The sequence below is a fragment of the Xanthomonas sp. NCPPB 1754 genome (genome assembly GCF_041475725.2).
Taxonomy (GTDB): domain Bacteria; phylum Pseudomonadota; class Gammaproteobacteria; order Xanthomonadales; family Xanthomonadaceae; genus Xanthomonas; species Xanthomonas euvesicatoria.
Genome location: NZ_CM192982.1, coordinates 2,010,517 through 2,125,859, shown reverse-complemented (window position 1 = coordinate 2,125,859; position 115,343 = coordinate 2,010,517). Strand labels below are relative to the sequence as shown.

Annotated in this window: 85 protein-coding genes, 5 tRNA genes and 4 pseudogenes (2 of these 94 only partly in view); 38 read left to right on the top strand and 56 right to left on the bottom strand. The window is 64.4% G+C overall.

The features are described from left to right. From hisD to hisS, 4 genes are all read right to left on the bottom strand, one after another. A protein-coding gene (gene hisD, locus ACCQ15_RS09420; RefSeq protein WP_218499478.1) for a histidinol dehydrogenase crosses the window boundary here: on the bottom strand, positions 1-1,159 show its 5' portion. Its footprint begins 137 nt before the window's first position; the window shows 1,159 of its 1,296 coding nt (coding positions 1-1,159); its start codon is at positions 1,157-1,159; the stop codon falls past the left edge of the window. Further along, positions 1,156-2,070, bottom strand: a complete 915-nt coding sequence (gene hisG / locus ACCQ15_RS09415; protein WP_057680765.1) for an ATP phosphoribosyltransferase — start codon at positions 2,068-2,070, stop codon at positions 1,156-1,158. The genes hisD and hisG overlap by 4 nt, the downstream gene beginning before the upstream one ends. Positions 2,071-2,079: 9 nt before the next feature. Next, on the bottom strand, positions 2,080-2,406 hold the full coding sequence (locus tag ACCQ15_RS09410; RefSeq protein ID WP_218490206.1) for a YerC/YecD family TrpR-related protein: 327 nt from the start codon (positions 2,404-2,406) through the stop codon (positions 2,080-2,082). Positions 2,407-2,619: 213 nt separating this feature from the next. Then, entirely contained in the window at positions 2,620-4,056 is a 1,437-nt protein-coding gene (gene hisS / locus ACCQ15_RS09405) for a histidine--tRNA ligase (RefSeq protein WP_122272712.1), read from the bottom strand. Positions 4,057-4,259: 203 nt separating this feature from the next. Here hisS and ACCQ15_RS09400 point away from each other — a divergent pair, with 203 nt between their 5' ends. Beyond that, positions 4,260-4,925, top strand: a complete 666-nt coding sequence (locus ACCQ15_RS09400) for a Crp/Fnr family transcriptional regulator (protein ID WP_170808594.1) — start codon at positions 4,260-4,262, stop codon at positions 4,923-4,925. A gap of 85 nt (positions 4,926-5,010) precedes the next feature. On the opposite strand, the gene ACCQ15_RS09395 is transcribed toward ACCQ15_RS09400, so the two are convergent. Together ACCQ15_RS09395 and thrC are read right to left on the bottom strand one after the other, a co-directional pair. Beyond that, positions 5,011-5,754 carry a murein L,D-transpeptidase catalytic domain family protein gene (locus tag ACCQ15_RS09395; protein WP_218534308.1) on the bottom strand — a complete coding sequence of 248 codons (744 nt, stop codon included), beginning with the start codon at positions 5,752-5,754 and terminating at the stop codon, positions 5,011-5,013. 101 nt (positions 5,755-5,855) lie between these two features. After that, positions 5,856-7,166 (bottom strand): threonine synthase, encoded by a 1,311-nt coding sequence (gene thrC, locus ACCQ15_RS09390; protein WP_218532366.1) that lies wholly within the window; start codon positions 7,164-7,166, stop codon positions 5,856-5,858. A gap of 155 nt (positions 7,167-7,321) precedes the next feature. Here thrC and ACCQ15_RS09385 point away from each other — a divergent pair, with 155 nt between their 5' ends. Continuing rightward, positions 7,322-7,636, top strand: coding sequence for an EthD family reductase (locus ACCQ15_RS09385; protein WP_008571555.1), 315 nt, complete (start codon positions 7,322-7,324; stop codon positions 7,634-7,636). Positions 7,637-7,710: 74 nt separating this feature from the next. Here ACCQ15_RS09385 and ACCQ15_RS09380 read toward each other — a convergent pair whose 3' ends face one another. The 9 genes and pseudogenes from ACCQ15_RS09380 to ACCQ15_RS09340 all read right to left on the bottom strand — a co-directional run bounded on the left by ACCQ15_RS09380 (position 7,711) and on the right by ACCQ15_RS09340 (position 28,123). Then, entirely contained in the window at positions 7,711-8,724 is a 1,014-nt protein-coding gene (locus ACCQ15_RS09380; protein WP_372381443.1) for a homoserine kinase, read from the bottom strand. Beyond that, entirely contained in the window at positions 8,721-11,228 is a 2,508-nt protein-coding gene (gene thrA, locus ACCQ15_RS09375; protein WP_372381442.1) for a bifunctional aspartate kinase/homoserine dehydrogenase I, read from the bottom strand. Before thrA ends, ACCQ15_RS09380 begins: the two co-directional genes overlap by 4 nt. Positions 11,229-11,817: 589 nt before the next feature. Next, positions 11,818-12,318, bottom strand: coding sequence for a TspO/MBR family protein (locus ACCQ15_RS09370; RefSeq protein ID WP_218507316.1), 501 nt, complete (start codon positions 12,316-12,318; stop codon positions 11,818-11,820). Between the two features lie 28 nt (positions 12,319-12,346). Beyond that, entirely contained in the window at positions 12,347-12,631 is a 285-nt protein-coding gene (locus tag ACCQ15_RS09365; protein ID WP_109298355.1) for a hypothetical protein, read from the bottom strand. A 135-nt stretch (positions 12,632-12,766) separates the two neighbouring features. Beyond that, a pseudogene (locus tag ACCQ15_RS09360) lies at positions 12,767-14,020 on the bottom strand (hemagglutinin repeat-containing protein); the annotation flags it as partial. 23 nt (positions 14,021-14,043) lie between these two features. Next, positions 14,044-15,146, bottom strand: a protein-coding gene (locus tag ACCQ15_RS09355) for an IS3 family transposase (protein WP_372166127.1) whose coding sequence is annotated in 2 segments (ribosomal slippage) — positions 14,044-14,888 and positions 14,888-15,146 — 1,104 coding nt in all. Because the reading frame shifts where the segments join, the coding sequence is not laid out codon by codon here. A gap of 48 nt (positions 15,147-15,194) precedes the next feature. Beyond that, entirely contained in the window at positions 15,195-24,686 is a 9,492-nt protein-coding gene (locus ACCQ15_RS09350) for a two-partner secretion domain-containing protein (protein ID WP_372381441.1), read from the bottom strand. Between the two features lie 70 nt (positions 24,687-24,756). Next, complete coding sequence (locus tag ACCQ15_RS09345; protein ID WP_008573340.1) at positions 24,757-26,457, bottom strand: ShlB/FhaC/HecB family hemolysin secretion/activation protein; 1,701 nt, start codon at positions 26,455-26,457, stop codon at positions 24,757-24,759. A gap of 784 nt (positions 26,458-27,241) precedes the next feature. Beyond that, complete coding sequence (locus ACCQ15_RS09340; RefSeq protein ID WP_231503127.1) at positions 27,242-28,123, bottom strand: AraC family transcriptional regulator; 882 nt, start codon at positions 28,121-28,123, stop codon at positions 27,242-27,244. Between ACCQ15_RS09340 and ACCQ15_RS09335 the strand changes: the two are divergent. Both ACCQ15_RS09335 and ACCQ15_RS09330 read left to right on the top strand, forming a co-directional pair. Continuing rightward, positions 28,031-28,671: pseudogene (locus tag ACCQ15_RS09335) on the top strand (VOC family protein). The gene ACCQ15_RS09340 and the pseudogene ACCQ15_RS09335 overlap by 93 nt on opposite strands. Before the next feature lie 297 nt (positions 28,672-28,968). Beyond that, the gene (locus ACCQ15_RS09330; protein ID WP_029819254.1) at positions 28,969-29,520 is read left to right on the top strand and encodes a CPBP family intramembrane glutamic endopeptidase; all 552 of its coding nucleotides are present in this window, start codon (positions 28,969-28,971) and stop codon (positions 29,518-29,520) included. Between the two features lie 441 nt (positions 29,521-29,961). Here ACCQ15_RS09330 and ACCQ15_RS09325 read toward each other — a convergent pair. Next, positions 29,962-30,038, bottom strand: a tRNA-Arg gene (locus ACCQ15_RS09325). Positions 30,039-30,067: 29 nt separating this feature from the next. On the opposite strand from ACCQ15_RS09325, the pseudogene ACCQ15_RS09320 reads away from it, so the two are divergent. Together ACCQ15_RS09320 and ACCQ15_RS09315 are read left to right on the top strand one after the other, a co-directional pair. After that, a pseudogene (locus ACCQ15_RS09320) lies at positions 30,068-30,385 on the top strand (site-specific integrase); the annotation flags it as partial. Between the two features lie 69 nt (positions 30,386-30,454). Beyond that, positions 30,455-31,542 (top strand): IS3-like element ISXac2 family transposase gene (locus tag ACCQ15_RS09315; RefSeq protein WP_506187856.1). Its coding sequence is split into 2 segments (ribosomal slippage): positions 30,455-30,707 and positions 30,707-31,542, totalling 1,089 coding nucleotides; the frame shifts between segments, so codons are not numbered across the junction. 306 nt (positions 31,543-31,848) lie between these two features. Here ACCQ15_RS09315 and ACCQ15_RS09310 read toward each other — a convergent pair. Beyond that, a protein-coding gene (locus ACCQ15_RS09310) for an IS3-like element ISXac2 family transposase (protein WP_506187856.1) occupies positions 31,849-32,936 on the bottom strand; the annotation gives its coding sequence in 2 pieces (ribosomal slippage) (positions 31,849-32,684 and positions 32,684-32,936; 1,089 coding nt in all). A gap of 516 nt (positions 32,937-33,452) precedes the next feature. On the opposite strand from ACCQ15_RS09310, the gene ACCQ15_RS09305 reads away from it, so the two are divergent. Beyond that, complete coding sequence (locus tag ACCQ15_RS09305; protein WP_126720826.1) at positions 33,453-33,980, top strand: hypothetical protein; 528 nt, start codon at positions 33,453-33,455, stop codon at positions 33,978-33,980. On the opposite strand, the gene ACCQ15_RS09300 is transcribed toward ACCQ15_RS09305, so the two are convergent. Together ACCQ15_RS09300 and ACCQ15_RS09295 are read right to left on the bottom strand one after the other, a co-directional pair. Continuing rightward, complete coding sequence (locus ACCQ15_RS09300; protein ID WP_372156605.1) at positions 33,977-34,990, bottom strand: hypothetical protein; 1,014 nt, start codon at positions 34,988-34,990, stop codon at positions 33,977-33,979. The genes ACCQ15_RS09305 and ACCQ15_RS09300 overlap by 4 nt on opposite strands. A gap of 74 nt (positions 34,991-35,064) precedes the next feature. Next, on the bottom strand, positions 35,065-35,415 hold the full coding sequence (locus ACCQ15_RS09295; protein WP_005924468.1) for a hypothetical protein: 351 nt from the start codon (positions 35,413-35,415) through the stop codon (positions 35,065-35,067). A gap of 490 nt (positions 35,416-35,905) precedes the next feature. Between ACCQ15_RS09295 and amaB the strand changes: the two genes are divergently transcribed. The 8 genes from amaB (at position 35,906) to ACCQ15_RS09255 (ending at position 44,323) form a co-directional block, all read left to right on the top strand. Further along, positions 35,906-37,438: an L-piperidine-6-carboxylate dehydrogenase gene (gene amaB / locus ACCQ15_RS09290; RefSeq protein WP_104540491.1), complete on the top strand. Its 1,533-nt coding sequence runs from the start codon at positions 35,906-35,908 to the stop codon at positions 37,436-37,438. A 494-nt stretch (positions 37,439-37,932) separates the two neighbouring features. After that, a complete protein-coding gene (locus ACCQ15_RS09285; protein WP_011347158.1) occupies positions 37,933-38,217 on the top strand; it encodes a DUF4190 domain-containing protein in 285 nt (94 codons plus the stop codon). Between the two features lie 2 nt (positions 38,218-38,219). Next, positions 38,220-38,987, top strand: a complete 768-nt coding sequence (locus tag ACCQ15_RS09280) for a class I SAM-dependent methyltransferase (protein ID WP_008571242.1) — start codon at positions 38,220-38,222, stop codon at positions 38,985-38,987. 5 nt (positions 38,988-38,992) lie between these two features. After that, the gene (locus tag ACCQ15_RS09275) at positions 38,993-40,048 is read left to right on the top strand and encodes a quinone-dependent dihydroorotate dehydrogenase (protein ID WP_014090028.1); all 1,056 of its coding nucleotides are present in this window, start codon (positions 38,993-38,995) and stop codon (positions 40,046-40,048) included. Continuing rightward, positions 40,045-41,097: a UDP-N-acetylmuramate dehydrogenase gene (gene murB, locus ACCQ15_RS09270; protein ID WP_218561283.1), complete on the top strand. Its 1,053-nt coding sequence runs from the start codon at positions 40,045-40,047 to the stop codon at positions 41,095-41,097. Before ACCQ15_RS09275 ends, murB begins: the two co-directional genes overlap by 4 nt. Continuing rightward, on the top strand, positions 41,091-42,002 hold the full coding sequence (locus ACCQ15_RS09265) for a DMT family transporter (RefSeq protein WP_029819248.1): 912 nt from the start codon (positions 41,091-41,093) through the stop codon (positions 42,000-42,002). Before murB ends, ACCQ15_RS09265 begins: the two co-directional genes overlap by 7 nt. A 139-nt stretch (positions 42,003-42,141) precedes the next feature. Continuing rightward, positions 42,142-42,846, top strand: a complete 705-nt coding sequence (locus tag ACCQ15_RS09260) for an aspartate/glutamate racemase family protein (RefSeq protein ID WP_218561282.1) — start codon at positions 42,142-42,144, stop codon at positions 42,844-42,846. Positions 42,847-43,039: 193 nt separating this feature from the next. Then, entirely contained in the window at positions 43,040-44,323 is a 1,284-nt protein-coding gene (locus ACCQ15_RS09255) for an MFS transporter (protein ID WP_014090024.1), read from the top strand. On the opposite strand, the gene ACCQ15_RS09250 is transcribed toward ACCQ15_RS09255, so the two are convergent. Then, complete coding sequence (locus ACCQ15_RS09250; RefSeq protein ID WP_122272700.1) at positions 44,320-45,051, bottom strand: phosphatase PAP2 family protein; 732 nt, start codon at positions 45,049-45,051, stop codon at positions 44,320-44,322. The two genes, ACCQ15_RS09255 and ACCQ15_RS09250, sit on opposite strands and share 4 nt — an antisense overlap. After that, the gene (gene ispG, locus ACCQ15_RS09245) at positions 45,032-46,297 is read right to left on the bottom strand and encodes a flavodoxin-dependent (E)-4-hydroxy-3-methylbut-2-enyl-diphosphate synthase (protein ID WP_003481991.1); all 1,266 of its coding nucleotides are present in this window, start codon (positions 46,295-46,297) and stop codon (positions 45,032-45,034) included. The genes ACCQ15_RS09250 and ispG overlap by 20 nt, the downstream gene beginning before the upstream one ends. Before the next feature lie 322 nt (positions 46,298-46,619). Between ispG and ACCQ15_RS09240 the strand changes: the two genes are divergently transcribed. Further along, complete coding sequence (locus ACCQ15_RS09240) at positions 46,620-47,846, top strand: ATP-binding protein (RefSeq protein ID WP_008571249.1); 1,227 nt, start codon at positions 46,620-46,622, stop codon at positions 47,844-47,846. Beyond that, the gene (locus tag ACCQ15_RS09235) at positions 47,843-48,409 is read left to right on the top strand and encodes a response regulator transcription factor (RefSeq protein ID WP_011347151.1); all 567 of its coding nucleotides are present in this window, start codon (positions 47,843-47,845) and stop codon (positions 48,407-48,409) included. Before ACCQ15_RS09240 ends, ACCQ15_RS09235 begins: the two co-directional genes overlap by 4 nt. A 176-nt stretch (positions 48,410-48,585) precedes the next feature. Here the strand turns inward: ACCQ15_RS09235 and ACCQ15_RS09230 are convergent, their stop codons facing one another. Beyond that, the gene (locus ACCQ15_RS09230) at positions 48,586-49,572 is read right to left on the bottom strand and encodes a cellulase family glycosylhydrolase (protein ID WP_029819244.1); all 987 of its coding nucleotides are present in this window, start codon (positions 49,570-49,572) and stop codon (positions 48,586-48,588) included. A 453-nt stretch (positions 49,573-50,025) separates the two neighbouring features. On the opposite strand from ACCQ15_RS09230, the gene ACCQ15_RS09225 reads away from it, so the two are divergent. Next, positions 50,026-51,882 carry a putative bifunctional diguanylate cyclase/phosphodiesterase gene (locus ACCQ15_RS09225; protein WP_008571252.1) on the top strand — a complete coding sequence of 619 codons (1,857 nt, stop codon included), beginning with the start codon at positions 50,026-50,028 and terminating at the stop codon, positions 51,880-51,882. A gap of 196 nt (positions 51,883-52,078) precedes the next feature. On the opposite strand, the gene ACCQ15_RS09220 is transcribed toward ACCQ15_RS09225, so the two are convergent. The 3 genes from ACCQ15_RS09220 to ACCQ15_RS09210 form a co-directional block, all read right to left on the bottom strand. Then, on the bottom strand, positions 52,079-53,641 hold the full coding sequence (locus ACCQ15_RS09220; protein WP_209262038.1) for a sodium/sugar symporter: 1,563 nt from the start codon (positions 53,639-53,641) through the stop codon (positions 52,079-52,081). An 80-nt stretch (positions 53,642-53,721) separates the two neighbouring features. Continuing rightward, a complete protein-coding gene (locus ACCQ15_RS09215) occupies positions 53,722-53,856 on the bottom strand; it encodes a hypothetical protein (RefSeq protein ID WP_008571254.1) in 135 nt (44 codons plus the stop codon). A gap of 41 nt (positions 53,857-53,897) precedes the next feature. After that, entirely contained in the window at positions 53,898-56,510 is a 2,613-nt protein-coding gene (locus ACCQ15_RS09210) for a glycoside hydrolase family 3 protein (protein ID WP_031422353.1), read from the bottom strand. Positions 56,511-56,944: 434 nt separating this feature from the next. On the opposite strand from ACCQ15_RS09210, the gene ACCQ15_RS09205 reads away from it, so the two are divergent. Further along, a complete protein-coding gene (locus ACCQ15_RS09205) occupies positions 56,945-58,900 on the top strand; it encodes a PhoX family protein (protein WP_372381440.1) in 1,956 nt (651 codons plus the stop codon). A 216-nt stretch (positions 58,901-59,116) separates the two neighbouring features. Here the strand turns inward: ACCQ15_RS09205 and ACCQ15_RS09200 are convergent, their stop codons facing one another. The 8 genes from ACCQ15_RS09200 to pcnB form a co-directional block, all read right to left on the bottom strand. Next, positions 59,117-59,740 (bottom strand): ATPase, encoded by a 624-nt coding sequence (locus ACCQ15_RS09200; RefSeq protein ID WP_029819240.1) that lies wholly within the window; start codon positions 59,738-59,740, stop codon positions 59,117-59,119. Between the two features lie 3 nt (positions 59,741-59,743). Next, positions 59,744-60,088 carry a type II toxin-antitoxin system prevent-host-death family antitoxin gene (locus ACCQ15_RS09195; protein WP_008571258.1) on the bottom strand — a complete coding sequence of 115 codons (345 nt, stop codon included), beginning with the start codon at positions 60,086-60,088 and terminating at the stop codon, positions 59,744-59,746. Positions 60,089-60,242: 154 nt separating this feature from the next. Then, complete coding sequence (gene pgi / locus ACCQ15_RS09190; RefSeq protein ID WP_372381439.1) at positions 60,243-61,757, bottom strand: glucose-6-phosphate isomerase; 1,515 nt, start codon at positions 61,755-61,757, stop codon at positions 60,243-60,245. Beyond that, entirely contained in the window at positions 61,754-62,134 is a 381-nt protein-coding gene (gene panD, locus ACCQ15_RS09185; RefSeq protein ID WP_008571260.1) for an aspartate 1-decarboxylase, read from the bottom strand. Before panD ends, pgi begins: the two co-directional genes overlap by 4 nt. Before the next feature lie 175 nt (positions 62,135-62,309). Continuing rightward, positions 62,310-63,152, bottom strand: a complete 843-nt coding sequence (gene panC / locus ACCQ15_RS09180; protein WP_372381438.1) for a pantoate--beta-alanine ligase — start codon at positions 63,150-63,152, stop codon at positions 62,310-62,312. After that, the gene (gene panB, locus ACCQ15_RS09175; RefSeq protein ID WP_008571262.1) at positions 63,149-63,964 is read right to left on the bottom strand and encodes a 3-methyl-2-oxobutanoate hydroxymethyltransferase; all 816 of its coding nucleotides are present in this window, start codon (positions 63,962-63,964) and stop codon (positions 63,149-63,151) included. Before panB ends, panC begins: the two co-directional genes overlap by 4 nt. Before the next feature lie 35 nt (positions 63,965-63,999). After that, the gene (folK, locus tag ACCQ15_RS09170) at positions 64,000-64,485 is read right to left on the bottom strand and encodes a 2-amino-4-hydroxy-6-hydroxymethyldihydropteridine diphosphokinase (protein WP_127167751.1); all 486 of its coding nucleotides are present in this window, start codon (positions 64,483-64,485) and stop codon (positions 64,000-64,002) included. Positions 64,486-64,488: 3 nt separating this feature from the next. Next, entirely contained in the window at positions 64,489-65,856 is a 1,368-nt protein-coding gene (gene pcnB / locus ACCQ15_RS09165) for a polynucleotide adenylyltransferase PcnB (protein ID WP_372381437.1), read from the bottom strand. A gap of 49 nt (positions 65,857-65,905) precedes the next feature. Here pcnB and ACCQ15_RS09160 point away from each other — a divergent pair. Then, positions 65,906-65,980 (top strand) — tRNA-Glu (locus ACCQ15_RS09160). Between the two features lie 485 nt (positions 65,981-66,465). Here the strand turns inward: ACCQ15_RS09160 and folE2 are convergent. Then, the gene (gene folE2 / locus ACCQ15_RS09155) at positions 66,466-67,383 is read right to left on the bottom strand and encodes a GTP cyclohydrolase FolE2 (protein WP_014090012.1); all 918 of its coding nucleotides are present in this window, start codon (positions 67,381-67,383) and stop codon (positions 66,466-66,468) included. A gap of 36 nt (positions 67,384-67,419) precedes the next feature. Next, entirely contained in the window at positions 67,420-68,595 is a 1,176-nt protein-coding gene (locus ACCQ15_RS09150; RefSeq protein ID WP_372381436.1) for an N-acetylmuramoyl-L-alanine amidase, read from the bottom strand. 703 nt (positions 68,596-69,298) lie between these two features. Here ACCQ15_RS09150 and ACCQ15_RS09145 point away from each other — a divergent pair. Then, positions 69,299-69,733 (top strand): hypothetical protein, encoded by a 435-nt coding sequence (locus ACCQ15_RS09145; protein ID WP_029819235.1) that lies wholly within the window; start codon positions 69,299-69,301, stop codon positions 69,731-69,733. Here ACCQ15_RS09145 and ACCQ15_RS09140 read toward each other — a convergent pair. Further along, a pseudogene (locus ACCQ15_RS09140) lies at positions 69,717-70,817 on the bottom strand (MASE1 domain-containing protein); the annotation flags it as partial. The gene ACCQ15_RS09145 and the pseudogene ACCQ15_RS09140 overlap by 17 nt on opposite strands. A 60-nt stretch (positions 70,818-70,877) precedes the next feature. Between ACCQ15_RS09140 and ACCQ15_RS09135 the strand changes: the two are divergent. Then, positions 70,878-71,965, top strand: a protein-coding gene (locus tag ACCQ15_RS09135; protein ID WP_089504397.1) for an IS3-like element ISXac2 family transposase whose coding sequence is annotated in 2 segments (ribosomal slippage) — positions 70,878-71,130 and positions 71,130-71,965 — 1,089 coding nt in all. Because the reading frame shifts where the segments join, the coding sequence is not laid out codon by codon here. A 33-nt stretch (positions 71,966-71,998) separates the two neighbouring features. Here ACCQ15_RS09135 and ACCQ15_RS09130 read toward each other — a convergent pair. From ACCQ15_RS09130 to ACCQ15_RS09075, 12 genes are all read right to left on the bottom strand, one after another. After that, positions 71,999-72,415 carry an MASE1 domain-containing protein gene (locus ACCQ15_RS09130; RefSeq protein WP_496561806.1) on the bottom strand — a complete coding sequence of 139 codons (417 nt, stop codon included), beginning with the start codon at positions 72,413-72,415 and terminating at the stop codon, positions 71,999-72,001. Positions 72,416-72,671: 256 nt separating this feature from the next. Continuing rightward, positions 72,672-74,099: a sugar porter family MFS transporter gene (locus tag ACCQ15_RS09125; protein WP_008571269.1), complete on the bottom strand. Its 1,428-nt coding sequence runs from the start codon at positions 74,097-74,099 to the stop codon at positions 72,672-72,674. An 85-nt stretch (positions 74,100-74,184) separates the two neighbouring features. Continuing rightward, positions 74,185-75,522: a xylose isomerase gene (gene xylA / locus ACCQ15_RS09120; protein WP_011347136.1), complete on the bottom strand. Its 1,338-nt coding sequence runs from the start codon at positions 75,520-75,522 to the stop codon at positions 74,185-74,187. Positions 75,523-75,568: 46 nt separating this feature from the next. Continuing rightward, on the bottom strand, positions 75,569-77,062 hold the full coding sequence (xylB, locus tag ACCQ15_RS09115) for a xylulokinase (RefSeq protein WP_372166249.1): 1,494 nt from the start codon (positions 77,060-77,062) through the stop codon (positions 75,569-75,571). Continuing rightward, positions 77,059-79,431 (bottom strand): glycoside hydrolase family 95 protein, encoded by a 2,373-nt coding sequence (locus ACCQ15_RS09110; RefSeq protein ID WP_218561333.1) that lies wholly within the window; start codon positions 79,429-79,431, stop codon positions 77,059-77,061. Before ACCQ15_RS09110 ends, xylB begins: the two co-directional genes overlap by 4 nt. Before the next feature lie 91 nt (positions 79,432-79,522). Continuing rightward, positions 79,523-82,426 (bottom strand): TIM-barrel domain-containing protein, encoded by a 2,904-nt coding sequence (locus tag ACCQ15_RS09105; RefSeq protein ID WP_372381435.1) that lies wholly within the window; start codon positions 82,424-82,426, stop codon positions 79,523-79,525. 101 nt (positions 82,427-82,527) lie between these two features. Continuing rightward, the gene (locus ACCQ15_RS09100; RefSeq protein ID WP_372381434.1) at positions 82,528-84,273 is read right to left on the bottom strand and encodes a DUF5597 domain-containing protein; all 1,746 of its coding nucleotides are present in this window, start codon (positions 84,271-84,273) and stop codon (positions 82,528-82,530) included. An 11-nt stretch (positions 84,274-84,284) separates the two neighbouring features. Next, positions 84,285-86,201 (bottom strand): sialate O-acetylesterase, encoded by a 1,917-nt coding sequence (locus ACCQ15_RS09095; RefSeq protein WP_136733766.1) that lies wholly within the window; start codon positions 86,199-86,201, stop codon positions 84,285-84,287. Between the two features lie 88 nt (positions 86,202-86,289). Next, positions 86,290-88,545 carry a WD40/YVTN/BNR-like repeat-containing protein gene (locus ACCQ15_RS09090; RefSeq protein WP_029819228.1) on the bottom strand — a complete coding sequence of 752 codons (2,256 nt, stop codon included), beginning with the start codon at positions 88,543-88,545 and terminating at the stop codon, positions 86,290-86,292. Between the two features lie 111 nt (positions 88,546-88,656). Beyond that, positions 88,657-91,377 (bottom strand): TonB-dependent receptor, encoded by a 2,721-nt coding sequence (locus ACCQ15_RS09085; RefSeq protein ID WP_372381433.1) that lies wholly within the window; start codon positions 91,375-91,377, stop codon positions 88,657-88,659. 338 nt (positions 91,378-91,715) lie between these two features. Next, positions 91,716-94,652 (bottom strand): TonB-dependent receptor, encoded by a 2,937-nt coding sequence (locus ACCQ15_RS09080; protein ID WP_372381432.1) that lies wholly within the window; start codon positions 94,650-94,652, stop codon positions 91,716-91,718. A gap of 254 nt (positions 94,653-94,906) precedes the next feature. Then, positions 94,907-95,878: a LysR family transcriptional regulator gene (locus tag ACCQ15_RS09075; RefSeq protein ID WP_007966740.1), complete on the bottom strand. Its 972-nt coding sequence runs from the start codon at positions 95,876-95,878 to the stop codon at positions 94,907-94,909. A gap of 414 nt (positions 95,879-96,292) precedes the next feature. On the opposite strand from ACCQ15_RS09075, the gene ACCQ15_RS09070 reads away from it, so the two are divergent. The 5 genes from ACCQ15_RS09070 (at position 96,293) to fdxA (ending at position 100,257) form a co-directional block, all read left to right on the top strand. Next, on the top strand, positions 96,293-96,925 hold the full coding sequence (locus ACCQ15_RS09070; protein ID WP_008574445.1) for a 2-dehydro-3-deoxy-6-phosphogalactonate aldolase: 633 nt from the start codon (positions 96,293-96,295) through the stop codon (positions 96,923-96,925). After that, entirely contained in the window at positions 96,922-98,070 is a 1,149-nt protein-coding gene (gene dgoD / locus ACCQ15_RS09065; RefSeq protein WP_008574447.1) for a galactonate dehydratase, read from the top strand. The genes ACCQ15_RS09070 and dgoD overlap by 4 nt, the downstream gene beginning before the upstream one ends. Then, positions 98,064-98,975, top strand: a complete 912-nt coding sequence (locus ACCQ15_RS09060; RefSeq protein WP_372381431.1) for an SMP-30/gluconolactonase/LRE family protein — start codon at positions 98,064-98,066, stop codon at positions 98,973-98,975. Before dgoD ends, ACCQ15_RS09060 begins: the two co-directional genes overlap by 7 nt. Continuing rightward, positions 98,972-99,850, top strand: a complete 879-nt coding sequence (locus ACCQ15_RS09055) for a 2-dehydro-3-deoxygalactonokinase (protein WP_031422320.1) — start codon at positions 98,972-98,974, stop codon at positions 99,848-99,850. Before ACCQ15_RS09060 ends, ACCQ15_RS09055 begins: the two co-directional genes overlap by 4 nt. An 83-nt stretch (positions 99,851-99,933) precedes the next feature. After that, a complete protein-coding gene (gene fdxA, locus ACCQ15_RS09050) occupies positions 99,934-100,257 on the top strand; it encodes a ferredoxin FdxA (RefSeq protein ID WP_003481917.1) in 324 nt (107 codons plus the stop codon). A gap of 120 nt (positions 100,258-100,377) precedes the next feature. Here fdxA and ACCQ15_RS09045 read toward each other — a convergent pair whose 3' ends face one another. Together ACCQ15_RS09045 and dapA are read right to left on the bottom strand one after the other, a co-directional pair. After that, positions 100,378-100,896: a hypothetical protein gene (locus ACCQ15_RS09045; protein WP_008574742.1), complete on the bottom strand. Its 519-nt coding sequence runs from the start codon at positions 100,894-100,896 to the stop codon at positions 100,378-100,380. 16 nt (positions 100,897-100,912) lie between these two features. Continuing rightward, positions 100,913-101,821, bottom strand: a complete 909-nt coding sequence (gene dapA / locus ACCQ15_RS09040; RefSeq protein ID WP_372381430.1) for a 4-hydroxy-tetrahydrodipicolinate synthase — start codon at positions 101,819-101,821, stop codon at positions 100,913-100,915. Between the two features lie 93 nt (positions 101,822-101,914). Between dapA and ACCQ15_RS09035 the strand changes: the two genes are divergently transcribed. From ACCQ15_RS09035 to ACCQ15_RS08990, 10 genes are all read left to right on the top strand, one after another. After that, positions 101,915-102,541 (top strand): glycine cleavage system transcriptional repressor, encoded by a 627-nt coding sequence (locus ACCQ15_RS09035; RefSeq protein WP_002813792.1) that lies wholly within the window; start codon positions 101,915-101,917, stop codon positions 102,539-102,541. Positions 102,542-102,552: 11 nt separating this feature from the next. Beyond that, entirely contained in the window at positions 102,553-102,903 is a 351-nt protein-coding gene (locus tag ACCQ15_RS09030) for a ribonuclease E inhibitor RraB (RefSeq protein ID WP_136733773.1), read from the top strand. Between the two features lie 36 nt (positions 102,904-102,939). Then, positions 102,940-103,422, top strand: coding sequence for a peroxiredoxin (locus ACCQ15_RS09025; RefSeq protein WP_008574748.1), 483 nt, complete (start codon positions 102,940-102,942; stop codon positions 103,420-103,422). 82 nt (positions 103,423-103,504) lie between these two features. Beyond that, complete coding sequence (locus ACCQ15_RS09020; protein ID WP_029819225.1) at positions 103,505-104,902, top strand: PhoH family protein; 1,398 nt, start codon at positions 103,505-103,507, stop codon at positions 104,900-104,902. Further along, positions 104,902-105,384, top strand: a complete 483-nt coding sequence (locus ACCQ15_RS09015; protein ID WP_014089992.1) for a hypothetical protein — start codon at positions 104,902-104,904, stop codon at positions 105,382-105,384. Before ACCQ15_RS09020 ends, ACCQ15_RS09015 begins: the two co-directional genes overlap by 1 nt. Before the next feature lie 6 nt (positions 105,385-105,390). Then, complete coding sequence (locus ACCQ15_RS09010; RefSeq protein ID WP_014089991.1) at positions 105,391-106,062, top strand: YoaK family protein; 672 nt, start codon at positions 105,391-105,393, stop codon at positions 106,060-106,062. A 37-nt stretch (positions 106,063-106,099) separates the two neighbouring features. Beyond that, positions 106,100-106,909, top strand: coding sequence for a bifunctional hydroxymethylpyrimidine kinase/phosphomethylpyrimidine kinase (gene thiD, locus ACCQ15_RS09005; RefSeq protein ID WP_372381429.1), 810 nt, complete (start codon positions 106,100-106,102; stop codon positions 106,907-106,909). Further along, positions 106,906-107,787, top strand: coding sequence for an alpha/beta hydrolase family protein (locus ACCQ15_RS09000; RefSeq protein ID WP_014089989.1), 882 nt, complete (start codon positions 106,906-106,908; stop codon positions 107,785-107,787). Before thiD ends, ACCQ15_RS09000 begins: the two co-directional genes overlap by 4 nt. Before the next feature lie 40 nt (positions 107,788-107,827). Beyond that, positions 107,828-107,904, top strand: a tRNA-Arg gene (locus ACCQ15_RS08995). A gap of 101 nt (positions 107,905-108,005) precedes the next feature. Further along, positions 108,006-108,082: transfer RNA gene (locus tag ACCQ15_RS08990), tRNA-Arg, on the top strand. A gap of 167 nt (positions 108,083-108,249) precedes the next feature. Here the strand turns inward: ACCQ15_RS08990 and ACCQ15_RS08985 are convergent. Together ACCQ15_RS08985 and ACCQ15_RS08980 are read right to left on the bottom strand one after the other, a co-directional pair. Next, complete coding sequence (locus ACCQ15_RS08985; protein ID WP_014089988.1) at positions 108,250-109,242, bottom strand: DedA family protein/thiosulfate sulfurtransferase GlpE; 993 nt, start codon at positions 109,240-109,242, stop codon at positions 108,250-108,252. 44 nt (positions 109,243-109,286) lie between these two features. Then, positions 109,287-110,231 (bottom strand): LysR family transcriptional regulator, encoded by a 945-nt coding sequence (locus ACCQ15_RS08980; RefSeq protein ID WP_122273025.1) that lies wholly within the window; start codon positions 110,229-110,231, stop codon positions 109,287-109,289. Between the two features lie 131 nt (positions 110,232-110,362). On the opposite strand from ACCQ15_RS08980, the gene ACCQ15_RS08975 reads away from it, so the two are divergent. Then, positions 110,363-111,064 carry a pirin family protein gene (locus tag ACCQ15_RS08975; protein WP_011347116.1) on the top strand — a complete coding sequence of 234 codons (702 nt, stop codon included), beginning with the start codon at positions 110,363-110,365 and terminating at the stop codon, positions 111,062-111,064. A gap of 410 nt (positions 111,065-111,474) precedes the next feature. On the opposite strand, the gene ACCQ15_RS08970 is transcribed toward ACCQ15_RS08975, so the two are convergent. From ACCQ15_RS08970 to alaS, 4 genes are all read right to left on the bottom strand, one after another. Then, complete coding sequence (locus tag ACCQ15_RS08970; RefSeq protein ID WP_029819220.1) at positions 111,475-113,433, bottom strand: methyl-accepting chemotaxis protein; 1,959 nt, start codon at positions 113,431-113,433, stop codon at positions 111,475-111,477. Positions 113,434-114,572: 1,139 nt separating this feature from the next. Then, positions 114,573-114,665: transfer RNA gene (locus ACCQ15_RS08965), tRNA-Ser, on the bottom strand. 84 nt (positions 114,666-114,749) lie between these two features. After that, a complete protein-coding gene (csrA, locus tag ACCQ15_RS08960; protein WP_003481884.1) occupies positions 114,750-114,962 on the bottom strand; it encodes a carbon storage regulator CsrA in 213 nt (70 codons plus the stop codon). Positions 114,963-115,101: 139 nt separating this feature from the next. Then, positions 115,102-115,343 carry the final stretch of an alanine--tRNA ligase gene (alaS, locus tag ACCQ15_RS08955; protein ID WP_031422302.1) on the bottom strand. Its footprint extends 2,407 nt past the window's final position, so the window shows 242 of its 2,649 coding nt (coding positions 2,408-2,649); its start codon lies off the right edge, out of view — the gene reads right to left on this strand; the stop codon is at positions 115,102-115,104.

The following is a 115,343-nucleotide window of genomic DNA, read 5'->3' as shown; positions in this document are numbered from 1 at the left end:
GGAAGCTGGCCACACTCACGCCGCTGTAGGCGCGCGCCGCACCGCTGGTCGGCAGCACATGATTGGTGCCGCTGCAGTAGTCGCCAAGCGCTTCGGGCGTGTAATCGCCAAGAAACACCGAACCGGCCGCTTCGACTTGCGCCAGCCACGCGCGCGGTTCGCGCAGCGCAAGAATCAGGTGCTCCGGCGCATAGCGATTGCTGATCGCAAACGCCTCATCCAGCGCCTGCACCTTGATCAGCCGCGATTGCGCCAGCGCCTGGCGCGCGATGTCGGCACGCGACAGCTGCGCCAGCTGAACTTCCAGCTGCGCTTGCACCGCATCGATCAATGCGTCGCTGTCGGAGAGCAAGAGCACCTGCGAATCGGGCCCGTGTTCGGCCTGCGACAACAGATCAGCAGCCACGAAGGCCGGCTGCGCGCCCGCATCGGCGATCACCAAGACCTCCGAGGGGCCGGCCGGCATGTCGATCGCCGCCGCTCCGGACTGGGCCACCTGCTGCTTGGCTTCGGTGACATAGCTATTGCCCGGGCCGAACAACTTGTCGCAACTGGGTACCGACTCGGTGCCATACGCCATCGCCGCGATCGCCTGCGCGCCACCGAGCTTGAACACGCGGCGCACGCCGGTGAGTTGCGCGGCCACCAGCACCGCCGGGTCCACGCTGCCGTCCTTGCGCGGCGGCGTGCACAACACCACCTCGCGGCATCCGGCCAGACGCGCCGGCACACCCAGCATCAAGGCGGTCGATGGCAACGGCGCACTGCCAGCCGGCACGTACAGACCCACACGTCCGATCGGCCGCACGATCTTTTCGCACACCACGCCGGGCGCGGTTTCCACCGCATAGCCCTCGCTCATGCCGGCGCGGTGGAAGGTGTCGATGCGTGCGACCGCATCCTGCATGGCCTGGCGCAGCTCCGGCGCCACGGCCGCTTCGGCGGCAGCGAAGTCGGCTTCGCTCACGGCGAAGCTCTCCAGCGATACGCCATCGAAACGCGCGGTGATCTCGCGCAAGGCGGCATCGCCGCGTGCACGCACATCGGCAATCAATGCAGCCACCGCGTCGCGCGTCTGCGTGGCCACGGTCTGCACCGGGCGGGTCAGTGCATCGGTTCGCGCGGCACCGTCGAGTTGGGACCAATCGAGAATCTTCATGCCAGCGAGCGCTCCACCGTCAACACCATCAAGCCTTGCGCACCTGCGCGTTCGAGTTCTTCCAGGCGCTGCCAGGTCACCGCGCCATGGCACATGGTCTGCAGGCGCAGCGCGCCATCGCCATCGTCGGGTAGTTGCACCAATGGGTCAGCATCCGGCAGCAGGCGCCGCAGCGCATCCACGTTGCCGTGTTCGGCGCGGAACATCAGCAGCTTGCTGTCGCGCAATTTGAGTACGCCGTCCATGCGCCGCAGCAGCATTGCCAGCAGGCCGGCACGCGCATCGGCAGGTTCGCGCACCGCGCCGGCCAGCACCGCTTCGCTTTCCATCACCAGCTCGACCGGCTTGAGCTGGTTGGCGGCCAGGGTGGCGCCGCTGGAGACCAGATCGCAGATCAGATCGGCAGTGCCCAGGCGCGGTGCGATTTCCACCGAACCGGACAACTCCACCACCGTCGCGTCGATGCCCTGCCGCTCCAGCCAATCGGCCAGGATCGCCGGGTAGCTGGTGGCGATACGCTTGCCCGCCAGTTGCCCCACGCCGTGCCAGTCCCATTCTTCCGGCACGGCGAGCATCAGGCGGCACTGGCCGAAGCCGACCCCACGCACGGCGTGATAGGCAGCCGGCAAGCCGTTGCGGCGACGCTCGGCGGCCTGCTCTTCCAGTTCGTTCTGGCCAACGATGCCCAGGTCGCAGACGCCATCGGCGATCAGGCCGGGGATGTCGTCGTCGCGCACCAGCAGCAGGTCCACCGGCAACGATTCGCCGTAGCAGAACAGCTTGTCGCGGCTCTGCCGCCAGCTCAGCCCGCAGGCGGCCAGCAGGCTGCGCGCCGGCTCGGCCAGGCGGCCGCTCTTCTGGATGGCGATACGCAGCCGGTCACGTGCCGGCGCTGCCGTGGAAGCACTCATCTCGTTCTCTCAGTGGGAGGCGTCAGGGCGCGAAGACTGCTCGCGCAAGGCCGCGGCATAGCCGCCGGCACCGTGGTCCAGGGTGCGCGCAACGCGCCCGATGGTGGTGACGCTGACCTGGGTCAGCTCATGGATTTCGCGGTACGGCACGCCCTTGACCAGCAGCGGCACCACCCGCCAGCGGTCGGCCATGGCTTCCAGCTCGGCAGGCGTGCAGAGGTCACGCAGAAACGCTTCGACCGCCTCGGGCGCGCGCAGGCATGCCAGCGCATCGGCCAGCATCGTCAGAGATGCGGCAACGTCGGTGTTCTCGCGGGGGGCAGGTCGTTGTTTCATTGCGTTAATGTAATAGCGTGTTAGTACATTAACGCAAGCCCTGCCTCGGGACAAGTCGACCGCATTGAAGCATTCATGGAGAAACTGCTCGCCCACCCGCCTGTTACGAAAACGCCCACTGACATCTGATGTCAGTGGGCGCGTTCTGCGCTACGGCACGTGGGTCGCCGGCGAAATGGTCACCAAGCCTGTGACGTCTTCAAACTGACGATATCAGTCGCCCTGGACGCCGCCAGCCACCAGCATTGCCCTGGCCTGTTCCAGTTCCACCTGCAAGGTGCTGGCCAGCTCGTCGCGGGCGACGTCGAACTGCTGCTCTCGCACCAGGTCTTTCACCGCCACCACGCCGCGTGCCAGTTCGTCGTCGCCGGCCAGCACCACGAAGCGGATGCCGGCGCGAGCCGCATACTGGAACTGCTTGCCGACCTTCTTTGGCTCCATCTGCACCTCGGTGTTGATGCCACCGATGCGCAGCCGGCGCGCGATATCCAGCGCGTCGTCCAGGCGGGTCTCGTCCATCAGCGCCACCATCGCCTGCACGCTGCTTTCGGCGATGCCCTGGATCAGGCCGGCCTCGCGCAGCTGCCAGAACAGGCGGGTCAGGCCGATCGAAATGCCCACGCCCGGCAGCTTGGACTTGGTGTAGTGGCTGGCCAGGCTCTCGTAACGGCCGCCCGAACAGATCGAGCCGATCTGCGGGTGGTCGGTCAGCGTGGTTTCGTAGACGGTGCCGGTGTAATAGTCCAGCCCGCGCGCGATGGAGAAATTCAGGCAGTACGCGCTCTCGGGCACGCCCAGCGCCTTGACCAGCTCCAGCACTTCGCGCAACTCGGCGATGCCCTCGCCCAGCGTCGCACTGGCGCCGACCGAGGCTTCCAGCGCCTGCAACTGCGCCAGCGCATCGGCATGCCCGTCAGAGCGTACCGCCACGAAGGCGAGAATCTTGGCCACCTGCTCGGCGGCGATGCCGAAACCCTCGCCCACCAGCGTGTCGCGCACGTAGTCGGCGCCGCGCTTGTCGATCTTGTCGACCTCACGCAATACAGCAAGCTGCAACTCGCCTTCGGCCACGCCCAGGCTTTCGAAGAAGCCGCGCAGCAGCTTGCGGTTGTTCAACTGCACCTTGAAGTCGCCGATGCCCAGCTCGGCGAACACGGCATGGATCACCGCCAGCACTTCGGCGTCGTAACGGATGCTCAGCGCATCCTTGCCGATGACGTCGATATCGCACTGGTAGAACTCACGGAAGCGCCCGCGTTGCGCACGTTCGCCGCGATACACGCGCTGCATCTGGTAACGCCGGAACGGGAAGCTCAGCTCGTGCTCATGCTCGGCGACGTAGCGCGCCAGCGGCACGGTCAGGTCGAAGCGCAGCGCGAGCTCGGGCAGGCCACCGTTCTCGGCACCCGCATCGGCTGCCGCAGCAGCATTGGCCAGCGCGCCGGTGGACTGCACGAAATACACCTGGCGCTCGGTTTCGCCGCCGGATTTGGTCAGCAGCACATCCGACAGCTCGAACACCGGGGTCTCGACCGGCAGGAACCCGAACCGCTCGTAGTTGCGGCGGATGACGTCCAGCATGCGCTGGAACGCGATCTGCTCGCGCGGCAGCAATTCCATGATGCCGGGCGGCGTACGGGGCTTGATCACGAGCGAAACTCCTGCAGGACAATGTGGCGAACGCACAATTCTACCGGCTGGGCGGCCGCGCTGACCGCATGGCGTATCATTCAATGCGTCCCAGCAGTGCATGGCCCATGTACCGGCAGCTTTCCGACCCCAGCGCGACCTGCCCGGCGCCCAGCACGGCATCCGCCAGTGGCACGCCCAACTCAGATTGCGCCCTTTGCGCCGTGCGCGGCCGGGCCATTTGTGCGGCGCTGTCGGCGCAGGAGATGGACGCGCTGGACCAGGTTACCCACGCGGCGGCCTACGCGCCCGGCAGCACCCTGGTGCGTGCGGGCGAGCCCCGGCACAACGTCTATACCGTGACCTCCGGTGCGTTGCGCATGGTGCGCACGCTGGCCGACGGGCGCCGCCAGATCACCGGCTTCGTGCTGCCCGGCGACTACGTCGGGCTCACCGAAACCGCGCAGCACCGCCACGATATCGAAGCCATCGTCGACAGCCGGGTGTGCCGCACGCCGATGGCGCAAATGCGCCAGCTACGCGAGCGCTACCCGCAGCTGGAACGCAAGCTGCTGCAACGTGCCAGCATGGAGCTGGCTGCAGCGCAGGACACCGGCCTGCTGCTGGCACGCCTGCAACCGAGCGAACGGCTGGCGCATTTCCTGCTGCGGCTGGCCGCTCGCTCCACCCAGCCCGGCGCCAGCGGCGACACCGTGGCGCTGCCGATGAGCCGCGGCGATATTGCCGACCATCTGGGGCTGACCGTGGAAACGGTGAGCCGCACCTTCACCAAACTGCGGCAGCAGCAGTTGATCGTGCTACCGCAACTGCAGCTGGTGCAGATCCTGGATTACGCCGCACTACGCCGCCTGGCCGGCGATACGGTGTAAGGGTTGGCGGCTGATTGATGGATTTCATTGATGCGTCGGTGCGTGCCTGTCGACGCAGTCGGCCGGGTCGGTGACGCGCGATCACTCAGCGCCCGGCCACTGCACGCGCTGCCGCACCGCCACAGCCACTACTCAGCAGCCGCGACTGGCGCAGCCAGGCCCGGTCCGGGTAGTAGGCGAACACGAACGCACCGTCGCGCAAGGTATCGATCAACTGCTTGGCCACCGCTGGCCGCACCGCCGGGCAGCCCAGACTGCGGCCGAGCCGGCCCTGGCTGCGGATGATGGCTTCGCTGACATAGGGCGCGCCGTGGATCACGATGGCGCGATCGCGTGCGTGGTCGTTGAACCCCGGCTCCAGACCCTTGAGCCGCAACGAGTAACCGTTGTGCCCGGTGTACGACTCTTGCGCGGTGAACGCGCCCAGGCTGGACTGGAAGCTGCCATCGTCATTGGAGAACTTCGCCGCCAGGTTCTCGCCGGTATTGCGCCCGTGCGCGACCCATTCGCGAAACAACAGGCGCTGCTTATCCAGATCGAACACCCAGAGCCGGCGCTCGGTCGAGGGGCGGCTGTAGTCGATGACGCTGAGCACCCGTTCGGCACCCACCTGCTGGCGCTGGCGGGCGCATTGCAGCGCCTCGGTGGCCAGGGCCAGCACCTGACGGTCCAGCGACGGCGCCTGGCGCGCCAGCGCCTCGACCAGACCCACACGCGGGGCGCCCAGTGGCGCGACCGGTGATCCAGCCAATGCATCGGCCGCACTGACCGCACCAGCCGCTGCCCATCCGCACAAGAAGCCGGCAACGGCGATCATTCGATAAGACATGCAACAACCCACAGCGGACGCGGCGCCACGACGGGGCCGCACCCGGCTAGAAATAGCCGCATGCGGGCCACTTTCCAACCCCGGTGTCTGAACGCGTTGAGTCAGGCGGCATCGGCAAGCAAGCGCTGCCGAAGGGCTGCGTAGTCCGGCGCCAGTGCTTCGGCATGCGCCGGGCGCTGCAGCAGCGCGGCCAGCGCCGGCGGAACCTCCACCGCGCGGCCGATCAATGGCTCCACCACCCCCTCGAACTTGGCCGGATGCGCGGTGGCCGCTACCGCCCAGTCGCCAGTGCCGCCCTCCGCGCCTTCGGCACGCAGTTGTTCGAGCACATGCACCGCGGTGGCGGTATGCGGGCAATGCACCTCGCCGTAGCGGGCGAAGCGCTGCTGCACGGTGTTGCGAATCGCCGCATCGTCCACCGACAAGGCCCGGAATTCCTCGCGCAAGGCGGCATCGTCGCCGTTGTAGAGCCAACGCAGCCGCTCGAAATTGCTCGGCGCGCCCACGTCCATCGCATTGGCCAGCGTGGCCACGCTGGGCTGCGGTGCGTAGGCATCTCCCGCGAAATAGTCCGGCAACACGTGATTGGCGTTGGACGCCAGCGCGATGCGGCCCAATGGCACCCCGAGCGCGCGCGCGATGATCGCCGCCAGCGCGTTGCCCAGGTTACCGGTAGGCACGACCAGGTTGAGCGCGCTGCCCGAGGCTGCATGGTGTTCCAGCGCGGCATGTGCGTAGTAACTCATCTGCGGCAGCAACCGGCCCAGACTGATGCTGTTGGCCGAACTCAGCGGCACCTGCGCCTGCAATGCGGCATCGTTCAAGGCCTGCTTGACCATTGCCTGGCAGTCGTCGAACGAGCCGGCCACGCGCAGGGCCTGGATGTTGTCGCCGAAACACCCCAATTGATGCGCCTGCCGCGGCGACACGCGGCCGTCCGGATACAGCACTACCACGCGCAGGCCTGGCTGGCGATGGAACGCGGCGGCCACGGCGGCGCCAGTGTCGCCGGAGGTGGCGACCAGGATGGTGAGCGGGCGATCTTCGGCACGGCGCAGGCGGGTCAGGCAGGCGGCCAGGAAGCGCGCACCGAAATCCTTGAACGCAGCGGTGGGCCCATGGAACAGCTCCAGCGCGTAATCGCCCGGCGTACCCAGCGCCACCAACGGCGCCGGGAAATCGAAGGCTTCAGCGCAGATGGCGGGCAGCTCGGCGGCCAGCGCATCACCTTCGAAAAACGGCTGCAGCAGCACGGTGGCGGTGTCGGCCAGGCCGGCGCCCGCAACCAGCGTACGCGCAGGCGGCAGGGTCTGCGGCACGTAGAGGCCGCCATCGGGCGCCAGCCCGGCGGCGATGGCCTGGCTCAGGCTTGCGGCGGGGGCACCGCCACGGGTGGAGATAAACATCAGCATGACTCCAGATAAAGCGAAGGCTGGGCGGTACCCATGACAAGCGGTGCCGCGTGTGACTGAGCCGGACGTCGGGTTGCGCCGGCATTTGGCCGAAGGGGTGCGCACGGTCGATGGCGCGGGGCTATGCTGCGCGCACCCTTCCGTGGAGTCGGCAGATGATCAAGGTCAGTGTGATGTACCCGTACCGCGAAGGCGCCCGCTTCGATCACGCCTACTACCGCGACCAGCACATGCCGCTGGTGAGCGCGCGCATGGGGCCGGCCTGTTTGAAATATACGGTGGACAAAGGCATCAGCGGCGGCGAGGCCGGCAGCCCGCCGGCGTTCATCGGGATGTGCCACATCTTTTGCGCGTCGCAGGAAGCCTTCAATGCCAGCTTCGGGCCGCATGCGGCGGAGATCCTGGGCGACATCGCCAACTACACCGACCTGACCCCGGTGATGCAGATCAGCGAAGTCGTCGTCGACTAAACAGCGCCTGGCGAGCTGCAGGCCAGACCTGCTGCCTGCTGCCTGCGGCGCGTTTTCATTGCATGCGTCCCGATTCATCCGAGCAACCGCGCCGCAGGACTTGCGATCGGCGAGACCCAGGCCTGGCTATCGAACCCTGCAGCCGCAAACCCGGCCTGCACTGCGGTTGCCGCAGCCGCTGCACCGGCACGCGATTCAAACCAGGCAAACACACTTGGCCCGGCGCCGGAAATGCTGGCGCCGAGGGCGTTGTGGTCCAGCGCTGCCTGTTTGGCGTCTGCGAAGCCGGCGATCAATGGGGCGCGACGCGGTTCGATCAGGACATCACGCAGGCCTGCGCGTACCAGGTCTGCATCGCCGGCACGGCAACCGGCCAACACTAATGCCAGATTGGTGCTCTGCGCGACGAACTCGCGCAATTGATAATTGCCGGCCAGGGCTTCGCGTGCGCGCCGCGTTTCCAGCACTGCATCCGGATGCACCAGCAGGCTATGCCAAGCGGGTGGCACCGCGATTGGCACCAGGCGTTCCAGCGTGCACAACACCAAACCACCTACAAACAGCGGCCCCAGATTGTCGCCGTGGCGGCTGCCGCTGGCTACCGCTTCGCCATCGAGCGCGTATTGGTAGAGCTGGTGGTGATCCAATGGCGAGGCCAGTAGCGCGTTTGCCGCAACCAGGGCCGCGACGCATGACGCGGCAGACCCGCCCATGCCCGAGCTCAGCGCGATGCCTTTGTCGATCTCGACTTCGAACCCATAAGGCAGCTGCAAGGCGGCACGTAGCGAAATGAGTGCAGCGCCTGCAGTGTTGCGCTCGGCATCCAGGGGCAGCGCCACCGTCGTGCCGCGAATCGCAGCGATGCGCACCACCGGCGCTTCGATACGGCGCACGGTCACGGTGTCGCCGATGCCATCGATCGGATAGCCGAGCAGATCGAATCCCACCGCGACATTGGCAACCGATGCTGGTGCGAAGGCGCGCGCTTCGTGCAGGCCGTGTTTGTCCAAAGATGCGCGATCGCAGCGATGCGCCTGCGCCACCGCTGCCTGGCTCACGCCGGCATGGCTGACAACAGTCTGCGTCATAGTCGCGCGCCCTCGCCTGCCGCCACGCGCAGCAGGTCGGCGAACACGCCTGCCGCGGTCACTTCCGGCCCCGCGCCCGGGCCTTGCACCACCAGCGGGTTCTCGCAGTAGCGACGCGTGGTGAACTGCACCACATTGTCGGTGAGGCGCAGATTGGCGAAGGCGTGATCGGCGGGCAATTCCACCAGGCCCACGCTGGGCGCGCGGTCCGGCGGCAGCTGCGCCACATAGCGCAGCACGTTGCCGCGCGCACGCGCATCGCGCAGGCGCTGCGCGAACACCGCATCCACTTCGGAGAGCCGCGCCATGAAATCGTCCACGCTGGCCTGACGCAGCCCTTCCGGCACCAGGCTTTCAACCTGCACATCTTCCAGGCTGATGGAGCGCCCTGCTTCGCGCGCCAGGATCACCAACTTGCGCGCCACGTCCACGCCGGACAGATCGTCGCGCGGATCCGGCTCGGTGTAGCCCATGCCACGCGCCTGCGTCACCAGTTCGGCGAACGGCACGCTGCCGTCGTATTTATTGAACAACCACGCCAACGTGCCGGAGAAGATGCCTTCGATGGAGGTGACTGCATCGCCGGTATCGACCAGGTCGCGCAGCGTGGTGATCACCGGCAACCCGGCGCCCACGGTGGCTTCATAACGGAAGCGCGCCCCACTGGCATCGGCCGCGGTGCGGATCGCCTCATAACGCGCCAGCGGGCCGGAACCGGCCTGCTTGTTCGGCGTGACCACATGGATGCCGGCGGCCAGCCAGCCCGCATAACGGTCGGCCACTTCGGCGCTGCCGCTGCAATCGATGATCACCGCATGCGGCAGATGCGCAGACAGCAGATGCGTGGTGAAGCGTTCCAGATCGGTGGGCGTGGCGGCAGATGCAAACGCATCGCGCCAGTCGCCGACCAGCCCGCGTTCGTCCAGCAGCATGCGACCGCGTGAGACCACCGCACGCAGGCGCAGATCCAGATTGGCCTTGCCCAGCAACTGTGGCTGCGCAGTGCGCAGTTGATCCAACAGCGCCGCGCCCACATTGCCCGGCCCGATCACGCCCACAGAGAACGTCTGCGGCGACAACCAGAAACCTGCATGCGCCGCGCGCAAGGCCTTGGTGGCGTGCGCCGCATCAATGGCCACCGAGATGTTGCGTTCGGACGAGCCCTGCGCAATCGCCAGGATATTGACTTGCGCGCGGCCCAACGACTCGAACAGCCGTGCCGCCACACCCGGCTGGCCGGCCATACCATCGCCCACCGCTGCCAGCACGCTGATGCCGGTGGTCAGCTGCACGCGCTGCACCTGGCCGACCGTGAGTTCATGCGCGAACGCCTGCAGCAATGCGTTGCGTGCACGCTCGGACTCGTGCTGCTTGACCACGCAGCAGATCGAATGTTCAGAGGAACCTTGCGAGATCATCACCACCGACACCTGCGCGGTGCGCAGCGCTGCAAACACGCGTTCGGCCGTGCCCGGCACCCCGATCAGACCGGTGCCTTCCAGATTCAGCACCGCCAGATCCGGGCTCAACGTCAGCCCCTTGATCGGCCCGCTCACCGCACTGCTGGCAGTGATGCGCGTGCCGGGATGCTCGGGCTGGAAGGTGTTGCGGATGATGATCGGCAGGCCGCGTTCGATCGCCGGCGACATCGTTTGCGGATGCACTACCTTCGCGCCGAAGTACGCCAGCTCGCAGGCCTCGTCGTAGCTCAGCGTTTCCAGTTGCACCGCTTCAGGCACCACGCGCGGGTCGGCCGACAGCACGCCGTCCACGTCGGTCCAGATATGCAGTTCGTCGGCATCGAACAACGCGGCAAAGATGGCACCCGAATAATCGCTGCCGTTGCGGCCCAGCGTGGTGATGCGATCGGCGCGGTCGCGCGCCACGAATCCGGTGACCACCACGCGCGTTTGCGGATGCGCCTGCCGCCAGGTTGCCAGACGTTGCGCACTCGCCTCCCAGTCCACATCCACACCCAGTTCGCCGCGATTGACCACCAGCACGTCGCGCGCGTCCAGCACCGCACAGTCCTCGCCGATCGCGCGGAAGTGATCGCCCAGCAGCTGCGCCGAATACACCTCGCCCAGGCCCTGCACGCGGTCGAGCACTTCGCGCGGCAGTTCGCCGATGACCGCAAGCGCGCCGAGGATCTGCGACAGATGTTCGAAGCGCTCGTCCAGCCACTCCACCGTTGGCCCGGAATGCTCGCCGAGCAACGCCACTGCCCCACCGCGATGGCGTGCACGTGTTTCGTGCCACCGCTCGCGCCATTCGGGGCGATTCTTCGCCGCAAGTTCGGCCAGTTCGATCAAGGCATCGGTGACGCCCTTCATTGCCGAGACCACGGTGACCTGCACCGTCTCGTCGCGTGCAAGCAGCAGCTGCGCCACATGCCGATAGCGCTCGGCATCAGCCACCGAGGTGCCGCCGAATTTGTGCACGACAGTGCGCGCAGAGGACGCAAGAACAGCAGCGGGTTCGAACGAAACAGCGGGCGATGACATCGACAGACCTCGTTGGGGGAGGCCCCGTCCGCATCGGATGAGAGAGGGAAGCCCCCGCATCCTGATCCGGGTGCGGGGCCGTTGTTTTCGGAAGTTACGCGAAGACGACGGACCGCACCGGGCGAATGGTGGCGGTAGTAATGATGGTGGTAATGCCGGCCACGCCCGCACCTGCCCGCAGTAGCGGCTGGCAGAGAAGCGAAGCGGTGGCGGAGGCGTTACCCATGCATGCAAAAGACATCACCGGGCCGAGGCCTGTCAAGCATTGCGTGAATGGGCAGGCGCATGCGTTGGGCGTACGGAACAGAAATCCTTTTTGCTCAGGGATTTAAGCACTGTGCGTGCAAGCAATTGATTGCTATGGAAACTTTTGGACCGGCCTTGCAGAGCCATGCTGCGCAGCTTTCTAACCTTCATTGGTCGAGTCGTGTGCTCGGCCGACGCGATAGGCTGACTGGATCGCCAGCGTTCGATGCATCACATCGCTGCAGGCAGCAGGTCGCTTCAAGCAATAGACAACTTCGCATCAAGCAACAGATCGTCGCTATCGCGACCCCGAGTCGGTGCGGGCCAAGGTCAGCAGCGCAGATCAGCCAAGCACCTGAGGGTTGAGTTGCCAGACCGAAAAATTGAGCGCCGCCGCAAAGCTCACCCACGCCAGATACGGCACCAACAACCACCCCGCCAAAGCGTGCCTCTTCGCAAACGCCCCAATGGTGCCCACCAGCACGAGCCACAGCGCCACGATGTCCGCGAATGCCCACGCCCCCAGATGCCACGCAAAGAACAACCAACTCCAAAGCCCGTTGAGCGCCAGCTGCACGACGAACAGTGTCAGCGCCATGCGCGCACCAGCCCATCTCCCACGGCGCCACACCAACCACACCGACACCGCCATCATTCCGTACAGCACCATCCACACCGGCCCGAACAGCCAGCCCGGCGGTGCCCACGCCGGCCGCTGCAGCTGCGCATAAAAGCTGGCGGCCTGGATCGATGCAGTTGCGCCCAGCGCGGCTGCGGCATAGCAAAGCACCAACCAGCCTAGAAGGCCGAACCATTGCAATTTTTTGAAACGATCTTGGGTCATGACTGCTGTAGCCTCGCATCAGCGTTGGTCAGCGTCGCGCCATCAGGTCGGCAAATCTTCTTAACTCACCATCAACGAGATCTCGCTGTTCCGGAGAAAGCAGCACACTGATTTCTTGGGTTCCAGAAACGCAATCGACAAGATCAATTCCTACCCAGCCTGAGGACCAAAATTCAACCGCCCCCATTTTGTTAAAACTTTCAACCTCCACTCTCTGAAGATCTCCGAAATCACCATTCTTGAATTCACTGTAGATAAATTCGCAACCGTTCATAAAAGATAAGAAGTTCTCTTTAAACCGATCTGTGTTCATTGCCAATTTCCATCGACGCCAACAACCTTAACACTGCCAGGGCAGTGGAATTTCCTTACCACCCTGTAAGACGAACGCTGCGATTAGCCTGCATCTGGCCCAGGCATCTTGCCCCATACTTTGCGCCTTGTTGAAGACTGCTAAGTCATTGCCTGCCTGCATAGCGAGGTTGCCGCCGGCACTGAACTCGGTGCCGTGGACGGTTTCGTCGCTCGTGCTGGTGGTTTGCTTGAAGCGCTTGCGCGTTTCCAGGACATCGCTGGTGTCCACCGTGGTCAGCGTGCTGGCGTTGATGTCGTTGCCGGCGCTGATGCCCAAGCCCTTGCCTGCATCAAGCTTGGCAGCGACCAGATTGACGTCATTGCCGGCGCTGAGGATCAGGTTGCCGCCAGCGGTGAGCGCCTGCTGGTCGATGGTCTGCGTGGCTGTGGTGGTGGTGACGCGGGTTTTGCCGTTGCGCGCGTTGTAGCTGTTGGTCTCGGTCTCGTTGAGCACGGACTCGACGTTGAGGTTGTTGCCCGCTGCGGCGATCAGATCGCCGCCTGCCTTCACCTCGGCCTGCCGGATGGTCAGGTCGTTGCCCGCGGTGAGTTGCAGGCTGTCGCCGGTGCTGATGTTGGTGCGGGTGGCGACCTTGCCGTCCAGACCGGTGGTCGGCGTCAGCGACAGGTTGTTGCCTGCCTGCAGCGCTGCGCTGCCGCCGGCTGCAATGGTCACGCCGTGCAGTTGCAGGTCCTTGCCTGCGGAGACGATCAGGTCCTTGCCCGTGGTCACCGACACGGCGTCACCACCACGCAGCAGGCCGTTGTCGTCGCGCAAGGCGCTGGGTGTGAGGCTGAGGTTGTTGCCCGCGATCAAGGCCGCGCTGCCGCCTGCCTGCACGCGGGTGCCGGTCAGCGTCATGTCGTTGCCGGCGAACAGCTGCAGGGCGTTGCCCGCACTGATGCCCGACAGGATGCCGGCGCCATTGATGGCCCTGGACGCTTCGCTGACCAGGTTGTTGCCAGCGGCCAGCGCGACATCGCGGCCCTGGATCTGGCCCTGGTTGAGCAGGTCGTTGCGCGCTTCCAACGCCACGCTGCCAGTGCCGCTGATACGGCCCTGGTTGAGCAGGTTGCCGGCGGTGACGCTGACATCGGCACCAGCGATCACGCCCTGGTTGCTCAGGGTGTTGGTGGCATTGAGCTCGACGTTGCCGCCGGCAATCAATGCGCCGTTGCCACGTAGCTGCAGCGAGTTCGAAGCCAGGTACACCACCGGCACCAGCACGGTCTGGCCCTGATACTCCTGCTCCACCATCCACACGATGTCCTGCGTGAGTGCAGCGGCCTGCGCGGCCGTCAAGCCCACACCCATGCTCAATTGCAGCTGGCCTGCAGCCGACGTCCCCCCGCCCTGAGTAGCGGTCGGGTTTAGAGTCCGGGGTTGATGATATCGGTGTTTGCCAGATGTTGGGCATAAGCGGACGGCGTCATGCCGCCAATTGCTTTCTTCGGTCGGTCCTCGTTGTATTCGCGTCGCCAGCGTTCGATCTCGGTGCGCGCGTGCAGCAACGTCGGGAACCAGTGCTCGTTGAGGCATTCGTCGCGTAGTCGGCCGTTGAACGATTCAACATAGGCGTTTTGATTTGGCTTGCCGGGTTGGATTAGCCGTAGTTGCACACCACGGGCATGTGCCCAGACGACCATCGCTTTGCCGCAAAACTCCTTGCCGTTGTCGGTGCGGATCACCTTCGGTAAACCGCGACTGTGTGCCAACCGATCCAGCACGCGCGCAACGCCGTGCCCGGAGATCGCGCGTTCCACCTCGATGGCGACCGCTTCGTGCGTTGCGTCGTCCACGATCACCAGACACTTGATCACTCGGCCGTCGGCGGAGCGGTCGAACACGAAGTCCATCGACCACACCTGGTTGGCCTGCGCTGGCCGCAGCAGCGGCTGACGCTCGCCAACCGGCACCTTCTTGCGCTTGCGGCGCCGCACTTGTAGCTGCTGCTCGCGATACAACCGCTCCACGCGCTTGTAGTTCACCAGGCGTCCTTCCTGTCGCAGCTTGAGATAGATCATCCCCACGCCGTAGCGGCGATGGCGATGCGCCAACGCAAGAATGCGCTCGCGCAGTTCGCCATTGCGGTCTTGGCGTGGGCAATAGCGCAGCGCGCTGGCGCTCATGCCGATCGCCGCCAAGGCGCGACGCTCGCTGGCACCACGCCCGATCCACTCGCGCACCAGCGCACGACGCGCCGGTGCGCTCACCACTTTTTTCGCAACGCATCCTTGATCAGGTCGTTCTCGAACAACTGCTCGGCCAGCAACTTCTTTAGCCGCGCGTTCTCGGCCTCAAGATCCTTGAGCCGCTTGGCGTCGGGCACGCTCATTCCGCCGAACTTGCTGCGCCACAGGTAATACGAGGCCTCGCTGAAGCCATGCCGCCGGCACAGATCCTTGATCGCCACACCGGCATCAGCTTCGCGCAGGAAGCCGATGATCTGTTCTTCAGAAAAACGCTTCTTCACGTCCAATCTCCTTGGGGTAGGGAATTGGACTCCAAACTGAGGTGCTACTCAAAATTGGGGGGACGTCGCAGCGGCCACACCGGATTCCAGCAAGGCGCGGTATTGCGCCACGCCATCGGCGTAATTGCCCAGATAGCGACGACCGGTGAGCTGGGTGATCTGGTCCAGCACCAGACGCTGCTCATAGAAGCCATCGCCCAGGCGGGTCTGGGTCCACTCCGGGTCTACGCCCAGCTTGTCCAGCAGGAAATCGCTGCTGATGAAGTTGTCGTAATTGACGAAGCGCGGGTCGGTCTCGATCAGGTAGCGACGGCCCGGGCCGTTGCTGCGCCACGCGTTGATGCCGCCCAGGCCGATTGCTGCGCGGCCCATCGCGGTGCGATCGGTGGCCGCGCCGTTGGACAGGCGATACAGGCCGCCGATGGGCAGATCGATCTGCGTCAGCGAGGTCTGGCCGCCGCCAACGATGTTGGTGACGGGAATGGTGGCGGGGTCGACACGCGTGCGGGTTTCGTTTGCACCTGCCGTGACACTGCTACCAGCTGTGGTGGCTTGCACAGTTGTCTGATCGACGCTGCTGCGCACCAGGCCGCGGTCGTTGGACATGACCGGTGCGACCGACATCTTGACGATGCCGCCCGATGTGGCCAGCGTGGCGTCCTGCGTGTTGGCGCCGACGTGCGTGCCTGCGCTGCCGCTGGTGCCAGTGGCAACTTGGATACTGCTCGCGCCGCCGTTGGCACGGCCGCCCACTGCCTGGCCGCCCACTCCACCGGCGCTTTGCGCGGTGCGACCATTCAAGCCACCTTGTGCGCCTACACCACGCAGTGCAGCGCCACTGATAACGCGACCATCGCTTCCGACAGCGCCGTTGCTGATATTGGCGCCATTGATGCTGACGCCTTGGTTGCCGGTCATGCTGGCGCCTAGGGCGATATAGCTGCTATTGGTCGTTGAGGAGCTCAGCCTCTGGTCTTCTTCTTCGTAATAACAAACGACCTTCTGCCCAACAGGCTGCATACAGTCATTGGTGATCGCGGTGACGATATGTTCCACATCGCTTTGTCGAACCGTTTGATTCAAGGCCAGCGCTTGGTTGAGCAGCTGCTCGCTTCCCAAGATCATCCCATCCGAGAGTCCGCCAAGACCTCGCTGGTTGGCAGCGAACAGGCCTGCCGCAGCGATTGTCGAGGCATCATTCGTGACGCTTCCCGACAACAGGATGTTCCCGCCCGCCGCGATGCGTCCCTCAGCGCTTGCCGAAGACAATTGCTCCTGTTGAATGACCTGATAGTTGCGATAAATTCCCGGCGCGAGCCCCTTGTAAGGATAAGGTGCCCGGGCTCCCTGGAGGTTCCTAATCGCTTTGCCTTGGATGAGTTCACCACCCGAATACACGCCGTCGTTGCCGGGATCGGTAGAGACGCTGGTGGTGTTAATCACGCGACGCCGATTATTGAGCTGCTGGGCCGCAATCAAAATACTGCCATCAGCCTCAATACTACCCGAGAGGTTATTCACCATCCCGGTCCGCGCTACCAATGTGCCACCACCATCCTGCGCACCACCGATGGCGATATTGCCCAAGCTGAAGATGCGCGCATCGCGATTGAGCAGCTGATCGCGCACGATCAGGTTCATATTGCCGGTGGAGCCGAGCAATGCCGAACCGTAGGCAGCGTTGCCCGTCGCACCGCCAAAATCTGCGCCATTGACCAACGTACCGGTATTCACCGAGACATTGCCGCCGACGATGCTGCCGGTGTTGTAGACGCTGTTGGCAGCAAGCGACAACGCCCCGTTGCCGGAAATGCTGCCGGCGTTGTCGATGACGTTGCCGCCGTTGAGGCGGGTATCGTTGGAGACGATGTTGGCGCCGCCGCGGTTGGTGATGCTGCTGGCGATGATATCGAGTGTGCGCGCCGCCTTGAGCGTGGACTCGTTGACCAGGTTGCCACCCACACGCAGGTTGAAATTGCCGTTGCTGACCAGGTCGGCGCCGGCGCGGTGCGTGTAATCGCTGCGCAGGGTCAGATCCAGTAGGTTTTGCGCGAGAATACTGCCGCCACCGTCGAAACCGACCGTGTCGATGACCACATCGCCGGCACCGCCGGTGACGCTGCCTGCGCCAATCTGGCCACCGGCATTGCTCAGGTTTTGCAGATTCAGGCGAACCGATTGCTCGGCCTTGATCTTGCCGTTCTGGTTATCGAGCGTGGCACCTGCGCGCTGCAACAGTAAGTTGGCGCCGGCATAAACGCTGCCGCCCTGGTTGTTCAAGGCATTGGTATTGGCGATCAGGTCGCCGCCTGCCACCAACTGGCCGCTCGTGTTGGCGATGCTGGCCGCATCGATCACCACACTGCCGCGCCCACCCAGATTGCCGTTGGTGTTGGTTAATGCGCCGCCGGTGGTGATGCGGGTCAGGCCACCGCCATTGTTGACGATGCTGCCTTGGGTGTTGTCGATCCGTCCAGCGGATGCGGTCAAGGTGTTGCCCGCATCGAGCTGACCGCCGCTGTTGAGCAAGGCACCGGTGACTGCGACGTTCAGATCACGGCCGGCGCTGAGCTTGCCGGCTTGATGATTGTCCAACTGGCCCCGTGCAGTGATGCCGAGGTCGCGGCCGGCCTGCAGATTGCCGCCGGCGCTGCTGATGTTTTCTGCAGTGATCACTGCATCGGTGCTGGCACCGATCGTGCCATTGCCATTGTCCAGACCGCGGTTCAATTCCACCCGCAAACCGCCGCCTGCGCTCGCATTGGCAACCGCCTGCACAGTACCGCCAGCATTGCTGAGGCTGTCGGCACGCAAGGTCAACGCACCGCCGCTGGCCTGAAGCAGACCGTTACGGTTATCGACTGCGTCGCCGCTCTGCACGTTCAATGTCCGGGCCGACACCGAGCCTGCCAAGTTATTGAGGCTGGCTGCGCTCACGCCTGCGTCGCCTGCCGCAGCGATGGCGCCATTCTGGTTGTTCAGGGCGCCGCTGGCGCCGAGTGTCAACTGGCCCTGCGTCAGGATGCGTCCACTGCCGTTGCCGAGTGCACCGCGGCTGGTCACCGACAGCGTGCCTGCGCCGGCATGCTCGATACGGCCCTGCGCATTTTCAATGCTGGCAGCGGTGATGGTCAGATCCTGACCGTTACTGGCAAGCGTGCCTGCGGTGTTATCGATGGCACCCCCGATCACCACGCGCGTCGCACCCGCGCCGCTCTGCACCAGACCACCGCCGACATTGCTGAGGCTGCCGCCGTCCACATTCAGCTGGTTAGCCTGAAGTTGCCCGCCGACAGTGTTGAGGCCGCCATTGTCGATAGCGCCGGCGGCCTGCACGGTGAGCGTTCCGCCCGCAAGCAGGTTGCCGCCACGATGATCGAGGCTACCGCCAGTAGAGAGTGCGACATTACCGGTGGCACGCGTGGTGGTGCCAGCCAACTGCAGCTGACTGCCCTGCGCGGTGAGATTACCGCCTGCCAGCAGTGCGCCGGAGGCAGTGAGCTGACGATCGGCAAGCAGGCTGAGCGTGCTTCCGCTACCCAGGCTGCCGTCTGCGTTAATGCCGGCACCCACCGTACCGGTGATGCCGATCTCGCCTGCGCGAAGGCTTAGATTGCCTGCTGCGGTGGTTTGCCCGGCGTTGTCGATGCGCGCACCTTGCACAGCGACGGTCGTCCCGCTGACAGTGCCCTGCTGGCGTACGAGCGCATCACTGACCAGCGTGAGTTGTTGGCCCGCGACCTGCCCGGCAACCGTCAGGTCGCCTTTGGAGCGCAGGTCGAGTGTGCTGGCCGCGCTCAGATTGCCGCTTTGCGTCAGCGCACCATCGGCCTGTGCCGTGAGCGCCCCTGCTGAGGCCAAGCGGCCATCGAGCTGCAGGTTGCCACGACTGATCAATGCCACATCGCCACGCTCGCTACCTAACTGGCCACTGCTGCTCAGCTGCCCTGCTTCCACACGCAAACCATTGCCGCCGATCAGATCGCCGCGGTTATCCACTGCACCGTTGGCGGTAACGCCAAGCCGCTGCAGGCCATAGGCCTGACCGGTCTGGCGTAGCGATCCGACACCAAGCGAAAGTTGGTCGCCGGCGCGCACGGCACCGGCGTTGTCGAGCAGGCCAGCAATGGACAGCGTGGCATCGCCTTGCGCAAGCAGCACGCCCGTCGCGGTGTTACTGGCACTGGCAGCAGTCGCAGTCAGGCCACCACCGGCCGCGACCTGCGCGGCGTTGGTCAACGCACCGGTTGCGCTCAGCACCACGTTGCGGTCTGACTGCACCACACCGGCAACCGCCAGATCGCCGGTGCTGCGTAGATTGATGTCGGTAGCGGCAGCGAGTGCACCACGGCTGTCGATCGCTGCGCCGTCAAGGCTGATCGCGGCGCCGCTTTGCAGCACTGCCGCTTGCCCGGTCGCGATCCGCGCGCCACGCAGGGTTGCGTTCGCTGCGGATACCGCCTGGCCGTTCAACGTGAGTCCGCGTTGCGCCTGCAGATCCAGCTGCGATGCCGATTGCAGCGTGCCTGCAGCAGCGAGATCGCGCCCGGCCTGCAGCGCGACGGACCGCGCATTGAGCGAACCGGCCTGTTGCAGATCGCCGCCAGCGGTGGCTCGCAGCGTGCTGGCTGCAGCGACCACGCCCTGCAAGGTCATATCGCCCTGGCTGGTCAACGTCACGTCCGCCGCTTCACTGCCGAGCTGGCCGCTGCTACGCAACGTGTCCGCTTCCACCAGCACTGCATCCTTGGCGATGAGACTGCCGCGGTTATCCAATGTGCCGGTGACCGTGGCGGTCAAGGCCTTGCCGGCGACGGCAGTGCCGCTCTGGTCCATGCTGGCTGCGGTGATACGCAAATCGTCGCCGCTCTGCAGGCTGCCTGCATTCTGCAGTGCACCTGTCGCCAGCGTGATGGCCCCCGCTGCGGCAAGTGCACCAGCTGCTGCATTGTTGATCGAACCTGCCTGTAGCGAAAGGTCGCGGCCTGCGAAGACCTGGCTGGCGTTGCCGAAGGCACCGCTGGCGCTTAGCACGACATCGCGATTGGCTTGCGCAACACCCGCCAGGGAAAGATCACCGGCGCTGCGTACCGCAAGGTCAGTGCCAGCATCCAGCGTGCCTCGGCTATCGATTGCCGCACCGTCCAGGGCGATGGCGCCAGCACTTTTTAGCACCGCATCGCGAGCGGTCGCGATGCTGTTGCCACGCAAGCTGGCGTCGGCGCCAGCCTGCGCCTGGCCGCTCAAGCTTAGCGTGCGCTGTGCCTGCAAGGCCAGCGTGGAAGCCGATTGCAGGGTGCCACCGGCAACGAGATCACGGCCGGCCTGCAGCGCGACGATCTGTGCGCTGAGCGTCCCTGCCTGTGAAAGGTCGCCCCCTGCAGCGGCTTGCAACGTGGTCGCGGCAGATGCCACGCCCTGCAACGCGATGTCGTTCTGGCTGGCCAGTGTCAGCGCGCCGGTCACCGAGCCCAGCTGGCCATTACTGACAATGCTGCCCGCGGTGATGCTCAGATCCTTGCCGGAGACCAACTGGCCTGCATTCTCGAATGCGCCGGTAGTGGCGATCGACAGCGCGTCGCCGCTATAGACACGACCGCGCTGCAGCAGCGACCCGCTATTGAGCGAAAGGCCTTGCTCTCCATGCAGGCTGCCATGATTATCCAATACCCCGGCAACATCGACACGAAGATCGCGCTTGGCGCCCAGGGTTGCGTCTGACGCATTCATGGCACTGGCAGCCTGCACGCTCAGATCGCGCGCGGCGATCACTTGGGCACCGTTGTTCAAGTTACCTGCTGCGGTCAGCGCAATGTCGCGGCCGGCCTGCGCTACGCCGCCCAGCATCAAGTCGCCGCCACTGCGTAGAGTCAGATCATTCGCTGCATCGAGCGCGCCACGGCTATCGATGCTGTCGCCTGCTAAGCTGATCGACGCACCGCCCTGCAGCATCGCCGCAGCGCTGGTCGTGATGCTTGCACCATTGAGCGTGGCATTGGCAGCACTGGATGCCTGGCCGTTCAATGCAAGCGTGCGTCGTGCCTGCAGATCCAGCGTGGATGCAGACTGCAGGCTGCCATTGGCAGTGAGGTCTTGCCCGGCCTGCAAGGCAATCGACTGCGCCTTGAGCGAGCCAGCTTGCTGCAGGTCGCCGCCAGCCGATGCCTGCAAGGCAGTCGCGGCGGCGACCACACCGTCCAGCTGCATCGCGCCCTGGCTGCTTAACGCAACACTGGCCAGCTCGCTGCCCAATTGGCCGCTGCTGCGCAACGTGCCTGCATCGATCTGCAGCGCGTCCCTGGCGATCAGGTTGCCGCGGTTATCCAGCGTGCCGGCGACTGTGCCGTGCAAGATCCTGCCGGCAGATGCACTGCCACTCTGATCGAGACTTGCCGCCGTCATCTGCAGGTCGCCGGCTGCCTGCACGCGGCCGGCGTTGTTCAACTGTGCTGCCGCGGTGAGTGCCACATCCCCATCGCCCGCCAATACGCCGGCAGCGGTGTTCTCCAGGCTATGTGCCTGCGCGGTCAAGGTGCGCCCGGCGAAGACCTGCGCTGCATTGGTCAGCGCCCCGGTAGCCGTCAGCTCAACATCGCCGCTGCCCTGCGCAACGCCCGCCAGCGTCAGGTCGCCCAGGCTACGCACACGCAGACCGCTGCCTGCATCGAGCTTGCCGCGGCTATAAATCGTGCCGCTATCCAATGCAATCGCACCGGCGCCCTGCAACACCGCATCCTGGCTTGTCGTCAGCGTGGCAGCGCGCATGCCGATGTCGCCACCAGCCTGGCCTTGCGCAGCGAAGGTCAATGCTCGTTGCGCCTGTAGGTCAAAAGTCGAGGCAGATTGCAGCGTGCCGCTCGCGGTGAGGTCGTGACCGGCACGCAACGCCAGCGATTGCGCCTTCAGCGAGCCGGCTTGCTGAAGATCGCCCGCGGCGGTGGCCTGCAAGTTGGTTGCGGCAGCCACCACACCTTGCAATGCGATATCGCCCTGGCTGCCCAATACGACGCCTGCAGCTTCGCTGCCCAGCTGGCCACTGCTGCGCAAGTGGCCAGCATCGATCTGCAGCCCATTGCGTGCCACCACATTGCCGGTATTGTCGAACGTGTCGACAACCGTTGCGGAAAGCGTGTTGCCGGAGCTGACGCTTCCACCCTGGGTGAAGGAATCGGCATTGATTTGCAATGCGTTGGCAGCGTACAGGCTGCCGGCATTCTCAAGCACGCCGCCAGTACGCAGCTGCGCATCGGCGCCAGACGAGAATGCCGCGCCTTGCGCGTTGCGCAGGCTGGCCGCATCCACCTCCAGTGGACCAGCAGCGATCACCTTTGCGCTGTTATCCAGCGCGCCGACCGCTTGCAAGGTAGTACTGCCTGCGCTCTGCACGGTGCCGTCCAATGCCAACGCCCCAGCGCTGGCGATGCGCAGGTCGCCGCCAGCATCGATGACGCCGTCGTGGGCGACACTGCCGCCACGCAGTTGCAACGCGCCATCGCTGTGCAGTTGGCCGCGCTGATGCAGCGCGCCATCGGCCTGCAGATCGAGCGCGCCTGCCGAACGTACGACGGCATCGCTTGCAAGCTCACCTTCCACGACAACCGTCAGCGCGCCACGCGTGCTCTGCAGCGTGCCGGAGAAGCTGGCATCACCGCCGCTACGTAAGTCGACGCTGGCCGCGTTCACGGTACCAGACACCTGGGCGCCGCTTGCGGCATCCATTGCTAATGCGCCGCCTGCGACGGTATTGCCGCTCAGGCGCAGATTGCCGCGACTGCGCAGCGTGGCATCGCCACGCTGGCTGCCGATATCGCCGCTGCTTGCCAGTTGCGCAGCGTCCACAGTCAATGCGTCGCCTGCGACAACGGTGCCGCTGTTGAGCAGCTGGCCGGTAGCCACCACTTGCGCATCGCGTGTCGCAGACAGGCTACCCGCAGTGGTGAGGTTGGCAGCCTGTAGCCGCAGATCGCGGCCGGCATACGCACTGCCTGCGTTGTTGACTGCACCGGCGCTACGCAGGTCCAGATCGTTGCCTGCAGACACCGCAGCGCGCTGTGCGATGTCGATCGACGCTGCGTTCAATGCAAGCGCATCGGCTGCGATCAGCTTTCCCTGCAGTTCCAGGCGCCCACCCGCGCGCACATCAGCCCCCTGCCCGGCTTGCGCCAATCCAGCCACACGCACGTTGCCATTGCCGTTGATCTGCAGCGCAGTTGCCGCATCCAGCGTGCCCAGTGCGTCGACGGTATTGGCGTTCAGTGCAATCGTCGCGCCGCTCTGCAAGGTACCGGACAACGCAATCTGCGCTGCGCGCAGATTCGCGCTCGCGCCGCCATAGGCCACGCCACCACTGCGCAAGAGCCCATCGGCGCCTAGATCCAGGGCGCCGGCGGCGTGCAGGCTGCCATCGGCATTCAATTCCGAGCCGAACAGACGGATCGACCCCGCGCTACTGCGGCCAACATGGGTCACCCCACCACCGGCTTGCGCATCCAGTGCACCGGCGGCCACCAGGTCGCCTGCAAGCGTCATGCTTGCAGCACGCAGGGACACGTCGCCTTGTTGCGAGCCAAGCACTCCACGCTGATCGAGCGCGCCGGTGGCACGCACATTCACAGCATCCCGCGCGACGGTGGTGCCTCCCAGGCTCACTTGCCCTGCGCTGTCGATCTGCAGATCGCCACTTTGCGCAGCCAATGTGCCGCGGCTCACCACGCCGACGCCGGCTTCGGTGGCGATCAGGCGAATGCGTTCGGCATACATGCCGCCCAATTGCGCCACATCGATACCGATCGCAGGAAGGCCGCCGTCGGCACCTGGCAGGACGTCCAGCAGCATGCCGTCGTAGCTCACCCGTCCGGCACCAGCGGCGGCAACCAGCTCCTTGGTCCAGATCGAGCCGTCTACACTGAGCTGACGCGACAACAGATCCAGGCGATCCACATTGAATGCGTCCAGACCGTTGCGACCGATGCTCAGCGCACCGCCGGTGATGCTGAAACCGTTCAACGCACCATCGCTACCCAGGTTCGGTGTGCCGGTGGTCAGGGTGACGCGCGAGGTATTGAGAAAGCCGCAGCCATCGCAGGAAATGCCGTTGGGGTTGGCGATCACCAACTGCGCTTTCGCACCGGCGATTTCGGTATAGCCCTGCAGGCGGCTGCTGGCCGAGGTGACTTCGTTGAGGATCAGCGACGCGGCACCGCTACGCTGCAGGTTGTTGTTGCCGGCAACGTAACCGCCCAGCTCGGTCTTGGAGATCTGCGCACTGTTGTTGAGGATCAACCCATTCGGGCCGACATTGAAGTTGCTGTAGCGGTTGTGCGAAATGCCGCGTGCATTGGGCGCGACGATGTCCACCACCGGCACGCCATTGGCAGCAACCTGCTGGCCTGGCGTTTGCCCTCCAGGGTTGGCGGTTGGCGCAACCTGCGCCCATGCCGGAAACGATGTCCAGGTGATCGTGCAGCACAGCAACAGTGCAAGCGCCCGCTTGCCCTGCTCGGCCAGGTAACCACGCACGCGCATCGCTTCGTTATCCATCGTTTCTCTCTCGCCGCCTGTTGGCGTCATCAATCAACAAACGCGTAGCCGGCTGGCGACGCGATCCGTGTCAGAACTGGTAGATCACACGCACGCCATAGGCCGGCTGCGCACTTGCAAATCCATCGGGGCGGTGGATCGCCCAACCGGCAAACGCATCGACGCTGGCACCGAACCAACCGCCACGCAGGCCCACCGCGCCGCCCACCAAACTGCGACCGCGCAGCCCGCTGGCGCTGGTGCCATCGATGCGGCCGGCGTCCAGGCCCAGATACGGGGTCAACCCAATCTGCTGCACTGGGAAACTCAAGGTATTGCGCCAATACGCGCCTTTTTCGGCGCCAAGCGTCGCTTCACCGTCGAAACCACGCACGCTGTAACGGCCACCAATGGTGACGAACTCGGAACCCAGTAGCAGTTCGCCGGCGGTCTGTGCACGCAGGCTGCTTTCCCACGCCATCGGCACGGGGCCCAGCTTGAACGGCAGCGCCGTGCTCACGTCCAGCGTGCTCACGGCATAGCGAAACGTCGGGAAGCCGATCTGCGGGTCGTAGCCGGTCCACTGGCTGTTGAACCACGGGGTGCCGCGCCGATGCGCCAGACGCATGTCCAGCTGCATCGCGCCCAGATAGCGCCGATGCGTGAAGTAGAACTCCGCGCTGCTGGTATCACGGCGCTGGATGCCGATCTCCACGCCATCCAGATAGCTGCGCGCACGCCGCCGGCCAATCACCACACCGGCCGAAGTCTTGCTGGTGCCGTCGCGATGCAGCACGCGCTGAATATCCAGCTGCGCATTGCTGGACTCGCCACTGGACTGGAAGGTCTGTAAAAAACCGTCTACGCGCTGGTGATAGCGGTACGACGATGCCGACAGCGCGAACGTCCACCATCCCCAAGGCAGGTTGTAACTCAGGCTGTTGCCGCGTGTGCCGCGTTCTTCGTCGCGCGTGGCCAGGTCATGGCTGTAGCCAATGCTGAGCAGATCGTTGAGCCCCAGTGGGTTATCCAGCGAAACGTCCAACCCACCTTGCACACGGCCGGTAGCCTCCACACCGGAATCGTCGGCGTTAGCCACACCGCGCCAGCGTCGCCCATGCTGCAGGGTGATCACCAGATCCGATTCGCCTGGTGCTTCGCCCGGGGCGATATCGATCTTTGCGTCCTGCGACGGCAGACGCTTGAACTGCTCCACCGCCTGCTCGATGGCACGCAGATCCAGCAAGTCCCCCCTGCGGAGCGGCAATGCCGTTTTCCAGTGCGCGCCTTCGGTGTCGGACACCACGCGCACCTCGCGCAAGCGGCCGGGCAGCAGTTCCAAACGGAGTTCGCCACGCGACAGATCCTGTTCCGGAACGCCGATGCGCGTGGTGACCAATCCGCGTGCGACCAACTGATCCAAGGCGCGGCGCCGGATGATGTCGATGCCGGCACGCCCGATGCAGCGACCTTGGTAACGGCGCAGAGACTTCCATAACCACGCAAAGCGCGTTGCATCATCGCCTGCGCCCGACAGGCGCAAGCGGGTGATCGAAAAACACAGGTCTTCCTTGGGCAGCACGGTGCTGCGCGCGTCCACGCGGTCGGCGTCCTCGCGCGGGCCGGCAAAGGGCGCTTGGCGCTCCTGTTCCTGGCGATGCTGAATCTCCTCGGCCTGGCGCAATTGCTCCTGCCGATCCAGCGTTGTCGGTGCCGACTGTTGTGCAGCCGCCAGCCCGGCCACCGCCCACAGGCAAACCGCCAGTGCCAAGGGCGCCGATCGCATCCACATCTGTCATGCCCCCTGTGCGGCGGTCGCGATACTGCACGCCGTCACCCGCATCAGCGTGCCTGGCCACCAAAACGGCGGCGCCACCCTTGAGCACGCTGAGTGCGGTGCGACTGTGACGGAATGTTAAAAAACGGTCAATGCGTAGTGTCGGGGAAACCCTGTAAGAAAAACCCGAGCGTCAGTGTTTTGTGATGAAAATCACTAAAAAAACGGATCCATTGATTGTGAAGGCTCCGAGTTATGTCGTAAAAAGCCAGCACCTTTGGCCTCAACGTCTTCTATCGTGCCGCCAATTGGATGCGCTCTCGGATGTCCTGTGAGGCATATGAAGGACTACGCGCGTCGCCACTTGGTTGAATTTTGATGAAGTGGGCAATGCCGCATTGGATCTGAGGGATCAGCCGGCCTACTTTAGTTCGCTTCGTTCGCCGCATGCGTGGCCCAGGCGCATCGCGCTGAAGTTGGGCCTGCACTGAATCGTGCCTTCACACCGCTTACCCCATTCGCCTAGACCGAGCAACGACGCGGCCAGCAGATCTACACGGACGCCCCAGCCATCTACGAACAAGTCTTGCTTGCCAACCCGCGCGACCAAGGGGCCAGCACAATGCACAGCCTCATGCCCAGCGAGCTGGGCGTCGCGCCGCTTGCTGCAGATCAAGCGGCGGCAAAAACCGCTGGCCAGGCTTGAAAAGTGGTGAGGATGCGGCCGCTGGGACCGCTGTGAACTTCAAGAATTCACTTCTGAATCTGACTCACTAGAGCTGGGTGTCCCAGTCCGTTGTCATTGATCCCATCCGCCCGGCGCAGTTGGGACACGGATGGGAATTTGACATGCCAATTCGAAATGCTCGGCACCGTGCGCGTAAGGAAGACCCAACCATGCCTCGAACGCTGGCAGGTCTTTCGGCAGATATCCGCTGGCAGGCAGCCATGTATCGCGTAACCAACCAAACGCGCGCATTTCCAGCGCCAGTCCTCCCCGTATCACGACCTCGGCCACCTTCATGGGTGGAAATCGGAAAACGCCGATCTCACCGCAATGACGCCCATGCGTGACCTCCACCGCGACGTCGTACCGGCAATCCCCTGCAGATGCCAGACGAGGTTGATCCCAGAGGTAGCCCAACCACTGATGATGCTCGACGCCGGCGTCTCGTGCCCATGCCACCAAGCGCATGGCTGCTGCTTGGACGGAGCCTTCCTCAAAGGGGCGGTGCACGCGAAGGTACTGGACCGTGCGCTCCGGGAGATCGCGCAGCGTGACCGAAAATTCCTGTGCATCGTCTGCAGCACTACCACCGAGGCCCGATACACCTGCCAAGGTGTCGTCCAGCGCACGCCGACGGCCGGCCAGGCACGTCTCCAGATCCAGTTTTCTTGGAGAGCATCCAAAGTGTCTTCGGAAGTTCCTGGAAAAATCCGATAACGACGAAAATCCCCGACCCAACGCGATGTCTGTCAAAGGTTGACGATTGCCTTGGGAAATATCGCCCAGCGCATTTTCCAGCCGTCGGCGCAGCACGAATGCATGCGGGGTTTCGCCCATCACGGCGCGAAACATGCGCTGAAAATGGAACGGCGAAACACAAGCCGCACCTGCGATCAGAGACAGCGACAGCTGCCCGGCAAGGTTGACCTCGATGTAGTCCAGCGCACGGTTCACGCTCTGGACCACGGTAAGGGGCACCGTTTCGCTGATCGGCATGTGCGCAAGATCCGACAAGTGGCGGCAGTGACGATGCTATATCTTGATCCCGTGGGCAATGCATTTTCCATCAGGGTTGGCAGCGTTGCCTGCCATTCAATCCACTGACGAAGGCTGGCAAGGGATCAGACATGCACGGAGTGACAGGGATCGGCGGAATCATCATCAAATCCAAGGACGCGCCTGGATTGCAACGGTGGTACGCGGCGCAGCTGGGGATCGAGGTGCAAACGTGGGGAGGCACAGTGTTCGACACCAGCGCGGGTGTGGAAGGCGCTGAAAACGCATTGGCCTGGGCTGTTCAGGACGAAACAAGCGCCCAATTCGAGAACACCACCGCCCCGTTCATCGTGAATTACCGGGTCGACGACCTGGAGTCGCTGATTGCCAAGCTCAAAGCTGCGGGCTGCCGCGTGTCAGAGAAGATTGTGAAGTCCGAATTCGGCCTGTTTGCCTGGGTCATCGACCCGGACGGCAATAAAGCGGAATTGTGGCAAGCGATTTGAGAGCTGGCGAGATCACTGAAAAAAAAAGATCGGAGTGCGCATCGATCTTGCATATACCAAGTCCGCGCTGAGACAAGTGCTGAAAAGTCATCGTGTCGTTTGGCACGGTCTTGCCGACCGACAGCTCGCTACTATCAAACGCCCGTGACGTATCCGGTCGACATGTCTCAATCAAAGTGGTCTGCTCTTGCTAGTCGCAATGCCCCGTCCGTTCTAAGCCATCCACTCGCCAGGCTGGCGATGATCTTCGTGGTGATGGCGCTCGCCTACTTCCCTTGGCTGCCCTTTCCTTGGCGCATGCCAGCGGTTGGCCTGATCGGGGCCGCACTTGTGTGGCAAGAGACCCGCAGCCGTTGGGCCTGCGGCCTGAGCTGGCAACGGTTTGGTCCAACAGTTGGGTGGACAGCTATCCTGGTGCTGCTGGTCACCGCTCTCATCACGCCAATCTTTCAGCCGCTCATCGACTACCTGACAGGCACGAAGACCGACTACAGCGCCTATGGCGCGCTTCGTCATAACGCACCGGCTGCACTGCAGCTAATCGGCTCTGCATGGATCAGCGCAGCCATCGGTGAGGAGTTGGTGTTTCGGGCATTTTTGATGCATCAACTGGAAGCCTTGTTCAAGCGCAGCAGTCTAGGTCGCCTCACCGCAGCCATTGTCGGAGGTGTCGTGTTTGGCGCCATGCATGCGAGCCAAGGCATCTCGGGAATCGCGCTGACGGGTATCGTCGGCGCAGCATTCGGCTATGCGTATCTGCGCTCTAACCGCAATCTGTTGGCGCTCATCCTGGCACACGGACTCGTCGATACCTGGGGCGTCACGACGCTCTATCTTGGGTGGTATTGACCGCCCCATGCGTTAATGCCCGCGCGGTAAATCAGGCTGCGGCACTGGAGCGTTCGATCATGTCCAACGGCTGCGACGTCGGGCTCGGTATTGCCATTCGTGCATGGCGGCATGGCCTATCAACTTCGAGCGAGCAAGCGCGGCAGCGGCGGCGCCCTCGACCAGAGCAGCACCTTGCCAGATACCGTGGCCCATCTGGGCGAGGCGAGAGTTGACTTGCTCGATGCCAGCCGACCACTCCTACGAATGTTCTCCCATCTTGCACATCAGCCATCGATTGCTGGTGACCCCGGCCCGATTCGAACGGGCGACCTTCCCCTTAGGAGGGACAACGTCGCTACACTAAGACCCAAGCAGGACAAGGCTTTGCATGGAAGTGTGGCTTGACTGTGGCAAGTCTGTGGTAACGACAAGGCCTAGTCATGCCGATCGTCAAAAAAGTGGTGACCCCGGCTGGGTTCGAACCAGCAACCTCGTCCTTAGGAGGGACGCGCGCTATCCAATTGTGCCACGGGGCCATCTGTCTAAGGATACAGGGAGACGCTAAGTGAGCAAAGCCAAAACAGCCTCCAAGCCTGGGCGCACCAAGACCTTCAGCGGCACGCTCCCACGCGGCATCAAGGCCTCTCAGGCCATCAGCTCCGTGGCGGGCGTGACGCTTCGGACAGACGGGCAACTCAGGTGGGAGGCGCGCATCCGAAGGTCCCTCAACGGGCAAGTCTTGAAGTTCCCACTGGTGCGCTACCCCATCGACCCGAAGGCGTCCCCGAATACCGAGCATCACATTGATGCTGCCCGGCTCATGGCCGAGGCCTATGTCCGCCGAGAACACGCCTCCTTGGAGCTTCGGCAAACCCCGTATGCCGGTAATCCCCCCGCCCATTAGCAGACGCCAGAAGTGGAATTTTCTCGTACCCTTTCCCGAGGAGGTTCCATGAAGAAGTCCCGCTTTACCGACAGCCAGATCATCGCCGTGCTCAAGCAGGCCCAGGCCGGTGCGCCCGTGCCGGAGCTGTGCCGCGAGCACGGCATCAGCTCGGCCACGTTCTACAAGTGGCGTAGCAAGTTCGGCGGCATGGACGTGTCCATGGTCGCACGCATGAAGGAGTTGGAGGAGGAGAACCGCCGGCTCAAGAAGATGTACGCCGAGGCGCAGCTCAGTACCGACCTGCTGAAGGAAGCGCTCGCAAAAAAATGGTGAGGCCATCTCAGCGACGCGAGATGGCCCAATCGGCAGTCACGAGCGGGCGCACGAACATCCGCCACGCCTGCCAGACCTTCGCGGTGAGCCAGACCTACTTCCGCTACCAGGCCAAGGCCAGCGAGCAGAACGCCCGGATCGCCGACTGGCTGGTCCGCCTGACGACCGCCCATCGCGACTGGGGCTTTGGCCTGTGCTACCTGTACCTGCGCAACGTGAAGGGCTTTGGCTGGAATCACAAGCGGGTCTACCGGATCTACCGCGAGCTGGAGTTGAACCTGCGGATCAAGCCGAAGAAGCGGCTGGTGCGTGAGCGGCCCGAGCCTCTGGCGGTGCCGGAGGCCATCAACCAGGTCTGGTCGATGGACTTCATGCACGACCAGTTGGCCGACGGCCGCAGCTTCCGGCTGTTCAATGTGCTCGACGACTTCAATCGCGAGGGGCTGGGGATCGAGGTGGATCTGTCGCTGCCGTCAGCCCGGGTGATCCGATCGCTGGAGCAGATCATCGAGTGGCGCGGCAAGCCCGCCGTGATCCGCTGCGACAACGGCCCTGAATACATCAGTGGCGCGTTGCTGTCCTGGGCACAGCGGCTTGGCATCCGGGTCGAGCACATCCAGCCGGGCAAGCCACAGCAGAACGCCTACGTTGAACGCTACAACCGCACCATCCGCTACGCCTGGCTCGCCCGCACCCTGTTCGACACCATCGACCAGGTGCAGGACAAAGCCACCCGCTGGCTATGGACGTACAACCACGAGCGCCCGAATATGGCGCTCGGCGGCATCACGCCTGCCATGAAGTTGGCGATGGCCGCTTAGCTCCACTTCTGGCGACCGCTAGAAGTGGGGGGGTTACCGCCTGAGCGACTTCACCGTCGGTGTGCTCCAAGTTGGCGTTTGGGTGAACGGTTTCCTGCTGGTCACGCGCACGACAAGCCCTCTTTAATACGCGCGTGTAACCTGATTTTCCCGATCCGTTATCGCCATAAATGACCGTCAGCCCCGAGGGGGCAATGGTCAGCGTTTGATTGCGCGCAATGGCGTTGACATGCGTCAAGTCCTTTAACTCATGCACCAGAACTTGTCTGGTAACCCCCCCACTTCTAGCGGTCGCCAGAAGTGGAGCTAAGCGGCCATCGCCAACTTCATGGCAGGCGTGATGCCGCCGAGCGCCATATTCGGGCGCTCGTGGTTGTACGTCCATAGCCAGCGGGTGGCTTTGTCCTGCACCTGGTCGATGGTGTCGAACAGGGTGCGGGCGAGCCAGGCGTAGCGGATGGTGCGGTTGTAGCGTTCAACGTAGGCGTTCTGCTGTGGCTTGCCCGGCTGGATGTGCTCGACCCGGATGCCAAGCCGCTGTGCCCAGGACAGCAACGCGCCACTGATGTATTCAGGGCCGTTGTCGCAGCGGATCACGGCGGGCTTGCCGCGCCACTCGATGATCTGCTCCAGCGATCGGATCACCCGGGCTGACGGCAGCGACAGATCCACCTCGATCCCCAGCCCCTCGCGATTGAAGTCGTCGAGCACATTGAACAGCCGGAAGCTGCGGCCGTCGGCCAACTGGTCGTGCATGAAGTCCATCGACCAGACCTGGTTGATGGCCTCCGGCACCGCCAGAGGCTCGGGCCGCTCACGCACCAGCCGCTTCTTCGGCTTGATCCGCAGGTTCAACTCCAGCTCGCGGTAGATCCGGTAGACCCGCTTGTGATTCCAGCCAAAGCCCTTCACGTTGCGCAGGTACAGGTAGCACAGGCCAAAGCCCCAGTCGCGATGGGCGGTCGTCAGGCGGACCAGCCAGTCGGCGATCCGGGCGTTCTGCTCGCTGGCCTTGGCCTGGTAGCGGAAGTAGGTCTGGCTCACCGCGAAGGTCTGGCAGGCGTGGCGGATGTTCGTGCGCCCGCTCGTGACTGCCGATTGGGCCATCTCGCGTCGCTGAGATGGCCTCACCATTTTTTTGCGAGCGCTTCCTTCAGCAGGTCGGTACTGAGCTGCGCCTCGGCGTACATCTTCTTGAGCCGGCGGTTCTCCTCCTCCAACTCCTTCATGCGTGCGACCATGGACACGTCCATGCCGCCGAACTTGCTACGCCACTTGTAGAACGTGGCCGAGCTGATGCCGTGCTCGCGGCACAGCTCCGGCACGGGCGCACCGGCCTGGGCCTGCTTGAGCACGGCGATGATCTGGCTGTCGGTAAAGCGGGACTTCTTCATGGAACCTCCTCGGGAAAGGGTACGAGAAAATTCCACTTCTGGCGTCTGCTAATGGGCGGGGGGATTACCGTCTGCCGACACCAGGCTGAACCGGGATCTGTGCCTCAGTCAGGGGCACTGCGACACGACCTTGGGGGTCCTCAATGCCGACACTCGCTTTGAGCAAAGCAAGCAGATCATCCTCATCTTGCTCACTCAGTTGGTTCTGAGCCAACAACCTAGCAATAGCATCGCTCTGCCAAGTAGGCAACGTTTGCGACCAAGCGAAAATTTCGCGAAGAACAGTCATTTACACTCCCCTCGATATGTGATCTAGCGCCCCCTTGACATTCAAACAGAGGGGGATATTAGTTATTCCACCCCAGATAGATAAATTGCCACTATGAAAGTAGAAAAATTCTGGAATAGCGTTTTGCTTGCAGCACTTTCCCGCCTCCCCACGGAAGAAGGTAAGCGAGAAGCAAGTTCAGAAGCCATGACCTCCGCCTGGGCCACCCCCACACACGGAGGCGACAGATGTCCCGTTCAACGTTAGAAGCTGACCAAAATAGTGCCGAAGTCGAACAGGCCATAGTCCACGCACTTCGAATTGACTCAGATCACCGAGCCACCAACGCAGCGGCGCGACCGACCGATATTCATACCAATCCAGCACACGATCCAGATCGATCGATTGCAACTGAGCACCAAAACGCTCCCCCTCCTCTGATTGAAAATGAGCTAACGATTCGAGCTGTGATTTGGCGGCTCGCATACGAAAGATCTGCCCAGCACGATACGAACGACGACCCAAAACGTGTTTTTCCAGAAATCTGCGGCGACATGGCTGTTCGCTTTTATGCGCGATCTTGGCCCGATGATCAGGCGCATACACGCAGCACAGGTTACAGGACGTGGCTACACACCTATCTTCGTCAACTGACCCAAGCGATACCCGCATCGGCTGAAATCTCCGCCGATGAAGCGCTTCGTGACGCTTGGTTTGATGATGTCAACATCAATGACTTTCCACGCGATTATTTCTGGATACCGCCACAAGCCTAACCGTGAGGCTCGTTACTTGGACGGCCAACACCCCCATAATCAGCAGGAAAATCAAAGTTCGGCCCAGCCCAAGACACTTCAAAGGGTTTAACAGGGATCACCTCGCCATCAACACGCATCAGTGGACGCAGAGGCGAATTTTCATCCATTTCCGCGAACCCATCACCCTCATCGGCTGCTGGAGCGACCTTGACGGCAGAAAGCTCTTGGAGAAGAGCGGCAAGATCTTTCGTCTTACGCAAAATTCGGCAATAGCCTCCTGTTGAAATTGCCATGGTGTGGATGGGCTCCTCGCCATCCTTGGCCTGACTCATCAAGTGATTGACATAGCCTTGGAACTCTTTGACTGGTAAACCGAGCGGGAGCCAGTCGCGAACAACACTTTCATTCTCGCTCGATTCACCGCCCTGTGGCCTAACGACAATGCCAAGACGCTTGCGAAATGCCCCGGTCACTGTTGCTTTTCGAACTGCATACGCTTTGATGGTCTGATTGGGACTAACGCTAGCGAGTGTCATCGCCAGCGGAAAGTCAGCAAATACCTGTTTCGAAAGCGCTTCAAGACCATGAGAAGACAGGCTTCCTTGCAGCACTGCGCGCAGATACGGCTCCAAGCAAAGGCGATTGAGCGTTTCGCCGGCTGCATCAGTAGACCAGTAGCTAAAATGATGGCAGCGCAGCGACCTCAACATTAGCTGCCGCTTCTCCTCACTTGTTGGATCTTCTGCCTGATCCGTCGCGATTTTCATTGCTGCCGTGTAGGCATATTTCGCGCGACTCACCCCATCAGCGCGCTTTTTCACTTTCCACTCAGAGCTGAATTTGCTTACTTCTGGCTTGATCTCAAAAAGAAAAAAGCGACCACGAATAAGCTGGGCCAAGTCGCCGAGGCGACTCTCAGCATTCCCGGCCAAGTTGAGGCCGGCTTCCGGAAACACCCTCCCCCTCGCAAAAAGCCATTGCAGATCCCTCATTGCAACAACGGCAGACACTTCCCAAAGATTCGACACAGGTCACTCCTGAAAAATTGACAAACTAGTGAGCGATGGATGCGGCTTACGGACCATAAGCATAGAGCCGAGCTTTAGCGCGAAAGCTCGGCCTTTTGACGCAGCGCTCTATCGCGCGCCTCCCCATAGCGAAGTTCCCTCAGCACCCGCGCCGTAGCCTCCCCCAGCTCATCGGCCAATGCCTGCTCGCCAATGGCCCCCATCACTTGCTCCCAGAAGCCTGCCGCCCGCACGAAACCCAGACGCGGCCCTATTGCAGATCGGCGTCGCGAGATCGAAGGTGTGATGGTCGGGTTGACTGGCTGTGGTGCGGGCGCTGGATCCAAGATTTCAGCCAAAGCTTCGAGCGGCATCTGGATCAATCCGTCGATCTTGCGGGCACCCGGATAGCGCCCCGACTGCATGCCTTCGCGCACGCGCTGCACGACCCCTCTCGTGTTTTGGCCACGAAGCACATGTGCGACCTCGTCCGGCCGAAGTGCATAGCGCTGCGGATACAACTCTCGAAGCGTTTGAAGCGCGCTTGCAGACATGTGCGATGGGCCGTCCTTAGACCAACTATAAGCGTCTTATAGCGCAGTCAAAGCGGCCTTGGAAGCTGTGGCAATCCCGTGGCGAACAAGCGCTGCTTGAATGTGCTTAAAGGAGTCTGGTCCTGCATCGCATTCTAATACATTCAAATGCAGAGCGTTACGAAACAATAGGTTAGATCAGATGGACGCAAGTGTTCCATTTCCCCTCTTCCTTAGGAGGGGGACGCTCTATCCAGCTGAGCTACGGGGCCAAGGGCGGCATTGTCGCACGATCGTTGCGATTGCCAAGCCGGTAGGTGGCCGGCGGAGCCTGCTAAAATCGCCGGCTACCGTGTTGCGGATGGCTCGGCCACCGTGACCGCCACTGTTTCCAGGAGATCCCATGTCCGCTGACCTGCTCAAGGCGCTCGACCTCGCTGCGTCCAATTCCGGCACCTATCTTGGCGAGGCGACCTGGTCGCAGGCCACCGGCGCCGGGGTGCTGCAGCCGCTCAATCCGACCACCAATGCGGTGATCGCCGAGGTGCAGGCCACCACGCCGGAAGATTACGAGTTGATCGTCCGGCGCGCCCAGGCAGCCTTCAAGGTGTGGCGTACCACGCCGGCGCCGCGTCGCGGTGAGGCCGTGCGCCTGTGCGGCGAGGCGCTGCGTGCGCACAAGGATGCGCTCGGTTCGCTGGTGGCGCTGGAAATGGGCAAGAGCAAGCCAGAAGGCGACGGCGAAGTGCAGGAGATGATCGACATCGCTGACTTTGCCGTGGGCCAGAGCCGCATGCTCTACGGCTACACCATGCATTCGGAGCGCCCCGGCCACCGCATGTACGAGCAGTACCAGCCGCTGGGGCTGGTGGGCATCATCAGCGCGTTCAACTTCCCGGTGGCGGTGTGGGCCTGGAATGCGTTTTTGGCGGCGATTTGCGGCGATATCTGCATCTGGAAGCCGTCCAACAAGACGCCGCTGACCGCGATCGCGACGATGAAGATCTGCAACGCGGCACTGAAGGACGCCGGCTTCCCGGACATCTTCTTCCTGATCAACGATGCCGGCACGGCGCTGTCGGAAAAGCTGGTCGAAGACACCCGCGTGCCGCTGATCAGCTTCACCGGTTCGACCCAGATTGGCCGCGTGGTGGCAGAGAAAGTCGCCCGTCGCCTGGGCCGCTGCCTGCTGGAATTGGGCGGCAACAACGCCATCATCCTGGACGAAACCGCCGATCTGAAGCTGGCCATCCCGGGCATCGTATTCGGTGCCGTCGGCACTGCCGGGCAGCGCTGCACCACCACGCGCCGCCTGATCGTGCACACTTCCATCTATGACACCGTGCTGGCGACGCTGGTCAAGGCGTACAAGCAGCTCGACAGCAAGATCGGCGACCCCACCGACCCGGCAAACCTGATGGGCCCGCTCAACAGCCAGGGCGCCGTTGCGCAGTTCCTGGACTCGATCGCCAAGGCCAAGGCGGCCGGCGGCACCGTCGAAGTGGGCGGCACGGCGATCGATCGCCCGGGCAACTTCGTGCTGCCGGCCATTGTCACGGGGCTGCAGAACAGCGACGCAGTGGTGCAGCACGAGACCTTCGCGCCGATCCTGTACGTGATGAAGTACAGCACGCTGGATGAGGCGATCGAGCTGCAGAACGGCGTGCCGCAGGGCCTGTCGTCGTCGATCTTCACCCAGAACCTCAAGGCCGCCGAGAAGTTCCTGTCGGCGGCAGGCAGCGACTGCGGTATCGCCAACGTCAACATCGGCACCTCGGGTGCGGAGATCGGTGGCGCGTTCGGCGGCGAGAAGGAAACCGGCGGCGGGCGCGAGTCTGGCTCGGATGCGTGGAAGGTGTATATGCGTCGTCAGACCAACACCATCAACTACTCCGATTCGCTGCCCCTGGCGCAGGGCATCAAGTTCGATCTTTGATCGAGATTGCATGGCGCGCCGGGCATATGCTCGGCGCGCCGCATGGTCGCAACGAGCCTGTTGCAGCGGCCCGCGCTGCGTAGCCGACGCACACAATCCGGTGGTTCTCGCCATCGCAGCGGCAGTGGCAGCCAGGAAGCGCCGGCGGCGGCAGGCGACGTTCGCCGATCCGGCTCTGTGCAACGTACGCCACCTCTGCACGGGGCGCAGCGTCCGCCGGCGATACAACGCAGGCGCCCCGTGGCACCGGCCCGGCTTGAACCCGCCGGGCCACATGGCGCCCGTTCGGCACCACCGACAGCCAGCGTCCGGCAGGACGCGTCTCGACGGGCATGACCACGCCCTACCCGCACGAGCAGCCATTTCAGCCGCTCCCGCCCGCAAAACCAGCCCCGCAACGACGTTTGGCCGCAAACGGCACGCCTTTTGCCCGGCGGCTCTGGGATAATCATGCGACGCCAGCCTTCGGCTGCCCGCCTTTCAAGGAGTTCATGATGAACGTTGTCGTTCGACAGACCAGCGCCATGGCGATCGTCAGCCTGGTTGCGGGCATTCTCGGCTGGACGCTGATCCCGTTCCTGGGCAGCATCTGCGCCATCATTACCGGGCATCTGGCCCGCGCGGAAATCCGCCGCAATCCCCAGGGTCTGGACGGCGACGGCCTGGCCATCGGCGGCCTCATCATGGGCTGGCTGGCGGTGGCGCTCTGGGTGGTGGGAATCGCGTTTTTCCTGCTGTTCTTTGGCGGCATGGCCTGGCTTGCGGCCGCCAACAGTTGAGCATGGCCACGCCCTCCTCCGCCCAGCGCTTCAACGACCGCGTAGCGGCCTATGTGCGCTACCGGCCCAGTTACCCGCCGCAGCTGCTGCGTTGGCTGCATGACGAACTGGGCGTGACGCCCGCAACGGCAGTGGCCGACATCGGCGCCGGCACCGGCATTTCCAGCCGCCTGTTTCTGGAAGCCGGGCATGCGGTGACGGCGGTGGAGCCCAACCAGGCCATGCGTGACGCGGCGCTGCAGTGGTTGGCGGAATTTCCCAAGTTTCAGGCGATCGACGGCACCGCCGAAGCCACCGGGCTGGCCGATGCCAGCGTGGGCCTGGTGTCTGCGGCGCAGGCCTTCCACTGGTTCGACATGCAGGCCGTGCACGCCGAATGGGCGCGCATCCTGCAGCCCGGCGGGCTGGCGGTGGTGTACTGGAATTCGCGCGAACTGGACAGCACCGCGTTCCTGCGCGGCTACGAGCAGTTGCTGCTGGATTACGGCACCGACTATTCCGCAGTGGCCGAGCGGTATCAAGACGATGCCACCATGCAGGCGTGGTTCGGCGATGGCTTCTGCGCGATGGCGCGCTTTCCGAACGTGCAGCGGCTGGACTTCGAGAGCTTGCGCGGCCGCCTGCTATCGTCCTCGTACGCCCCGCTTGCGCACGACCCACGTCATGCCCCGATGCTCGCCGCACTCCGCACGTTGTTCGATGCATATGCGCACGATGGGCTGATCGACTTCCAATACCAAACCCGCGTGTTCGCCGGGAGATTGAACTGACCCGCATGTATTCGCTTGCCCGCCCCTTTCTGTTTTCCCTGGATGCCGAGCGCGCCCACGCGCTGGCGTTGCGCTCCATCGACACCGCCTACCGCACCGGCACCACGGCATTGCTGGCCAGGCGCCCGGTGCCGCTGCCTACTCCGGCCTTCGGCCTGATGTTCCCCAACCCGGTCGGGCTGGGTGCCGGGCTGGACAAGAACGGCGAGCACATCGATGCGTTGTTTGCGCTGGGCTTCGGCTTTGTCGAGATCGGCACGGTGACGCCGCGCGCGCAGGAGGGCAACCCGAAGCCACGCATGTTCCGATTGCCGGAATACCAGGCGGTGATCAACCGCATGGGCTTCAACAATCTGGGCGTGGATGCGCTGGTGGCCAACGTGCAGCGCGCACGCCGCACGGGAGGCCTGCTCGGCATCAACATCGGCAAGAACAAGGACACGCCCAACGAGGAGGCCACCAGTGACTACCGTTACTGCATGGAGCGCGTGTATCCGCTGGCCGACTACATCACGGTCAACATCTCCTCGCCCAATACTGCAGGCTTGCGCGAGTTGCAGGAAGAACAATCGTTGCGCCGTCTGATTTCCGACTTGCGCGAAACCCAGGAAGTGCTAAGCGCGCAACACGGCAAACGGGTGCCGATGCTGGTCAAGGTGGCGCCGGACCTCAACGACCGCGACATAGATGCCGCCGCACGCGTGCTGGCCGACCTGGCAGTGGATGGCGTGATCGCAACCAACACCACGGTGACACGCACACTGGTGGCCAATCACCCGCTGGCTGCCGAAGCCGGCGGTCTGTCCGGCGCGCCGCTGCTGGGGCAATCCACGTTGGTGCTGCGGCGCCTGCGCGCGCGCCTGCCCGAATCGATTCCGTTGATTGGCGTGGGCGGCATCAACTCCGGCGCCGATGCGGTGGCCAAGATGGCAGCCGGTGCGAGCCTGGTGCAGTGCTACAGCGGGTTGGTGTACCGCGGCCCGCAGCTCATCGGCGAATGCGTCAACGCCATCCGACGCCGTCGCGAAGCACCCAGCGGCGGTGCGGTGTCGCCGTTATGAGCGATGCAGTGCACACAGGCTGGCAGCTGAGCGAACAGGCGCCGCTGCGCGCGCTCAACACCTTCCATGTGGAGGCCACCGCGCGCTGGTTGCTCAACGTCCACGCGCCCGAGGCATTGCCGCAGGCATTGGCCGCGCCCGAGATCGCCGGACAACCGTTGCTGGTGCTGGGCAGCGGCAGCAATGTCTTGCTGGCCGGCGATCCGCCCGGCTGCGTGCTGTGCTTCGACAACCGCCAGACGTCCATCATCGCGCACCGTGCCGACCACGCCATCGTGCGGGCCGGCGCCGGCGTGAACTGGCATGCGCTGGTGCTGTACTCGCTGCAGCAGGGCTTGTCGGGGCTGGAAAATCTGGCACTGATTCCGGGCACCGTGGGCGCCTGCCCGATCCAGAACATCGGCGCGTACGGCGCGCAGGTGGGCGACTTCATCCACGTGGTGGAAGCCTTCGACCGGCATAGCCAGCAGTTCGTGCGGCTGGATGCGGCCGATTGCGCGTTCGGCTACCGCGACAGCGTGTTCAAGCAGCAGCCCGAGCGTTATCTGATCGTGGCGGTGGAATTCAATCTACCGCTGCTGCACGAACTGCGACTGGACTACGCAGGCATTCGCGAGGAACTGGCGCGCATGGGCGCCGAACTGGCGGGCGCGGCCGATGTGGCGCAGGCGGTGATCAACATCCGGCGCCGCAAGTTGCCGGACCCGGATGTGCTGGGCAATGCGGGCAGCTTCTTCAAGAACCCATTGCTGCCGAGCGAACAGATTGCCGCCTTGCAGGCCAGCTTTGCCGACATGCCGGTGTATCCGGGCGAGCAGGCCGGCCAGGGCAAATTGTCCGCCGCCTGGCTGATCGAGCAATGCGGCTGGAAAGGCAAGCGGGAAGGCGATGCCGGCGTGTCGCCCGAGCATGCGCTGGTGCTGGTCAATTACGGCACCGCCACGGGCGCGCAGTTGCTGGATTTCGCGCGGCGCATTGCCGAGTCGGTGCGCGAGCGCTATTCGGTGATCCTGGAACCGGAACCGCGCATCATCGGGGCGCATTGGTGACCCCAGCACAGGTATCGCGGCGAGCCGCGCTGTGGATGCTCACCAGTACCTTCGCCTTCGGGTTGATGGCAATCACCATCCGCCTGGCCTCGAGCACGATTGCGACGACCGAGATCGCATTTTTTCGCAATGCGTTCGGGTTGCTGGCGTTGTTGCCGTTGATCGTGCGGCCGGGCAAGCCGCTGCCGCGCACGCGACAATTGCCGCAGTATTTCGCCCGCACCTTGATCGGCCTGGCCTCGATGCTGTGCGGGTTTTGGGCGATCGGCCATCTGCCCCTGTCGCAGGCCATCTCGCTCTCCTACTCCACGCCCTTATTCGTCACCGTGCTGGCCGTGGTGTGGCTGCATGAGCAGGTCCGGCTGCGGCGCTGGCTGGCGGTGGCGGCGGGTTTTATCGGCGTCCTGGTGATCCTGCGACCCGGCTCGTCCACGTTCACGCCCGGCTTGCTGATTGCGCTGTTGGCTGCGGTCATCAGCGCCATCGTCGCGATCCAGATCAAACAGCTCTCGCGCAGCGACGACTCCGACACGGTGGTCTTCTACACCTACGTGTTCTGGGTGCCGATGTCGCTGATTCCGGCGCTGTTCCAATGGAACTGGCCGCAGGGCATCGGCTGGGTATGGCTGGTGGCCACCGGCATCTTCGGCACCGCCGGGCAGTTGTTCTGGACGCGCGCACTCAAGCTGGGCGAAGTCTCTGCGTTGCAGCCGATCAGTTTCATGCAGCTGCCGTTGGTGGCGTTGCTGGGTTGGTGGCTGTTCGGCGAGGCGATCGAACGCCACACCGTGATCGGTGCGGCCATCATCATCGGCGCCAATGTCTATATCGCCCATCGCGAAACGGTGCTGGCGCGTCGCGCCGCTACGCATGCACCAGTGGAAGGCGCCAAGCCGGGCGAGTGAACCCGGCATCCCGACCTGCCTGGGCATGATCGCGAATACATCTGGTCCGGACGCCGACATACACTCCAGTCCCAAGCGCAGCGCACGCTGCGTGGCGTAGCTCTGGCAACCTCATCCGCTGTCGTATCATGGAGTTCGCATGCCGGTTCCAAGCAAGACAATCGGTTTGATCGGTGGAATGAGCTGGGAATCCACGCTGCCCTACTACCGCATCATCAATCAGCGCGTCCGCCATGCATGCGGCGGCCTGCATTCGGCGAAGCTGCTGCTGTATAGCGTCAATTTCCACGAGATCGAGCGGCTGCAGCACACCGGCGATTGGGATGGCGCTGGCCAGGCGATGGCAGCAGCCGCGCGTGCGTTGCAGGCAGCAGGCGCCGACTTCATCGTGCTGTGCACCAACACCATGCACTGCGTTGCCGACGCGATTACCGCCGCGACGCCACTGCTGCTGCTGCATATCGCCGATGCCACCGCCGACGCGCTGGTCGCAGCGGGCATCAGCCGGGTCGGATTGCTGGGCACGCGCTTCACCATGGAGCAGCCGTTCTATCGCCAGCGCCTGCAGGCACGCGGCCTGGACGTGCTGGTGCCGCCGGCGGAGGCACGCGCACAACTGCATCGCGTGATCTACGACGAACTCTGCCAGGGCGTGATCAAGCCCGAATCGCGCGAATACTTCTGCAAGGTCATGGGGGAGCTCGGCCAGCACGGTGCGCAAGCGATCATCCTGGGCTGCACCGAGATTTCGCTGCTGGTGGACAGCACCGATGCGCAGTTGCCGTTGTTCGACACCACCGCACTGCACGCCGAGGCAGCGGCGCTGGTGAGCGTATCCGGCTGATGCGCAGCGAACGCCCGAACGCGCGCGGTAACCGAAGCCCGCAGGCGTGTTTGCGCCAGGCCTGATGGGTGCCATCGGCAATTGATTGGCGAAACGGCGTAGCGACGGCCCCGCCCGGCAGCTAGCATTGCCTGCTCGGCGCATCAGCAGGCTTCAATGGCAATGCGCGCCACCCGCGACAGGATGCGACTGCATGACCACCCATGCCCCACCGACGCAGCTCACCCGCAGCGATTACAAAACCCTGGGCTTGTCCGCGCTGGGCGGCGCGCTGGAGTTCTACGATTTCATCATCTTCATTTTTTTCGCGAAGGTGCTGGGCGAGCTGTTCTTTCCGCCCGGTATTCCGGAGTGGACGCGGCAACTGCAGACATTCGGCATCTTTGCGGCCGGCTACCTGATCCGGCCGTTGGGCGGCATTGTGATGGCGCATTTTGGCGATCTGCTTGGTCGCAAGCGCATGTTCGCGCTGAGCATCGGATTGATGGCGCTGCCCACACTGGCCATCGGCGTGCTGCCGACCTACGCGCAGATCGGCCTGGCCGCGCCGCTGCTGCTGTTGACGATGCGCCTGCTGCAGGGCGCAGCCATCGGTGGCGAAGTGCCCAGTGCGTGGGTGTTCGTGGCAGAACACGTCCCCGCGCGGCGCACAGGGCTGGCCTGCGGCACCTTGACCGCTGGCCTGGCTGCCGGCGTGCTGCTTGGTTCGCTGAGTGCCGGCGCACTGAATCGTGCGTTTTCTCCGGAGGAAATCGCCGAGTACGCCTGGCGGCTGCCGTTTTTGGCCGGCGGCATCTTCGGCCTGCTGTCGGTGTACCTGCGGCGCTGGCTGCATGAAACGCCGGTGTTCGCCGAACTGGTCGCCATGCGCGCGTTGGCGCGCGAGACGCCACTGAAGGTGGTGCTGCGCGATCACCCGCGCAGTCTGGCAATGTCGCTCTGGCTGACCTGGGTGATCGCCGCCGCAGTGCTGGTGGTGTCGCTGATGACGCCCACGCTGCTGCAGAGTGCGTACGGCTATCCGGCACCGGTGGCATTGCAGGCCAATCTTCTGGCAGTGCTGCTGCAGGCGATCGGCTCGGTGGTGGCCGGGGCACTCTCTGACCGTTGGGGCAACGGGCGTGTGCTGCTGGCCGGCAGCGTGCTTTTGGGTATCAGCGCATGGCTGTTCTACCGCTTTGCGGGCGACCCGCGCCTGCTGTTTCCGCTCTATGCCCTGCTCGGCGCTGCGCTAGGCGTGCTGGGTGCAATTCCGCGCGTGATGGTCGAGGCGTTTCCACCGGTGGTTCGGCTGTCCGGCGTGTCGTTCGCCTACAACCTGGGCTATGCCGTATTCGGCGGCCTGACTCCGCTGCTGGTGGTGATGCTGCTCAAGCAGCACCCGATGGGGCCGGCGTACTACGTCATCTTGCTGGCTTCCATCGGCGCCATGGTTGGCGCCCGGTTATCGCAACGGGAGCGGATCGGCCGCGGTTAATCGGCAAACGGCACGCGCCCGGTCTGCTCCGCCACCGCTCCAGCCGGCGTGCGCCAATGCGGCCGCCGCGCGCCGCGGAACATCACCAGATACAGCCCGACCACCCATACCAGCGCGGCCGACCAGCCGCCCAGGATGTCGGACGGGTAATGCACGCCCAGGTAGATGCGCGAGATGCCCACCAGCAGCGCGAACACGCTGGCGACAATGGTCACCGGCCAGCGCCAGCGCGTGTTCCAGGCCAGTGCGATGACCACCGCTGCCAATGTCATCGAGCCCATCGCGTGGCCGCTGGGAAAACTGAACGTGCTCTCCGGCGCGATCGATTCCCACAAGCTGGGGCGGTCGCGCTGGAAAAACTGCTTGGCGCCCATGTTCAACAGCGCCGAGCCGCCGAATCCCAGCGCGGCAAACGTGCCCTCGCGCCGGCGCTGCAAGACCAGCAACACCAGCACGATGGCGATATCGGCCGGAATCACGCCGTACTGGTAGCCCGCCTTGGAGATCGCACCAAAGAACGCATCCAGGCCGGGCGTGGCGATGCTGCGCATGCTCCACAGCAGCGGCTCGTCGAAGTAGACATTTTCCAGCGCGTGGACCTCATCGGCCAGGTCCACGAACAGCCCGAGCGGCAGCAGCACCCCGGCAAACAGCAACGCCATGCGCCACGCATTGCTACGCAACCATCCCTTGAACCCGGCCGGCGATTCAGCCGGCGCGGCGGACATAGGTACGTTCGACGTATTGATCGATCAATTCAATGAATTCGTAGGCGATGTTTTCGCCGCGCAAGGTGACGCTCTTTTCGCCATCGATGAACACCGGTGCCGACGGTGCCTCGCCCGTGCCCGGCAGCGAAATCCCGATATTGGCGTGGCGCGATTCGCCCGGCCCGTTGACCACGCAGCCCATCACCGCCAGGGTCATGTTTTCCGCGCCGGGGTTGGTGATCTTCCATTCCGGCATCTTGGCGCGCACATGGTTCTGCACCACGCCGGCCAGCTCCTGGAAGAACTCGGAGGTGGTGCGGCCGCACCCCGGGCAGGCGGTGACCATCGGGGTAAACGCACGCTGGCCGGTGGTCTGCAGCAGTTCCTGCGCCACCACCACTTCCTGGGTGCGCGACTGCCCAGGCTCGGGCGTCAGCGAGATGCGGATGGTGTCGCCGATGCCTTCCTGCAGCAGCACGCTCAGTGCCGCCGCCGAGGCCACGATGCCCTTGCTGCCGATACCGGCCTCGGTCAGGCCAAGATGCAGCGCGAAATCGCAGCGGCTGGCCATGTCGCGGTACACCGCGATCAGCTCCTGTACGCCGGACACTTTGGCCGACAGGATGATGCGCTCGCGCGGCAGGCCCAGCTCCACCGCACGCTCGGCCGAATCCACCGCCGAGCGGATCAGCGCCTCGCGCAGCACCCGGCCGGCATCCCACGGGGTGTCGCGTTGCGAATTTTCGTCCATCAGCTGCGCTGCCAGCGACTGGTCCAGCGAGCCCCAGTTGGCACCAATGCGCACCGGCTTGCCGTACTTGATGGCGAACTCGATCAATTGACCGAACTGCAGATCCTTCTTCTTGCCGAACCCGACATTGCCCGGATTGATGCGGTACTTGGCCAGCGCCTCGGCACAGGCCGGCTCGGCAGCGAGCAGTTGATGGCCGTTGTAATGGAAGTCGCCGATCAAGGGCACTTCGATGCCCATCATGCGCAGCTTGTCGACGATGCGCGGAATGGCGGCAGCGGACTCGGCATTGTTGACGGTCAGGCGCACCATTTCCGAGCCGGCGCGCCACAGATCGGCGACCTGCTTGACGCTGCCGGCGATGTCGGCGGTGTCGGTGTTGGTCATCGACTGGACGACGACCGGATGGCCCCCGCCCACGGTCACGCTGCCGATCTTGACGGCCTGGGTGATGCGACGCGGCCAGGCGGTGGCGTCGGCGGGAGGGGTTGGGCGGGTCACGGCGTCATGCATCGCGCTATTTTAGCCTGTCCGCCGTGCGCTCACAGCTGAAGCGAGAGGCGCACCGATCTCTAGAGCGTGTGATGTACGTTGAGGTGAGTGCGAAGCGTCCGGTGGCGCGTCGAGACAGGGCGTGCGCTGCGGCCCAGGATGGCCGCCTGGGCAAGGCGCGCAACGCGGTATCGGCGCGCCACAGGACGCTTCCCGGAGGGTTGGCCGCCAGCGGAACGCAGCGGGCGGCCAACGCATCTCATCTCAACGTGATCACACGCCCCAGGCCGATGCGACGGTTTGTCGCAGGCCACCATCTTCCCAAGCGCATAGCATTGCCGTGATGAACAGCTCCGACGCTTCCTTCCTGCGGACCCTCTGCAGCCTGCGCTGGCTGGCCACCGCCGGCCAGGCCGCCACCATCCTGGTCGCCACCGGGCTGATGGGCCTGAACCTGCCGCAGCAACCCCTATGGGCCGGCGTAGCCGCGTTGGCGGTCTTCAACCTGTATGCGCAGCTGCGTGTGGCGCACCGCGGCGCGGTGAGCCCGGCCACCGAGTTCGGCCACATCCTGGTCGACGTGACGGTCCTGACCTGGATGGTGGGCTGGAGCGGTGGCATCGCCAACCCGTTCGGTTCGTTGTTCCTGGTGCTGATTGCGCTGGCCGCATTGGCGCTGCCGCTGAGCTGGGCGATGGCGGTGGCGGCATCGTGCGTGGCCGGCTATGTGATCAGCGCAGCGTTCGGGCTGCCGCTGCCTTATGGCGGCTTCGACCCGCTCAGCCTGCACATGTGGGGCATGGCGGCCAACTTCCTGCTGTCCACCGTGGTGGTGCTGGCGTTCGCGACACGGCTGGCTTTTTCCATGCGCGAGCGCGAACGCGAGATCTCCACCTTGCGTGAGCGCTTTGCGCGCAACGAAGGCATCGTGGCGCTGGCCACGCACGCAGCGTCGGTGGCGCACGAATTAAACACGCCGCTGGCCACCATGACCCTGCTGGTGGACGACATCGCCGACCAGTGCGAGCAAGGCGAATTGCGCGAAGACCTGGATACCTTGCGCGAGCTGCTGGTGCAGTGCCACGAACGCGTCCTGGCCTTGGCGGCACCTGCCGACAACGGCCATCTGAGCCGCGAGGTGGCCGTGAAAGAAGTGCTGGAACAATGGCGCCTGGTGCGCCCCACCATCGAACTGCGCCGCAACGAGGACGCGCCCATGCGCCTGATGCTGCAGCCCGGCGTCAGCCACCTGCTGATGGTGTTGCTCAACAACGCCGCCGATGCGGGCGAACGTGTCGGGCGCCCGCAGATCGATCTGACGCTGCGGGTGGAACACGACCATCTCAGCGGCGAAGTACGCGACTACGGACCCGGCTTCGACACCGCGCAAGCGATGCTGCCGGGCACGCTGTTCAATAGCGGCAAGCACGACGGCATGGGCGTGGGGTTGGCGCTCTCGCATGCCACTGTCGAACGCCTGCAGGGCGAGTTGTGGATGCTGCCCGCCGAAGGCAGCGGCGCGCGCGTCGGTTTCCGTCTGCCCCTCTCCGACCACGAGGCACTCGCATGACAAGTCCCCCGATCCGTACCGGTCTGCTGGTCGACGACGACACCTTGTACCTGCGCACGCTGCAACGCAGCCTTGCACGCCGCGGCGTGGAAACGCTCACCGCCACCGATGCAGCCAGCGCGTTGTCCACGGCACGCAGCGCGATGCCGGATTTTGCATTGATCGATCTCAAGCTCGGCCACGATTCCGGTTTGAGCCTGATCCAGCCGCTGCGCGAGATCCGCACCGACATGCGCATCCTGCTGGTCACCGGTTACGCCAGCATCGCCACGGCGGTGGAGGCGATCAAACTCGGCGCCGATGACTACCTGCCCAAGCCGGCCAATATTCCCACCATCATGCGCGCGCTGGGCGAAGAGGATGACGAGTTGCCAGAGCCGGACGAAGAAGAAAGCGCACAGGAAATGATGACGCCGCTCAGCCGCTTGCAGTGGGAGCACATCCAGCAGGCGCTGCACGAAACCGGCGGCAACGTGTCGGCGGCCGCGCGGCTGCTGGGCATGCATCGCCGCTCGCTGCAGCGCAAGCTGACCAAGCGCCCGAGCCCCGGGCCGTTACGCTAGCCGTCCCGCCCTGTCGCCGAACCCCACGCGGCATGGACGCTGGGTGGGGGGCTGACAAGGACGCACCTGCAAGCGCGTTCCGCGCCCGTGCGCCGGCCCTGTAGCGGCGCGCAGACCGCGTTGCAGTGCCCTTGTGCGTGCCGAAAAACTACCGCGGCCGACTGCAGGACTTCATCTCACAACGGGCCGAACACGCTTGCCCGACGCGAGGTTGCTGTGATGCCGTCGGCGCCCAGGATCAAGTTGCGCCCCCAGGTGCTCAGTTGTGCCGCATTCCAGCCGATCGCGATATCCAGCGACTTCGTGCTGCTGTCGTTGCCCGACCATGACCAGCCCATGTAGCCAACGTTGTAGTCGCGCGCGCGGCGCATGATCGCCGCTTCGTCCACATGTGCACCGCGATGGTCGCCACCGAATTCGCCGATCACCAGCGCCAGCTTTTTATCGTTGAAGGCACGCAAGTAATTGTTGATCGTGGCATCGCTGCCGAACACTTCGTACATGTGCACGCTGAACATCAGGTTGCGGCGGCTGTCGCGGGCCAGCAGCACAGCGGCGTTGTCGCGCATGTAGAACTGCCAGTCCTGGCCCCAGTTGGGCGCATCCACCATCAAGGCGTGGGTCAATCCATTCTTGCGCAAGGTGGCGATGGCGGTGGCATGGCCGTTGACCCATTCGCTGGCAGTCAGGCTGTTGCCGAACGGTTCGTTGGCGATATTGATGACCACATGGTCTTCGTTGCCGATCAGCGCCTTGCGGATGCCGACCCAGTAATTGGTCGCATTGACCAGATTCGCAGCGGCGGTGTCTTCGCCGTAGCCGGTGGTGTCGTGGACCTCCAGCACGGCGATCAAGCCCAGGCTCTTGCAGCGCGCGATGATGCGGACCACATCGGCCTCCGGTGTGCGCGTCCAGCGGTAGCCGGAACTGAGCACGACGCGCACGCTGTTGGCGCCGGTGGCCGCGATGGCTGCCAAAGCCGCATCGGTGCGGCCCGCATACCAGGCATGCGGAAGGTTGACGCCGCGCAGCACCAATGCGTTGCCATTGGACTCGCGCAACTGCGTACCGGACACCGTAAGCCCTGCATGGGCGGCAGACGACAGCGCCAGACCGGCGACGACGAGGAGCGTGCGTTGTGCAAAAGACAGCAATGAATTCACGATGATTCCAAAATAGAAATGACAAGAGCCGCGATGGCGAAACTCACAGCGCGAGTGAAGACTGTGTCAATTCGTGACACGCATAAGGCGAATGCACATCACAAAAGCAGACATCGGCGAAAGAGCATTGGTTGCATGCGCGATGCAGATGGTTGCGTTGCGTCGGCACCGCTGCGGTCAAAAGGTGATCGGCAGCGCGCGCGGGATATTTAGGCGCTGCCACCGGACCACACATGCGCCTTGCGCGTGGGTGTTGGCACGCATTCCAGCCCCGGCAGACGGCGTACGGCCTGCGACAGCGCCGCGCAGATGGCCTTGGAATCGCGTGCGACGCGCGTCTGGCGCGGACACGGCACTGTTCATGCATCCCAACGCGGCCTGGGCCGCGTGCTGCAACTGAACGGCGCCAATCATCGCCAATCAAGGGATCACGCTTCAGGCCGATACGAGCGCATGCCTTCCCTGCCTGCCTCTGTCGCGTCTCTTCTTCCGCCCACGCTCGACGAGTCCACCCGGCTCGAGGTGCTGCGCGGCCTGTGCCTGCTGGATTCGCCGCCAGACCCGGTGTTCGACACCGTGGCCGCCATGGCCGCGCGCAGCCTGGACGCGGAAATTGCGTTGGTATCGCTGGTGGACGAGCACCGCCAGTGGTTCAAGGCACGCATTGGCCTGGAAGCGCGCGAAACGCCGCGGAGTCAGGCGTTCTGCGCGCATGCGATCCGCTCGGACGAAGTGATGGTGGTGCCGGATGCGCGGCTGGATCCGCGCTTTTGCGACAACCCGCTGGTGCTAGGGCCGCCGTTCATTCGCTTCTATGCCGGCGCACCGCTGAAGCTGCGCGATGGCCATAGCATCGGCACCTTGTGCGTGATCGGCACCAGCCCGCGCGAGGGACTAGATGCAGCAGCAATCACGCAACTGGAAGGCCTGCGCGACCTGGCCGTGCTGCGCGTGGAAAACCTGCGCAGTACCACCTACCGCGATGGTCCGACCGGGCTGCCCAACCGCGCGCGCTTTAGCGAAGACCTGGATACCTGGCTGTCGCAACGCGACACTGCACCGGCCACCACGGCGGTGGCCATCGATGTCTGCGGCAGCGATTATTTCCGCGATATGGTCAAGGCGCTGGGCTGGGAATACGCAGACGGCTACGTCGCCCTGGCACAGCGTCGCCTTGCCGCCTATCTGCCCGGCGGCACCCTGTTGTATCGGTTGGACCCGACGACCTTCGGCTTCCTGGCGCAGGCGGAAGGCCAGCGTCTGGCCACGCTATGCACCAAGGTCGCCAAGGCGTTCACCGAGCCCTTGGAACATCAGGGCATTCCGCACACCGCGGTGGCTTCGATCGGCGCGGTCTCGCTGCAGTCCAGCTACGGCGCCGCCGATACCATCCGCTCGCTGACCACCTCGGTGGATATTGCGCGCGAGCGCTGCCTGCCGTGGAGCCTGTACGAGCGCAAGCACGATGTTGCCCAGCGCAATACCTTCCGCCTGCTCGCCGCCCTGCCCGCGGCCCTGGACAGCGCCAGCCAGCTGCGCCTGCACTTTCAACCGCGCGTGGATCTGCACGACCACCGCTGCGTCGGCGTGGAAGCCTTGCTGCGCTGGCAGCACCCGATGATCGGCCCGGTGGTGCCGTCGGATTTCATTCCGATGGCCGAGAAAACCGCGCTGATCAACCGCATTACCGCCTGGGTCATCGACAACGGCATCGCGCAGGCAGCGCGCTGGCAGCAGCAAGGCCTGGACTTCAACCTGGCCCTGAACGTGTCGGCCGCTGATCTGGATCGCCCCGGCTTTGCCGGCCTGCTGCGGCGCGGCCTGGATCGTCACAAGCTGGACCCGCGCCGGCTGGAAATCGAATTCACCGAAAGCGCGATGATTCGCCACCCCGACCACCTGGCCGAACAACTGGCCACCATTGCAGCGCTGGGCGTGCATATCGCCATCGACGACTTCGGCACCGGCTACAGCAATTTCAGCTATCTCAAGCAGCTGCCGGCCAGTTCGTTGAAGATCGATCAATCCTTCATCCGTTCGCTGCCGGACAGCCGCACCGACCGCACCCTGGTGCCGGCGATGATCCAGCTTGGCCACAGTCTGGGCCAGCGCGTGGTGGCCGAAGGCATCGAATCGGCGGAAGCGTACGCGCAATTGCGCGCCTGGGGCTGCGACGAAGGCCAGGGCTACTGGATCGCCAAACCGATGCCGGCCGCCGCGCTGGAAACCTGGCTGGAAACGCCGTGGCACGAGCAACATGCCGCGCCGGTCAACCTGCTTGCCGCCAGCTTGGCCGCGGCACGCGTCTAAGCGCAGCCGGCACACCAACCGCGTCCACCACTCGGCGGCGCAGGCGGTACTTGAGTGGCATCTGCCACGCGGGCGCAATGGCTGCTGCGGGCCATCCAAACGCGCTTGACGAGGGCTCGCGCCGCCGAAACGGCAGGCTGTCAACGCAGCGCGGCGCGACACCGAGGTGCCGCGCCGCGTTTCAAGACATCACTGCTTACCAGAACACGGTGTACAGCACGATCAGAATCGCGATCACGCCCGCCGCGCCGATCTTGAAGCTCAGCGTGGTGCCGTAGGCAACGTCGTTGGTACGGATCAGATCGCGTGCCTGGGTGGCCGGCGTCAGCAACGACACCACCGCCGCCAACACCAGCGCGGCCACGAACACCACGCCGATGCGGTCCATGAACGGCAGTTCGGGCCAGGCGAACTTGAGCGCGAACGACAACACCACCGAGCCGATCGCCGCGGTGAGTGCGCCGGCTTCGTTGGCGCGCTTCCAGAACAGGCCGAGCATGAAGATCACCACCACGCCGGGAGTGAAGAAGCCGGTGAATTCCTGGATGAACTGGAAGCCCTGATCGAAGTTGCCCAGCAACGGCCGCGCGGTGAGGATGCCGATCAGCACCGACAGCGCGGCCACGATACGGCCTACGCGCACCAGCTGTTTCTGCCCGGTCTGCGGGCGGAACTTGGCGTAGAAATCCAGGGTGAAGATCGTCGCCACCGAATTGATCTTCGAGGCCAGCGAGGCCACGATCGCCGCAACCAACGCGGCAAACACCAGGCCCAGGATGCCGGTCGGCAACAGCTGCATCATGGTCGGGTAGGCCTGATCGGGCTTGGCCAGATCCGGCGCCAGCACCACCGCGGCAATGCCCGGCACCACGATCACCAACGGCATCAGCAGCTTCAGGAACGCGGCAAACACCATGCCCTTCTGCGCCTCGCCGATGTTCTTGGCCGCCAGCGCGCGCTGGATGATGTACTGGTTGAAACCCCAGTAACTGATGTTCATCACCCACAGCCCGCCAAGCAGCACGCTCAGGCCCGGCAGATCCTTGTAGAACGGGTTGTCCTTGGTCAGGATCATGTGGAAGTGCTCCGGGTGCGCGCTCCACAGGTGCTGGAAGCCGGCCAGCACGCCGGCACCGTCGCCGATCCGCGCCAGGGTCAACCCGGCCACCAGCAGCCCGCCCAGCACCAGCAGGGTGACCTGCACGATGTCGGTCAGCGCCACCGCCTTCAGCCCGCCGTAGAGCTGGTAGACCAGCGCAAACACGCCGATCAGTGCCAGCGCCAGGGTCTGGTCCATACCGGTGACCTGGCTGACCGCGATCGATCCCAGCCACAGGATCGAGGTGAGATTGACGAACACGTACAGCAGCAGCCAGAACACCGCCATCAACGTGCGGATCCACTTGCCGTAACGCTGCTCCAGAAACTGCGGCATGGTGTAGATGCCATTGCGCAGGAAGATCGGCAGGAAGAACTTGCCGACGATCAGCAGCGTCAGCGCCGCCATCCATTCGTAGGAGGCGATCGCCAGGCCGATCGCATAGCCGGAACCGGCCATGCCGATGATCTGTTCGGCCGAAATGTTCGCCGCAATCAGCGAGGCGCCGATCGCCCACCACGGCAGCGACTTGCTGGCCAGGAAGTAATCCTCGGCGCTCTTGCTGTGGCCTGCCTTCTCGCGCGAGACCCACTGCGCAAGCACGAAGATGCCGGTCAGGTAGACCAGCACGATCACGATATCCAACGTCGCCAAACCCACTGCACTCTCCTGTCTGGCTCTGGGATGTGCATCGAACGCCAGACAGGCCTGCAGAATGCCGCCGCAACGCACGGCGTGCGTCACGGCAGCGCGGCGAACCGCAGCTGCAGGCCATCCCGGCCAATCGACGCGCGCGTCCCGCGGCGGCTGATGACACCACCGATCAGGGTGGCCGCTATACCGCGCCGCCAGCACTGGCGACGCGCCTGTTTCATCCGATCTCCCGCAGGCGCGCCTACGCCTGCGGGAATGCTGCTTACTTGACCGGGCAGTCGACGGTAACTTCGGCTTCGTTGAGCGCACCCAGCGCCACCTTGGACACCGACAGGTCCAGCGCGGCGGCGCTTTCGATGCTGGCGACCTGGGTCAGCTTGCTCACGTCGGCACCGGCCACTGCAAAGCACTTGAGCGGCACGCCGACGACTTTCCACTGGCCTTGCGGCAGCGCGGCCAGGGTCTTGCGCACATCCACGCGACCACCGCACTTGTCGCCACAGCCCACGCCCAGCCACACCGACGCGGTCACGGCGCTGTCGCGGCGCAGGGTCAGCTGCAACTGCACATCGCCGTTGCTCTCACGCGAGACGTCCACCGGCTTGGCGGACACCAGCAACACGCTGGAGGCGGTGCTGCCGGACCACACCAGACGGCGCGCATCTTCCTGCGCCTTGTGATCGACTGCGCTCATCTTCAGGCTGCCATCGGACAGGCCCACCGGCAGCGTGGTTGCCGGCATGTTGGCCTGGCCGGCGTTGGACAGCTGCATCGCGATACCCAGTGCCGGCTTGCCGCGCACGAAGTACATCCCGCCTACCGACTGCTCTCCGGACACGCCCGACTCTTCCGGCAACGCCGCCAGGTCGCCCTTGTCGGCATAGGTCAGGCCAAAGCCGAACTTGAACTGCGGGTCGTAGTCCTTCTGGCCGACGTTGTTGGCGAACTGCACCGCGGTCTTGGGCCAGGAGAAGCTGAGCTTGCCCTTGAAGTCGTTCTGCACCGAGCCATCGGCCTTGCGCAGCAGCACGTCGGCAATGCCCTCGCCTTCGGAACCCGGCAACCAGGCAGCGACGAACGCGTCGGAGGCGTTGATGTACTGGTTCATCCACAGCGGACGCCCGCTCAGGAACACCGCCACCACCGGGATGCCGTCGGCCTTGAGCTTCTTGATCAGGGCCAGTTCGCTTTCGTCGCCCGGCTTGTACAGCAAGGTGGCGATATCGCCCTGGAATTCGGCGTACGGGTTTTCGCCGAATACCACCACGGCCACGTCCGGCTTGGTCTTGTAGGCGCCGTCCACGGCCAACTCGGCGCTGCCGCCGGCGGCCTTGATCTGCTTGTCCAGGCCTTCCCAGATGGTGGTGCCGTTGGGGTAGTCGCTGCGCTTGGTGCCGGTGCCCTGCCAGTTCAGGGTCCAGCCGCCGGACTGCTTGCCCATGTCGTTGGCGCCATCGCCCACCACCAGCACGCGCTTGGTCGGATTCAGCGGCAGGATGCCGGCCTGGTTCTTCAGCAGCACCAGCGACTCACGTACCGCCTGGCGGGCGATCGCACGGTGTTCGGGTGCGCCGAGCAATTCGTACTTGCCACCGAGTGGGCGCTTGGACGGCTTGCCGGCCTCGAACAGGCCCAGGCGCATCTTCACACGCAGGATGCGGCGCACGGCATCGTCCAGACGCTCGGCCGAAATCTGCCCGGACTTCACCGCCGCCAGTTCGGTTTCGTAGATACCCTTCCAGCTGTCGGCGGCCATCGCCATGTCGACACCGGCAATGAACGAGGCCGGGCAGTTCTGGTTGGTGCAGCCCTTGACCTGGCCGTGGCCATTCCAGTCGCCGACCACGAAACCGCCGAAATTCATCCGGCCCTTGAGCACGTCGGTCAGCATGACCTTGTTGCCGTGCATCTTTTCGCCGTTGAAGCTGTTGAACGAGGCCATCACGCTCTGTGCGCCAGCGGCAATCGCAGGCGGATAACCGGCAGCGTGGATATCGCGCATGGTGGCTTCGGACACCTTGGTGTCGCCCTGGTCCTTGCCGTCGGTGGTGCCGCCATCGCCGACGAAATGCTTCACCGAGGAAATCACGTGGCTGCCGTCCAGGAACTGCGGCGTGCCCGGCACGCCCTGCACGCCTTCGACCATCTTGCCGGCAAAGCTGGCCACCACGTCCGGCGATTCGGAATAGCCTTCGTAGGTGCGGCCCCAGCGGTCGTCCTGCGGCACGGCCACGGTGGGCGCGAAGGTCCACTCCATGCCGGTGACGCGGGTTTCGGCAGCGGTGACTTCGCCGATCTTCTTGATCAGGTCCGGGTTGCGCGTGGCGCCCAGGCCGATGTTGTGCGGGAACAGCGTGGCGCCGACGATGTTGCTCTGGCCGTGCACCGCATCGATGCCGAAGATGATCGGAATCGCGTTGCCGCCCTTGGAAGTGTCCATCGACGCTTCATAGAACGCGTCGGCCAGCTTCAACCATTCGGCCGGGCTGGCGTTGTACTTGCCGCCCGGATCGGAATTGCCGCCGGCCAGCACCGAGCCGATGCGGTACTTGCGCACGTCATCCGGGGTCATGCTGGCGATATCGCCCTGGATGGTCTGGGCGACCTTCTCTTCCACGCTCATCTTGGCCATCACATCGGTGATGCGCTGCTCCAGCGCCGCGTCCTGCGGGAACGGCCACTTCGGCGACGGCCACTGGTCCGGATGGATGGCGGTCGACGCCTCGGCAGGTGCGGCGGCCGGGGCGGCCTTGCTCGCTTCGGCAGCAGTGTCCTTGCCTTGGCAGGCGGCCAGCATCAGCACCGCCGCAGCGGTGGCCAGGCAGAGGGCGCGACGCGCGACGGGCGCGGCGGTACGACGGAGCAGCTTGTCCAAGATTCGTTTCTCCAGGGTGGTTCTCCCACGGCGATGCGTTGCGCCGCAGGCCATTAGGCGGCGTACGCTTGCGTGATTCCCCTACCCTGTCAACCACAGCTGCCCGTATGCCGAATACCGGGCAACTTATTGGCCGCGGCTATAGCATTGGAATACCGGCAGCACCTGTGAAACCGCGCAAAACCACCCAATCCGCTGCCGCGTCTGACAGCGCGAGCAGATGCACTTTGCTGCATCGCACCACCCGCCGGTCTGACCAATGCGCAGCATCGGCGTGTCAAGGGAACCTGGCAGCGCTCGCTTGCCACGACACGTTCGAACCCAGGCCAACGGGTGAGCCTGCTGTCAAACAAGTGTCATACCAGCGGCCTAGCGTGACCGGCTTGCCGATGCGCCATTGCCATCGTCGATCGTCGCCTTTGCCTGGAGTTTCGATGTCCCCCTCCCCCGACCCCTCCCGTCGTCGCCTGATGCAATTGCTGGCGGCAGTTCCCCTGTTGCCGCTCGGCAACGCCAGCGCTGCCGCCCTGCAACAGCTTGGCGGTGCGGCGTGGGCCGCGCGCCCGTTGCGGCCATCGGAGAACCCGACCCGCCTGGTCTCGGCCACCTTCCACGGCATGCCGGCGCCGAGCCTGGCCGACCCGGCGGCAATGGCCACCACCACGGTCGGTTCGGCACTCAGCGTGACCCGCAGCGACGGCAGCACGCAGCGCTACGCACTGGCCTACCACCCGTTCTTCATCACCGGCGATCAGGTGCCGGACGGCAACGGCGGCACCGTGCTGGCTGGCGGGTACTACGACATCCAGCATCGCCCGATCATCGACCGCTCCAAACCCGGTGCCGAACGTCCGTTCTTTTCCGATTGCCCGGACGGCTCCTCGCTACTGACCCTGCCCAATGCCAAGGTGCCAGGCGTCAAGGGCAACCACGTGTTCGCAGTGGTGCAGTTCGAATACACCACCCGCGACCAGGCCGGCAACGACACCAACCGTCACCTGCCTGCGCCGATCGCCGTGTTGACGCTGGATCAGGACCCGGCCACCGGCAAGCTGTCGCTGGTGAAGTACCACAACGTCGACACCGCACCGGTCCATGGGCTGTGGACCACCTGCGGCGCCAGCCTGTCGCCGTGGAATACCTACCTGTCCAGCGAAGAATACGAGCCCGATGCCACGGCATTGGCCGGCAACACCCAGTTCCGCAGCTACAGCACGCATCTGTACGGCGACCCGAATAAAGCCAATCCGTACCACTACGGCCATCTGCCAGAAATCACCGTGCACCCGGACGGCACCGGCAGCGTGCGCAAGCACTACTGCCTGGGCCGCATCTCGCACGAGCTGGTGCAGGTGATGCCCGACCAGCGCACCGTGCTGATGGGCGACGACGCGACCAACGGCGGGCTCTTCATGTTCATCGCCGACCGCAAGGCCGATCTCTCCGCCGGCACGTTGTATGTCGGCAAGTGGCACCAGACCTCGGGCATCGGCCCGGGCGCGGCCACGCTGCGCTGGATCAAGCTCGGCCACGCCACCAGTGCCGAGATCCAGGCCATGGCCGACCGCCTTACCGCCGCCGACATCCTCGACGTGCACCTGAGCGACCCGGGCGATGCCTCGTTCACCAAGATTCCGTTCAACGGCACCTTCAACTGGATCCGCATCAAACCCGGCATGGAGAAGGCTGCCACGTATCTGGAAACCCATCGCTATGCCGCGCTGGCCGGCGGCAGCCTGGGCTTCACCAAGCTCGAAGGCACCACCGTCAACGCACGCGACAAGGTCGCCTACATGGCGATGTCCTACATCGTCACCAGCATGCTCAACGGCTCGGGCGATGTGAAAGTGCAGGGTCCGGAAGCTGGCGCGGTGTACGCCTTGAACCTGCGTGGCGGCCAGCGCGACAGCCAGGGCGCCCCGATCCACAGCGATTGGGTGCCGATCGACATGGCCGCCCCGGCTGCCCTCACCGGCCACAACCTGGCCAAGGCCGACGCACTAGGCAACCTGGCCGACCCCGAACGGATTGCCAACCCAGACAACCTCAAGTTCTCCGAATCGCTGCGCACCTTGTTCATCGGCGAAGACAGCAGCCTGCATGTCAACAATTTCCTGTGGGCCTACAACGTGGACAGCGGCACGTTGACGCGCGTGCTGTCGGTGCCGGCCGGCGCCGAATCGACCGGCCTGCACGCGGTCGACGAGATCCACGGCTGGACCTACGTGATGAGCAACTTCCAGCATCCCGGCGACTGGGAAAGCCCGCTGCACGACACCGTCAAGGCCACCCTGGATCCGTTGGTCCGCGCCAACTACAAGGACCGCTTCGGTGGAGCGGTGGGTTATCTCACCGGCGACCCGGTGGCCGTGCAGTTGAGCAAGGCGTAAGCGCTGCCGTTTCCAGTTGCGGCGCTGGATGACGCGACAGCCGACACGTGCAGCGGGGCATTCCCGCTGCTGTCGCAGACCGGTAGGAGCGCGCACGGGCACGAGGAGCGTTGCCGATGTGGCCTATCGCGCGCCGGTGCGCTCCTACGGGTACGGTCGATGGGTCTCTGGCTACGTCGGTGAGACGGATCTGACGCACGTGCCTGAGTGCGCCGCTCAGGACTGCCGTAACTCCAGCGCCGTCATCACGATGGGCTTGGCCCAATCGGGTACCTGTGCCAATTCGTCCGGCGTCTGCGGGTATTGCAGGCCGCTGCGGTCCAGTTCCAGTACCAGCATGGGCGATGCCTGACCCGCGGCATCGGCCGGTGCGCTGTTGTCGTAGACATGCAGCACGGCCAGATCGGGCAGCAACGCGATCAGGTTGGCGCGCGAGGCATCGTAACGCTCGCGGATCTTGTGTTCGGGAATGGCATGTCCGCCAGCCGCAACCCGCGCCGCCACGCGCTCGATGTGCAGCTCCACCGTCGCCAACCCGCAGAACCAGACCGCCACCGTGTGCTGGGCGCAGGCTTCGCGCAGCAGGCGCGGAATGGTCGTCGCGCCCAGCGTGGTTTCGAAGGCGAAATCGCTGTTATCGGCCATGGCCTGGCGCAGCCGCCGTACGCCTTCCTGCCAGGCCTGCGCGTTCGCTTCCGCAGGCGCCCAGCCCTGCTCCACCAAGTCCCTGGTGAAGGCGTCCGGGTTGAACCAGGTGGCGCCGTCCTCTTGCAGAAAACGACCCAGTAACGAACTCTTGCCTGCGCCATTGACGCCAGCCAGCACCAGAAGATTGCCCATCGCTTACAGCGACGGGCCCAAGGCGACCTTGCGGCCGCGGCGTGCCGGCGTGGCGATCGCCCTGGCCACGCCCGCACCCTCGGTCGCTGCGGCAAGATGCGCGTCGAACTTCGCCTGCAATGCCTGCAGCGACTGCGCGCGCGCCGAGGTTGCGGCCGCCGCACTCGCCTGATTGACCAGGCGCCGATACGCCTCGGCATCCACCACCACCGCTTCGGGATGATTGTGGTTTGTGATCACCACCGCCCCATGCGAGCGCACCTTGCGCATCAGGCTGGGCCAACCTTTTACCTTGATGTCGGCAGCGGGGGATTTTTCGAGATCGGGCAGATCCTGGAAGCGCGACATGGGGGCAGTCCGGACGGAGTGACGGCGATCAGCCTACTCTCAAATTCCCAATTTAGGAAATTTGTCCATTTTGACCTCAGCGCAGTCGGCCATGTCGTCCAAAACAAGACGGGGCCCGCAGGCCCCGTTCTCTATCTGTACGATGCGCAACTGCTCAGCCGCGCAACTTGCTCAGCAGCTCGCGTGTCACCGGGTCGGCCACATCGGCCGCTTCGCCCTTCAGCGCCGGCAGCAACTGGCTGGCCAGCTGCTTGCCCAGTTCCACGCCGAACTGGTCGAACGCATTGATGCCCCACATCACCGATTGCACGTAGACGCTGTGCTCGTACATCGAGATCAGCCCGCCCAGTGCCTGCGGAGTGAGCGCATCGAGCAGAATCACCGTGCTCGGGCGGCCGCCCGGGTAGCTGCGGTGCGGGTCGCTGCTGTCCTGGCCGTTGGCCAGCGCCTCGGTCTGCGCCAGCACGTTGGCCATCAGCGCGACATGGTTTTCCGCGTACGGGTCGTCGTTGTGCACGGTGCCGATGAAATCGGCCGGCACCACGCTGGTGCCCTGATGCAGCGCCTGGAAGAAGCTGTGCTGTACATCGGTGCCCGCGCCGCCCCACCACACCGACACGGTATCGCTGTCCACCGCCGAGCCGTCGAGCTTGACGCGCTTGCCCAGGCTCTCCATCACCAGCTGCTGCAGGTACGCCGGCAGCAGCGCCAGGCGCTGGTCGTAGGTCATCACCGCGTGCGTGGCGCTACCGAGCAGGTTGCGGTTCCACACTGCGGTCAGGCCGTGCAACACCGCGACGTTTTCTTCCAGCGGCGTGTTGAGCACATGTGCATCGAACTGCGCGGCGCCTTCCAGCAGTTGTTCGAAACGTTCGAAACCAATGGCCAATGCAATCGGGAAACCCACTGCCGACCACAGCGAGTAGCGCCCGCCCACCCAATCCCACATCGGCAGCACGCGGCCCGGTGCGATATCGAAGGCCTTGGCGGCGCGCTCGGGGTTGGCGCTGACTGCGTACAGCCGCTCGCTGCCACCGAGCCAGGCATGCAGGATGCTGCCGTTGAGCAGGGTTTCCTGGGTGCCGAAGGTCTTGGAGATCAGGATGCCGGCGGTGCGTGCCGGATCCAGCGTGGCCAGCGTGCGCTGCATCGCCGCACCGTCGACGTTGGAGACGAAGTGCACGCGGAACCGCGCCCCACTCACCGGACGCAGTGCATCGGCCACCAGCCGCGGACCCAGGTCCGAGCCACCGATGCCGACACTGACGATGTCGGTGGCCTCGGTCGCTTCCAGCTGCTGGATCAACGCACCCATGCGTTGGCGCACTTCTGCAGCGGTGGCGTAGGCCTCCGATGCCACGGGCGCGTCGGTCAAATCGCCGCGCAATGCGGTATGCAAGGCCGCGCGTTGTTCGGTGACATTGACCTGCTCGCCACGGAACAGGCGCTGGAACGCGCCGGCCAGATCGCGCTCGCGCGCGATGGCGAACAAGGCATCGAGCGCGGCGCGGTCGTACTTCTGCCGCGCGAAGTTGAAATACAACGGACCGACTTGCCTGGCGTACTGCGTGGGCCGCTGCGGCTCGGCGGCAAGCAATGCGGGGATGGCAGCGCCGCGCAGGCGCTGGGCGTGGGCGTGAAGCGCGTCGAATCCGTTGGTCTGTGTCATGCGGCCTGCGTGGGGATGCTGTGGTTGGTGTGGGAGATCGCGTTGTGCGCGTTCACATATACCAGATTGGGCTTGAAGGTCTTGGCTTCGTCTTCGCTCATGCTGGCGAACGCCGCCACGATGATCAGATCGCCCACCTGCACGTGACGCGCTGCGCCGCCGTTGAGCGACATGATGCCGCTGCCCTCTTCGGCGCGGATGGCATAGGTGCTGAAACGCGCACCGTTGGTGACGTCCCAGATATGGACCTGTTCGAATTCGCGGATGCCGGTCGCTTCCAGCAGCAGGCCGTCGATGGCGATCGAGCCTTCGTAGTTGAGCTCGGAATGGGTGACGGTGGCGCGGTGGATCTTGGCTTTCAGCAGGGACAGATGCATGGACGGAAGGCAACGACAAAAGGAAAGCCGGCATTTTAGCGGAAAGCGCCCGCCCCCACCGGATTGCGCGGCCGCCGGTGGTGAGGGCTTCAGGCCCGCGCAGCGCGAACAAACGCGCGCCCCCGTTCGCTGGCGCTCCGGACCGCTCAGACGCCGCATCGCTGCGTCGGCCTGCTCAGAATTCCAGGTTGTCGATCAGACGCGTGTTGCCCAGGCGAGCCGCGATCAAGGCCACGCGCGCGCCGGTGTAGCTGTCGCCCGGCACGCTGAGGTCAGGCAGCCGCACCACCGCGTAATCGACCCGGAAACCGGCCTGTTCCAGCGCTTGGCTGGCGGCATCTTCCACCTGCGCACGCGGCGTGCCGGCGGCATAGCTGTCGCGCATCTGCAACAGCACCTTGCGGATCGTGGCCGAGATCGGGCGATCTTCCGCCGACAGATACTGGTTGCGTGAACTCATCGCCAGGCCATCGGCCTCGCGCACGATGCTGCCGCCCAAAATTTCGATCGGAAACGCCAGGTCGGCCACCATCTGCCGGATCACCGCCAACTGCTGGTAATCCTTCTTGCCGAAGGCGGCCACGTCCGGCTGCACCTGGTTGAACAAGCGCGCCACGACGGTGCACACGCCATCGAAGTGCCCTGGCCGGCACTCGCCTTCCAGCACATCGCTGACACCGGGCGCGTGGATCGGCGTGGCCAGCGCGGTGCCGAGCGGGTACATGGTGTCCACATCCGGCAGCCACAGCGCATCGCAGCCGGCATCTTCCAGGCCGCGCAGGTCGGCCTCAGGCGTGCGCGGGTAGCGCGCAAAATCTTCATTCGGGCCGAACTGGGTCGGGTTGACGAACACGCTGGAGACCACGCGGTCGGCGTATTGGCGCGCCAGCATCACCAGCGAATAATGCCCGGCGTGCAGGTTGCCCATGGTGGGCACCAGCGCCACGCGCAGGCCCTCGCGCTTCCAGCCATTGACCAGGGCGCGCAATGCGGAAAGATCGGTCAGGGTCTGGATCATGCGGCGTACGCGTGCTCTGCATCGGGAAAGCTGCCGTCGCGCACGGCCTGCGCATAGGCGCGCACCGCGCCGGCGACCGAGCCGCCTTCGGCCAGGAAATCCTTGACGAACTTGGGCCGGCGGTGGCCACTGTCCAGCCCAAGCATGTCGTGCATCACCAGCACCTGGCCGTCGCAGCCGGGGCCGGCACCGATTCCGATGGTGGGAACGCTAAGGTCGGCGCTGATCTGCGTGGCGATCGGTGTCGGCACGCATTCCAGCACCAACAAGCTCGCACCGGCATCGACCACCGCCTGTGCGTCACGACGCAGCTGCTCGCCAGCTTCGCCGCGGCCCTGCACCTTGTAGCCGCCAAACCGCAGCACCGATTGCGGAGTCAGGCCCAGGTGCGAACAGACCGGGATCTCGCGCTCGACCAGGTAACGGATGACTTCCAGCTTGTGCCCGGCGCCTTCGATCTTGACCATTTCCGCGCCGGCCTGCAGCAGCTGGGTGGCGGCATCCAATGCACGTTCAGGGGTGGCATCGGCTTGGAACGACAGGTCGGCCACCAGCAAGGCGCGATCGAGCGCACGGGCCACCGCGGCGGTGTGGTAGACCATGTCGGCGGTGGTCACCGGCAAGGTGGAATCGTGTCCCTGCACCACCATGCCGAGCGAATCGCCGACCAGGATCAGGTCCACGCCATGGGCGTCGAAGGTGCGCGCGAAACCGGCGTCGTACGCGGTCAACATGACCAGTTTTCGACCCTCGCGCTTGGCCTGCGCCAAGGCGGGCACGGTCCAGGGCTTGCTGTCGGCGTGGCTGCTCATGAAGTCATTACGTGGGGTGATAAGCCGGCCATTATCTACCCAATCGGCTCCAGCCCGCAGGTATCGATGGCGTGCAGGGCGCGCCGCACTGTTCCATGCCCCGGAATGATCGCCTCTGGCGCCAGCTCCGACAGCGGCAGCAGGGCGAAGGCGCGCGCGTGCAGATGCGGATGCGGCACCTGCAGCTGCGGCAGGTCGATCACCTGGTCGGCGTACAGCAGCAGGTCCAGGTCCAGCGTGCGCGGGCCCCAGCGCTCGCCGACGCGACGCTCGCGGCCGAACGCCTGTTCGATGCCCAGCAAGGCCTCCAGCAGCGGCAGCGGCGCAAGACCGGTGCGCAGCTGGGCCACGGCATTGATGAAATCGGGCTGGTCTTCGCGGCCCCAGGCTGGCGTGCGATACAGCCGCGAAGCGGCGACCAGCGTGGTCTGCGGCACGGCGCCCAACGCGGCGATGGCCGCGCGCACGCTGGCCTCGGCCTGGCCCAGGTTGGCACCCAGGCCGACAAAGGCGGTGTGCATGCCCTACTCGCCTGCGGGCGTGCCGGTCCGCCGGCGCCGGCGGCGACGTTTGCGCGGCGCGCCCTCATCGCCGTCGTGGTCGGCCTGCGCCGATTCGATCGCATCCACCAGCTCCTGGCCGGACGACTGCTGCGCCTCACGCCAGAACTCCACATCGGCCGCGTGATCGGGCGATGCGAACTGACGCAGCACCAGGAAATCGAACGCCGCGCGGAAGCGCGGATGCGACAAGGTGCGGAACACCCGCTTGCGCTGACGCGAGGAGAAGCGCGTCTGCAGCAACCAGATTTCCTGCATCGGCAGCGAGAAACGGCGCGGCAACGCGACGCGCTCCAGCTGATGCAAGGTGACGCGATCGGCCGCACGGCGCTGCGCATCTTCCGGATGCACGCCTTGCGCCTGCAGAGCCATCAGGGTGCGGCAGAACGCCGGCCACAGCAGCAATGCAAACAGGAAGGCCGGCGACACTGGCTCGTCGTTGGCCACGCGTGCATCGGTATTGCGCAGGCCTTCCAGCACCATGGCGCGCAACGCACCACTGCGATTGGACTTCAATGCCGCCGCGCTTTCGGGAAACAGCACGCCGAGCAAGCCATAGCGCTCCAGGCCTTCGAAGCTGGCCACACCGTGCCCGGACAGAAACAGCTTGAGGATTTCTTCGAACAACCGCGCAGGCGCAGCTTCGGACAGCAGCCCGGCCAGACGCGGAATGGGTTCGGCAGTGCCGGCTTCGATGTCGAAATTCAACTTGGCCGCAAGGCGCACCGCGCGCAGCATGCGCACCGGATCTTCCTGGTAGCGCAGCTCGGGGTCGCCGATCAACTTCATCAGGCGCGCCTGCACGTCTTCGAAGCCACCGCAGTAATCGCGTACCGAGAAATCCTCGATGGCGTAATACAGGGCATTGCAGGTGAAGTCGCGGCGGATCGCGTCGTCTTCGATGGTGCCGTATACGTTGTCGCGCACCAGCCGGCCGTTATCGAGTTCGCGGTCGCCGCTGCCATCGTCGACGTTGGCGCGGAAGGTGGCCACTTCGATGATTTCGCGACCGAACACCACATGTGCCAGACGAAAACGGCGGCCGATCAGACGACAGTTGCGGAACAGCGCCTTGACCTCTTCCGGCGTCGCATCGGTGGCCACGTCGAAATCCTTCGGGTGGCCGCCGACCAGCAGGTCGCGCACCGCACCGCCGACCAGATAGGCGCCAAAGCCCGATTCGCGCAGGCGGTACAACACGCGCAACGCGTTGGGGCTGATGTCCTTGCGCGAGATGGTGTGCTGGTCGCGTGGAATGACGCGCAGCGTGAACGGAGATGTAACTGAGGGTTCGATGATGGCGCTTCCGTCTTGTGTTGCAGGATTGCCCAACGGCTATTACCTCACTATACTAGCGCGCTGCACAAGACGTGACAAAAGCGCTCCCTTCGTCTAATGGTTAGGACGTGGCCCTCTCAAGGCTAAAACAGGGGTTCGAGTCCCCTAGGGAGCACCACGATCGGTCTGACTGCTAGACGCCAGAGCCCCGCAATGCGGGGCTTTTGCGTTGTGGCGCAGGCCCTTTGCATGTGCATTGGCCTGCGTGCCATCGCGCAGGCCGCGACCATCTCCGCCTCGCATCTAGCCCGGTCAGGACCGCAGGGGCCCGGGATTGGTCGAGGTTGGTTGCCGCATCCACGGCGCCGGATTCCATCTCAAATCCGCAATGCGGCAGTGCGTTGTCGGGATGCAATACGGCCAAGGCCCTCAACGCGCTCCAGCCAACACGCATGCAGATTCGCGGCATCGCATGGCAAGTGTCAGACGATGTGTCGATCTCAGGGACGCAGCTCAGATCAGCCACATCAGCACACAGAGAACGGGCCTCATCGCTGCGCGCTCGCCGGTACGCATTCGCTGCGCGGTGACGTGAGTGGAGGTGTTTCGCCCGTGCACCATGCGTGCCGGCCGCCCTGGGAATTTGCAGTGCATCGCGTTTGCTCACATGGTCGTCGGCCCAAGCACCGCGTCGTCGCTGTCGGTTTCGGCGACGGCATCGTGGGCATGCAGGCTTTCCAGATGGCGTACCGCCACATGGAAGGCCGCATAGTGCTCTGCCAGCTGCTGGCGCAGGCGTCGCGCCGCATCTTCGACATACATCAGGTTTGCGCCATTCAAGCGCGCAAATGCCTGTTCGTCGGGTCGCCGCACTGCAGCCTGCACCGGCGTCGCCAACGCCTGCTCGCACAGACCGACCAGTTGCCGGATGGCCAAGCGCTGCGCATCGGCGGGCAGCTCAACGCGTACCTGCGCCACGCTGCGTTGGCTATGCGGCGTGGCGTAGGAACCGTGGTCCTGCAGCCATTGCGCAACCTCGTCCAGCGCCAGCGCATCGCGCCCGGCATGTTGCTGCACGAATGCATCGCTCAGCAGCTGCCGCGACAACGCTGCCGAACAGGGGCAGGTAGAGGCGTACAACACCTCCACCTGGAGCTGGATCGTGGTGCGCCCTGCACTGCATTGCGCGGCGATGTGCACTGGATAGGCACGCCAGCCACTGAGCCCCTCACTGCGCAATGCCGGCGTGCGCAACATCAGTTCGCCGCTCAGCGTCAGCCGAGCGGCGCGGCTCGCGCAATCGGCATGACTGTCGATCAGCGCCTGCAATAACCCCGAGAGCATGGCCGGCGACACTGGTTGCTGCAGCTGCGTATCCAGCAGGCGGTACAACCGCGACATGTGGATGCCTTTCAGCTCTGCCCGCGGCAGATCGACCTGCACGCTGGCGCGTGCGGCAAGCTGGCCGCCACCGGCCTCCAACTGCACGGGAATGGCGATGTCCTGCATGCCCACCCATCGCAGGGGCGCGCTCAGCGTTGATGGTTCGGTCACAGCAACATCGGGAAGCGTAGCGGACATCGGGATCTCGTCGAAGATAAAGGTGACGACCGCGCCTCAGGCGCGACCAGGAAACGCAGCGAAGTAGTCGTCGATTCCCGCATGCAATGTCTGCGCGAGTTCGTCCTGATGCGTATCGCTGCACAGGCGGCTGCAATCGTCGCGATTGCTCATGAAGCCGGTTTCCACCAGCAGCGACGGAATGTCCGGCGACTTCAACACCGCAAAACCGGCCTGCCCCACCTGGTTCTGATGCAGGCGCGTCACCTGCTGCAGGCGTTCCAACATCAACGTGCCGAATGCTAGGCTGCTGGCGATGGTGCCGCTCAGCGACAGATCGGCCAGCACCTGCGACAACACCGGATTGCTCGGCACCCGCAGCCGGCGCGCGGTGTCTCCCATGTCGTCGGCAGCGTTTTCGCTATCGGCGATCCAGCGCGCCAGTGCGGAGCTGGCGCCATTCTGCGACAGCGCAAACACCGAGGCGCCCCGCGCTTGGCGCGATGGTGCGGCATCGGCATGGATGGAGACGAACAGGTCCGCATTGTGGCGATGGGCGATCAACACGCGCTCGTGCAATGGCACGAAGCGGTCATCGCTGCGGATCATGGTCGGCCGGTAGCGCGCATCGGACGCCAGGCGTCGATGCAACCGCCCGGCGACCGCCATGGCGACATGTTTTTCGTAACGCGCATCGGCACTGACCGCCCCCGGATCCTTGCCGCCGTGGCCTGCATCGATCGCGACCACGTAAGGGCGCAGGCGTGAATGAGCCGGCTGCGGTGGCTCTGTCTGCCCCGTCGCCGTTGCTGCTGCCGCGCCATCGCTCGTGGACAACACTACGCTGCCAGGCATAGCGGCAAGCTCCAGCACCAGCGCGCCGGCTTCCCAATGCAGGTTGGTCGAACATGGCTGCTGCAGGTCGAGCACGATGCGCAGGCCATCCAGATGCGGCGCACTGCGTATGCGGGTCACCGCAGCACCGGCAGGCATCGCATCGATGCGCGGCGACTGCGGCGACACGCCAGAGAGGTCGATGACCACCCGCTCCGGATCGGTCAACCGGAAACTGCGATAGACAACCTGTGCGCCCAGCTCCAACCGAAGGCGCAGCAGCTCGCCCTGCTGCCGCATGCTGCATGCCCGTAAGACGGGAAGTCCTTGTGCAGACCCCAACGCCGGCGAAAGCATCAACACTGCAGCGGCGCCCTGCAGGAGGTGACGGCGCTTCATGCGCCCACCTCAAGACCCGAGCAATCGACCGGACACCGCAGACCGCAGCACTGACTGCGGCGCGATTCCAGACAGCACATCCAACACAACGGGAGATAGGACACGGGAGGCAAGACTGCGCGGCGGCGATGATTTGTTATAAAGTAACATTAATTCCGCGAAAGAACGTCAGCTCTTCCTATCCTGCGCGCTTGCGTTCATCTTCTTGTCCCACAACCGGAAGGCGCGCACCACCCGCGACACTCGATTTCTTTAGCACTGCAATGAGTCGCTTATGCACCCCGGTGACCCATTCGATCCGAGACGACTCGCCGACTATCGTGCATTTAAATGGCAAACCTAATAATTTCCAGGTGGGCGGGTTACGCATTTCGAATAAACCGCTACTTGCCACAGAGTTATATGACTTTAAAAACCTGCCTTCTCAATTTCTACAACCGTGGCATCAAGTCCATGCAAGTGGGGACACACAATGTATGACGAATCCTGTCAGCTCTCGGCATTCCACAGTATACAAATAAAAGGTAGCAAGAATTATGGAAGTCAACCAGGAGAGTTGACACCCAGATAGCGTCAACACATTGACGCAAGGCAAGTGCAGCAACTTTTGACTTAGTCACTCACGAAACTACGGAGAAACACGTACCGTAGGCATGCCTGAATTGCAGGCGAATGTTTCCCGTGAACGGGAGAAGGCGAAGTCATGGAAGTGAAGGCAAAGCTGGCATTTAAGACCCTAGGCGCCGCCGCCATCGCGATGCTGGCGGTTACCGGTTCAGCAAGTGCATGCTGCCCAGGCGATGGAACAGTTGCCACGCTGGCTGCCACGGGCCTGGGCGAGTCCGTGCCCGACGCAACCAATCTTGCAGTAGATCCAACCTGGCGGATTTACGAATTTCAACGCGAGGGCATGCTGTATCTACAGATCAACGATGCAGCTGGCGTAGTGCGTGGCGCGGTTGGTCGCGCAGGCGAGGCTCTGTGGGTGCTGCCGATGGGTAAGGACGTCAATCGTGTGATGGTTTCGACGTTGACGGGACCAACGCTCGCAAAATTGGTTTATCAGACCGATAACTTCACGGTGCATCTCATCCCGGGCACTGCTGGAGAGCGCTGGATTGTCACACGGACGAAGTGATCGAGACGGGCTCGGCGACTAGCAGACTCAGGGCTCGCGTATGGCGGCGGCGAAACATGCCGCCATGCGCTTTCAGTCGCGCCCGCAATTCGGCACCCGCTTCAGTTGTGTCGCGCTGCACTACATCCAGCAATGAACTGTCAGCGAAGATTCTGATAACAACGCCCTGTGAACCACCACTTTTCCATGTGCGAGCTTGCACAAGGTGCCGCTTAGCTTGGGGAAGCATTTCGAACGCGTTGAGAGCGCACCTATACGCTGCCAGCTGCAAGCCAAGTGATAGATCGCCACAATTACCACGCAGCGCGTGATGGATCTCAGTGTTATAAAATCGTGCCAGTACGGGTGAGCGCAGCGCCTGGTACACCCCATGCGTCTCGATTTCTAGCGGATATAACCCCCCGACGTACTCATGCAGCAGTCGCGACTCGATGACTCCTGCTCTGGTCATTTCCATGGCTGCTGCGTGATGCCCACGCTCACGCAGTTGAGCGACACAATCCTTGCGTAACCGGTTTATATGAACATTTATATCCGAATAATCCACAACGCGATTGCGAAGGGTGCGCTCTGCAGCCAGATAGCCCGCCTGAGCAAACTGCAATGCGGCCAGTTGTGCCTGCTCCTGTCTCCCTGCCTGCGTGTATGCGGAGGCCAACCGTGAACCGAGGACAAAGAGTCCCGTCGCAATCACTGCAATCAGTAGCTGAACACTGAACAATTCGGAGTCATATGCGGCGATTCCGTACTTCGACCTAGACAACGCTGCAATCAGGTTTGCCAGCAAGGCGCCAGCCGCGGCTCCCCGCCAGCCATGACGGAGCGTCAGAACGATTGCTGGCCCAGTAAGCGACGCCATCAAAACCTGTTGCAGGAGTGGCTCAGGGACAACATTGGCGGTGCAAAACAATGCTGCCATCGCAAATCCGGCAACTGCACTGTCACGCACCAAATCGTCGCGAAGATAGCTTTCAGCACGCCGGTACCAAAGCAAACCCGGCAGCAAAAACATCAAAATTCCGAGGTATGAACCCAGCCAAGTCCTCAACAGAATCTCAAGGGGAGAGCTAGCTATGGTAATCCCCCCGCCCATTAGCAGACGCCAGAAGTGGAATTTTCTCGTACCCTTTCCCGAGGAGGTTCCATGAAGAAGTCCCGCTTTACCGACAGCCAGATCATCGCCGTGCTCAAGCAGGCCCAGGCCGGTGCGCCCGTGCCGGAGCTGTGCCGCGAGCACGGCATCAGCTCGGCCACGTTCTACAAGTGGCGTAGCAAGTTCGGCGGCATGGACGTGTCCATGGTCGCACGCATGAAGGAGTTGGAGGAGGAGAACCGCCGGCTCAAGAAGATGTACGCCGAGGCGCAGCTCAGTACCGACCTGCTGAAGGAAGCGCTCGCAAAAAAATGGTGAGGCCATCTCAGCGACGCGAGATGGCCCAATCGGCAGTCACGAGCGGGCGCACGAACATCCGCCACGCCTGCCAGACCTTCGCGGTGAGCCAGACCTGCTTCCGCTACCAGGCCAAGGCCAGCGAGCAGAACGCCCGGATCGCCGACTGGCTGGTCCGCCTGACGACCGCCCATCGCGACTGGGGCTTTGGCCTGTGCTACCTGTACCTGCGCAACGTGAAGGGCTTTGGCTGGAATCACAAGCGGGTCTACCGGATCTACCGCGAGCTGGAGTTGAACCTGCGGATCAAGCCGAAGAAGCGGCTGGTGCGTGAGCGGCCCGAGCCTCTGGCGGTGCCGGAGGCCATCAACCAGGTCTGGTCGATGGACTTCATGCACGACCAGTTGGCCGACGGCCGCAGCTTCCGGCTGTTCAATGTGCTCGACGACTTCAATCGCGAGGGGCTGGGGATCGAGGTGGATCTGTCGCTGCCGTCAGCCCGGGTGATCCGATCGCTGGAGCAGATCATCGAGTGGCGCGGCAAGCCCGCCGTGATCCGCTGCGACAACGGCCCTGAATACATCAGTGGCGCGTTGCTGTCCTGGGCACAGCGGCTTGGCATCCGGGTCGAGCACATCCAGCCGGGCAAGCCACAGCAGAACGCCTACGTTGAACGCTACAACCGCACCATCCGCTACGCCTGGCTCGCCCGCACCCTGTTCGACACCATCGACCAGGTGCAGGACAAAGCCACCCGCTGGCTATGGACGTACAACCACGAGCGCCCGAATATGGCGCTCGGCGGCATCACGCCTGCCATGAAGTTGGCGATGGCCGCTTAGCTCCACTTCTGGCGACCGCTAGAAGTGGGGGGGTTACCCTATCGGGCCACCAAGCGTGACATTCAACGCCATGCCACACAGCGTACTCCACAAAGCGAGAATCGCCATGATGGGAAGAATGCGATTACGGGTAATGACGTCTGGTGTATGACGGCGAATTCCCGACACAGCGAGGGCGACCGCAGGCGCGAATAGGAAAGGACTCAGGTATGCCCAAATCGGGGCGTAATCCCTTGTCTCCAACATCGGGACACGCAACCAGAGCATTGCGGCGGCATCGCCCACTAAGAGAAACGGCCAACGACGGTATGGCATGAATAAAAGCGACGCAGCCCTCAGGCCAGCCGGTAGATACCATTGATCAACAGACAGATGCCAGACAAGCAAGTAGACAACGCAATAACCCAGACTGAGCAGAAGCCCTTCAGCCAGCTCTCTTGCTACTGCCATACAACCACTCCCTGGTTCGTCGACGAATTTTGTCTAGTGTGAAGCCATTTGCCACGCCGCGTATAGCTGAAGCGCACAGATCGCGAGAGTGATAAGCGCAACAGCTCTTTGCGCCATCCCTGCCCAATATTCTTGCACTTCAGTGGTGCAATTGGTGACTGTCGTTACCTCGCTTCTCACTTGACTCACTCAACAAAGAAGGCCGCGCAGTGCGCGGCCTTCTTTGTTTTCGATGCCGATATCGGCATAAATGCCATCAGCCCTCCATCTGCTCCAACTCCTTGCCCTTGGTCTCGTAGACGTACTTGAGCACGAAGAACACCGAGATGAAGGCGGCGACGGTGTAGATGCCGTACGCACCGGCCAGACCGATACTGCCGAGCAGGATCGGGAAGCTGACGGTGATGGCGAAGTTGGACGTCCACTGCGCGGCACCGGCAATGGCCAGGCCCGAGCCGCGGATCTGGTTGGGGAACATTTCACCCAGCATCACCCACATCACTGGGCCCCACGAGGCGTTGAAGAACACCACGTAGACGTTAGCGGCCACCAGGGCGAGCATACCCATGGCATCGGACATCGCAAGCTTGCCGTTGGGATCCAGCGAGGCAGTGGCAAAGGCGTAGGTCACCAAGGCCAGCGAGACGGCCATGCCGGCCGAGCCGATCCACAGCAGCGGCTTGCGGCCGATCTTGTCCACCAGCATCACCGTAACCAGGCAGGCGCCGATGCTGAGGCCGCCGGAAAGCACGTTGATCAACAGCGCATCCTGCTCGGAAAAGCCCACTGCCTGCCACAACACCGCGCCGTAGTAGAACACCACGTTGATGCCCACCAGTTGCTGGAACACCGCCAGGCCAATGCCGATCCAGACGATGGGGCGGATCTTGCCGGTGGCCTTGTTGATCAGGTCGGAGAACTTGGGCTTGTGCTGGTCGGCCGCCATCGAGGCGGAAATCTCGCCCAGCTTGGTCTGCGCGGCGGCGTTGCCGTACAGGCGCTTGAGCACCACCAGCGCCTGCTCGCGGCGCCCCTTGACCACCAGGTAGCGCGGGCTTTCCGGGATGACTAGCAGCAGCAACAGGAACAGGATGGAGGGAACCGCCTGCATCCAGAACATCCAACGCCAGGCGGCCTGCCCGGCCCAGAGCGGCTCGGTGGAAGCGCCGGCGGCGTTGGCCAGCAGGTAGTTGCTCAGAAACGCGCAGAACAGCCCGCTGATGATGGCGATCTGCTGCATCGTGGCCAGCCGGCCGCGATAGCGCGCGGAGGCGACCTCGGCGATGTAGGCCGGCGAAATGACGCTGGCCGCCCCCACCGCGAAGCCGCCCATCACGCGGGCGAAGATGAAGAAGCCGGAACTGTGCGAAGCACCGGCGCCGATGGCCGAGAGCAGGAACAGCGCAGCGGAAATGATCAGGACCGCGCGGCGGCCCCAGCGGTCGGCCAGGCGGCCGGCAAAGAAGGCGCCGATGGCGCAGCCCAGCAGCATCGAGGCGACCTCGAAGCCGGTCTCGGCGGCGGTGGATTGGAAGGTCTGTTTCAGGCCGTCGACGGTGCCATTGATCACGCCGCTGTCGAAGCCGAACAGGAAGCCACCGATCGTGGCCACGCAACTAATCAGGATGATGAAACGGGTGTTCTCGCCGGCATCGGGGGCGCCGTCAATGGAAACACTGGACATGGGTTCACCTGGGAACGTGCAAGGGAGCGTCCACGGGGGTGGCCGCCATCGGCCGGCGACGCAATGCGCCGCCGGCCACGGGACATCAACGCGTCAGATACTGATTGATCAGGTTTTCATACGCTTCCTGGCGGCCGCTGAGTTGCTGGGGCGCATTGCTGGCCGCGTGCTTGGCCAGATCGGCCAGCGTGGTCTTGCCTGCGGCAAAGTCCGCGCCGGCGCCGCTGTCGAAGCTGGCGTAACGCTCGGCACGCCATTGTTCCAGCGGCGAGGCGGTCAGCAGCGCGTTGGCCACTTCCAGCCCGCGTGCGAACGCATCCATGCCGCCGATGTGGGCCAGGAACAGGTCCTGCGGGTCGGACGATTCGCGACGCACCTTGGCATCGAAGTTCAAGCCGCCCGGTGCCAGCCCGCCCTGCCGCAGCACCACCAGCATCGCGCCGACGGTGTCGTACAGATCGGTCGGGAACTGGTCGGTGTCCCAGCCGTTCTGCGGGTTGCCGCGGTTGGCATCGATGCTGCCGAGCAGGCCGGCATCGGATGCCACCTGCAGGTCATGCTCGAAGCTATGGCCCGACAGCGTGGCGTGATTGGCTTCGATATTGAGCTTGAAGTCCTGATCCAGGCCATGCTGGCGCAGGAAGCCGATCACCGTGGCGCTATCGAAATCGTACTGGTGCTTCATCGGCTCCATGGGCTTGGGCTCGATCAGGAAATTTCCCTTGAAGCCAATCGCGCGGCCGTAGTCGCGCGCCAGGGTGAGGAAGCGCGCCATGTTGTCCTGCTCGCGCTTCATCTGCGTGTTGTGCAGGCAGGCATAGCCTTCGCGACCGCCCCAGAACACGTAGTTTTCGCCGCCCAATTCAACGGTGGCATCGATCGCGGCCTTGACCTGCACCGCCGCACGCGCCACGACATTGAAGTCCGGGTTGGTCGATGCGCCATTCATGTAGCGCGGATGCGAGAACAGGTTGGCCGTGCCCCACAACAGCTTGATGCCGGTGTCGGCCTGACGCTGCTTGGCGATGCCCACCATGTGTTTGAGATTCTTTTCGTACTCGCCGATGTCGTCGGCATCCGGTGCCAGGTCGATGTCGTGGAAGCAGTAGTAGGGCACGCCGAGCTTGGTGAAGAACTCGAACGCCGCATCGGCCTTGGCTTCGGCACGGTTCAACGCGGTAGTGCCCGCATCCCACGGATACGCCCGCGTGCCCGGGCCGAACGGGTCGGCGCCATTGCCGCAGAAGCTGTGCCAGTAGGCCACGGCAAAGCGCAGATGCTCGGCCATGGTCTTGTCGCCGATGGTTTTGTTGGCGTCGTAGACCTTGAACGCGAGCGGGTTGTCCGAATCGCGGCCTTCGAAACCGATCTTGCCGATGCCGGGGAAATATTCTTTCGCGCCGATGTACACGGTGTTGCTCATGGGGTGTGAAGTCCTTGCTGCTGGGGGAGTTGTAGAAAACTATCGATCAACCGGCATAGAGCGGACTGACGACATGCAGGTGCTTGAGGAAGGTCTGGTAGTGCTGCTGATACTGGGCCACGCGCTGCGGGTTGGGCTGTGCGGCAAGCCCATCGTCCACCTGCAGGTGCTCCAGCACCACGTCGGCCAACGCGGCATCGCCGCCATCGGCGCGCTCGCAGGCCCACAATGCCTGTAGCGCGGCACCGAACGCAGCGCCTTCGGGCTGGGTCGGCACGACGACCTGCAGGTTGAAGATGTCGGCCACCATCTGCCGCCACTGCGCGCTCTTGCCGCCGCCGCCGGTGAGCAGGATGGTATCGAACTGCAACCCCGCAGCAACGAAGGCATCGAAGCCGTTGCGCAGGCTGTAGGTCGCACCTTCCATCGCGGCGCGATAGAAATGCGCGGCGGTGGTGTTGTGCAGATCCATTCCGAACAGGCAGCCGCGCGCGGCCGGCAGATCCGGGGTGCGCTCACCGTTGAAGAACGGCAGCAACACCAGACCGTCGGCGCCCGGCGCGGTGTCGGCGATCATCGCTTCGGTCTGGTCGCGGGTGATGGAGAACATGCGCATCACCGCCTCGGTGGCGACGGTGCAGTTCATCGTGCAGATCAAGGGCAGCCAGCCGCCACTGGAGGAGCAGAACGCGGCCCAGCGCGCCTCATCGTCCACTACCGGGTGATCGGCATAGGCGAACAAGGTGCCGGAGGTGCCCAGGCTCATGGTCAGACGTCCGGGCACCACGTTGCCGGTGCCGATGGCGGCCATCATGTTGTCGCCGCCGCCGGTGGTGACGCGTACGCCAGCGGGCAGATTCAATGCCTGGGCGGCGGCATCGGACAACGCGTAGACCGCGCCCGTGTCCACCAGCGGCGGCAACGCATCGCGCAGGTCGCGTTGGGCATCCACTGCGCTCAGCATGCGCTCGGACCACTGCCGCGTACGCACGTCCAGCCAGCCGGTACCGGAGGCATCGCCCACTTCGGCAAAGCGCTCGCCGGTGAGCCAGAAGTTGATGTAGTCGTGCGGCAGCATCACCGTAGTCATCGCTGCATACGCCTCGGGGCGATGCTTGCGCGTCCACGGCAATTTGGAGGCGGTATAGCCGGCCATGATGGGGTTGCCTGCTGCGGCGACGCTGCCTGCGGCGCCGCCGACGGCGTCCATGATTTCATCGCATTCCAGCGCCGTGCTGGTATCGCACCACAGCTTGACCGGCGCGGTGACGCTGCCGTCGGCGGCCACCGGCACGAAGCCATGCTGCTGGCCGGAGACGGAAATGCCGCGCACGCGTGCACGCTGTTCGCCATCGAGCTGCGCAAAGCAATGCACGATGCCGTCGATCCACCACTGCGCCTGTTGTTCGCGGGTACCGTCGTCGCGGCTGATCAGCTCCATGGGCGCGGCGATCGTGGCGACCACGGCGCGATCCTGCGGATCGTAGGCCACCAGCTTGACGCTCTGCGTGCCCACATCCAGTCCTACATACAAGCTCATTGCGTCACCAATCGGTTGTTGTTGAGTCCCACCTGCTGGGTGCGGCCTGCGCCCAGTTCCAGGTCCAGGGTCTGCCCTGCGTAGGACAGTTGATAGCGCCCGCCACGATCGCTGTGCAAGCGTGCCTGCTGCAAGCGGCCGCCCTCCCATTCCAGATCCACGCTGGCGCCGCCACGCACGCGCAGACCGCGCACGCTGCCGCGCGGCCAGGCCTTGGGCAAGGCCGGCAGCAGGAACACGCTCCCGCCCCAGCTTTGCAGCAGCATCTCGGTGATGCCGGCGGTGCCGCCGAAGTTGCCATCGATCTGGAACGGCGGATGCGCGTCGAACAGGTTCGGATAGGTGCGTTCGGGCGAGATCAGCAGTTGCAGGATGCGGTAGGCATGCTCACCGTCGGCCAGCCGCGCCCACAGGTTCAGCCGCCAGCCGATACCCCAGCCGGTGGCGTTGTCGCCGCGAATTTCCAGCGAGCGGCGTGCGGCCGCAGCCAGGTCCGGGGTATCGCGCAGATTGATCTGACTGGAAGGATGCAGGGCGTACAGATGCGAGACGTGGCGGTGGTGGATCTCCGGCGCCTGCATGTCCCAGTCCTGCTGCCATTCCTGCAACTGCCCTGCCTTGCCGATGCGGTTGGGCGGCAACTGCTCGCGCAAGGCGGCCAATTGCTGGGCGAACTCCGCATCGATGCCGAGCAACTTGCTCATGGCGATGCATTGCGCGAACAAATCGCGCAGCAGCTGCGCGTCCATGCTGGGACCGGCGCACACGGCCGCACCGAAGGGATGCTGGTTTTCCGGCGACATCGACGGATTGGTCACCATCGCACCGGTCTGCGGATCGCGCATCAACGTGGCAACGAAGAATTCGGCGGCGCCCTTGAATAACGGGTAGACCTTGCTCAGGTACGCGCGGTCGCGGCCGTAATCCCAGCGGTCCCACAGTTGCTGCAGCAGCCATACGCCGCCCAGCGGCCACAGGCTCCATTGCGCGCCGTCGATCGGGCCGGCCTGGCGCCACAGATCGGTATTGTTGTGGACCACCCAACCCGGCGCGTCGTAGATCGCCCTGGCGGTGCGCGCGCCGGTCTGGGCCAGATCGAACAGCATGGCTTCCAGCGGCTCAACGCATTCGTGCAATGCGTTGGCCTCGCTGGGCCAGTAGTTCATCTCGGTGTTGATGTTGATGGTGTACTTGCTTTCCCACGGCGGCTGCATCAGGTCGTTCCAGATGCCCTGCAGGTTGGCTGGCTGGGTGCCGGGCCGCGAGCTGCAGATCAGCAGGTAACGTCCGTATTGGTGATACAGCGCAGCCAGTGCCGGATCATTGCCTTCGGCGAACCGCTGCACGCGTTCGTCGGTAGGCAGCTGCGTGGCCGCGCTGCTGCCGAGGTCGATCGCCACGCGCCGGAACAGGCGTTGATGATCGGCCAGGTGCGCGCGCAACAACGCGGGAAAATCCAGCTTGGCAGCCTTGCGCAGGCATGCGGCGGTCGATGCGAGCGGATCGCCATCGACCGCATCGAAACGTTGGTAACTGGTCGCGGCGCTGAGCAGCAACACCACTTCGTCGGCCGCGTCGATGCGTAGACGGTCGCGCACTTGGCTGAGTTTGCCGCCGCGCACCTGCGGCAGCACCCGCAATGCAAACCGCAGCTTGCCCTCGATGCCGGCGAAGCTGCCGTTGCGACCACTGAACAGCAAACCGCCCTGCTCGGCGGTGACCTCGCCGGTTTGCGGGCTATCGATGCCCACACGCACCGAAATACCGCCGGGGCGGTCGCACGACAGCCGCACCACGATGCATTGCGCCTGCGCAGAAACGAACACCTCGCGCCGATGCACCGCGCCGCCGGAGCGGAACGTGGTGGTGGCCACCGCCGTGTCCAGATCGAGCTGACGGCGATAGTCGCTGATGCCGTCGGCGCGATCGAAATCCAGCAGCAGATCGCCCAACGGTTGGTACGGCATCTGCTTGAGCGGGCGCGAGAGCAGCTTGGCATCGGCCAGTTGTTCGGCCTCTGCGTAGCGCCCGGCGAAGATCAGCGCACGCACCTGCGGCAACGCGGCCAGTGCGTCAGGGCTGTTGGAATCGTAGGGCCCGCCTGCATACAGCGTGTCTTCGTTGAGCTGCAGGCGCTCGTGGGCGATACCGCCCCACACCATCGCGCCCAATCGCCCGTTACCGACCGGCAGGGCTTCCACCCATTGATTGGCCGGCTCGCGATACCACAGCTGCAGGGCCTGCGCTGCCGCGACGGGCGGGAGCGCGGTTTTTTTCGAAGCCTGCGCGGCCTGTGCAGCCGCCGGCACGGCGCCAAGGGCCGCAATGGCGGCCCCGGTTGCCTTGCACAGCTCACGACGGCTCAGCACGGCAACCGCCGTGCTGAATGACCGGAACCGCGCGCGCCTGCCTTGCGGCGTTCCGGCATCTGGGTGCTCATCGACTGAAGACAGCCTGCGATCATCGACGACGCGCTTTGCCCGACGCAATCTTGCGCTGCAACACGCTGACCGGCTTGCCGTCGTACTGGATGCTGGTGTCGGTCGCAGGTTCCAGCGCACCGGCATCGGCGCGCGGGCCGTCGACGAAGCGCACGTTGATGGTGCGTTTGGCCTGCATGCCGGTCCAGCTGCCTTCGCGCTTGCCGATGCTCAACTCGCCCTTGGCCTGGTTCCAGACCAGCGGGATGCGGCTGAACTCGCCCTTCTCGTAACCGTAGCCTTTGCCATCGTCTTCATACAGCGAGAACTGGCCATCGGCGCCGGTGTAGACCACCACGGTGAGCGGTGCATCCGGCACCTGGTCGACGTATTCCTGCACCGGGCCGGTGGGCACGATGGAACCGGCACGCACGAACAACGGCATGCGCTCGATCGGCGCGGCAGCTTCGATGCTCTGGCCGCCCTCGTAACGCTTGCCGGTGGCGAAATCCAGCCAGCTGCTGCCGGCCGGCAGATACACCTGACGCGAGGTGGCGCCGAAGCGGGTTACCGGTGCGACCAGGAACGCCGGCCCGAACAGGTACTGGTCGTTGATGTCGCGCACCTTGGGGTCGCTCGGGAAGTCCATCATCATGCCGCGCATGATCACGCCATCGCGCTGGTAGGTGTCGCCGGCCAGGCTGTAGATGTACGGCAGCAACGCATAACGCAAACGGTTGTAGTAGGCCATGCTCTCGTAGAACGGCGTACCTTCCGGTGCGATGTTCCAGATTTCGCGGTACGGGAACTGGCCGTGCGACCGGAAGATCGGCACGAACGCACCGAACTGGAACCAGCGCGTGTTGAGCTCGCGCCATTCCGGCAGGTGGGCCGGATCCTGGTCTTCATAACGCTTCTCCACCGCAAAGCCGCCGATGTCGAAGGTCCAGTTGGGCAGGCCCGACAGGGCCATGTTCACGCCACCGGAGATCTGGTCGCGCATGTCGTCCCAGCGCGACACGATGTCGCCGCTCCACACTGCCACCGCATTGCGCTGGGTGCCGGCATAGCCCTTGCGCGAGAGGATGAACACGCGCTTGTCGTCGGCCGCACGGTCGCCCACGTACACGCCATGCGTGTGTGGCAACGGGTAGGAGTTGAAGTATTCGGTGGACGAGCCCAGCGCGTTGGGCGTGGTGCGGGCCTTGCGCTCGGCGATGTCCAGGTTGGAATGCACGTCCGGCTCGTCGGCGTCCATCCACCAGGCATCGAAGCCCTTGCTGTTGAGCTTTTCGTTGATCTGGCGCCAATAGATCGCCTGCGCCTTTTCCGAATACGGGTCGTAGAACGAGTTCTTGTAGCCCTTGCCGATCCAGTCCAGTTCGCCCACTTCCACGTTGCGCTTGAACATGAAACCGGCGGCGTCCAGCTCCTTGTAGTTGGCGGTGGTGGGATAGAACTTGGGCCAGATCGAAATCATGATCTGCGCATGCATGTCGTGCACGGCCTTGACCATGCCGTCCGGGTCCGGGAAGTGCTGCTTGTCGAAATCGTGCGAGCCCCAGGCGTCTTCCGGCCAGTACGACCAGTCGAGCACGATGTTGTCCAACGACAGTTTGCGCTTGCGGTATTCGGCCACCGCGCCCACCAGCTCGTCCTGGCTCTTGTAGCGCTCACGGCTCTGCCAGAAGCCGTAGGCCCATTTGGGCAGCATCGTCGACTTGCCGGTGAGTTCGCGGTAGCCGGCCACTGCCTGGTCGTACGAATCGGCGGAGACGAAGTAGTAGTCGATCATCTGGCCGGCTTCGGACCACAACGACAGATCCTTCGCTTCGGCGGCCGGCAGCGGGTCGCGATGCAGCAGCGCGATGTAGCTGGGGTCGATCAGGTCCCATTCGATCTTGACGGTGTGGCGCTGGCCCGGCTCGAGATCGAGCTTGAATTCGTGGTTCCACGGGTTCCAGTTCTGGCGCCAGCGATCGATCACCAGCTTGCCGTCCACATATAACTTGGCGTATTCGCTCGAATACAGCGAGAAGGTGTGTTCGCCACCGGTGAGCGCTTCGATCTCGCCCTCCCAGGTCACTTGCATGCGGCTGTTCTTGTCCTTGGTGATCGCCTTCTTCGGGTACTTGGGCAGATCGCTGAGGTATTGGTAGTTCACCTCGCTCTCGCGGCGTTCGAGGATTTGCTTGCCGTTGATCGCATAGCGCGCGGTCAGTGCGCCGGCCTTGCCCTTGGCGTCGTACAACTTCAGCGTCTTCGGCAGCGGCTGCAGGCCGCGCGGGTCGCCCAGGCGGGTGATCGAGTTGTTGTCCCACAGCAGGCCGTAGTTGCGGCTGGACACCAGGTACGGCACCGCCATGTCGATGTTGTTCTGCTGCAACTCGACGTTGCGCCCCTTCTGGTTCATCCAGCCCTGCTGATGCTGGCCGAAGCCGTACAGCGCTTCGTCAGCGGGCGACTGGAAGCGCTGGCGCACGCTCAGGTACTGCTTGCCCTCGGCCTTCAACGGCGCAAAGCTGCGGCCGCCGGCCACTTCCGACAGCACCGGCTTGCCGTTGGCATCGGCAAAACTGACATGGCCATCGACGGTGGAGATGCTGGCAGTGACCTTGCCGGTCTTCAGCTGCACGCTGTCGCCCTGCTCGGCCATCTGGAATGCGGTGTCGCCCTGCACCGGCACGCGCATCAGGCTGGGGCTGCGCGCGAAATCGCCGTCCGGGTCTGCGCTGACGCGGATGATGCCGCTGTCGACCACTTGCAGGCGCACCGGCGCGGCGCCCTTGGCGCTCGGCACCACGGTGACGCCATCGGCGGCCTTGCGTACTTCCTGCGCATGCGCGGCGTTGGCCAAAAGGGCCAGCGACAAGGCCAGGCACTGGGCCAGTGGCGTACGTCGGTTGGCAGGCACGGCACCGGCGGAACGGATGGTGGTTTGCATGATCACTCCCTTTGAATGACGAAACGGTGCCGCGGGGGCGGCAGCGCATGGGTAAGGCGAGGCGATGCCGTCGCGGCATCGCGGCGTTGTGGCAAGCGCGCTTATTTGTAGGTTGCCAGCTTGATCTTGAGCAGCTGCGGCACGCTGGAAAAGTTGACGCCGTAATCGGTCTGGTCGCCATTCCAGTTGCGCTGGAATTTCCAATCGTTGCCTTCGTACACACCTTCCTCGACACGGTCGTAGATCATGTTGGCGGTGGCATCGCTGGCCGGATGTAGAGTCACGCGCGCGTGGTAACCGGTGACCAGGAATTCGTCCGGGCTCAGTTCGGCGATCAACGCGGCGCCGATCGGTTCGGGATTACCCGGTGGGTCACCCTTGAACCAGAATTGCGGCACGCCATAGGTGATGGTGGCGCTCCAACGGTCGTTGAGCTTGAGCTCCTGCACGGCCTGGCCGGGTTCTTCGGCAGTGCCATGCAGCTTGCCTTCGGAAGCGGCCTTGGCGAACGGTCGCATGCCCATGCTGACGGCCTGAAACCCGAGCGCGAACGGCGCCAGCGTCTCTTCGTTGACGTGCTTGGCACCGAGCGGATAGTTGGAATAGCGGGTGTAGTCGATGCCGAAGGCCGACCAGCCGATGCCGTCATGGCCCAGCGTGGGGTACAGATAGCGCGCGTATTCCGGGCGGTTGCCGGTTTCGGCCACGAACAACGCGTTGTCCGGGCGTGCGTAACGTTCCAGCACCGTGGTGTACATGCGGTATTCGGGCATGTAGATGTCCGGCGCCAGCAGGTCGATATGCGGGCCGGCCGCCTTCCAGACATCCAGCACGTTGTCAGTGGGGCCACCGCTGGCGTACTGGCCGGGCTGGCCTGGATTGAACGGGCCGCGCAGCGCTGCATTGACGTACATCGGCAACGGATACTCGGCCTTGCCGGCTTGCGCTACCTGGTCGATGTAACGGCCGATCGACCACGCGTGGAAGATTTCGTCGGCATCGGCACCGAACACCTGCGCCCAGGTGCCCGGCTGCTTGTTCATGCGCTTGATCAACTCGTCCGGCACTGCGCCGTCGAACAGCTCCTGCGCCATCGGCGAGAAGTCGCGCACGCTGCCGTAGGTGCCCGCCTCGTTCTCCGGCTGGATCATGATCACGGTGTGCTGCGGGTCCACCTTCTTCAGGTGCTGCATGAAGGCGACGAACGCCTTGCGGTCGGCATCCAGCGTGGCCTGCGCATGCGGCGACAACGAACCGATCGACTTGCCTTCGCGGGTGACCACGCGCGGGAAGCGCTGGTTATCGGTCTTGACCCAATGCGGCGCGTACTGCGGGCCGTTGTTCTTCCAGGTTGCGAACCACAACAGCACCAGGCGTACCTTGTGCTCGCGCGCCTGGCCCAGCAGCGTATCGACGAAGGAGAAATCGAACCTGCCTTCTTCCGGCTCCACCTGTTCCCAGGCGATCGGCACCTGCACGGTGTTGGGGCCGAGCACCTGCATGGCCGGCCACACCTTGTCCATGATGCCGGGGTAGTTGCTGGAGTTGTTGACCTGCGCGCCCAGGATCAGGAACGGCGCACCGTCGACCATCAACGCATGCTTGCCGTCCTTGCTGACGAACTGCGGCATGGGCGTCTGTGCAGCCGGCGCCTGCGCGTTGTCCGGCGTTGCCGCAGCGGTGCTTGCAGCAGCAGTGTTGGTTGCAGCAGGTTTGCCGGCATTGCCCTTGTCGCCAGATTGGCAGCCAGCCAGGGCCAGCGTCAGCGCGGACAGCAGCAGCGGGCGCAGGCAACGCCGTGCGCTGGAATGGGACATGGCACGTGCAACGGGGGAATGCATGGACATAAGACTCCGTGTCACCAGGTATCGGTGCGGAAGGGGGAAACAGGAAGGGCGTCGCGATTGATCAGGTTGGCGTCGTCCGGGTTTTCGCTCCAGCCGTAGCGCACCGCGACCGGTGCGGCGACGGCATCGCTGCGCACGATCACGCGGTCGCCCTCGATCTGCGCGCTGGCCGGGTGAAAGCGGTGATCGGCGCCGGCAATACGAAATCCCTGCACGGCACCGCCGCCACGCACCTGCAGCGCACTGCCCTGCAAGTCGAAGCTCAGCACCGCCTTGCCGCCGTCAAAGCGCGCGCGCTTGAATACCGGCGCGCTGTACACCAGCGTTTGGCCGTACGCCACATGGCGTGCAGCAAGCGCAAGGCGATGACCGACATCGCGCTTGTTGGTGGGATGGATGTCGGTGGGGTTGCCGATGTCGATGATCACCGCCTGCCCGGTTGCCGGCAGCGCCAGCGTCTTGGACTGCGACTCGCGCAACAGTGCCCACGGGCTCAGCTCACCCGTGTCGCCACCGGCCTTGAAGTTGGCCAGCTGCACCCACAGGAACGGCAGCGTTTTGTCGCCGCGCTCGGCACGCCATTGCCGGATCATCGCTGCGAACTGCTCGCGGTATTTCACCGCGCCGGTGTCGGTGGCATTGGTTTCGCCCTGGTACCAGATCACGCCCTTGACCGGGAACGGCTGCAGCGGATGGATCATCTGGTTGTACAGCAGCGTGGGCAGCTGATTCTTGTTGTCGGTCAACGACACCCGCACCGCGGCCGGGCGGAATTTCCAGCCGCCCAGCGCACGCTTGGCACCGGCACTGGTCTGCACGAAGCGTTGTTCATCCGGGCCATGCATGCCGCCACCGCCGCTGAGGTCTTCCACGCGGACCGCAATGTGGTTGACGCCGGCCTTGAGCGCTGCAGCCGGCACCTGATATACGCGTGGCAGGTTCCATTGCTTTTCGGTGCTGCCGACCTGCTGGCCGTTGACGTAGGTGGTATCCGAATCGTCGATCTGGCCCACGCCCAAGGTGATGCCGGCCTTGGCCTCGGCAGCGCTGAGCGTCATGGTGGTGCGATACCAGGCGATGCCGTCCATGCCGTCGTAGCCACTGGATTCCCATTGCTTGGTGACCGGGATGCTGTCCCAGTCGCTGTCGTCGAACGCCGCTTCGCGCCATTGCGGCATCTCGCCTTCCACCTTGGGCCAACGCGCGATGCGCTTGCCGGTGGCGGCCTGCGCTGCGGCGTCGCGTTGCTTGATCGCCTCGATCGCGCCCTGGTTCTGATCGGCACTCAGGCCCAATGACGTAGCGTCCATCCACGCTTCGATCGCGCTGCCGCCCCAGGTACTGTTGACGATGCCGATCGGCACGCCGGTGCTGGCGCGCAGCTCCTTGGCGAAGAAATAGCCAACCGCAGTGAATTCACCGGCGTTGGCAGGCGTTGCGGCCTTCCACTCGCCACCGGTCAGGCGCACCTGCGGCTGCACCGACCACGATTTGGGCACCTTGAAGTGCCGTAGCTGCGCATCGTTGGCAGCGGCCACCGCTTGCGGGCCGTCGCTGGCCTGGGCCAACGGCCATTCCATGTTCGATTGCCCGCTGGCCAGCCACACATCGCCGACCAGCACCTCGCGCACCTGCAGCTCGCCCCCGTCGCCCTGCACACGCAGCACGTAGGGGCCACCGGCAGCGTGCGCAGGCAGCCTGACCTTCCATTGCCCTGTTGCGTCGGCCTTGGCGGTGGCGCGCTTGCCGTCGAAGCTGACCGTGATCGCGGCGTTGGGCGAAGACCAGCCCCACACCGGCATCGGCTGATCGCGCTGCAGCACGGCGCCATCGGCGAACAGCAGCGGCAGCGTTGGCACCGCCCAGGCAGCCGGACTGACCAGCACCAGGCCCAGCAGGCAGCCACGACGAACGAAAGAAGCGGTCATGCAGTGATCTCCAAAGTCGGCGCAGCCAGGCGGCGCGCAGCGCCGTACACGGTAAGACAGCGCGATGACGCGCGCAGCGACGCGGCGCTCATCGTGGATCGCCATAGAAGATGCCACGGCCACCGGTGGCAAAGTACACGCGCCCGGCAATCCGCGGGTCGCCGGTCACGCTATACGGTTTGCCGAAGCGATGGGCATCGTCGTTGATGCGTCGCCAATGGGCGCCTTCGTCGTCGGAGCGGAAGATGCCATCCACGCCGGCCACGCGCCCGGCCAAGTACAGGGCCGCGGGCGCGCCGGCACGCAGCGCCTTGCCGATGCCCAACGAGCGCGCTTCATCGGGTTTGGAAAGCGTGCGCAACTGGCCGTTCTGCCAACGCATCACGCCCAGCGTCGGGCTGGCCAGATACACCACACCCGCACGCCATGGGTCGGGCCGCAGTTGCGGGCGCGCACGTTCATCGCGCGCCGGGGTGCCGACCCGCTGCCCGGTATCGCGAAAGCTGGCCGCACCATCGCTGCTTTCGTACAGGCGCCCACTCACCCGATCGGCCGCATACCAGCGCTGCGCATCGACGCGGTCGGCCACCACCACCGCGGTATCGGGCAAGCCCTGCACGCGCTGCCAGTGCTTGCCGAAATCGCCAGTGCGCCACACCCCGCCTTGGTCCGGCACCCACACCACTTGCGATGCATCGGCGGCAATGGCAATGGTGCCTGCCCCCTGCCCGCGCGGCGGTTCGCTGGCGAATGCAGCCCAGTGCGTGCCACCGTCCTGCGAATACAGCGCGCGGATCTCGTTGTTGCGGCGATCGCGCACGGTGCCGCTGCGCACCACCCACTGCGGTGCCTGGCCGGCGGCGTCGATGCTTTCGCCATTGGTCAGGCGCGGGCCCAGATACTGCAACTGTGCGGTGTCCAACGCGTCATGCCGGAAGCCATCGATATCGCCCAGCGCGCTGAGCAGGTGCGCACCGGCCATCGGGCTGAGCAGATCCAGCGGCACGGTTTCTTCCAGCCCACGGTCCTGGAACCACCACTGCAGCGGCGGCTGCGTTGAAAACGTCTGCAGGTTGCGCGAGGCCCAGATGCCGTAGCCGGTGACGAACAGGGCGTGGTTGCCGTCGAACGGATCGATCGCCAGCGCGCCTATCCAGTGCGGCGTTGCGTGCGCGGTCCACGGCGCGGCGCTGTGATCGAACTGCGCACCCGCCAACAGCGGAACCCAGCTGCGCCCGCCGTCATCGCTGCGGAACACCTCATCGCGCGGCGCGCGGCGGCGGAAGGTGCTGGTCAGCAGCACCTGCGGATGTTGCGGATCCACTGCCACCGCCCCCCAGCCGAAGCCATCGCCGCTCGCCGGTTGCGGGATCGGGCTGATCTCGCGCCAGCGGCCCTGCATCGCGTCGTAATTCCACAGCGCGCCACCGGCCATCAGATCCGGGCCAGGGTGATCGCCATAGCTCAGGTACCACTGCCCAGCGTTGTTACCGGCCATGTGGTTGGGGCGCAGCCCCTTGGGTTGCCCGGCCACGGCCGCCCAGGTGCGCCCCGCATCTTCGGAGACGTACAGGCTGGTTTGCGCAGTGGAAACGCCCACATAGATGCGTGGTGTCGGATTGCCAGCACGGCCGCTGGCGGCGTCGAAGACGACGAAGGCGATGCCCACGGCCTGTTCGTTTCCGACATGGTTGCGTGCCGTGGCCCCTGCCAGTGCATCGGCTGGAAAGGTTTCCACCCGCGTCCAGTGCGCGCCGCGATCGTCGCTGCGCCACAGGCCTGCATCACGCGAGCCAAGCAACAGCACACGGCCGTCGTGCGGGTCCACCGCCAGCCGCTCGCCATTGGCGCGGCCCAATTGATTGCCACCGAGCTTGAACGGCAGATCGGCGCGTTCGAAATGCTTCCCGCGATCGAACGAACGCAACACGGCCGCATTGCCGGCGCGTTCGTGCATGTAGGTGCCAGCAGCCAGGTACAGCGCGTTCGGGTCGGCAGGATCGACCGCAAAGGCGTCGATTCCCATCAGATTCCAGTCGTCGGCCCCCAACCAATCGGTCAGCGCGACCCACTGCTGCGCCTGCGCGTCCCAGCGATAGGCACCACCGACATCGGTGCGTGCATAGGCAAGATCGCGTTCGGCCGGATGAAACAGCACGCCGGTGACAAAACCGCCCCCCCCGATGGCCACGCTGTGCCACTGATACGGTGCCGGCGTGCCGGGCTCGTCCGCAGATCCCTCGGACGGCATGAAGAGCACCACCAGCGTCAGGCAGACAGCAGTCAGCCACGCATGCGCTGCGGAAAAACGGCGCTTAGTAGGCGGATCGATCACGGCGATCATTCCTCCGGCTCCCCTCGCGATCGATGGCCTGGCCATCGATAGGAAAAACACCGGCCCAACGAGCTGCCTGCACAGCTCGCCGGACCGGCGACGCACTTCCTACGGCGCGTTCTACAGGCTGGCCCGCAACGTCAGGCCATACCGACGATCGTTGATCACGAAATCGCGGTAGCGCGACTCGGTGCCCAGATAGCTTTCGCGACGGGTATCGAGCAGATTCACGCCATCGAGCGAAATCGACCACACATCATTGATGTTGAAACGCAGCGAGGCATCCAGCTGGCCGAAGCCCTTGTTGTAGACCGGCAGGTTGCCGGTGCCGTTGCCCGCCGTGGTCACCAGCCAGTCGCTGCGCCAGTTGTAGGCCACACGGCCCTGGAAGCGCGCCGTTTCGTAGCTGAGGATCGCGTTGTAGCTGTTCTTGGACAGGCCCTCCAGCGGCACCGTCAGCGACTGGCCGTTGGTGTCGGTGGCGGTGGGGCTCGGCGCCTCGCTGTCGACGTAGGTGTAGTTGGTCTGCAGGCCGAAGCCGCTCAACCAGCCCGGCAGGAAGTCGAAGAACTGCGTGTAACCCAGTTCGGCGCCGCGGATCTTGCCCGAATCGCCATTGACCGGACGGGTGATCTGCCACACCTGGCCGTCGTACACCTCGTTGAAGACGGCGTTGGCGATGAAGCCTTCCACCTTCTTGTAGAACAGGGTGCCGTACATCATCGAGCCCTGGCCGAAGTACCACTCCAGCGCGGTGTCGAACTGGTCGGCCTTGACCGCTTCCAGACTCGGGTTACCCGCCGTGCCGGTGAAAGTGGAAGCGCCGTTCGAGGTACCGGTGCTCAGGCTCAGGTTCGGGTTGAGCTTGTCGAAGGTCGGACGCGAAATACCGCGCGAGGCGGCAAACCGCCATTGCAGCTGATCGCTCAGCATCCAACGCAGGTTCAAGCTGGGCAGCACGTCGGTGTAGGTCTGCTGCGCATCCACCGGAATCAGGCCACCACCTTCGGCATCGGTGCCGGTGCGCACGCCTTGCGAGCCCACTTCGGTACGCACCACGCGCACGCCGATGTTGCCATCGAACGGAATCTCGCCATCCACGCCAAAGCGCAGCACGCCATACGCCGCGTAGGTCTTCTCGTTCTGCGTGTTGATGTTGTTGGGGGCAAATTCCAGCGGGCTGGCACCGAAGGCAGCCAGGGTCTGCTGATAGTTCGCCACTGCCGCATCGGATGCCGTCAGGGTTGGCCCGAAGGCATGACTCTGGCCGCGGAAGAAGTCGGTGATCGGATTGGTCATCACACCGATGCCGGGGTACTGCGAAAACGGTGCGCCGTCGCAGTTGTTGATGCACATGAAGCGATAGATGTTGCCCTTGGTCTCGGCATCACGGTCGGTGTAACGCACACCGGCCTTGAAGCTGCGCACGAAGTCGCTGTCGAAGGCCAGATCCATATCCGAACGCCAGGCAAATTCGGTGCCCTTGTTGTCGTCCTTGTTGTCCAGGTGATAGCGCCAGCCGTTGTAGTTATTGACGTCGGCCAGGTAGCCTTCCGCACCGCTGGCATCGGTCACCGACAAGCGCGGCAGATCGCCCCGGAAATCGACGTTGAACTGCGGGCTGGTGACCTGACCGGTGGACAGGATGTAGCGCGTGCCGGTGGTGGTGGCATCGACATACTGGAAGTCGGTGCTCAGGGTCAGCTTTTCGTTGACCGTCCACTTGGCACCCAGCGAGTAATCGGTGGTCACCGAGTGGCGCTCGGTCAGGCTGGTATTGGATTCGGTCGGCACATTCTGGAACGAGCCGTTGACGAACTCGTTGCGGTTATTGACCTGGATGCCAGGCAAGCCCTGCATCGGGTTGGCGCCGGTCAGCGCGAAGAACGAATAATCGTGCCAGCTGAAGTCGTAGTCAGAACGCAGCACCTGCGTATAGACCTCCACTGCATCGTTCGGACGCCACTGCATCGCAAAGGCGCCGGTCTTGCGCTCGCGGTCGCCGACGGTGGTGTTGATGCCGGCGCCGTGCGGCACCGACACGCCCTGCCCTTCGTAGCCCGGCAGATCGGTCTGGGTGTACCACGGCTCGATCGAAATGGTGTCCTGGCGGAACGGGCTCTTCTGCTGCGAGTAGTTCACCAAGATGCCGATCTCGCCGATGCCGGTCTGCCAGCGATCGCTGAACAGGCCCGAGAACGCCGGCTTGCCGTCGTCGGCGAGGTCGTAATAGTTGTATTGCACGCTGCCGGCGATCTTGCGGCCGTCGTAGTCGAACGGCAGGCGCGTGCGCAGGTCCACGGTGCCGCCCAGGCCACCTTCGATCATGTCGGCAGACGGATTCTTGTAGACGTTGACGCCGCCGAGCAATTCGGCAGACACGTCTTCGAAGCTCAGGCCCCGGCCGTCGTTGGCGGTAAAGATGTCGCGACCATTGAGTTCGGTGCGTACCTGGGTCAGGCCGCGGATGGCGATCGCGCTGCCTTCGCCATAGTTGCGCGAAATCTGGATACCGGAGATGCGTTGCAGCGCTTCGGCCACATTATTGTCGGGCAGCTTGCCGATGTCTTCGGCAACGATGGAATCGACGATCTGCTCTGCGTTCTGCTTGACCAACTGCGCCTTGGTCACGCTGCTGCGGGTACCGGTGACCTGCACGGTGTCCAGCTGTTGCGTGGTCGCAGCCGAGGCCGGCGTAGCGGTGGTGGTCGCATCCTGCGCATAGGCCTGCGCGCTCAGCAGCGTGGCCACGCTGATGGCCATCACGGAGCGGCGGAAATCACGGATCGAACGCTGACCCACAGTCCGGCCTGCCGGAATGTGGCGATGTTGCACTGACATGGTGCTCCCTCCCAGGACGCATGTACTTCTAGTTTTTAGCGGGCCGGTGCGCGAGCGCCCGACCCGTCGTTGGTGCTGGCTTGGCATCTGCCGACGGCAAGACCGTGGCTGCGTAGATGCGGTGTAAACCCGAGCGGGCTTACCTGGTAGCTGCGGCCGGAGCATAGGGCGCGGCCGTCATGCCAGACCAATGAAATATTCCTGGAAAGGTATTCGCTAAAACTATAACAACCCCAGAAAACCCGGCAACTCTGGCATCGCAGGGTGACGGCGCAAGATTGAACGTGGCGGGCTCAACTCTGAGAGCCCGCGCACGTCGCCTGCGTGATCGCCCGCACTTACCAGTTCATGCGCAGCACCAGCGAGTAGCGCCGGTCGTTGACGAACCAGCTGCGCGTATACAGATGGTTATCGACCTCGCCCCCCGTGTAGGACGTCGGCCCCATCAACACCTTGGTCACCGTGTTGGTCAGATTGTTGGCCTGCACGCCGAGCTGCACATGCGGGTTGAAGCGATAGAACGCCGAGGCGTCGAGCTGGCCGTAATCGTCCGACCAGGTCGGCAACTTGGTCGACACGTCGCTGGCGGTGAGCAGGTAGCGCGAACGCCAGTTGTAGGCCAGGCGCAACGAAAGCGGCCCTTTCTCGTAGATGCCGGCCAGGTTGTAACTGCGCCGCGACAAGCCTTCCAGCGGCAGGCTCACACCGGTGACGGTGGTCTGGGTGTATGGGTCGGTGGCGGTGTTCGCGCCGCCGCTGCTGTCGACGAAGGTGAAGTTGGCATTGACGCCGAACCCGCTCAGCCAACCCGGCCAAGAATCGAAGAACTGCGTGTAGCCGTATTCGAAGCCGCGGATGCGCCCCTTGTCCATGTTGTACGGACGCGTCACCAGCCAGTCCTGCCCACCGTAATTTTCGGTGACGGTCTGGTTGGAGAAGTAATCCTTGACGCTCTTGTAGAACAACGTCAGGTACATCATGTCGCTGGTGTCGAAGTACCACTCCAGCGCGGTGTCGTACTGATTGGCCTTCATCGGCTGCAGATTCGGATTGCCGGCAGTACCGGTCCACCTGGAAACGGTGCCGTTGGACTCGGTGTTTGCCGCAAGCAGCAGGTACGGCTGCAACTGCGTGTAGTCCGGGCGCGCCATCGCTTTGGATGCGGCGATACGCCACTGCAGCGCGTCGGAGAACTTGAAGCGCATGTTGAAGCTCGGCAGCACGTTGGTGTAGCTGCCCTTGGCGTTGTTGGCGAAGTACTGCCCGGTGTACTGCTCGCGCAGCGCTTCCGAACCCGCGCTTCCCGACAGGTCGGGGAACTGGCCGTAGCCATTTGCCTCGGTCTTGGTCTGCACGATGCGCACGCCGATATTGCCGTCCACCGGCACGCCCAGCGCTTCGTCGTTGCCGAAGTACATCACCGCGTAGGCGGCCTGGGTGCGTTCGAACTGGCGGTTGATGTCCTGCAGCTGGTACTTGTCCGGTGCCCAGCCCGACCCGCGCAGCGCCACGATCTGCTCGATCATCCTCGAGGTACCGGCGTAGTCCTTGACTGCGGCGTTGCTCGGAAAATAGAGACTGTTGGGCACATCGATCTTGCCGCGGAACAGATTGGAATACGAATACAGCTGCGAGGTGCCGGTCATGTAGGTGGCCAGATCGGCCAGTCCGGTCCCATTGGCGGTGTCGGGAATCTGCGCCCAGTTATCGCTGATCACACCCCAGTTGTAGCCGGAGTTTTTGTTGATCTGGGTGCGGTCGGTGGCGCGGATGCCGGCACGGAAGGTGCGCAGCCAGGCACTGTCGTCGAATGCGTATTCCAGGTCGAAGCGCGTGGCCAGTTCGCGGCCGCGATTCTTCGCCAGATGGTCCATGGCCGCACTCCAGAAATAATTGGAGGGGTTGCTGGTGTAGGTGCTGTCGGCAATCCCGACCGATGGATATTTGCCGCTCAGATCGAAGGTCAGGCCCGGCAGGTAGATCGAATCGAACAGGGTGAAGTCCAGCGAATCGCTTTCCGAGCGCACCAGCTGCATATCGCCGCGCACGGTGAGGTTGCCGGTGAGCTTGTGGGTAAAGCCGCCGGACAAATCCGAGGTGGTCGTGCTCTGCTGCGCGTAGCGGTTGTTGGTGTAGAAGCGCACGCCATCGTTGCCGGTGACGTTGCCGCGCCAGGAACTGGATGCCGGCGAGCCACTGACGAAGCGGCCGTCGGCATCGTAGGTAAATTGCGTTCCGGGGGCCGGGCCAATCGCGTTGGTGTCGTCGTTGAAGAACGCCGCGCGCTCCTGCCAGTTCATGTCGTAACTGGAGCGCATGTACTGCACGTAGATCTCGGTGTCGTCGCTAGGCCGCCACTGGAACGCGCCGGCCACGCCATTGCGCTTGCGCTCGAAATCGAGCTGCCGCCAGTTGACGCCGCCAGGCACGTAGACCTTGTCGAAGCTGGTGCCTTCCAGCAGCGCCGCATCGGTGCGACGCACGAACGGCTCGACCTGGATGCCATCGCTGCGCGTGGCCAGTTCCGAATGCGCCACATCCACCATCAAGCCCATCTCGCCGAGGCCGGTGTTCCAGCGATCGCTGAAGAGAAACGAGCCCGATGGCTTGTAGGTCTTGCTGAAATCGCCGTAGTTCACGTCGGCGGTCGCACCGATCACCCGGCCCGGCTGGTCGAACGGCATGCGCGTGCGCAGGTTGACCGTCCCGCCCAGACCGCCTTCGATGATCTCGGCCGACGGGTTCTTGTAGACGTCCACGCCTGCCATCAGTTCGGCCGGCACATCCTCGAAGCTCAGACCGCGGCCGCTAGCGGCGCTGAAGCTGTCGCGGCCATTGAGCTCGCCGCGCACCTGGGTCATGCCGCGAATCATCACGCCGCTGCCTTCGGCAGAGAAGTGATCCGGATCGTTACGCGCCATGAAGTGATCGATGGTCACGCCGCTCACCCGTTGCAGGGTTTCGGTGACGCTGCGGTCGGGCAGCGCACCGATGTCCTCGGCACTGACCGAATCGACGATCTGTTCGGCATCGTGCTTGATCGACTGCGACTTGATGAGGCTGGCGCGCACGCCGCGCACTTCGACCGCATCCAGGTCGGTGGCCTTGCTCGCGGTGCTCGAGGAAGCATTCTGGGACGACTGCGCCTGCTGCGCATAGACCGGCGCAGCGAGCAAGAGCCCGATGCTGATGGCCATGGCGGAACGGCGCAACGAAGGCAAACGACGGGCGAACACGCCCGTACCTGCCGAGGCATGGCTGGAACACTGGTACATCTGAATCCCTCCCAGGACGCAAGACGATTGAAACGGGTTGTCGCCGCGCAGACGCGCGGCGTGATCACGCAAAAAACGGGCGATGTCGCCCGTCAATTCCCTCCAGCAGGCGGCTTGGCCGCCGATCGCGTGCCCGACGTTACGTGCGCTTCAGCATGCGATCTGGCTCACACGTATAGGCGCACCACGCAGCGCCAGCCAATGAAAATTTCACAGGCTGCTATTCCGCTGCGGAATAGCGAGGGACGCATTGGTCAGGCAAGGGAGTCCGGCACGCGTAGCGCGGGATACAGACGTCGGGCCGTGGTGCGCAACGCCTGCAAGATGCGCTCGGCACCGGGCGGCAGGATGTAGTCGCGTCGTCGGATGATGCCGAACGATTCCATCCGCACGCCCAGTTCGATCGGCAGCACGGTGAGCAATTTCGCCTGGATCAACGGCGCCACCGATTCCACCGGCAGGGCGGTCAGCATGTCGGTGCCGCGCAGCAGGGTCGAGGTAACCGGCAGGGACGAGGTTTCGATGGCATTGGTCGGCGTCTGCACGCCGTGCTCCATGAACATCGAATCCAGGCGCGCGCGCAACACGCTGTCGGCGGGCGGCAAGATCCAGCCATGCCGTACCAGATCGGCATGCTGCAGGCCGGCGCGGCTGGCCAGCGGGTGCCCGGCACGCGCGATCACCGAATGCGGCTCGTCGGCCAGCGGTTCGAACTCCAGTTCGCCCACCCCTTCCGGGCCGAGGATGCGCCCGATCACGATGTCCAGCTGCCCGTCCAGCAACTTGGCCACCAGCGGACGGCTGTAGTCCATTTCCACACGCACCAGGATGTCCGGAAACTCGCGCTTGACCTCGGCGATGGCCTGCGGCACCAGGTTGGTGCCCGGATTGACCACCGTGCCGATCGAAGCCTGGCCCATGCGCCCGGCGCGTAGCGCGGCGATTTCTTCCTGCGCCCGCCCAATCTCCGACATGGCCGCGCGCGCGCGCCGGATCAGCACATGGCCATACCAGGTGGGCTCAACGCCACGGGCATGCCGCTCGAATAACTTCACCCCCAGCATGTCTTCCATTTCTGCCAGCAGCTTGGACGCGGCCGGTTGCGTCATGCTAGCGGCCTCAGCCGCGCGCAATACCGAGCGCTGTTCGTGCAAATGCAGCAGCAGCAGGAGCTGGCGCGTCTTGAGCCGGGCTGCGTTGAACCAGGGAGTACCGGAATTTGCCATAGCGTGCGGTTGCGGCCGTGTATTCGTCGGAGGAATAGAATATGCCGAAAATTTCATTTGCAGCACATATCTCCCCGCGCGAGGCTATCGAACGCCGCAGCAGGAGCCCCTACCTCCCGGGCGCGGTCAGAACAGACGTGACCTGCCCGTCCGCGGGCGGCAACACGCGGCCAAATATGCGGAGGTGGAGAACGATGACGGCATCATGCCCGCCGATTGCAGGCCGTAGGACGGCGCACGCGTGTCCAGGCGGCGCTCCCTCAAGGTCGGAATCCATCGCCTTCGTCGTTACACGCTCTCTTGCCATATTGCGCATCGGCCGCCATGCCACGACCCGCAGTCGCGCAGCCTCCCCCGACGTTGCCGGCCACCCGGTCGCCAACCGCCGCTTTCCGCTCTACCGCGAGTAACCGCATGACTTCAGATACCACCGCCAGCCCGTTCGTCCTGCCCCTGGTCGCCATCCTGCGCGGCATCACGCCGGAAGAGACGCTCGACCATGTCGGCGCACTGATCGACGCCGGCTTCGATGCGATCGAAATCCCGCTCAACTCGCCGCGCTGGGAGCAGAGCATCGCGCTGGCGCAACAGGCCTATGGCGAGCGCGCCTGGATCGGTGCCGGCACCGTGTTGCGCAATGACGATGTCGACACCCTGGTCGAGATCGGCGCGCGCTTTATCGTCACCCCGAATACGCGTCCCAGCCTGATCCGTCACGCGGTGTCGCGCGGCCTGACCGTGGTGGCTGGTTTCGCCACCGCCAGCGAGGCGTTCGACGCCATCGACGCCGGCGCAACCATTCTCAAGCTGTTCCCGGCCGCGACCTATGGCGCCGCGCATGTGCGCGCGCTGCGCTCGGTGCTGCCCACGCACATCCCGGTCTACGTGGTGGGCGGCGTCAGCCCGCAGACCCTGGCCGGCTTTATCGCCCAGGGCGCTGCCGGCGCCGGCATCGGTGGCGAACTGTACAAGCCCGGCCAATCGCTCCAGACAACCCAGACGCATGCACGCGCCTTCGTGCAGGCCTACCAGGAACTGCAAGGATGAAGATCACCCGCCTCACCACCTACCACGCCGCGCCGCGCTGGCTGTTCCTCAAGGTCGAGACCGACGAGGGCATCACCGGATGGGGAGAGCCGGTCATCGAAGGCCGCGCGCGTTCGGTGGAGGCCGCCGTGCACGAACTGGCCGGCTATGTCGTGGGCAAGGATCCGGCGCGCATCAACGACCTGTGGCAGACCCTCTACCGCGCCGGCTTTTATCGTGGCGGCGCCATCCTGATGAGCGCCATCGCCGGTATCGACCAGGCGTTGTGGGACATCAAGGGCAAGACGCTGGGCGTGCCGGTGTACGAGTTGCTGGGCGGGCTGGTGCGCGACCGCATGAAGACCTACCGCTGGGTGGGCGGCGACCGCCCCGGCGCCATCATCCAGCAGATCACCGACTATCGCGCGCTGGGCTTTGACACCTTCAAGTTCAACGGCACCGAAGAAATGAAGCTGATCGACAGCGCGCGCGCGGTCGACGCGGCGGTGGTCAAGGTGGCGGAAATTCGCGAGGCCTTCGGCAACAGCATCGACTTCGGCATCGACTTCCACGGCCGCGTCGGCGCGCCGATGGCCAAGGCCTTGCTGCGCGAGCTCGAACCGTTCAAGCCACTGTTCGTCGAGGAACCGGTGCTGGCCGAACAGGCCGAGTATTACCCACGCCTGGCCGCCAGCACTTCCATTCCGCTTGCCGCCGGCGAGCGCATGTTCTCGCGCTTCGAATTCAAGAACGTGCTGTGCGCCGGCGGCATCGGCATGGTGCAACCGGACCTGTCGCATGCCGGCGGCATCACCGAATGCGTCAAGATCGCCGCAATGGCCGAAGCCTACGATGTGGGCTTTGCCCCGCACTGCCCGCTCGGCCCGATCGCACTGGCCGCGTGCCTGCACGTGGACTTCGTTTCGCACAACGCCGTGCTGCAGGAACAGAGCATCGGCATCCACTACAACGAAGGCGCCGACCTGCTCGATTACGTCATCAACAAAGACGATTTTCACTGCGTGGATGGCAGCATTGCGGCCCTGCCCAAACCTGGGCTCGGTGTGGAGATCGACGAAGAGATGCTCAAGCGCGCAAACGAAAATCCGCCGGACTGGCGCAACCCGGTGTGGCGCCACAGTGATGGCAGCATCGCCGAATGGTAAGCACGCCCGAACACACCGCCGTGCTGGCGGTCGACAGTCGCTGCACGCATGGCGAAGGCGTGCTGTGGTGCGAGCAGCGCCAGGCGCTGTACTGGGTCGACATCAGCGAAAAACGCCTGTGGCGACACCACCCGGCCAGCGCGCAGTCGCGCTACTGGACGCTGCCCGACCGCCCCGGCTGCATCGGCCTGATGCACGACGGCCGCGTGCTAGTCGCGCTGGCCAAGGCGATCGGCATTGTCGATCCGGACACCGTCGAAGAAGACGCGCTGCCCTTCGAAAAACTGGCCGACGTGGAAGCGGACAACCCGCTCACGCGCAGCAACGATGGCCGCGTCGACCGGCATGGCAACCTGGTGTTCGGCACCATGGACGAGCACGACAGCAAGGCCGCACGCGGTGCGTTCTACCAATTTTCGCTGAAGCACGGCTTGCGCGCCCTGCCGCTGCCGGGCGTTTCGATCCCCAATTCGATCTGCTTCGGCCTCGACGGCCGCACCATGTATTACTGCGATTCGGTGCGCCCGCAGATCCTGTGCTGCGATTACGACCCGCAGACGGCGCAAACCACCAACACGCGTGTGTTCACCACCCTCGATCGCGATGACGCCGAGCCGGACGGCTCGATCATCGACAGCGAAGGCCACCTGTGGAACGCGCAATGGCGTGCGTCGCGCGTAGTGCGTTATCGCCCCGACGGCAGCGTGGAGCGCATCGTGCAGCTGCCGATCAAGCATCCCACCTGCGGCGCCTTCGGCGGCGCGGCACTGGACCGCCTGCATGTGATCAGCTCGCGCCTGGACCATAGCGCCGACGAACTCGCGCGCATGCCCGAAGCCGGCAGCCTGTTTGTCTGCGACCTCGCCATCGCGGGCCTGCCCGAAAGCCGGGTGGCGAGCGCATGATCGCCATCGATTGGGGCACCAGTAGCCTGCGTGGCTATCTGCTCGATGCCGACGGCAAGGTCGTTGCGCAGCGCCGCGGTAGCGACGGCATCCTGGCCTGCCAGGGCCGCTTCGACGCAGTGCTGGCTGGCCTGGTCGACGGCTGGGACGGCCCACTGCTGCTCTCGGGCATGATCGGCAGCCGCAATGGCTGGGTCGAGCAACCTTACCTGCCCTGCCCGGCCGACACCGCCACGCTCGCCCAGGCGATGCGCTGCTACGACGCCCTGTTGCCCGGCCGCGCACTGTGGTTCGTGCCCGGCGTCAGCACCGGCGAACAGGCCGGCGTGCCCGATGTGATGCGTGGCGAAGAAACCCAACTGGTCGGGCTGATCGCCGCGCTCGGCGACGGCGCGCATGTCGCCTGCCTGCCCGGCACGCACAGCAAATGGGCGCAGATCGCCAACGGCCAGCTGACGGGTTTTGCCACCGTCATGACCGGCGAGTTGTACGCCGTGCTGCGTCAGCACAGCATCCTGGGCAAGCTGATGGACGACGATCATGCCGCGCTGGACGCTGACGCATTCCTCCAAGGTGTCGACCGCAGCAACGACCCCGGCGGCCTCAGCCACCACCTGTTCGGCACCCGCACGCTCGGCCTGTTCGAACGCCTGTCCTCCGCGGCGCTGCCGTCCTACCTCTCGGGCGTGCTGATCGGCCACGAACTGCGCGCGCACCGCGGCGCTCACGCCATCGTGCATCTGGTCGGCAGCCCTGCTCTGGCGCAACGCTACGCATTGGCACTGCAGCACCTGGGCGTCGAAAGCCGGCTGCATCCGGAAGATCTGGCTGCGGCAGGGTTGTTCGCGCTGGCCAGGCAGCGCGGACTGGCCTGACAGCCCGGCACGAAAAGCGCCAACAACTCCACACCCATCACGCGACTGCTTTAGAATTGGAAGGCTAAACGCCGGATTCCGCCATGCCTTTTGTTGTCACCGAAAACTGCATCAAGTGCAAATACACCGACTGCGTCGAGGTTTGTCCGGTGGATTGCTTCCACGTCGGCCCGAACTTCCTGGTCATCGACCCGGACGAGTGCATCGACTGCACCCTGTGCGAGCCGGAATGCCCGGCCAACGCGATCTATCCCGAAGACGACGTGCCGGCGGGCCAGGAAGCCTTCGTGGCACTCAACGCCGAACTCGCCAAGGCCTGGCCGGTGCTGACCGTGCGCCAGGAGCCGGCACCGGATGCCGCCGAATGGGATGGCAAGCCCAACAAGTTGCCGCTGCTGCAGCGCTGAGCTGCACGACCGGGCGCGGCCCGGAGCCACACCGCTGCACGCACCTCGCAGTGCACTCGGCACTAACGCAAAACGGGCGCCCAAGGCGCCCGTTTTGCCATCCAGCAAACCGAACCGGCTTCAGCCGCCCAGTTTGCTCTTCAGCGAGGAGATCACCGCCACCGGCGCAGCCGCCGTGGCCGGCATGCCGCGCGGGTCCACGGCCGACACATAGCTGCCCGCATCGACCTTGACCACGCGCACCAGGAAGCTGGAACCTTCGTAGCTCACATCGTAGGAACCGAGCATCTGGGCCTTGCTGGCAATGGTCAGGCCCGGGATATCGGCCAACGCCGCGCCCACCTTGGCAAACACCTCGTCGCGCTCGCCCGGCACGGTAAAACCGCTGTTGGCGCTCGCCGACGGCGGCGTGTTGCTGTTCTGCTGCGTGGTGGAGGCCAGCGTCGGCACCTTCATCGCACCGGAGGTGTCGGGCAGGTTCAGGTCCGGCGGCACTTCCAGCGGACGAGCTTCCGGCGCCAGCGCATAGTCGCCGCGCGCGCCCTTATGGAACCAGCTGCAACCGCTCGTGGCGGCGACAGTGGCGGTCGCCAGCAACGCGAGCGACAGCACGCGGACGGGGGAAACGGAATGACGCATCGATAGATCTCCTGGGTCAGGCCGCGAGCATTTCGCGGCTGGAAAGCGCTTCCAACGCAATGGCGTCGGCGGCAAGGCGGTCGGCAGCAGGCTGGTGCACCGCAGAAAGAGGCAGCAGCGGCAAGCGCAGGCCGTGGCCGATCCCGGCGCGCTGCAGCAGCGCCTTGACCGGGATGGGATTGGATTCGATTCCGCAGAAGCTGTGGTATTCGCTCAACCGCGCGTCCCAGGCGGTGGCAGCATCGCGCTGGCCGTCGCGGGCCAGATCGCACAGGCGCCGGTACGCCGCCGGCAAGGCGTTAGAAGCGACCGAGATCAGCCCGGCAGCGCCGGACAACATCGCGTGCGCCGCGCTGCCATCGTCGCCGCTGAGCACCACAAAACTGTCGCTGCGCAGCGCCACCAGTGCAGCGATGCGCTCGGGCTCGCTACGTGCTTCCTTGATGCCGACGATGTTCGGATGACCCACCAGCTCGGCCACCGTCTCCGGCAGCAGGTCGCAGCCGGTACGGCCCGGCACGTTGTACAGCACCACCGGCAGGCCACCTTCGTTGGCCACCGCCAGAAAGTGGGCCTTCAACCCGGCTTGGGTCGGACGCACATACGGCGGCGTCACCACCAGCGCGTACTGCGCGCCCAGCGCCGCAGCGCGACGTGTCTGCGCAATGGTCTTTGCCGTGCCGGACAAGCCGGTGCCGGCAAGCACCGGCACCCGGCCGGCGACCTGTGCCACAGCCGCGCGCAGCAGCGTGTCGTATTCGTCGTCGCTCAGTGCGGCCGCTTCACCGGTGGAGCCGGCAACCACGATTCCCTGCACGCCGCCGTGCAACTGCTGCTCCAGCAGCCGCCGCCAGGCATCCAGGTCGAGTGCGCCATCGGGACCGAAGGGGGTCGCCAGCGCGGTGATGATGCCGGAAAGGGACAAGATTCTGCTGCTCTTACGTGACAGGAAAAGGCCCGCGCGCACGCGGGTTGCGACCGCCTGCATGTTACTTGCGGCGCGAAACCACGGGCAAGTATGCTGGTCACCGCCAGGGCGCCTGCCCGGGCGGCCATTCAGCCTGATGCAATGCCGGAAGCCCCTTTGACCGACTCTACACCCCGGCCTTCGCCGACCGAAAATCACCTCCTGATCAACGCCTACACGACGCATCCGGAGTCCCCCCTGTTGCCCGTCACTCGCCGCATCGCCGACAGCGGCTGCAATCTCGTGGACGCCCGTCTGGCCACGGTGGGGCGCGACGTCTCGGTCACCGCACTGGCAACCGGCTCCTGGGATTCGGTCGCCAAGCTCGAAGCCATGCTGACCCGGCTCGAACGCGAAGAAGGATTGAAACTGGTGTGGTATCGCACCGGCCCCAAGCAGACCCAGTCCAACCTGCTGCCCTACATCGTCGAAGTGATCGCCGCCGACAAGCCGGGCATCCTGTTCCAGCTGGCCGATTTCTTCGACCGCCAGGGCATCACCATCGAAAACCTGCAGAGCACGCGCTACCGCGCCATGCAGACCGGCGCGGAGATGTTTTCGGCGCAGGTGACGATCGGCGTGCCGGCCAACATGCACATCGCCGCATTGCGCGATGATTTCCTGGAATTCTGTGATCACCTCAATCTCGACGCGATCATGGACCCGATGAAGTTCTGAGGCACCCGTCAATGGCCATCGCGATCTCTGCGCTAAAACAGATGTTCGACCACATCCGCTCCGAGACCGATTGGAATCTCGACGGCCCGCTGCGCTGGGAATACTTCTTCGCCGATCCTGCGCAGGAGCCTCTGCAGAAGCTCGCCGAGCAACTGAACCAGGACGGCTATCGCGTCATTGACATTTTCCTCGGCGAACGCGACGAAGACGACGGCGATGACGAAGAGTCGTACTTCCTGCATGTGGACAAGAAAGAACACCACACCATCGAGTCGCTGAATCAGCGCAATGTGCAGTTCGACGCACTTGCCAAACGCTTCCATGTGGCTGCTTATGATGGGATGGACGTCGGCCCGGCCTGACCGCGCCGTCGCCCCTCCACTTTGGGCTGAGCAACGATGACCGACGCTGTGCTGGAATTACCCGCCGCAACCTTCGACCTGCCGCTGGCGCTGTCCGGCGGCACCCACACCACCCTGCGCGACCATGCCGGCACATGGCTGGTGCTGTACTTCTACCCGAAGGACAGCACGCCCGGCTGCACCACCGAAGGCCTGGACTTCAATGCCTTGCTGCCGCAGTTCAAAAAAGCGGGCGCGATGGTGTTGGGCGTTTCGCGCGATTCGGTGAAGTCGCACGACAACTTCTGCGCCAAGCAAGGCTTCGCCTTCCCGTTGATCAGCGACAGCGATGAAGCGCTGTGCCGCGCCTTCGACGTGATCAAGGAAAAGAACATGTACGGCAAACAGGTGCTCGGCATCGAGCGCAGCACCTTCTTGCTGTCGCCCGAGGGGCATGTCGTGCAGGAATGGCGCAAGGTCAAGGTCGCCGGCCATGCCGAGGCCGTGCTGGCCGCAGTAAAGGCGCACGCCAAACAGTGACACCCCTCGCTTCCCGCGTCCTCCATCACCCTGCAGCTGCAGGCGTGATGGCTCGCCCCTGCTCCATCACTTGGAAGACCCAATGACCCGAGGCAAGCGCATCTACGTGCTGGACACCAACGTGCTGATGCACGATCCCACCGCGCTGTTCAAGTTCGAGGAACACGATGTGTTCCTGCCGATGCAGGTGATCGAGGAGCTCGACAACGCCAAGAAGGGCACCTCCGAAGTCAGCCGCAATGCACGCCAGGTCAGCCGTTTCCTGGACGAATTGCTGGAAAACACCAACGCCGAGCAGATCCAGGCCGGCATCCTGCTCAGCCATCCGCAGGGCATCCAGCTCAAGGGCCAGGCCGCGATCGGACGGCTGTTTTTCCAGATCAAGCCGATCGACCCGGGCCGCACCTTCGGCGAAATGCTGCCGGACAACAAGATCCTGGCCTCGGTGCTGGCGCTGCGCGAAGAAAATCCGGATGTGCCGGTCATCCTGGTGTCCAAGGACATCAACCTGCGCATCAAGGCCTACATCAGCGGCCTGGTCGCCGAGGACTATCAAAACGACCGTGCGTTGGACGATTTCAGCCTGCTGTTCACCGGCGCCATCGAGCTGCCGGAAGATTTTTGGCAGAAGCACAACGAAGATCTGCGCAGCTGGAACGAACGCGGCCGCACCCATTACGAAATCGTGCTGGCCGAGGACGAAGACTGGTATCCGAACCAGTACCTGTACCTGCCCGGCGAAGATGACGTGGAGCTGCGCGTGGCCAAGGTTGGCGGCGGCAAGGCCACCTTGTGCCTGGTCGACGATTTCCGCAGCGGCCAGCATGCGGTCTGGGGCATCGTGGCACGCAACCGCGAGCAGAATTTCGCGCTCAATGCGCTGATGGACCCGGAGATCGACTTCGTCACCCTGCTCGGCACCGCCGGCACCGGCAAGACCTTGCTCGCACTGGCTGCAGGCCTGGCGCAGACCATGGACCAGCAGCGCTACCGGGAAATCATCATGACCCGTGCCACTGTCAGCGTGGGCGAAGACATCGGCTTCCTGCCGGGGACCGAAGAAGAAAAGATGACCCCGTGGATGGGCGCACTGACCGACAATCTGGAAGTGCTCACGCACAATCAGGAAGGCGGCTCGTGGGGCCGTGCGGCCACCAACGACCTGCTCGCCAGTCGCATCAAGATCCGCTCGATGAACTTCATGCGCGGTCGCACCTTCCTGTCGCGCTATCTGATCCTGGACGAGGCGCAAAACCTCACGCCCAAGCAGATGAAGACGCTGATCACCCGCGCCGGCCCCGGCACCAAGATCGTGTGCCTGGGCAACGTCGAACAGATCGACACCCCGTACCTCACCGAAACTACTTCGGGGCTGACCTACGCGGTGGATCGCTTCAAGGCATGGCCGCATAGCGCGCATATCACGCTGCGTCGCGGCGAGCGCTCGCGTCTGGCCGACTTCGCTTCGGAGGTGTTGTGATGCGCACCTATCGCGGCGCGTTGGCGCTCGCCGTGATCGCGCTGGCCGGCTGCGCCAGCACGCAGGGGCCAGCCAGCGTGCCGACCAATCTCAAGAACGGCCAGTCCTGGATCATCACCCGGCAGAGCGTGGCCGAACAGGTGTTGCAGACCTGCTCGCGCGACAGCCCGGCACGGCATCCAGGCCAGATCAGCGGCTATTGGGCGCCGAGCCATCAGCAGATCGAACAGCTCGAAGCGCGGCAGGATGCGTTGACGCCCACCATTGCCGAGCCACGCGAGTTCGACCGCCAATACGTGGGTGTGGTGATCCAGGGCCAACAGTTGATCTACGTCAACGCGTTCAAGCTTCCCAACGACCCGCCGGTGAAACCGGCGCGGGAAGCGATCCAGGTCTGCGACGGCGGCAGCATGTTCTGGGGTGCGCTGTACGACCCGCAAACCGGCGCGTTCTCGCAGATTGCGATCAACGGTAGCCCCTGACCCGCGATGGGAATCCTGCTACCGCGCTGGGTCTGGATTGGCGCGGTGGCATTGTCGACCGTGGCCGGCATGGTCAATGTGGTGGGCTACCTGGGATCCGAGCACCAGGTGGTCAGCCATCTCACCGGCACGACCAGCCTGCTCGGCGTTGCCCTGGCGCAAGACGCCGCCCCGGACATCGGCTTTCTTTGCGGCATCCTCATCGCCTTCTGCGCAGGCGCCATGCTCAGCGGACTGATCATCCAGGACGATGTCGTACGGCTTGGACAGCGCTACGGCGCCGCGTTGCTGCTCGAGGCGCTGCTGTTGCTGGGCGCGATTGCACTGTTCAAGTTGCATCATGTCGGCGGCGTCCTGTGCGCCGCTGGCGCCTGCGGCCTGCAAAATGCGATGGCGACCACCCTCAGCGGTGCAGCGGTCCGCACCACGCATTTGAGCGGCATGTTCACCGACCTGGGAATCGGCCTGGGGCACCTGCTGCGCGGGCGTCCGCTGCAGGTGCGGCGCCTCACGCTGAGCGCGCTGATCATCAGCGGTTTTCTCGGCGGCAGCATCCTCGGAACCTTGCTGTTCCAGCGCTGGCAGTACGACGCGCTCTACCTGCCCGCCAGCCTCACCGGATTGACCGGCGCCGGTTATGTCGCCTACCTGCAGTGGCGCCGCTGGCGCACAGGATGATGCGCACATCCTCCGGCCAGCAGTGCAGAATCGCCACATGACTACGCCCAGTACGCTGTCCGCATTGAGCATCGCCGGCTCCGACTCCGGGGGCGGCGCCGGCATCCAGGCCGACCTCAAGACCTTCGCCGCGCACCGCGTGCACGGCTTGTCGGCGATTACCGCATTGACCGCGCAACACACCCGCGCCGTCACCGCCGTGCATCTTCCACCGTTGTCGTTTTTGCAGGCGCAGGTGGACGCCTGCTTTGCCGATTTCGAGATCCAGGCGGTCAAGCTCGGCATGCTGGCCAATGCCGACGTCATTCATTGCGTGGCCGACCTGCTTGAGCGATATCGCCCACCGTTCGTGGTGCTCGACCCGGTGATGGTATCCACCAGCGGCGCGCGCCTGCTCGAAGATGCGGCACTGGATGCGCTGCGCACGCGCTTGCTGCCGCTGGCCACCCTGGTCACCCCCAACACGCCCGAGGCCGAGTTGCTGACCGGCCGCCGCATCGACAGCGCCGACGCCGCCGAACATGCCACCGCCGCCTTGCTCGACCTGGGCGCCAACGCCGTGCTGCTCAAGGGCGGACATCTGCACGAAGGCGCACGCGTGCTCGACCGCTTCGATGACGGCGTGACCCAGGATGTGTTCATGCACCCGCGCCTGCAGGTCGATGCGCACGGCACCGGCTGCAGCATATCGGCGGCGATTGCCGCACAGCTGTGCCAGGGCCTGTCGTTGCTCAATGCCTGCGAAGCGGCGATCGATTACGTTGCACGCGCCATCCGCATTGGCCAACGCCCCGGCCACAGCGATGTGCTGGTGCTCGACCACTTCGGCGCCGCGCCCGGCGCATGAGCGTGCAGACCGACACCCTGCTCGCCAGCGCTGCAGATGGGCATCGCTGGCAGGTCATCCGTTGCGCACCGCCGCACCCGACGACAACGCTGCTGTGGCTGCCGGCATTGGGCGTGGCAGCGCGGCATTACCAACCCTTCGCACAGGCGCTCGCGTCCACCGGCGTTGCGGTGTATCTGCACGAATGGCGCGGCAATGGCAGCAGCACGCTGCGCCCGTCGCGTGAGCACGATTGGGGCTATCGCACGCTGCTTGCAGACGACCTTCCCGCCAGCCACGCCCTGCTCGATATCCACGACCCGCAGCTGCCGCGCATGGTCGGTGGACACAGCCTCGGCGGTCAGCTCGCGTGCTGCTACGCCGCGCTGCATCCGGTGCAATTCGCCGAGCTCTGGCTGGTGGCCAGCGGCTCGCCGTACTGGCGCAATTTTCCCGTGCCGATGCGTTACGGCCTGCCCCTGGCGTTTCGGTTGTTGCCTTGGCTGGCGCGCAGGCAGGGCGTGCTGCACGGGCGCAAGCTCGGTTTTGGCGGTACCGAAGCACGCAGCCTGATTGCCGACTGGGCGCAGGTCGGCCGCAGCAATCGCTATCGCGCGGCAGGCGCGCCATGGGACCTGGAACGGGCACTGGGCCAACTGCGCGTGCCGATCCGCGCAGTGACCCTTGCGCGCGACACGTTGGGTCCGGCAGGTGCGCTGCGCGCATTACTGGACAAGATGCCGCAGGCACACCCACGCCATGTGCGATTGGACGATGGGCACCTCGGCGCACGCAGCGATCATTTCGCGTGGATGAAAACGCCTGCGGCCGTGGTCGCTGCGCTGCGTGACGCGCCTGACCACGACCTCGACGGCGCTGGAATTTCACAAAGGGATTGACGGCCCCGTCGGTCATCCGCATAATTCCGCTCCTGACGAGGCGCCCGTAGCTCAGTTGGATAGAGTACCTGGCTACGAACCAGGCGGTCGGGAGTTCGAATCTCTCCGGGCGCACCATCCTCAGAACAAGAAGAATAAGAAGACAGCACGCACGCGCTGATTTTCAGTTAAAAAGATCCGATCGCCCTGCGTCAGATCTGCAAGTCAAAACAAGATATGCGCCCGTAGCTCAGTTGGATAGAGTACCTGGCTACGAACCAGGCGGTCGGGAGTTCGAATCTCTCCGGGCGCACCAATCTTGAAGAAAACGACCAGCTTGCTGGTCTTTTTTTTGCCCGTCGTTTTTGCCGAAGCAGACGATGGCGCGCATTGCGTTGCATTGAGTGTGCTGTTCCATCGCGCGATGCCGATCTCTGAGCAACGCGCTCGCCGACCTCACCACAGGCACCGCCTCCAGGGCAATCAGGCCGTGGCAGTAGCCGCGTTCGCGTCGGCAACCACCGTCACCGGCACCAGCGATGTCACCGGATGCCCGGCATCGCGCCATGCATCCAGACCGCCCAACAGTGGCCGCACATCGCGGTACCCGCGCTCGCGCATCCGCGCGGCCAGCCATGCTGCAGACACCTCGTCCGGACACGCGCAGTAGATCACCACGCTACGATCGCGCGGCACGCTGGCAAGGATCTGCGCCAGCTGGCGCTCATCGGCGAACACGGCGCCAGGAATCGTGTATGGCTGCAACTGGCGATAGCCCGGAGCGCGGATATCCAGCACGGTCGGTCGCAGGCTTTCTTCGCCATCCAATAACGGCACCAGCTCCTCTACCGCGATGCGCGCATGCTCCAGCGATCGCAACAGGCTCTGCCGTCGCCACCAGCGCCAACCGACATAGCCGGCCAGCAAGGCCGCCAAGACCACGATCGCGCCCGAGCCGAGTTCGGACAGCAAGGCGAGCACGTCCTGCACCTGACGCGCGAACACAGCACCCACGCCCAGGCCGACCAACGCCCACAACGATGCACCGAAGGCGTCGTATCGCAGGAACGCCGCAGGACGTACCCGCATTGCTCCGGCCATCGGCACCGAGACCATCGACAAGCCCGGCACGAACTTGGCGACCGCCAGCACGCGCACGCCCCAGCGCGAAAAAAAGCGCTCGGTCTGCTTCATGCAGCTGTCGCGCGACAGCGACAGCCGACACAGCGACTGCAAGGTGCGGTTACCGAAGCGGCGACCGGCCAGATACCAGACCAGATCGCCCAAGAGACTTGCCGCGACAGACACCGCCAACGCCGCAAGCCCGGCCAGCCAGGCATCGCCGCCCCCTTGCAACGCATAGCTGGCACCGACCAGCACCAGGGTCGGCAGCGCTGGCACCGGCAGCCCCAGCGACAACGCCAGCACGTTGGCGAACACCAGCGCCAATCCGTACTGTTCGATCAAGCCTTGCATGCGAGGACCCTGCGCGACGGCGGGCCACCATTATCCGCCCTCCCTCACGGCGGCGACTGCCCGGCAGCGACGGAACGATACGTTGCGGCCAAGGCGTGCAACCAGCGCTCGAACAGGCCTTCGCTACACAAGGCGCGTCGCCACCAGCTCAATGCCTCCCCCTCTTCGCCCGGCCGCCATGCCAGATAAAAGGTTTCGTCGGGCTTGCGGGTTTCCACCTGCACCTCCCGCAGCCGGCCCTCCTGCAGCGCCCCGCGCGCATACGGTTCGGGCAGAAAGCCGTAGCCGGCGCCGGCCAGTTGCAGCAGCAGCTTGGTCTGCATGTCGGGCACGGTGAGCACATCGCGCCCGGAGAGCAGCCCGACCGTGCGCGGCAGCAGGCGCCGCGCCGAGTCCGCCACGGCAATCGCACGGTGTTCGGCCAGCTCCGCCGCGCCCAGCAGGCCGGCATCCGCCAGCGGAGACGTGGATGCCACGGCAAACACGAACCGCAACGTGCCGATCGGCTCGGCCACATAGCCGCCGCCACTGGGCCCCTCGCCCGCCGCCACGATCAGGTCCACGCGCCTGTCCAGCAGCGCCTCCCAACTGCCCGACAACGACTCGCTCAGCACGCGCAGCCGCGTGCTGTCGGCCACGGTGTAGAAGTCCAGGATCTGCGGCTGCAGCAAGGCCGCAGGCAGCACCGCATCCAGCCCGATCGCAAAATCCGACTCCCAGCCGGAGGCCACGCGCCGCACCCGCACCTCCAGCTCTTGCGCGGCACGCAGCAAGTGGCGCCCCTCGCGCAACAGCTCGCGGCCCGCCTGGGTCGGCGTGGCCTTGGGTCCCACCCGCTCGAACAGCTGCACGCCCAGATCCTCTTCCAGTCTGGACACCGTGTAGGAAATCGTCGAAGGCACCTTGAACAGCACCTTGGCTGCGGCCGCGAACGAGCCACGCCGGTCGATGGCATCCAGGATCTGCAGTGCTTCCAGGCTGATTTTCATTGTTCGAAATTTTCGATGCTAGCGGCCAAATCTACTCGCTTTTTGTGCCGGACGCAGAGGTGGAGACTACGCATCAAGCCGCTGGACACCGATCGCCCAGCGCCAATTTCAAACCTTCCAGGAGAAGCAGCATGTTGAATGTCCGCAAGAGCGAAACCCGTGGCCGCGCCGAACATGGCTGGCTGTCCTCACGCCATACCTTCTCCTTTGCCAGCTATCACGATCCGCGCCATATGGGCATTGGCCCGCTACGGGTGATCAACGAGGACAAGGTGCAACCGGGCGAAGGCTTCGGCACCCACGCTCACCGCGACATGGAGATCATTTCCTATGTCCTGGGCGGCGCGCTGGAACACAAGGACAGCATGGGCACCGGCTCGGTCCTGCATTATGGCGACGTGCAGCGGATGAGCGCCGGCAGCGGCGTGACGCACAGCGAGTTCAATCACTCGGCCAGCGAGCCTGTGCACTTCCTGCAGATCTGGGTAATGCCCGAGCGTGCCGGCATCGAGCCAAGCTACGAAGAAAAGCACTTCGATGCCGAGAGCAAGCGTAACCAGTTGCGCTTGATCGCCTCGCCAGGCGGTGACCATGGCTCCCTGCGCCTGCACCAGGACGCACGCCTGTATGCCTCGATCCTGGATGGCCAGGCGCGTTTGCAGCAGCCGCTGGCCGAAGGCCGCATCGGCTACGTGCAGGTGGCCCGCGGCAGCCTGAGCGTCAATGGGCAAGCGCTATCGGCTGGCGACGCGGTGCAGATCGTCGGCGAGCCGGAAATCGTACTGGCCGACGCACGCGATGCCGAGGTCCTGGTGTTCGACCTGCCCAAGTAAGCAAGGCTGGATGGATGGCGTACCTGCGCAGGATTGGTGTGCGATGCGCTGGCCAGTGCCGAAACAAACAAAGCCCGCTCACGCGGGCTTTGTCTTGTGCGCAGCTTCTTGGGAGCTGACCAAACCTGACGCGGCAGCTGATGGCACGTGGCTTACGCACTGTGCCTTGATGCCCAAGATCCGCGAGACGGACATGCGATTTGCGACTGCCGGTTGCGCGCTGCGATCGATGCGTTGCAAATCGCCGCTCGCATCTTTACTGCGGTCGATAGATCGTCGCAGCGGCGCTGATGGCAGCGACTGCCTCAGCACCGCAGGTTCGGGCACTTGCGCCCAGATCCACTCCTAAAGGAAGTTGCAATATGTGAGGGCACATCACGACGTCGCTTGCGAAACGCAGTGAACCATCATCACGCTACTTTCGCTGTCGCGCGCCGCGCAGCCTGCGCATCGACCTGCACTGGCGCGCGATCCGCCCCGCCATCCGCATCGCCATTGACCAAGGCGAACAGCGCATCCGCATCGCCTTCCAGCACGCGCGCCGAACGCGCCAGGTCGCCCACCATCTGCGCCTGGTCGCGCGCCTGCACGCCGATCGACTGCAACGCGGTATTGGCGCTGGAAATGTCCAGCGCCTGATCATGGCTGGCGGCGGCGATCTGCTCCACGGTCGCAGTGACGCGCAGGACCGACGTCACCATGTCCTGCATCACCACACCGGCCTGCTCGGCCAGGCGCGAGCCATCGCCGACCTGATCGGTCGCGTTGTCGATCAGGGACCGGATCTCCCTGGCCGACACGCTGCAGCGCTGCGCAAGGCTACGCACTTCGGTCGCCACCACCGCAAAACCGCGCCCCTGTTCGCCCGCACGCGCCGCCTCGACCGCAGCGTTCAGGGCCAGGATGTTGGTCTGAAACGCGATGCCGTCGATCACCTCGATGATCTGACCGATGCGGTCGGTCGCCGAGCGGATGCCGGCGGTGGTCTTGACCACATCGGCAATGACCTCGGCACCGCGCCGCGCCACCGTGGCCGAGTCTTCGGCCATGCGCCGCGCCGAACCGGCATTCTCGGAATTGGCCCGCACCGTTGCGGCCAGCTGATCGATCGTGCTCGAGGTCTGTGCCACCGCAGCAGACTGCGTAGACACGCGACTGACCAGCTCCTGGTTGCTCACGGAAATATGGTGCGCCTCGCGCTGCACGTTCTGCGCAATGCTCATGGTCTGCAGCATCAAATCGCGCATCCGTTCGGCCGAACGCACCTGGTCAGTGACGTCGGTTGCGTATTTGACCACCTTGTAGGGTCGCCCGGAGACGTCCAGGATCGGGTTGTAGGAAGCCTGGATCCATACCGTGCTGCCATCCTTGCGCAGTCGGCGATAACGTCCCGCATCGAACTGGCCGCTCGCCAGTTTTGCCCAGAACTGCCGGTACTCCTCGGACGCGCAGTAGGCCGCATCGACGAACACGCTGTGGTGTTGGCCGATCGCCTCGGCCGCCGGATACCCCATGATGGTCAGGAAGTTTTCGTTCGCACCGAGCACGTTCCCTTGCAGGTCGAACTCGATCACCCCCATGACCTTGTCGATCGCCCGGATACGCCCGTCCGCATCGGCCGAATCGATCACCTGGCGGGTCACGTCGGTGGCGTACTTGACCACCTTGTACGGTCGCCCGTGCTCATCGAGCACCGGGTTGTAGGACGCCTGGATCCACACCTCCCTGCCGTCCTTGCCGATGCGCCGATAGCGGCCCGCATCGAAGGCACCGCGCCCGAGCGAATCCCAGAACGCGCGATACGCAGCCGACTGGCGCGTGCCGGCATCGACAAACATGCCATGGTGCTTGCCGCGAATCTCCTCGAGCCGGTAGCCCATCACGTGCAGGAAATTCTGGTTGGCCGCGAGCACGGTGCCGTCCAGCGAAAACTCGATGACCGCCATCACCTTGTCGATGGCGTCGATGCGCCCCTCGAAGTCGGCTGTCTGGCGTACCTGCGCAGTGATGTCGGTGGCGTACTTCACCACGCGATATGCCTTGCCGGATCGATCCAGCAACGGGTTGTAGGAGGCATTGATCCACACCTCGTGCCCGCGCTTGTCCAGCCGGCAGAAGCGCCCGGCATTGAAGTCGCCGCGCCGCAGCCCTTCCCAGAAGTGCCGATAGCTTTCGCTGTCGCGATCTGCGGCCGTCACGAACATGCGGTGGTGCTGGCCGACCACCTCGTCCAGCCGATACCCCATCAGGGCCAGGAAGTTCGAGTTTGCATCCAGAATGCGACCGTCCAGATCGAACTCGATCACCGCCATCACCCGGTCCACCGCTGCGACCTTGTGTTGCAGCCCGCGACCCCAGAAGGAGAACACACGTCCAAGCAGGTGCGATAGGCGCATCACGTCAACATCCGAGATATGGTTCACGTCCTTAGCGACCCATGCGCCGGTTACTTGACCCCCACCACGTACCGCATCTACAAGGCGGTTCAGATGCGTAAGGCAGCGGCGACGCGCTCCGGCGCGAAGCGGCAATGGCACTGGCCCTGAGTTGCCTTTATGGCATCCCGGGCAGGCGATCCAACGGGGTGCAAGACCTCAATAGCTGCGCTGCCAGCCTCGACTGCCGAATATCGATAGGCCTTTCACGCCGGGTCTTCGGCCCCGGTTCTGGCTTTGGTTGGTTTTGGTTTTGATCCTTATTCCTGGATGGTTCGCTGGAGTGCAGTGGCGCATCGCTCCAGTTGCAGCAGCGACAAATCCAACGCTGTACTCTCGCGCGCAGAATCAGCGCCTTCGTACACCACCCGCCTGCATGCGCAAGGCGGCAAAAAACCGAAGTGCCCAAGACGCCATCGATACGAGGCTCATTACTGACGTCGATGCGCCTCGCTCGATGCGCTGCACGGCGCGTTGGCGTACACGACACTGGAGAGTGCTGCTTCGCCGGGTGTCGCGCCCTCTCCGCAAGCGCATGCCACCAACCATGCCGATGGAATGACATGTCAGAGATGCGCCGAAATCCGGCGGAGGGGCAGCGAGCAAGCAGGACGCGACCTCTTCGCAACGCGACAAGGAATCTCACGCTCGCGCTGCAGGCGCCTAAGGCGTCACTATCGACTGTCGAGCGATGCGAGCAAGACCAGGGCCTTCGCTAGCTGGCAACTCTCATGCTTGAGATGCAGCCGGTGAGAGACGCAAAGAATCGTTACCAGCCTCCGGCTAGCAACCGAGCTCGGAGGCGATACTCCCTGAAGCACTGTGGCCGCTGGCGACGCGCGCACAGCGTGACCCTTTCGCCGTCCTCACCGATGGCCTGGAGACTGTTGGCAGGAGTGTGCTCCAGGGCGTCTGCAGCGTTGAACCAACGCCAGCGAGCACCCACGGATATCGCAGAATTCGACGACACGCATTGCCGCAGGCGACGCTCTCAAGCAGCATCGCCTTCTCGACGAACCCGCAGCACAAATAAAAACGCCCACAAATCAGTGATTTGCGGGCGTTTAGAACACTGGCGGAGCGAGAGGGATTCGAACCCTCGATAGAGCTTTTGACCCTATACTCCCTTAGCAGGGGAGCCCCTTCAGCCGCTCGGGCATCGCTCCAGTTTTTTGCTGCCTGCCGCGATGTCCGTGGCAGGCCGCGAAGAATACCGGGTAAGAGGGGCTAACGTAAACCCTTGACAACGATCAATTCGAAGAATCGTCACCGTGATGTGCGCCGGAAGCGACCGGCTCATCCCCACGCTGGATGCGCTGATAGATTTCTTCGCGATGCACAGCCACATCCTTGGGTGCGGTGATACCGATACGCACCTGATTGCCCTTGACGCCGAGAACGGTCACGGTGACCGAGTCGCCGATCATCAAGGTTTCGCCTACCCGGCGAGTGAGGATCAACATTTTGCAAATCTCCTGGAACCGGTGGATTTCCCACCAGCATCGACGGCCTCCTGAGTGAGACGCGCCCTACGTAAAGGGAATAGACCAGAAATGGTAGCGGGACATCCTGCTAGCCAGCAAGGCATAGCAGGACAAGTGTTCAGCCCAAGTGTTGCTTGACCCAGAGGGGCACACCGTCGAGTGCGGTCGCAAGGGCGGGCCCGTCCTCGCCACCACCCTGGGCGAGATCCGGACGGCCGCCGCCCTTGCCGCCGATCTGACTGGCGATGTGACCGAGGAGTTCCCCTGCCTTCACCTTGCCAGTTGGGCTGCCGTTCACACCGGCGACGAGCGCCACCTTGCCGCCCGAAGCGCCAGCCAGCACGATGACCGAATCACCGA

What these genes read in the sequence shown, in the direction of transcription:
- ACCQ15_RS09020 (WP_029819225.1), top strand. Translation starts at nt 103,505, where the DNA reads ATGACCCGAGGCAAGCGCATCTACGTGCTGGACACCAACGTGCTGATG.
- ACCQ15_RS09025 (WP_008574748.1), top strand. Translation starts at nt 102,940, where the DNA reads ATGACCGACGCTGTGCTGGAATTACCCGCCGCAACCTTCGACCTGCCG.
- ACCQ15_RS09085 (WP_372381433.1), bottom strand. Translation starts at nt 91,377, where the DNA reads ATGTCAGTGCAACATCGCCACATTCCGGCAGGCCGGACTGTGGGTCAG.
- thrC (WP_218532366.1), bottom strand. Translation starts at nt 7,166, where the DNA reads ATGCTGATGTTTATCTCCACCCGTGGCGGTGCCCCCGCCGCAAGCCTG.
- ACCQ15_RS09130 (WP_496561806.1), bottom strand. Translation starts at nt 72,415, where the DNA reads ATGGCAGTAGCAAGAGAGCTGGCTGAAGGGCTTCTGCTCAGTCTGGGT.
- ACCQ15_RS09410 (WP_218490206.1), bottom strand. Translation starts at nt 2,406, where the DNA reads ATGAAACAACGACCTGCCCCCCGCGAGAACACCGACGTTGCCGCATCT.
- ACCQ15_RS09330 (WP_029819254.1), top strand. Translation starts at nt 28,969, where the DNA reads ATGCCAGCGGTTGGCCTGATCGGGGCCGCACTTGTGTGGCAAGAGACC.
- ACCQ15_RS08985 (WP_014089988.1), bottom strand. Translation starts at nt 109,242, where the DNA reads ATGCAAGGCTTGATCGAACAGTACGGATTGGCGCTGGTGTTCGCCAAC.
- ACCQ15_RS09370 (WP_218507316.1), bottom strand. Translation starts at nt 12,318, where the DNA reads ATGACCCAAGATCGTTTCAAAAAATTGCAATGGTTCGGCCTTCTAGGC.
- ACCQ15_RS09095 (WP_136733766.1), bottom strand. Translation starts at nt 86,201, where the DNA reads ATGACCGCTTCTTTCGTTCGTCGTGGCTGCCTGCTGGGCCTGGTGCTG.
- amaB (WP_104540491.1), top strand. Translation starts at nt 35,906, where the DNA reads ATGTCCGCTGACCTGCTCAAGGCGCTCGACCTCGCTGCGTCCAATTCC.
- ACCQ15_RS09240 (WP_008571249.1), top strand. Translation starts at nt 46,620, where the DNA reads ATGAACAGCTCCGACGCTTCCTTCCTGCGGACCCTCTGCAGCCTGCGC.
- ACCQ15_RS09100 (WP_372381434.1), bottom strand. Translation starts at nt 84,273, where the DNA reads ATGTCCATGCATTCCCCCGTTGCACGTGCCATGTCCCATTCCAGCGCA.
- fdxA (WP_003481917.1), top strand. Translation starts at nt 99,934, where the DNA reads ATGCCTTTTGTTGTCACCGAAAACTGCATCAAGTGCAAATACACCGAC.
- ACCQ15_RS09030 (WP_136733773.1), top strand. Translation starts at nt 102,553, where the DNA reads ATGGCCATCGCGATCTCTGCGCTAAAACAGATGTTCGACCACATCCGC.
- ACCQ15_RS09150 (WP_372381436.1), bottom strand. Translation starts at nt 68,595, where the DNA reads ATGAAGCGCCGTCACCTCCTGCAGGGCGCCGCTGCAGTGTTGATGCTT.
- ACCQ15_RS09195 (WP_008571258.1), bottom strand. Translation starts at nt 60,088, where the DNA reads ATGTCGCGCTTCCAGGATCTGCCCGATCTCGAAAAATCCCCCGCTGCC.
- ACCQ15_RS09260 (WP_218561282.1), top strand. Translation starts at nt 42,142, where the DNA reads ATGCCGGTTCCAAGCAAGACAATCGGTTTGATCGGTGGAATGAGCTGG.
- ACCQ15_RS09060 (WP_372381431.1), top strand. Translation starts at nt 98,064, where the DNA reads ATGGTAAGCACGCCCGAACACACCGCCGTGCTGGCGGTCGACAGTCGC.
- dgoD (WP_008574447.1), top strand. Translation starts at nt 96,922, where the DNA reads ATGAAGATCACCCGCCTCACCACCTACCACGCCGCGCCGCGCTGGCTG.
- ACCQ15_RS09105 (WP_372381435.1), bottom strand. Translation starts at nt 82,426, where the DNA reads ATGCAAACCACCATCCGTTCCGCCGGTGCCGTGCCTGCCAACCGACGT.
- ACCQ15_RS09125 (WP_008571269.1), bottom strand. Translation starts at nt 74,099, where the DNA reads ATGTCCAGTGTTTCCATTGACGGCGCCCCCGATGCCGGCGAGAACACC.
- ACCQ15_RS09395 (WP_218534308.1), bottom strand. Translation starts at nt 5,754, where the DNA reads ATGTCTTATCGAATGATCGCCGTTGCCGGCTTCTTGTGCGGATGGGCA.
- ACCQ15_RS09345 (WP_008573340.1), bottom strand. Translation starts at nt 26,457, where the DNA reads ATGTGGATGCGATCGGCGCCCTTGGCACTGGCGGTTTGCCTGTGGGCG.
- ACCQ15_RS09225 (WP_008571252.1), top strand. Translation starts at nt 50,026, where the DNA reads ATGCCTTCCCTGCCTGCCTCTGTCGCGTCTCTTCTTCCGCCCACGCTC.
- ACCQ15_RS09305 (WP_126720826.1), top strand. Translation starts at nt 33,453, where the DNA reads ATGTCCCGTTCAACGTTAGAAGCTGACCAAAATAGTGCCGAAGTCGAA.
- ACCQ15_RS09010 (WP_014089991.1), top strand. Translation starts at nt 105,391, where the DNA reads ATGGGAATCCTGCTACCGCGCTGGGTCTGGATTGGCGCGGTGGCATTG.
- ACCQ15_RS09280 (WP_008571242.1), top strand. Translation starts at nt 38,220, where the DNA reads ATGGCCACGCCCTCCTCCGCCCAGCGCTTCAACGACCGCGTAGCGGCC.
- thiD (WP_372381429.1), top strand. Translation starts at nt 106,100, where the DNA reads ATGACTACGCCCAGTACGCTGTCCGCATTGAGCATCGCCGGCTCCGAC.
- ACCQ15_RS09035 (WP_002813792.1), top strand. Translation starts at nt 101,915, where the DNA reads ATGCTGGTCACCGCCAGGGCGCCTGCCCGGGCGGCCATTCAGCCTGAT.
- ACCQ15_RS09255 (WP_014090024.1), top strand. Translation starts at nt 43,040, where the DNA reads ATGACCACCCATGCCCCACCGACGCAGCTCACCCGCAGCGATTACAAA.
- ACCQ15_RS09285 (WP_011347158.1), top strand. Translation starts at nt 37,933, where the DNA reads ATGAACGTTGTCGTTCGACAGACCAGCGCCATGGCGATCGTCAGCCTG.
- ACCQ15_RS09215 (WP_008571254.1), bottom strand. Translation starts at nt 53,856, where the DNA reads ATGAAACAGGCGCGTCGCCAGTGCTGGCGGCGCGGTATAGCGGCCACC.
- ACCQ15_RS09350 (WP_372381441.1), bottom strand. Translation starts at nt 24,686, where the DNA reads ATGGATAACGAAGCGATGCGCGTGCGTGGTTACCTGGCCGAGCAGGGC.
- ACCQ15_RS08975 (WP_011347116.1), top strand. Translation starts at nt 110,363, where the DNA reads ATGTTGAATGTCCGCAAGAGCGAAACCCGTGGCCGCGCCGAACATGGC.
- pgi (WP_372381439.1), bottom strand. Translation starts at nt 61,757, where the DNA reads ATGACACAGACCAACGGATTCGACGCGCTTCACGCCCACGCCCAGCGC.
- ACCQ15_RS09090 (WP_029819228.1), bottom strand. Translation starts at nt 88,545, where the DNA reads ATGATCGCCGTGATCGATCCGCCTACTAAGCGCCGTTTTTCCGCAGCG.
- ACCQ15_RS09385 (WP_008571555.1), top strand. Translation starts at nt 7,322, where the DNA reads ATGATCAAGGTCAGTGTGATGTACCCGTACCGCGAAGGCGCCCGCTTC.
- csrA (WP_003481884.1), bottom strand. Translation starts at nt 114,962, where the DNA reads ATGTTGATCCTCACTCGCCGGGTAGGCGAAACCTTGATGATCGGCGAC.
- ACCQ15_RS09275 (WP_014090028.1), top strand. Translation starts at nt 38,993, where the DNA reads ATGTATTCGCTTGCCCGCCCCTTTCTGTTTTCCCTGGATGCCGAGCGC.
- ACCQ15_RS09380 (WP_372381443.1), bottom strand. Translation starts at nt 8,724, where the DNA reads ATGACGCAGACTGTTGTCAGCCATGCCGGCGTGAGCCAGGCAGCGGTG.
- ACCQ15_RS09145 (WP_029819235.1), top strand. Translation starts at nt 69,299, where the DNA reads ATGGAAGTGAAGGCAAAGCTGGCATTTAAGACCCTAGGCGCCGCCGCC.
- ACCQ15_RS09205 (WP_372381440.1), top strand. Translation starts at nt 56,945, where the DNA reads ATGTCCCCCTCCCCCGACCCCTCCCGTCGTCGCCTGATGCAATTGCTG.
- panB (WP_008571262.1), bottom strand. Translation starts at nt 63,964, where the DNA reads ATGAGCAGCCACGCCGACAGCAAGCCCTGGACCGTGCCCGCCTTGGCG.
- ACCQ15_RS09235 (WP_011347151.1), top strand. Translation starts at nt 47,843, where the DNA reads ATGACAAGTCCCCCGATCCGTACCGGTCTGCTGGTCGACGACGACACC.
- ACCQ15_RS09015 (WP_014089992.1), top strand. Translation starts at nt 104,902, where the DNA reads ATGCGCACCTATCGCGGCGCGTTGGCGCTCGCCGTGATCGCGCTGGCC.
- murB (WP_218561283.1), top strand. Translation starts at nt 40,045, where the DNA reads ATGAGCGATGCAGTGCACACAGGCTGGCAGCTGAGCGAACAGGCGCCG.
- ispG (WP_003481991.1), bottom strand. Translation starts at nt 46,297, where the DNA reads ATGCATGACGCCGTGACCCGCCCAACCCCTCCCGCCGACGCCACCGCC.
- ACCQ15_RS09055 (WP_031422320.1), top strand. Translation starts at nt 98,972, where the DNA reads ATGATCGCCATCGATTGGGGCACCAGTAGCCTGCGTGGCTATCTGCTC.
- ACCQ15_RS09250 (WP_122272700.1), bottom strand. Translation starts at nt 45,051, where the DNA reads ATGTCCGCCGCGCCGGCTGAATCGCCGGCCGGGTTCAAGGGATGGTTG.
- panD (WP_008571260.1), bottom strand. Translation starts at nt 62,134, where the DNA reads ATGCATCTGTCCCTGCTGAAAGCCAAGATCCACCGCGCCACCGTCACC.
- hisG (WP_057680765.1), bottom strand. Translation starts at nt 2,070, where the DNA reads ATGAGTGCTTCCACGGCAGCGCCGGCACGTGACCGGCTGCGTATCGCC.
- ACCQ15_RS09000 (WP_014089989.1), top strand. Translation starts at nt 106,906, where the DNA reads ATGAGCGTGCAGACCGACACCCTGCTCGCCAGCGCTGCAGATGGGCAT.
- ACCQ15_RS09045 (WP_008574742.1), bottom strand. Translation starts at nt 100,896, where the DNA reads ATGCGTCATTCCGTTTCCCCCGTCCGCGTGCTGTCGCTCGCGTTGCTG.
- ACCQ15_RS09365 (WP_109298355.1), bottom strand. Translation starts at nt 12,631, where the DNA reads ATGAACACAGATCGGTTTAAAGAGAACTTCTTATCTTTTATGAACGGT.
- ACCQ15_RS09200 (WP_029819240.1), bottom strand. Translation starts at nt 59,740, where the DNA reads ATGGGCAATCTTCTGGTGCTGGCTGGCGTCAATGGCGCAGGCAAGAGT.
- folK (WP_127167751.1), bottom strand. Translation starts at nt 64,485, where the DNA reads ATGCACACCGCCTTTGTCGGCCTGGGTGCCAACCTGGGCCAGGCCGAG.
- folE2 (WP_014090012.1), bottom strand. Translation starts at nt 67,383, where the DNA reads ATGTCCGCTACGCTTCCCGATGTTGCTGTGACCGAACCATCAACGCTG.
- ACCQ15_RS09075 (WP_007966740.1), bottom strand. Translation starts at nt 95,878, where the DNA reads ATGGCAAATTCCGGTACTCCCTGGTTCAACGCAGCCCGGCTCAAGACG.
- panC (WP_372381438.1), bottom strand. Translation starts at nt 63,152, where the DNA reads ATGATCCAGACCCTGACCGATCTTTCCGCATTGCGCGCCCTGGTCAAT.
- thrA (WP_372381442.1), bottom strand. Translation starts at nt 11,228, where the DNA reads ATGTCATCGCCCGCTGTTTCGTTCGAACCCGCTGCTGTTCTTGCGTCC.
- ACCQ15_RS09070 (WP_008574445.1), top strand. Translation starts at nt 96,293, where the DNA reads ATGACTTCAGATACCACCGCCAGCCCGTTCGTCCTGCCCCTGGTCGCC.
- xylB (WP_372166249.1), bottom strand. Translation starts at nt 77,062, where the DNA reads ATGAGCTTGTATGTAGGACTGGATGTGGGCACGCAGAGCGTCAAGCTG.
- xylA (WP_011347136.1), bottom strand. Translation starts at nt 75,522, where the DNA reads ATGAGCAACACCGTGTACATCGGCGCGAAAGAATATTTCCCCGGCATC.
- ACCQ15_RS08980 (WP_122273025.1), bottom strand. Translation starts at nt 110,231, where the DNA reads ATGAAAATCAGCCTGGAAGCACTGCAGATCCTGGATGCCATCGACCGG.
- ACCQ15_RS09080 (WP_372381432.1), bottom strand. Translation starts at nt 94,652, where the DNA reads ATGTACCAGTGTTCCAGCCATGCCTCGGCAGGTACGGGCGTGTTCGCC.